The organism is Flavobacterium sp. KACC 22761 (assembly GCF_034058155.1).
Taxonomy (GTDB): Bacteria; Bacteroidota; Bacteroidia; order Flavobacteriales; family Flavobacteriaceae; genus Flavobacterium.
The window spans coordinates 4,844,406-4,959,748 of record NZ_CP139148.1; the positions used below are offsets into that span (position 1 = coordinate 4,844,406).

At 34.3% G+C, this 115,343-nt stretch carries 98 protein-coding genes, 3 tRNA genes and 1 other RNA gene (2 of these 102 cut by a window edge); 43 read left to right on the plus strand and 59 right to left on the minus strand.

All coding sequences use genetic code 11. The features are described 5' to 3' along the window. The 8 genes from SCB73_RS20355 to SCB73_RS20390 form a co-directional block, all read right to left on the minus strand. Window positions 1-308, minus strand: the 5' portion of a protein-coding gene (locus tag SCB73_RS20355) for a LysM peptidoglycan-binding domain-containing protein (protein ID WP_320568007.1). It extends 64 nt beyond the left edge of the window; the window shows 308 of its 372 coding nt (coding positions 1-308); the start codon lies at window positions 306-308; its stop codon lies off the left edge, out of view. A gap of 106 nt (window positions 309-414) precedes the next feature. Continuing rightward, the gene (locus SCB73_RS20360) at window positions 415-1,302 is read right to left on the minus strand and encodes an IS3 family transposase (RefSeq protein ID WP_320570063.1); all 888 of its coding nucleotides are present in this window, start codon (window positions 1,300-1,302) and stop codon (window positions 415-417) included. Further along, on the minus strand, window positions 1,248-1,766 hold the full coding sequence (locus SCB73_RS20365; protein ID WP_320568008.1) for a helix-turn-helix domain-containing protein: 519 nt from the start codon (window positions 1,764-1,766) through the stop codon (window positions 1,248-1,250). Before SCB73_RS20365 ends, SCB73_RS20360 begins: the two co-directional genes overlap by 55 nt. After that, complete coding sequence (locus SCB73_RS20370; protein ID WP_320568009.1) at window positions 1,727-2,227, minus strand: BON domain-containing protein; 501 nt, start codon at window positions 2,225-2,227, stop codon at window positions 1,727-1,729. The genes SCB73_RS20365 and SCB73_RS20370 overlap by 40 nt, the downstream gene beginning before the upstream one ends. 176 nt (window positions 2,228-2,403) lie before the next feature. Beyond that, window positions 2,404-2,883, minus strand: a complete 480-nt coding sequence (locus SCB73_RS20375; RefSeq protein ID WP_320568010.1) for a BON domain-containing protein — start codon at window positions 2,881-2,883, stop codon at window positions 2,404-2,406. 168 nt (window positions 2,884-3,051) lie between these two features. Beyond that, window positions 3,052-3,528, minus strand: a complete 477-nt coding sequence (locus tag SCB73_RS20380) for a cupin domain-containing protein (protein ID WP_320568011.1) — start codon at window positions 3,526-3,528, stop codon at window positions 3,052-3,054. Window positions 3,529-3,582: 54 nt separating this feature from the next. Next, complete coding sequence (locus SCB73_RS20385) at window positions 3,583-4,032, minus strand: nuclear transport factor 2 family protein (protein ID WP_320568012.1); 450 nt, start codon at window positions 4,030-4,032, stop codon at window positions 3,583-3,585. A 98-nt stretch (window positions 4,033-4,130) separates the two neighbouring features. Beyond that, window positions 4,131-5,207, minus strand: a complete 1,077-nt coding sequence (locus tag SCB73_RS20390) for a hypothetical protein (RefSeq protein WP_320568013.1) — start codon at window positions 5,205-5,207, stop codon at window positions 4,131-4,133. A gap of 260 nt (window positions 5,208-5,467) precedes the next feature. Here SCB73_RS20390 and dnaX point away from each other — a divergent pair, with 260 nt between their 5' ends. Beyond that, window positions 5,468-6,553, plus strand: coding sequence for a DNA polymerase III subunit gamma/tau (dnaX, locus tag SCB73_RS20395; RefSeq protein ID WP_026730096.1), 1,086 nt, complete (start codon window positions 5,468-5,470; stop codon window positions 6,551-6,553). Between the two features lie 278 nt (window positions 6,554-6,831). Further along, window positions 6,832-7,248 carry a DNA polymerase III subunit gamma/tau gene (locus tag SCB73_RS20400; RefSeq protein ID WP_320568014.1) on the plus strand — a complete coding sequence of 139 codons (417 nt, stop codon included), beginning with the start codon at window positions 6,832-6,834 and terminating at the stop codon, window positions 7,246-7,248. A 63-nt stretch (window positions 7,249-7,311) separates the two neighbouring features. Here SCB73_RS20400 and SCB73_RS20405 read toward each other — a convergent pair whose 3' ends face one another. The 6 genes from SCB73_RS20405 to SCB73_RS20430 all read right to left on the minus strand — a co-directional run bounded on the left by SCB73_RS20405 (window position 7,312) and on the right by SCB73_RS20430 (window position 12,847). Next, window positions 7,312-7,890, minus strand: coding sequence for an NAD(P)H-dependent oxidoreductase (locus tag SCB73_RS20405; protein ID WP_320568015.1), 579 nt, complete (start codon window positions 7,888-7,890; stop codon window positions 7,312-7,314). Window positions 7,891-8,096: 206 nt separating this feature from the next. After that, on the minus strand, window positions 8,097-8,663 hold the full coding sequence (locus tag SCB73_RS20410; protein WP_320568016.1) for a Crp/Fnr family transcriptional regulator: 567 nt from the start codon (window positions 8,661-8,663) through the stop codon (window positions 8,097-8,099). 3 nt (window positions 8,664-8,666) lie between these two features. Further along, on the minus strand, window positions 8,667-9,248 hold the full coding sequence (locus tag SCB73_RS20415) for a TMEM175 family protein (protein ID WP_320568017.1): 582 nt from the start codon (window positions 9,246-9,248) through the stop codon (window positions 8,667-8,669). A gap of 107 nt (window positions 9,249-9,355) precedes the next feature. Then, window positions 9,356-10,246, minus strand: a complete 891-nt coding sequence (locus SCB73_RS20420; RefSeq protein WP_035650761.1) for a Ppx/GppA phosphatase family protein — start codon at window positions 10,244-10,246, stop codon at window positions 9,356-9,358. Window positions 10,247-10,277: 31 nt separating this feature from the next. Then, entirely contained in the window at window positions 10,278-12,356 is a 2,079-nt protein-coding gene (ppk1, locus tag SCB73_RS20425; protein WP_320568018.1) for a polyphosphate kinase 1, read from the minus strand. Between the two features lie 5 nt (window positions 12,357-12,361). Next, window positions 12,362-12,847: a SixA phosphatase family protein gene (locus tag SCB73_RS20430; protein WP_320568019.1), complete on the minus strand. Its 486-nt coding sequence runs from the start codon at window positions 12,845-12,847 to the stop codon at window positions 12,362-12,364. Between the two features lie 818 nt (window positions 12,848-13,665). Between SCB73_RS20430 and SCB73_RS20435 the strand changes: the two genes are divergently transcribed. From SCB73_RS20435 to SCB73_RS20445, 3 genes are all read left to right on the plus strand, one after another. Continuing rightward, complete coding sequence (locus SCB73_RS20435; RefSeq protein WP_320568020.1) at window positions 13,666-23,388, plus strand: HYR-like domain-containing protein; 9,723 nt, start codon at window positions 13,666-13,668, stop codon at window positions 23,386-23,388. Window positions 23,389-23,541: 153 nt separating this feature from the next. Next, complete coding sequence (locus SCB73_RS20440) at window positions 23,542-24,459, plus strand: PorP/SprF family type IX secretion system membrane protein (protein WP_320568021.1); 918 nt, start codon at window positions 23,542-23,544, stop codon at window positions 24,457-24,459. Between the two features lie 11 nt (window positions 24,460-24,470). Beyond that, window positions 24,471-26,411 carry an OmpA family protein gene (locus SCB73_RS20445; protein WP_320568022.1) on the plus strand — a complete coding sequence of 647 codons (1,941 nt, stop codon included), beginning with the start codon at window positions 24,471-24,473 and terminating at the stop codon, window positions 26,409-26,411. A gap of 136 nt (window positions 26,412-26,547) precedes the next feature. Here the strand turns inward: SCB73_RS20445 and SCB73_RS20450 are convergent, their stop codons facing one another. The 6 genes from SCB73_RS20450 to pyrR all read right to left on the minus strand — a co-directional run bounded on the left by SCB73_RS20450 (window position 26,548) and on the right by pyrR (window position 31,255). Further along, a complete protein-coding gene (locus tag SCB73_RS20450; RefSeq protein WP_320568023.1) occupies window positions 26,548-27,051 on the minus strand; it encodes a CAP domain-containing protein in 504 nt (167 codons plus the stop codon). A gap of 177 nt (window positions 27,052-27,228) precedes the next feature. Beyond that, complete coding sequence (pdxH, locus tag SCB73_RS20455; protein ID WP_320568024.1) at window positions 27,229-27,873, minus strand: pyridoxamine 5'-phosphate oxidase; 645 nt, start codon at window positions 27,871-27,873, stop codon at window positions 27,229-27,231. A gap of 185 nt (window positions 27,874-28,058) precedes the next feature. Continuing rightward, on the minus strand, window positions 28,059-28,964 hold the full coding sequence (locus SCB73_RS20460; protein WP_320568025.1) for a ribonuclease Z: 906 nt from the start codon (window positions 28,962-28,964) through the stop codon (window positions 28,059-28,061). 94 nt (window positions 28,965-29,058) lie between these two features. Next, window positions 29,059-29,391 (minus strand): ribonuclease Z, encoded by a 333-nt coding sequence (locus tag SCB73_RS20465; RefSeq protein WP_320568026.1) that lies wholly within the window; start codon window positions 29,389-29,391, stop codon window positions 29,059-29,061. A gap of 241 nt (window positions 29,392-29,632) precedes the next feature. Next, window positions 29,633-30,562, minus strand: coding sequence for an aspartate carbamoyltransferase catalytic subunit (locus SCB73_RS20470; RefSeq protein WP_320568027.1), 930 nt, complete (start codon window positions 30,560-30,562; stop codon window positions 29,633-29,635). A 153-nt stretch (window positions 30,563-30,715) separates the two neighbouring features. Continuing rightward, window positions 30,716-31,255: a bifunctional pyr operon transcriptional regulator/uracil phosphoribosyltransferase PyrR gene (pyrR, locus tag SCB73_RS20475; RefSeq protein WP_008468864.1), complete on the minus strand. Its 540-nt coding sequence runs from the start codon at window positions 31,253-31,255 to the stop codon at window positions 30,716-30,718. A gap of 258 nt (window positions 31,256-31,513) precedes the next feature. Between pyrR and SCB73_RS20480 the strand changes: the two genes are divergently transcribed. The 3 genes from SCB73_RS20480 (at window position 31,514) to SCB73_RS20490 (ending at window position 33,405) form a co-directional block, all read left to right on the plus strand. Continuing rightward, the gene (locus SCB73_RS20480; protein ID WP_320568028.1) at window positions 31,514-32,395 is read left to right on the plus strand and encodes a hypothetical protein; all 882 of its coding nucleotides are present in this window, start codon (window positions 31,514-31,516) and stop codon (window positions 32,393-32,395) included. A 125-nt stretch (window positions 32,396-32,520) separates the two neighbouring features. After that, window positions 32,521-33,114: a dihydrofolate reductase family protein gene (locus tag SCB73_RS20485; RefSeq protein WP_320568029.1), complete on the plus strand. Its 594-nt coding sequence runs from the start codon at window positions 32,521-32,523 to the stop codon at window positions 33,112-33,114. A 117-nt stretch (window positions 33,115-33,231) separates the two neighbouring features. Beyond that, window positions 33,232-33,405: a hypothetical protein gene (locus SCB73_RS20490; protein ID WP_008468862.1), complete on the plus strand. Its 174-nt coding sequence runs from the start codon at window positions 33,232-33,234 to the stop codon at window positions 33,403-33,405. A 197-nt stretch (window positions 33,406-33,602) separates the two neighbouring features. On the opposite strand, the gene SCB73_RS20495 is transcribed toward SCB73_RS20490, so the two are convergent. The 6 genes from SCB73_RS20495 to SCB73_RS20520 all read right to left on the minus strand — a co-directional run bounded on the left by SCB73_RS20495 (window position 33,603) and on the right by SCB73_RS20520 (window position 45,648). Next, window positions 33,603-35,222 (minus strand): ABC-F family ATP-binding cassette domain-containing protein, encoded by a 1,620-nt coding sequence (locus SCB73_RS20495; RefSeq protein ID WP_320568030.1) that lies wholly within the window; start codon window positions 35,220-35,222, stop codon window positions 33,603-33,605. 363 nt (window positions 35,223-35,585) lie between these two features. Continuing rightward, window positions 35,586-36,413 carry a TlpA family protein disulfide reductase gene (locus SCB73_RS20500; protein WP_320568031.1) on the minus strand — a complete coding sequence of 276 codons (828 nt, stop codon included), beginning with the start codon at window positions 36,411-36,413 and terminating at the stop codon, window positions 35,586-35,588. A gap of 351 nt (window positions 36,414-36,764) precedes the next feature. Next, window positions 36,765-38,831 (minus strand): beta-N-acetylhexosaminidase, encoded by a 2,067-nt coding sequence (locus SCB73_RS20505; protein ID WP_320568032.1) that lies wholly within the window; start codon window positions 38,829-38,831, stop codon window positions 36,765-36,767. Window positions 38,832-38,969: 138 nt separating this feature from the next. Continuing rightward, window positions 38,970-40,907 carry a glucosamine-6-phosphate deaminase gene (gene nagB / locus SCB73_RS20510; protein WP_320568033.1) on the minus strand — a complete coding sequence of 646 codons (1,938 nt, stop codon included), beginning with the start codon at window positions 40,905-40,907 and terminating at the stop codon, window positions 38,970-38,972. A gap of 119 nt (window positions 40,908-41,026) precedes the next feature. Continuing rightward, the gene (locus SCB73_RS20515) at window positions 41,027-42,607 is read right to left on the minus strand and encodes a RagB/SusD family nutrient uptake outer membrane protein (protein ID WP_320568034.1); all 1,581 of its coding nucleotides are present in this window, start codon (window positions 42,605-42,607) and stop codon (window positions 41,027-41,029) included. Window positions 42,608-42,618: 11 nt separating this feature from the next. After that, on the minus strand, window positions 42,619-45,648 hold the full coding sequence (locus tag SCB73_RS20520; RefSeq protein ID WP_320568035.1) for a SusC/RagA family TonB-linked outer membrane protein: 3,030 nt from the start codon (window positions 45,646-45,648) through the stop codon (window positions 42,619-42,621). Between the two features lie 429 nt (window positions 45,649-46,077). Between SCB73_RS20520 and SCB73_RS20525 the strand changes: the two genes are divergently transcribed. The 3 genes from SCB73_RS20525 to SCB73_RS20535 all read left to right on the plus strand — a co-directional run bounded on the left by SCB73_RS20525 (window position 46,078) and on the right by SCB73_RS20535 (window position 49,475). Further along, window positions 46,078-47,130 (plus strand): sensor histidine kinase, encoded by a 1,053-nt coding sequence (locus SCB73_RS20525; RefSeq protein ID WP_320568036.1) that lies wholly within the window; start codon window positions 46,078-46,080, stop codon window positions 47,128-47,130. Continuing rightward, on the plus strand, window positions 47,120-47,821 hold the full coding sequence (locus SCB73_RS20530) for a LytR/AlgR family response regulator transcription factor (protein ID WP_132988046.1): 702 nt from the start codon (window positions 47,120-47,122) through the stop codon (window positions 47,819-47,821). The genes SCB73_RS20525 and SCB73_RS20530 overlap by 11 nt, the downstream gene beginning before the upstream one ends. 178 nt (window positions 47,822-47,999) lie before the next feature. Continuing rightward, entirely contained in the window at window positions 48,000-49,475 is a 1,476-nt protein-coding gene (locus SCB73_RS20535) for an MFS transporter (RefSeq protein WP_320568037.1), read from the plus strand. A gap of 109 nt (window positions 49,476-49,584) precedes the next feature. On the opposite strand, the gene SCB73_RS20540 is transcribed toward SCB73_RS20535, so the two are convergent. The 6 genes from SCB73_RS20540 to ffs form a co-directional block, all read right to left on the minus strand. After that, on the minus strand, window positions 49,585-50,082 hold the full coding sequence (locus tag SCB73_RS20540) for a hypothetical protein (RefSeq protein WP_320568038.1): 498 nt from the start codon (window positions 50,080-50,082) through the stop codon (window positions 49,585-49,587). A gap of 92 nt (window positions 50,083-50,174) precedes the next feature. Beyond that, window positions 50,175-50,831 (minus strand): fructose-6-phosphate aldolase, encoded by a 657-nt coding sequence (gene fsa / locus SCB73_RS20545; RefSeq protein ID WP_115888487.1) that lies wholly within the window; start codon window positions 50,829-50,831, stop codon window positions 50,175-50,177. A gap of 147 nt (window positions 50,832-50,978) precedes the next feature. Further along, window positions 50,979-51,179, minus strand: a complete 201-nt coding sequence (locus SCB73_RS20550; protein WP_320568039.1) for a hypothetical protein — start codon at window positions 51,177-51,179, stop codon at window positions 50,979-50,981. 5 nt (window positions 51,180-51,184) lie between these two features. Then, window positions 51,185-51,988 (minus strand): SDR family oxidoreductase, encoded by an 804-nt coding sequence (locus SCB73_RS20555; RefSeq protein ID WP_320568040.1) that lies wholly within the window; start codon window positions 51,986-51,988, stop codon window positions 51,185-51,187. Between the two features lie 23 nt (window positions 51,989-52,011). Further along, window positions 52,012-52,389, minus strand: a complete 378-nt coding sequence (locus SCB73_RS20560; protein ID WP_320568041.1) for a hypothetical protein — start codon at window positions 52,387-52,389, stop codon at window positions 52,012-52,014. 105 nt (window positions 52,390-52,494) lie between these two features. Then, an RNA gene (ffs, locus tag SCB73_RS20565) (signal recognition particle sRNA small type) lies at window positions 52,495-52,592 on the minus strand. A gap of 88 nt (window positions 52,593-52,680) precedes the next feature. Here ffs and SCB73_RS20570 point away from each other — a divergent pair. Then, entirely contained in the window at window positions 52,681-53,733 is a 1,053-nt protein-coding gene (locus SCB73_RS20570; RefSeq protein WP_320568042.1) for a glutaminyl-peptide cyclotransferase, read from the plus strand. A 91-nt stretch (window positions 53,734-53,824) separates the two neighbouring features. Next, complete coding sequence (gene hutI, locus SCB73_RS20575; RefSeq protein WP_320568043.1) at window positions 53,825-55,063, plus strand: imidazolonepropionase; 1,239 nt, start codon at window positions 53,825-53,827, stop codon at window positions 55,061-55,063. 75 nt (window positions 55,064-55,138) lie between these two features. Here the strand turns inward: hutI and SCB73_RS20580 are convergent, their stop codons facing one another. Then, the gene (locus tag SCB73_RS20580) at window positions 55,139-56,017 is read right to left on the minus strand and encodes a hypothetical protein (RefSeq protein ID WP_132988053.1); all 879 of its coding nucleotides are present in this window, start codon (window positions 56,015-56,017) and stop codon (window positions 55,139-55,141) included. Between the two features lie 97 nt (window positions 56,018-56,114). On the opposite strand from SCB73_RS20580, the gene SCB73_RS20585 reads away from it, so the two are divergent. Both SCB73_RS20585 and SCB73_RS20590 read left to right on the plus strand, forming a co-directional pair. Then, window positions 56,115-57,161, plus strand: a complete 1,047-nt coding sequence (locus SCB73_RS20585; RefSeq protein WP_320568044.1) for a formimidoylglutamase — start codon at window positions 56,115-56,117, stop codon at window positions 57,159-57,161. Between the two features lie 125 nt (window positions 57,162-57,286). Beyond that, entirely contained in the window at window positions 57,287-58,534 is a 1,248-nt protein-coding gene (locus tag SCB73_RS20590; RefSeq protein WP_320568045.1) for a DEAD/DEAH box helicase, read from the plus strand. Here the strand turns inward: SCB73_RS20590 and SCB73_RS20595 are convergent. From SCB73_RS20595 to aroC, 3 genes are all read right to left on the minus strand, one after another. Beyond that, window positions 58,531-60,717 carry a response regulator gene (locus SCB73_RS20595; RefSeq protein WP_320568046.1) on the minus strand — a complete coding sequence of 729 codons (2,187 nt, stop codon included), beginning with the start codon at window positions 60,715-60,717 and terminating at the stop codon, window positions 58,531-58,533. The genes SCB73_RS20590 and SCB73_RS20595 overlap by 4 nt on opposite strands. A gap of 134 nt (window positions 60,718-60,851) precedes the next feature. Then, window positions 60,852-62,135, minus strand: a complete 1,284-nt coding sequence (locus SCB73_RS20600; RefSeq protein ID WP_320568047.1) for a dicarboxylate/amino acid:cation symporter — start codon at window positions 62,133-62,135, stop codon at window positions 60,852-60,854. A gap of 52 nt (window positions 62,136-62,187) precedes the next feature. Continuing rightward, the gene (gene aroC / locus SCB73_RS20605) at window positions 62,188-63,246 is read right to left on the minus strand and encodes a chorismate synthase (protein WP_132988058.1); all 1,059 of its coding nucleotides are present in this window, start codon (window positions 63,244-63,246) and stop codon (window positions 62,188-62,190) included. A gap of 186 nt (window positions 63,247-63,432) precedes the next feature. Between aroC and SCB73_RS20610 the strand changes: the two genes are divergently transcribed. Next, window positions 63,433-64,257: a UDP-2,3-diacylglucosamine diphosphatase gene (locus tag SCB73_RS20610; protein ID WP_320568048.1), complete on the plus strand. Its 825-nt coding sequence runs from the start codon at window positions 63,433-63,435 to the stop codon at window positions 64,255-64,257. A gap of 160 nt (window positions 64,258-64,417) precedes the next feature. Next, window positions 64,418-64,915, plus strand: coding sequence for a hypothetical protein (locus tag SCB73_RS20615; RefSeq protein WP_132988060.1), 498 nt, complete (start codon window positions 64,418-64,420; stop codon window positions 64,913-64,915). 189 nt (window positions 64,916-65,104) lie between these two features. On the opposite strand, the gene SCB73_RS20620 is transcribed toward SCB73_RS20615, so the two are convergent. The 7 genes from SCB73_RS20620 to SCB73_RS20650 form a co-directional block, all read right to left on the minus strand. Continuing rightward, window positions 65,105-65,527, minus strand: a complete 423-nt coding sequence (locus tag SCB73_RS20620) for a protease complex subunit PrcB family protein (RefSeq protein ID WP_320568049.1) — start codon at window positions 65,525-65,527, stop codon at window positions 65,105-65,107. A gap of 25 nt (window positions 65,528-65,552) precedes the next feature. Further along, window positions 65,553-66,689 (minus strand): N-acetyl-alpha-D-glucosaminyl L-malate synthase BshA, encoded by a 1,137-nt coding sequence (gene bshA / locus SCB73_RS20625; RefSeq protein ID WP_320568050.1) that lies wholly within the window; start codon window positions 66,687-66,689, stop codon window positions 65,553-65,555. A gap of 474 nt (window positions 66,690-67,163) precedes the next feature. Beyond that, window positions 67,164-67,646: a hypothetical protein gene (locus SCB73_RS20630; protein WP_057116491.1), complete on the minus strand. Its 483-nt coding sequence runs from the start codon at window positions 67,644-67,646 to the stop codon at window positions 67,164-67,166. 104 nt (window positions 67,647-67,750) lie between these two features. Further along, window positions 67,751-68,542, minus strand: coding sequence for a (Fe-S)-binding protein (locus SCB73_RS20635; RefSeq protein WP_132988069.1), 792 nt, complete (start codon window positions 68,540-68,542; stop codon window positions 67,751-67,753). A gap of 124 nt (window positions 68,543-68,666) precedes the next feature. Beyond that, window positions 68,667-70,004, minus strand: a complete 1,338-nt coding sequence (locus SCB73_RS20640; protein WP_320568051.1) for a (Fe-S)-binding protein — start codon at window positions 70,002-70,004, stop codon at window positions 68,667-68,669. 6 nt (window positions 70,005-70,010) lie between these two features. Next, window positions 70,011-70,976 carry an MlaD family protein gene (locus SCB73_RS20645; protein WP_320568052.1) on the minus strand — a complete coding sequence of 322 codons (966 nt, stop codon included), beginning with the start codon at window positions 70,974-70,976 and terminating at the stop codon, window positions 70,011-70,013. A 51-nt stretch (window positions 70,977-71,027) separates the two neighbouring features. Further along, window positions 71,028-72,155, minus strand: a complete 1,128-nt coding sequence (locus SCB73_RS20650; RefSeq protein ID WP_320568053.1) for an N-acetylmuramoyl-L-alanine amidase family protein — start codon at window positions 72,153-72,155, stop codon at window positions 71,028-71,030. Window positions 72,156-72,236: 81 nt separating this feature from the next. Between SCB73_RS20650 and SCB73_RS20655 the strand changes: the two genes are divergently transcribed. Beyond that, complete coding sequence (locus SCB73_RS20655) at window positions 72,237-74,981, plus strand: putative LPS assembly protein LptD (RefSeq protein ID WP_320568054.1); 2,745 nt, start codon at window positions 72,237-72,239, stop codon at window positions 74,979-74,981. Window positions 74,982-75,109: 128 nt separating this feature from the next. Next, window positions 75,110-75,490 carry a RidA family protein gene (locus SCB73_RS20660; protein ID WP_320568055.1) on the plus strand — a complete coding sequence of 127 codons (381 nt, stop codon included), beginning with the start codon at window positions 75,110-75,112 and terminating at the stop codon, window positions 75,488-75,490. 242 nt (window positions 75,491-75,732) lie between these two features. On the opposite strand, the gene SCB73_RS20665 is transcribed toward SCB73_RS20660, so the two are convergent. Then, the gene (locus SCB73_RS20665) at window positions 75,733-75,972 is read right to left on the minus strand and encodes a helix-turn-helix domain-containing protein (RefSeq protein ID WP_320568056.1); all 240 of its coding nucleotides are present in this window, start codon (window positions 75,970-75,972) and stop codon (window positions 75,733-75,735) included. 333 nt (window positions 75,973-76,305) lie between these two features. Here SCB73_RS20665 and SCB73_RS20670 point away from each other — a divergent pair, with 333 nt between their 5' ends. Both SCB73_RS20670 and SCB73_RS20675 read left to right on the plus strand, forming a co-directional pair. Continuing rightward, window positions 76,306-77,922 (plus strand): hypothetical protein, encoded by a 1,617-nt coding sequence (locus tag SCB73_RS20670; RefSeq protein ID WP_320568057.1) that lies wholly within the window; start codon window positions 76,306-76,308, stop codon window positions 77,920-77,922. A 10-nt stretch (window positions 77,923-77,932) separates the two neighbouring features. Beyond that, complete coding sequence (locus SCB73_RS20675; RefSeq protein ID WP_320568058.1) at window positions 77,933-78,523, plus strand: hypothetical protein; 591 nt, start codon at window positions 77,933-77,935, stop codon at window positions 78,521-78,523. A gap of 143 nt (window positions 78,524-78,666) precedes the next feature. Here the strand turns inward: SCB73_RS20675 and tnpA are convergent, their stop codons facing one another. From tnpA to SCB73_RS20705, 6 genes are all read right to left on the minus strand, one after another. Next, on the minus strand, window positions 78,667-79,104 hold the full coding sequence (tnpA, locus tag SCB73_RS20680) for an IS200/IS605 family transposase (protein ID WP_320566631.1): 438 nt from the start codon (window positions 79,102-79,104) through the stop codon (window positions 78,667-78,669). Window positions 79,105-79,257: 153 nt separating this feature from the next. Beyond that, window positions 79,258-79,632 carry a methylglyoxal synthase gene (locus tag SCB73_RS20685; protein ID WP_320570108.1) on the minus strand — a complete coding sequence of 125 codons (375 nt, stop codon included), beginning with the start codon at window positions 79,630-79,632 and terminating at the stop codon, window positions 79,258-79,260. Window positions 79,633-79,642: 10 nt separating this feature from the next. After that, a complete protein-coding gene (locus SCB73_RS20690) occupies window positions 79,643-80,494 on the minus strand; it encodes an N-acetylglucosamine kinase (RefSeq protein WP_320568059.1) in 852 nt (283 codons plus the stop codon). A gap of 134 nt (window positions 80,495-80,628) precedes the next feature. After that, window positions 80,629-81,633, minus strand: coding sequence for a type I glyceraldehyde-3-phosphate dehydrogenase (gene gap, locus SCB73_RS20695; RefSeq protein ID WP_320568060.1), 1,005 nt, complete (start codon window positions 81,631-81,633; stop codon window positions 80,629-80,631). Window positions 81,634-81,725: 92 nt separating this feature from the next. Then, entirely contained in the window at window positions 81,726-82,712 is a 987-nt protein-coding gene (pfkA, locus tag SCB73_RS20700; RefSeq protein WP_320568061.1) for a 6-phosphofructokinase, read from the minus strand. 308 nt (window positions 82,713-83,020) lie between these two features. Next, on the minus strand, window positions 83,021-87,490 hold the full coding sequence (locus tag SCB73_RS20705) for a translocation/assembly module TamB domain-containing protein (protein WP_320570109.1): 4,470 nt from the start codon (window positions 87,488-87,490) through the stop codon (window positions 83,021-83,023). 228 nt (window positions 87,491-87,718) lie between these two features. On the opposite strand from SCB73_RS20705, the gene tsaD reads away from it, so the two are divergent. The 8 genes from tsaD to SCB73_RS20745 all read left to right on the plus strand — a co-directional run bounded on the left by tsaD (window position 87,719) and on the right by SCB73_RS20745 (window position 95,015). Further along, complete coding sequence (tsaD, locus tag SCB73_RS20710) at window positions 87,719-88,741, plus strand: tRNA (adenosine(37)-N6)-threonylcarbamoyltransferase complex transferase subunit TsaD (protein WP_320568062.1); 1,023 nt, start codon at window positions 87,719-87,721, stop codon at window positions 88,739-88,741. A 2-nt stretch (window positions 88,742-88,743) separates the two neighbouring features. Next, on the plus strand, window positions 88,744-89,448 hold the full coding sequence (locus SCB73_RS20715) for a 16S rRNA (uracil(1498)-N(3))-methyltransferase (RefSeq protein ID WP_320568063.1): 705 nt from the start codon (window positions 88,744-88,746) through the stop codon (window positions 89,446-89,448). A gap of 134 nt (window positions 89,449-89,582) precedes the next feature. Further along, on the plus strand, window positions 89,583-90,221 hold the full coding sequence (locus SCB73_RS20720) for a DUF4159 domain-containing protein (RefSeq protein ID WP_320568064.1): 639 nt from the start codon (window positions 89,583-89,585) through the stop codon (window positions 90,219-90,221). A 96-nt stretch (window positions 90,222-90,317) separates the two neighbouring features. Beyond that, window positions 90,318-90,815: a TrmH family RNA methyltransferase gene (locus tag SCB73_RS20725; protein WP_320568065.1), complete on the plus strand. Its 498-nt coding sequence runs from the start codon at window positions 90,318-90,320 to the stop codon at window positions 90,813-90,815. A gap of 286 nt (window positions 90,816-91,101) precedes the next feature. Next, window positions 91,102-92,061, plus strand: a complete 960-nt coding sequence (locus tag SCB73_RS20730; RefSeq protein ID WP_320568066.1) for a zinc metalloprotease — start codon at window positions 91,102-91,104, stop codon at window positions 92,059-92,061. Window positions 92,062-92,166: 105 nt separating this feature from the next. After that, window positions 92,167-93,258 (plus strand): AI-2E family transporter, encoded by a 1,092-nt coding sequence (locus SCB73_RS20735; protein ID WP_320568067.1) that lies wholly within the window; start codon window positions 92,167-92,169, stop codon window positions 93,256-93,258. 2 nt (window positions 93,259-93,260) lie between these two features. Beyond that, a complete protein-coding gene (locus SCB73_RS20740) occupies window positions 93,261-94,448 on the plus strand; it encodes a THUMP-like domain-containing protein (RefSeq protein ID WP_320568068.1) in 1,188 nt (395 codons plus the stop codon). A 3-nt stretch (window positions 94,449-94,451) separates the two neighbouring features. Then, a complete protein-coding gene (locus tag SCB73_RS20745) occupies window positions 94,452-95,015 on the plus strand; it encodes a hypothetical protein (protein WP_320568069.1) in 564 nt (187 codons plus the stop codon). On the opposite strand, the gene SCB73_RS20750 is transcribed toward SCB73_RS20745, so the two are convergent. Further along, on the minus strand, window positions 95,016-95,669 hold the full coding sequence (locus tag SCB73_RS20750; RefSeq protein WP_320568070.1) for a M15 family metallopeptidase: 654 nt from the start codon (window positions 95,667-95,669) through the stop codon (window positions 95,016-95,018). Between the two features lie 153 nt (window positions 95,670-95,822). On the opposite strand from SCB73_RS20750, the gene SCB73_RS20755 reads away from it, so the two are divergent. Next, a complete protein-coding gene (locus tag SCB73_RS20755; RefSeq protein WP_320568071.1) occupies window positions 95,823-96,347 on the plus strand; it encodes a hypothetical protein in 525 nt (174 codons plus the stop codon). A gap of 81 nt (window positions 96,348-96,428) precedes the next feature. Here SCB73_RS20755 and SCB73_RS20760 read toward each other — a convergent pair whose 3' ends face one another. Then, complete coding sequence (locus SCB73_RS20760) at window positions 96,429-97,532, minus strand: fatty acid desaturase family protein (RefSeq protein WP_320568072.1); 1,104 nt, start codon at window positions 97,530-97,532, stop codon at window positions 96,429-96,431. A gap of 323 nt (window positions 97,533-97,855) precedes the next feature. Here SCB73_RS20760 and SCB73_RS20765 point away from each other — a divergent pair, with 323 nt between their 5' ends. Together SCB73_RS20765 and SCB73_RS20770 are read left to right on the plus strand one after the other, a co-directional pair. Continuing rightward, window positions 97,856-99,616, plus strand: a complete 1,761-nt coding sequence (locus SCB73_RS20765) for a glycoside hydrolase family 9 protein (RefSeq protein ID WP_320568073.1) — start codon at window positions 97,856-97,858, stop codon at window positions 99,614-99,616. A 29-nt stretch (window positions 99,617-99,645) separates the two neighbouring features. Next, the gene (locus SCB73_RS20770; protein WP_320568074.1) at window positions 99,646-100,422 is read left to right on the plus strand and encodes a ThuA domain-containing protein; all 777 of its coding nucleotides are present in this window, start codon (window positions 99,646-99,648) and stop codon (window positions 100,420-100,422) included. A gap of 106 nt (window positions 100,423-100,528) precedes the next feature. Here the strand turns inward: SCB73_RS20770 and SCB73_RS20775 are convergent. From SCB73_RS20775 to SCB73_RS20785, 3 genes are all read right to left on the minus strand, one after another. Further along, window positions 100,529-100,602 (minus strand) — tRNA-Arg (locus tag SCB73_RS20775). Window positions 100,603-100,632: 30 nt separating this feature from the next. Beyond that, a tRNA-Pro gene (locus tag SCB73_RS20780) sits at window positions 100,633-100,707 on the minus strand. Between the two features lie 14 nt (window positions 100,708-100,721). After that, window positions 100,722-100,805 (minus strand) — tRNA-Ser (locus tag SCB73_RS20785). Window positions 100,806-101,045: 240 nt separating this feature from the next. On the opposite strand from SCB73_RS20785, the gene SCB73_RS20790 reads away from it, so the two are divergent. The 4 genes from SCB73_RS20790 (at window position 101,046) to SCB73_RS20805 (ending at window position 104,111) form a co-directional block, all read left to right on the plus strand. Beyond that, window positions 101,046-102,224, plus strand: a complete 1,179-nt coding sequence (locus SCB73_RS20790; RefSeq protein WP_320568075.1) for an acetyl-CoA C-acyltransferase — start codon at window positions 101,046-101,048, stop codon at window positions 102,222-102,224. Between the two features lie 64 nt (window positions 102,225-102,288). Further along, on the plus strand, window positions 102,289-103,050 hold the full coding sequence (locus tag SCB73_RS20795) for a C40 family peptidase (protein WP_320568076.1): 762 nt from the start codon (window positions 102,289-102,291) through the stop codon (window positions 103,048-103,050). Window positions 103,051-103,143: 93 nt separating this feature from the next. Beyond that, on the plus strand, window positions 103,144-103,644 hold the full coding sequence (parS, locus tag SCB73_RS20800; RefSeq protein WP_320568077.1) for a type II RES/Xre toxin-antitoxin system antitoxin: 501 nt from the start codon (window positions 103,144-103,146) through the stop codon (window positions 103,642-103,644). Beyond that, window positions 103,644-104,111 carry an RES family NAD+ phosphorylase gene (locus SCB73_RS20805; RefSeq protein WP_320568078.1) on the plus strand — a complete coding sequence of 156 codons (468 nt, stop codon included), beginning with the start codon at window positions 103,644-103,646 and terminating at the stop codon, window positions 104,109-104,111. Before parS ends, SCB73_RS20805 begins: the two co-directional genes overlap by 1 nt. Before the next feature lie 2 nt (window positions 104,112-104,113). Here SCB73_RS20805 and SCB73_RS20810 read toward each other — a convergent pair whose 3' ends face one another. After that, the gene (locus SCB73_RS20810) at window positions 104,114-104,959 is read right to left on the minus strand and encodes an AraC family transcriptional regulator (RefSeq protein ID WP_320568079.1); all 846 of its coding nucleotides are present in this window, start codon (window positions 104,957-104,959) and stop codon (window positions 104,114-104,116) included. Between the two features lie 119 nt (window positions 104,960-105,078). Between SCB73_RS20810 and SCB73_RS20815 the strand changes: the two genes are divergently transcribed. From SCB73_RS20815 to SCB73_RS20830, 4 genes are all read left to right on the plus strand, one after another. Then, complete coding sequence (locus SCB73_RS20815; RefSeq protein WP_320568080.1) at window positions 105,079-106,065, plus strand: aldo/keto reductase; 987 nt, start codon at window positions 105,079-105,081, stop codon at window positions 106,063-106,065. Between the two features lie 293 nt (window positions 106,066-106,358). Further along, window positions 106,359-106,964 carry an NAD(P)H-dependent oxidoreductase gene (locus tag SCB73_RS20820; protein ID WP_320568081.1) on the plus strand — a complete coding sequence of 202 codons (606 nt, stop codon included), beginning with the start codon at window positions 106,359-106,361 and terminating at the stop codon, window positions 106,962-106,964. Between the two features lie 2 nt (window positions 106,965-106,966). Continuing rightward, window positions 106,967-107,245 carry a putative quinol monooxygenase gene (locus tag SCB73_RS20825; RefSeq protein WP_320568082.1) on the plus strand — a complete coding sequence of 93 codons (279 nt, stop codon included), beginning with the start codon at window positions 106,967-106,969 and terminating at the stop codon, window positions 107,243-107,245. 154 nt (window positions 107,246-107,399) lie between these two features. After that, window positions 107,400-107,858, plus strand: coding sequence for a DUF3291 domain-containing protein (locus SCB73_RS20830; RefSeq protein WP_320568083.1), 459 nt, complete (start codon window positions 107,400-107,402; stop codon window positions 107,856-107,858). An 88-nt stretch (window positions 107,859-107,946) separates the two neighbouring features. On the opposite strand, the gene SCB73_RS20835 is transcribed toward SCB73_RS20830, so the two are convergent. Beyond that, window positions 107,947-108,654: a class I SAM-dependent methyltransferase gene (locus SCB73_RS20835; protein WP_320568084.1), complete on the minus strand. Its 708-nt coding sequence runs from the start codon at window positions 108,652-108,654 to the stop codon at window positions 107,947-107,949. 225 nt (window positions 108,655-108,879) lie between these two features. On the opposite strand from SCB73_RS20835, the gene SCB73_RS20840 reads away from it, so the two are divergent. Next, on the plus strand, window positions 108,880-109,767 hold the full coding sequence (locus tag SCB73_RS20840) for a LysR family transcriptional regulator (protein WP_320568085.1): 888 nt from the start codon (window positions 108,880-108,882) through the stop codon (window positions 109,765-109,767). A gap of 389 nt (window positions 109,768-110,156) precedes the next feature. Continuing rightward, a complete protein-coding gene (locus SCB73_RS20845; protein WP_320568086.1) occupies window positions 110,157-111,443 on the plus strand; it encodes a DUF2130 domain-containing protein in 1,287 nt (428 codons plus the stop codon). 56 nt (window positions 111,444-111,499) lie between these two features. Here the strand turns inward: SCB73_RS20845 and SCB73_RS20850 are convergent, their stop codons facing one another. Together SCB73_RS20850 and SCB73_RS20855 are read right to left on the minus strand one after the other, a co-directional pair. Beyond that, the gene (locus SCB73_RS20850; protein WP_320568087.1) at window positions 111,500-111,937 is read right to left on the minus strand and encodes an META domain-containing protein; all 438 of its coding nucleotides are present in this window, start codon (window positions 111,935-111,937) and stop codon (window positions 111,500-111,502) included. Between the two features lie 111 nt (window positions 111,938-112,048). Further along, window positions 112,049-112,822, minus strand: coding sequence for an META domain-containing protein (locus SCB73_RS20855; RefSeq protein WP_320568088.1), 774 nt, complete (start codon window positions 112,820-112,822; stop codon window positions 112,049-112,051). Window positions 112,823-113,089: 267 nt separating this feature from the next. Between SCB73_RS20855 and nirB the strand changes: the two genes are divergently transcribed. Next, window positions 113,090-115,343, plus strand: partial view of a nitrite reductase large subunit NirB gene (gene nirB, locus SCB73_RS20860; protein ID WP_320568089.1) — the 5' portion only. Its footprint extends 260 nt past the window's final position; only the first 2,254 of its 2,514 coding nucleotides appear in the window; the start codon lies at window positions 113,090-113,092; its stop codon lies off the right edge, out of view.

The following is a 115,343-nucleotide window of genomic DNA, read 5'->3' on the forward strand; positions in this document are numbered from 1 at the left end:
TTATTGGCTTCAAAAATAGTTTGCCAAGAAACTCCGAATTCTTTTCCAATTTTAGAAAGAGAATCTCCACTTTTTACGGTATAATCTATTGTCGTTCCTACAGCAACTTCAATATTCATTACTACATCTGCAGATCTGTAATCAGGATCTATTTCTCCGTAAGCATTCCAAAGTTTTTCTTTGTCTGACGCAGATTTTGCTTCTCCATCAATATACAAAACATTATCCTGCTCCCTTACCTGCAAATTAGCTACCCCTAACTGAGAAGCCAGATTTGTCAATTCTTTATATTTATCTTGTAAACTCATAACAACTTTATTTTATAATTAATTTGTTATTAACTTTTTTAGGTTTTAATTCTTGAACACTTTTAATCAAAGTAGACTGCACCCAAAATTTTAGACAAATTTATAATTAAGTTTGATAATGATGAGCTCGATATTTTATCGGGCTCATTTTGTTTAAATTTGATTTAATTCTTTGGTTATTATAATAGATTATATATCTATTGATTTCTTTTTTTAATTGTTCTATTGATTTGAATTTTTGGGTATAAAACATTTCGGATTTTAATATTCCAAAGAAGTTTTCAATAATTGCATTATCCAAGCAGTTTCCTTTTCTTGACATGCTTTGTTTGATTCCTTTTTGTTCTAATAGATGTTGGTAATGTTTCATTTGGTATTGCCAGCCTTGGTCAGAATGAAGTATCAAATTTGTATTGTTTGGTATTTTCCTAAAGGCTTTTTTCAGCATCATAACTACTTGATTGAACACTGGCCTCTCTGTGAGTTCATAGCTGATTATTTCCCCGTTAAACAAGTCGATTATCGGTGACAAATACAACTTGTTTCCAGCTACATTGAACTCTGTTATATCAGTTGCCCATTTTTGATTTGGGGCCTGTGCTTTAAAATTTCTCTCTAGTATATTTGGGGCTATTTTGCCATTTTCACCTCTATAAGATTTATACTTTTTTACTCTAATAATACTCTTCAGCCCCAATAGATTCATTAACCTGAGAACTGTTTTATGATTGATAATCAATCCCCTGTTTTGCAGTTCATCGGTTATCCTTCTATAGCCATAACGCCCTTTATGCTTTTGATAAATGACTTTAATCAGCTCTTTGGCTTCTTTGTATTTATCAGGTGACTTGCTTTGTTTTTGATGATAATAAAAACTGCTGCGTGCCATATTTGCTAGGTTGAGAAGTAATTCCAAACCAAATTTATGCCTTAATTCGTTTATGGCTTTGGATTTTTCCTGGCTTGAATTAAGGCTTGAAGCTTTTTTAGCAATTCATTCTCACAACGAAGTCTTTCGTTCTCTTTTAGCAGTTCTTGCTCTCTTGTCAAGGGCCTGTCTGATTTGCGGTTTTTGCCTTTATTATCACTCATCGATATGGGTCTGCCTCTTTGTTTTGCTTTTAATCCTGTCAGTCCAAAGTTAGCAAAATCTTTTTTCCATTTTAAAATCATGGAAACATTGGGAATATTGAATCTTATGCCAGCCTGCATCAGGGAAAGAGATTCCTTTTCTATGCGTTTGAGTACTTTCAGCTTAAATTCGGCTGAATAGCTTTGGTTGATTCGTGGCAATAAACCAATTTCACCATATGTCTTATAAAAACTGACCCACTTACGAATATTCCATCTTGCAGTCTGCTTCAATTTTGAAACATATCCAGCTGAATATTTTTTCTTTAAAACCAATTCTACACATTCTAATCTAAATGCATAGTCATACTTTGCTTTTCTTTCCATAAAAAATGCCCCGAATAGTGTCTAACTTTTTGGGGCATGTTCAAAGTTGGCAATTGGCTTTTTTTAATATTTCCTGTCAAAGTCACCACTCCATCAGAAACTGAGGCACTCACACCACTGTATGTTTTTACAACTTCACCAACAGCTGTATTTAAAACCGAATCAGGATTAACTTTTACTTCAGCAGCTTCTTGATCAGTTATAGGAGCAACAATTTCACAGTTATTCACTACCGACTTTACACCTTTCACACTTTTGGCAATACTGTCACAACTTTCTTTACATGCTTCATCTTTGCAAACTCCAGAGATTGTTGCTACACCTTTTACAACAGAAACCTGCATTCCGGGCATATTACCCATTTTTGCAGTAATTTCTTTTTTAATATTCTCATCATTCGGTTTACAAGCTATCACTGATAGTGCAACACACATTGCTAATAAAATAGATTTAGTTTTCATAAGTATATTTTTTTTTTATTAATATAATTTCAAAACGTAAATCAAACAAAAATATTACGTAAAATCCTACAAAAAAATCAATGTGCAAAAACCTATTTATTAATATTTTGTTTTTTATATCAGCACTGAACGTATTAATTGATTTCAACGTACTAAATTTTGCAATTCTTTTTAGCTTATTTAATGATCAATTTGTTATCTACCTTTTTTGGCTTTAATTCTTGAATGCTTTGCATTAAAGGCTGTAATTTGTTTTTTTCAATTTCTCCCGATAGTGTAACAACGCCTCCAACAACCGTTGCGCTCACGCCGTCATAAGCATCAACTACTTTGCTTACCGATTTATCCAAATCGGTATCTGAATTAATGATAACAGTCACCGCTGCTGGTTCTTCATTAGCGCTTGCAATCTCACACGTATTGATAACTGATTTTACTCCTTTAGTTGCTTTTACACTTTTTTCAATATTTTTTTTGAAAATTTCGTCATCGCAGGTTCCTGTAATCGTGGCTACGCCCTCATGAACAGCAACATGTATATTTGGAGTATCATTAAGTTTTTCTGCGATTGCTTTTTCAATATCTCCATCGCTTGGTTTGCATGATGCCAAAGCCACACAAAGACTTATCCCAAGTAAAACTGAATTAAATTTCATAATAGTCTTTTTTAATAATTAACCACCTAAAATTAAACAGATTACAAACAAAAAGATTATAAGATATAGGGAATGAATTTATATGTTTTCCAGTATTTTTTTAAACAAAATAAAAGCTTAAAAAGAACATTTACGCTGAAAACCGGCATTTGAAGTTAAACCGAAAGATTAATCCAAATAATCTGGCGGAAACATTTCCTGTCCGTATTTTATAAAAATGGAGTTTATTTTTTCTTTCTTTTCGATTTCTGAGTCAGAGTTGCTTTCCATATAAGCTGCAATTTCTTCAAACAAATCATCAAGACCAGCTGGAGTTACAGTACACAATAATTTGGCAGGCTCGTTACTTAGATTTTTAAATCCATGAACAATTCCGCCTTTCGGGATATTCACAAAAGAATTTTTCTTCGCCACATAAATCCCTAATTCCGATTTAAATGTAACCTCGCCTTCCAAGACAAAAAAAGTCTCCGCAAAATCAGCATGTGCATGCGGATTTGGCCCAGCGCCGGGCGGAACAGTCATTTCGATTACTGCATATTCGCCATTAGTTTCTTTTCCCGAAATCACAATGCGATAATTTCCACCGGCAATATTCAGTTTGTGGCCTTGCGTTTCATCTACGGTTATGATTGGATTTTTCATTTCATTTTTTATTAATTTTCTCTTTTTCCTTTTTTTATAAAAGATAAAAACTATCTATTCATGCTGTGTCACATCATTATATTGCCAAAGCACATTTATAATTTTCCATTCGCCATTTTCCTTTACAATATGCATATAATCAATCCATGCATCGGCGAGCAATTTTACTGATGCCGTTTTAGCAGAAACATCTAACAATTTGACTTCCTTCCTCGGGTTTTTCGGGAATTTATCTCCTTTTACATTATAAGTTTCAGCCAGAATAACCATGTTTTCAGCAAAGAATTCTGAGATATAATCTTTCTGCGCAGTCTTATTTCTAAAAACAGATCTTTTTACCATTCTCGGATGTAAAGCACTTTCCATCAATTTAGGATTCGGATTGTGTTGTGCTTCAATATAAGCTAAAGCAACTCGCTTAATATCTAATGTATCTTGTTTCGTTTGGGAATGGATTTTAAAAGAACAAAATATGATTGAAAAGAGTACTAAATATTTTTTCATATTAAAAGAGTTTATTATTTACAACCAAAATATGTTTCACTTATTTTAATAATTCAATGTTTAAAAAAGAGAGCTTTTAATCCGAAAAATAAAAGAAATTAATTCCCACTTTTTGGAGCTTTTGTTATTTCTTGCACTTTCTCAACAACTCGATCTAAAACAGGATTATTGGGCTCACTACCTTTTTCTATATAACCAGTTTTTTGATGAGTAAAAATACTATTTGCTGCCATAATTAAAATCTCATCTTTTTTATCAGAAACAATCGTATTATAAAAATGAAGAGCTGCTCCATATGAATTTTGGCGTTGCTTATTTATAGTTTGATTATGTTTACAAGCGTTATAATTTTTTATACAAAATTTCAAAACATAAATATTAATTGAAAGCAACAAAGCTCTTAACAAAGTATGTTTAATTAAATAAAACCATAAAACTTCTTGCCCACAAGAAGGACATATTAAATTGAAATTTTTAAAAGTACAAACACAAATTTCGTTTAAATGATCATCAAAACTATTTATGAAATAGAAAATTAGAGCTACTAATGTTCCAGTTGAAATAAAGATTGCAATAATCCAGATTATCGATTCTTTTCTATTTGATTGTGATTCTTCTCCGTAGAGTTTTTGCTGATTTATTAATTCGAGATTAACATTATCTGGTGTATATCGCTCCCTAAATTCATTCAATTGAGATTGAACACTATTTTTTATGTTATCAATTTCAATTAATTTATTTTTTAAATCCTCACTTTTAGAAGTAATTTCTTCACTCTGCTTTTCAATATCACTACGAACCGAATTTACAGTTTCTATATAATCATCTAGATTTTTACTGTTTACTTTCACATTTAAAATTCCGCTTATCTTTTCGTAAAAAGAATTAAACTTATCAGAAAAAAAAAGAAATCTTTCAATGATTCTTTGCTTATCATTAATAAACTTAACATTATCCATTTGTCTTACTTCTGAATAAAATCCCCATAGTTCTGTATAAAAACTATCTATTTCTTTCAAAGTTTCATAACTGAAAGAATTTAGATTTTCATTAATAAATTTCAAAGTGCGATTAAATTGTTCTAACATATCTTTATAACTAACTAAAGATTCGTTTCCCAAAGATTCCTCACGAAGAAATTTTCCTACATTCATTTCATCTAAAATCTCATACAAATTTTTAAGATTATTATAATACCCAAACTTGTCCATAATTCAAAACAGATTATTGCTTATATCAATTAAAAAGAAAAATAATTCTGCTAAAAATAACACATTTTTTATTACAAAAATTTTATTCTCAAAATTATAGCAAAAGAAAATCACATGAAAACTAGCTCTTGATTTCTCCAATTCAGCCATTTAAAAATCTTTCAATTTTTAAATTTTTAAATCACTAAATTATACTCTATATTTGCTATCGAATAAAAAAGAATATGGAACAATTTGTAGTATCGGCACGTAAATATCGCCCGCAGACCTTTAAGGATGTTGTGGGGCAAAAAGCCATTACCAACACATTGTTGAATGCTATTGAAACCAATCACTTGGCTTCTGCCCTTTTATTCACAGGGCCTCGTGGCGTTGGAAAAACCACTTGCGCTCGTATCTTGGCTCGAAAGATAAATCAGCCTGGATATGATGATCCTACTGAAGATTTTGCATTTAACGTTTTTGAGCTAGATGCTGCTTCAAACAACTCGGTTGATGATATTCGTAACTTGATTGATCAAGTTCGTATTCCGCCGCAAACCGGACAATACAAAGTATATATCATTGACGAGGTCCACATGTTGTCTTCGGCCGCTTTTAATGCTTTTTTGAAAACATTAGAAGAACCGCCAAAACACGCTATTTTTATTTTAGCAACAACAGAAAAACACAAAATTCTTCCAACGATTTTATCGCGTTGCCAAATTTTTGATTTCAAAAGAATTACAGTAAAAGATGCTAAAGAACACTTGGCAGATGTTGCTGAAAGCCAAGGAATCGTTTTTGAAGATGATGCACTGCACATTATTGCTCAAAAAGCCGATGGTGCGATGCGTGACGCCTTATCAATTTTTGACCGTGTAGTTTCATACTGCGGAACAAACTTGACGCGTCAAGCCGTAACTGAAAATCTAAACGTCTTAGATTACGAAACCTATATTACCGTAACTGATTTGATTCTGGAAAATAAAATCCCAGAACTATTAATTGCATATAACGACATTCTTGCAAAAGGTTTTGACGGACATCATTTTATTGCAGGTTTAGCTTCTCACTTTAGAGATTTATTGGTCAGCAAAACACCTTCTACGATTGCATTGCTTGAAGTTGGAGAACAAGCCCAACAAATGTATGGCGTTCAATCGCAAAAATGTTCGCAGGAATTTTTATTAAAAGGAATTGACATTGCAAACGACTGCGATTTAAAATACAAATTGAGTCAAAATCAGCGACTTTTAGTTGAATTATGCTTGATGCAATTGGCCTCTATCAACTTTGATGGAGAAAAAAAAAAGTTGAGCAATTCATAATTCCGCCAACTTATTATAAAAACGGAAGTTTTTCTATAGTTGAAGTCCAAAGCCCAAAGTCCACAGTCCAAAGTCCAACTGAAACTTTAAAAACGGATGAAAAAGTCAATGTCAATCAAAATGACAATGGCAATGCTGTACCTGTAAATACTCCAAATACAACTCAAGTTTCTCCTGAACCTCAAAAAGTTCAAACTCCAGAAACACCACGAGCTGACCTGAGCGGTCCTCCAAAAGTTTCTGCTTTTTCTCTTGCCAGCATCCGCAAGAAAAAGGAAATGGAACAAAGCAGCAAATCATACGTTAAGCCAACTTCTGTATTGCCTACGGAAGAGTTTAACGAAACCGATATGCGTTTGCATTGGAACAAATATGCGGAGCGTTTAGGTCAAAAAGGCTTGAAGATTATGGAATCTATTTTGTTGATTAATGATCCAGTTTTAGAAGGAACGAGAATCACTTATGAATTGCCAAACGAAGGTTCAAAGTTGGAATTTGAGAGCCAGATGAATGCCTTATTAGGACATTTAAAAGGTCATTTGCACAATCATGACATCACCATTGAAGTAATTGTGAATGAAGAGGCACAAACTAAACGAACTTACAACAATCAAGACCGATACAATCGTTTTGTGGAAATCAATCCAAATATTGAACTTTTACGCACAACATTTGGATTGGATTTAAAAGATTAATTTTTTACAACCACAAAATTAATTACTTCAGTAGCTCGCTATTGCTTGAATCGATAAAGAAAACTATCGATTAGCGAGTCCGAAATTATAAACTTTTTCAAGCCATTTTTTTCTTTTGTTATCATCAGAACCTTTAATAATTCCGATGTAGCTTACTTTTACCGGTTTTATTCCACAGAACTGCAAGGTTGATTTTTTCAACTGATTTACGCTCGGCCTTCCAAAAGACAAGCGATAGAACCAACCTGGCTGATCTAAAGTTGTGATAATATGAGCTGTTTTGCCTTTCAACAGTTTATCCCACCAAACCGAATTTTCTCTGTACTGAAAAGCCATTCCAGGCAAAAACAATCGATCTATAAATCCTTTAGTAATTGCAGGAAGTCCACCCCACCAAACAGGATGAACCCAAACCAAGTGATCGGCTCTTTTGATTTTTTCCCAAGAATCAAGTAAATCGGGTTCTAATTCTGTACGTTTTTGGTAACCAAACTGCAGATTTGGATTAAATTTCAAATCAGCAATTGTAATGGTTTCTACCTGAGCGCCAGAATCAATTGCGCCATTTTTATACGATTCTGCAATTCCGAAATTAAAACTTGCTGCGTTTGGATGTCCGTTTATTATCAGTATTTTTTTCATATCAAATGTTTTCTCAAAAATACTTTTTACAGATTTTCTTTTAATAGACAAATGTCCTGAAAATCGGTTATTTATTCTCTAGCAGATTTGGCAGATTAAGTAGATTTTGAAAATCATAGAATTATTTTGCAGATTTTTAAATCAGAATACAAACAAAATAAATCTGCTCAATCTGCCACATCTGCGAGAGAACTTTATCTTTAAAATCAAATACTCAAAACTGCTTTTCTGATTCGGCTTAAATGTCTTGGTGTAATTCCTAAATAAGAAGCTAAATATTGAAGCGGAATTAGCTGTATGTATTTTTGATGATTCTGATACAATTCTTCGTACCGCTGAGCACCAGATAATTTCTGAAAAGAAACCATTCTTTTATGTAAATTGACAAATTCTAATTCGGTTAATTTTCTGCCAGTTTCCTGCCAGTTAAAACCTGATTGATACAATTTTTCTAAAGCCTTTCTGTTCAAAATCTGCAATTCGGTTTCGGCAAGAGCCTGAATACTTTCTTCTGCTTTTTCTTGCGTAATAAAACTAGCAAAAGAAGCCATAAATTCATTTTCAAAAGCAAAACAATTGGTTATTTCGTCTCCTTTATGATTTACAAAAAACGATCTCAAAATACCTTTTTTGATGAAAACAACTTCATTGCAAACTTGATTTTCAGTCAATAAAAGTTCGCCTTTTTTAAGCGTTCGAAATGTAATCAGACTATCTAAAAGATCTAATTCATCCGAAGAAAAATCCTGAATTGACTGAAAAACGGTTTTCATAAATTAATCGTTTGTATCAAAAACACGTTCAATTCTTTTGTCTGGAATAAGCCACAACAGTGCTACTATAAAATAGGCCGCACCAGAAATCCATGTGTTATAAAAAGAAGAAATAATTCCGATAATATATAAAACCGCCGAAACTTTACCTTTTAAATCTTTACCAAGTGCTTTTCTTAAAGGAGAATCATCACCCTCGTTGCACATAATTACATACTGCAAGATCACGTAAGCAATTGCGCACAGAAGCAAAATAATTCCATAAAATGCCATTGATGCTTTTTCAAAATTATGTTCACCCATCCAGCCTGTTGAAACCGGAATCAATGAAAGCCAAAACAATAAATGCAGATTGCTCCAAAGCACTTTTCCGTTTACTTTAGACAAACCATGAAGCAAATAATGGTGATTGTTCCAATAAATCCCCACATAAATAAAACTCAAAATGTAACTTAGAAATTTAGGAATGAGCGGTTTTAAATCGGCGAATTCATGACCTTCTGGAACTTTTATCTCCAAAATCATAATGGTAATAATAATCGCCAAAACACCATCACTAAAGGCTTCAAGTCTAGTTTTATTCATTTATTATAAGTGTAAGTTTGCCACGAATTACACCAATTAACACTAATTTTATTCTTAAAAACTTTAAAAATAATTCGTGTTAATTCGTGTAATTCGTGGCAAAAAAATTAAATTTTACCGTAGTACATTGCTTTTACGATTCCGTCAGAAAGTCCAATTTTTGGCACATAAATCTGGCGTGCTCCACTCCATTTCATTGCATTTAGATAGATGCGAGTCGCGTGGATGATAACGTCGGCGCGGTCAGAGTTCAAACCTAATTCGGCAATTCTTTGTTCATAAGTCAATGAATTCAAGAAGGCATATTGCGAATTGATATAAATGTATGAAAGCGGTTTTTCCTGCTGTTTTCCAGACATTTTAAACAATTTATTGATGTTTCCTCCAGACCCAATCAACGTTACTTCATCATAATCAGCAGTATTGGTTTTAATCCATTTTTCGATTTCATCCCAAACTACGTCACAAACCATATTATTTAGCAAACGAACGGTTCCCGCTTTGAATGATCTTGAATTGATCATTTTCCCGTCTGAAAAAAGAGTAAACTCGGTGCTTCCACCACCAACATCCACGAAAAGATAAGTTTCGTCTGTTTTTAATAAATGATGCAAATCTGTAGAAGCGATAATTGCTGCTTCTTTTTTTCCGTCAATAATTTCGATTTTAATGTCGGCTTTCTTTTTAATCAAAGCCACAACTTCTTTGGCATTATACGCTTCGCGCATTGCCGAAGTAGCAAACGCCATATAACGCTCTACTTTATGTACTTTCATCAAAAGGTTGAATGCTTTCATGGCATCAACCATTCGATCTGTATTTTCTTGTGATATTTCTCCAACGGTAAAGGCATCTTGTCCCAAACGAATTGGCACACGGACAAGCGAACTTTTATTAAACTGCGGTTCTTTGCCTTCTTGTTCTACAACATTCGATATCAGAAGCCTCATGGCATTTGAACCGATATCTATTGCTGCAAATTTTCTAATATTAATCATGCTCACTTATGATTTGAAAAATTGGTTTTAATTAATTTATTTTTTGAGGAACTGCTTCGGCCACCTCAATTTTGTTTTGGTAATATTTATAGGTTTCAAATTGCGCTCTAAATGGGGCATGATGATTTCGAGGCTTGTATTTGTTATCTAATTTATAGGAATGATATCTCACTTTAACATTCCCTTTCCATGCAATATTAAAATTATCAATCAGTTCTTTTTTGATTTCTAAATCATAGATCGGGCAGGTAACTTCGACTCTTCCATCAAGATTTCTAGTCATAAAATCGGCAGACGAAATGTAAACTTCCGTTAGACCAGCATTTCCAAAAATATAAACTCTTGAATGCTCTAAATAATTATCTACAATACTTATTGCTTCAATATTTTCGCTCATTCCGGGAATACCTGGAATCAAAGAACAAATCCCTCTAACTTGAAGCTGGATTTTCACGCCTGCGTTGCTTGCTTCATATAATTTATCGATCATTTTAAAATCAGACAAACTATTCATTTTTAATTTGATATGTGTTTTTCTGCCAGCAAGCGCATGCAAAATTTCACGGTCAATTAACTTAATGAATTTTGTTCTTGTGTAGTGTGGCGATACAATTAAATGTTTGTATCTGTGCACTCGATAATTAATATCGAAAAATTCAAATATTTTCGATGTATCTTTTAAAATTCCTTGGTGACAGGTAAAAAGCGTAACATCGGTATAAATTTTTGCTGTCGATTCATTGAAATTTCCCGTTGAAATAAATCCGTAACGACGTGTTTTTCCTTCTTCAATTCTTTCAATCACACAAATTTTACTGTGAACTTTCAAGCCTTTAATTCCGAAAATAAGCTCTATTCCTTCCGTTTGCATTTGTTCTGCATACGAAATATTCGATGCTTCATCAAAACGTGCTTGAAGTTCAATTTGAACTACTACTTTCTTTCCGTTTTTAGCAGCATTGATCAATGAACTGATAATCTGTGAATTTTTGGCTAAACGATATAAAGTAATTTTTATGCTCGTTACTTTCGGGTCTAAAGCCGCTTCACGTAAAAATTTGGTCAAATATGAAAATGATTGATATGGCGCATGCACCAAATAATCTTTTTTACTGATTTTTTCTAAAATACTTCCATCCAAACTCAAACCTGGAACAGGCAAAGGCTCATTTGGTTTATACAACAAATCGTAGCGTCCTAAATTTGGAAAATCCATATAATCTCGGCGGTTGTGATACCTTCCACCGGGAATTATACTATCGGTTTCTACAATTTTCATTTTTTCCAAAAAGAATTGTAGCGTATCTTCTTCAATTAAATTATCATAAATAAAACGAACAGGTTCTCCAATTCGGCGGTCTTTTACAGAGCTCGAAATTTTTTCCAGCATACTTTTACTTAAGTCACTGTCAATATCTAACTGAGCATCACGCGTGATTTTAATCATATGCGCCGAAACACTTTTATAATCAAAAATATTGAAGATGTTCTTTAGTTTATAACGAATAACATCGTCGATCAAGATCACATATTGTTTTTCATCTTCAGAAGGAAGGACAACAAAACGATTGATGTTTTTTGGAATTTCGATTAAAGCATAACGAACTTCATCTGTTGCCAATTCTAAGCGAACAGCCAAATATCCCAAAGTATCTTTTAAAACCGGAAAAACCGCCAAGTCATTAAGAATGATGGTTACCAATTCTGGACTTAATTTTTGTGTAAAAAAGTCCTTTAGAAAACACTCCTGTTTTTTGGTAATTTGAGTTTCATTGATAATAAAGATATTTTCAGCTTCTAGTTCGGCTTCAATATTTCCTAGAATACGTAAACTTTCAGACTGTTGCTGAATTACGATTTCGGTAATATCCTTAATTAATTGATGGGCAGAAATTCCTCCTAAATATTTTTCGCCAGAAATACCCGAAAGACTTAATCTTCGAATCGCAGCATACCGAACTCTGAAAAACTCATCTAAATTGTTTGAAAAAATTCCAACAAAACGCAGTCTGTCTAAAAGTGGAACCGTGTTGTCTGCAGCTTCTTGAAGCACTCTTGCATTAAACGCTAACCAACTTTTTTCTCTATCGATATATTTCTGTTCGTACACTTTTTTTATTTTAAATCTTTGGGGAAAATGGTTTTATGTGTCTTGCCTTTATTGAGAGTATCCCAGCTTTCCGTATCAAATTGCAGGGAAACAAAACCTGAAGTTGGGACATTATCTATAAAAACATCCCCAAATTTATTAACAAAATTTGTAATAGCCTCGTTATGTCCAAAAAGAATAACGCTTTCTAAACTATTATCACACGATTTGATAACTTTTTCGAGTTGTCGTTCATCAAATGTGTATAATTCATCTTTGAAAATGATGCTTTCTAAGGGATATGAAATATTTTGAGCAAAAATAAGAGCCGTTTCTGAAGCCCGTGCCGCAGTGCTACTCCATATAATGTAAGTTTTCGGTAGGTATTTTGAAATATTTGAAGACACTTCATGTGCATCTAAAATTCCTCTTTTCATTAAAGGTCTGTCAAAATCCTTAAGAGGCGCTTCCCAACTTGATTTGGCGTGTCGTATTAAAATTAAGTTTTTCATAAAAGACAATATTTAAAAAATAAATACATAACGAGAAAACTACTTTCTAAGTTCTAATTTACAAAAGAAATTTTAATCCTCTTCCTTTTTTTATTCCTGTTAACATTCTAACAAAATTTTAACAAGAATTTACAATTCTAGAAATGTCAAAACTAGAAGAAAATAGAATTGTGATTTTTTGCATTTTATGTACTTCATCTATAAAATAAGTTTTTAGTCGATATTTTATTTTTATTCAAAATTTTAACCAAATACTTGATTATTAATTACTTAAATCTTTACAAAGAACTCATTATCGCTAATAAAGCAAAAAAAAAGGGACAGAAAAATTTTACTTTTTACAGTTAAAAAAAATATTTTTTACTCAATTTTTGATAAAAAAACAACACTTTAACGAGTTTTTTGGTTAGTTACAGATAAAAAAAACATATTAGAAAAACTCTAATATAACTTTGATTCTGTTAAAATATTAAATATATCACAAAACAGAGAAGTAATTAGCAAGAATAAAAAAATGACACTTCAAAGATTTCAAAAGCGTCAAAATTGTAAGTTATTTTTTTTGGTTAGAAATGTACGATGTGATTAAAAACCTATTTGTCCCATTTAAAAAAAATAAATAGAACCGTTTTTACATCTTCTTGAGGATTTTATTAAACATTAATCTAAAACCTATTAAAAACAGACACACTTTTTTACAAGCCGACTAATTTTTTATTGAAAAAACAAAGCCTTGACAAATTAATAATCAGTTAAAAAGCTGATTATTAATTAAAAAATCTCAAAATATGATTACTAAAGTTTAAAAATTAGAGATTATGAAAAACATTACTTTAATGAATATGAATATTAAATACGTTTATGTTGCGTTGCTTTTAATATTTATTACAAGTGGCTATTCTCAAAACACATATGATGGCAATTACTGCCCTGGCCCAGGTGCAGTAGGTGATGAATATGCGACTGGAACGGTTTATAGCACGGTATTGTTAGCTAACCCTTCTTCAACATGCAACATTGGAACGATTCACGCTAAAGTTGATACCCAAAATCAAGTTTTACGATTAGGTATGGACATTGGTAATGGTGGTTCGGCACTTTTTAGATTGTACTTAGATACCGATAATAATCCCTCAACAGGATTAACCTCAGATTCATTTGGAGGAACCATTAGTGTAGCTGGTGCTGAGTATATCTTAGAAATTAATTCTAACGGAAATGGTTTTACTTTATATACCGGAAATGGTAGTGTTAAAACTCAAACCAATGTTATTCCTGCAGGTCTTGCGGCTCAGGCAGGTAATGCCAATTGTAATTCCGGAGCTACATTTTTAGAGTTTAATGTTCCTTTTGGAAGCTTGGGAATTAATATTTGTGATCCCAATAATCCTGGCGTAATTAACGTTACAAAATTAGCTTCTGTTAGTGGTAACTCACCTAATTCAAGTCTATGCACTAATACTCCACTTACTTTTGGAATTCCACTAAAAGGAACAGTTGGGCCAAACTCAACTATATGTTCAGGAGCTAGTGCTGCTTTAACAATAACAGGTCTCAATGCTAATTCTAATGTAATCAAATGGCAATCATCTGTTGCACCATTTTCAGTGTGGGTAGATATCGCTAATACTGTAGGTTTAACAGCTTACAATACAGGTAATTTAACAGAAACCACAAAATTCAGAGCAATATTTTCTAATTCAGGTTTATGCTCAGGAAGCAATATTGCGACAAGTGAAGCAACCATAACGGTAAATACTCCAACTGCTTGTTCTATTACTGGTACTGCGGGCCCTGTATGTTTATCTTCTTCTAACGTTTATTCTGCTCCGGCCAATATGACGACCTATTCCTGGTCTTTACCTCCTGCAACTGCAAATGGGGCTACAATCACATCAGCTACAAATTCACAAAACGTTACTGTTCAAGCTGGTTCTACGTGTAATACAACGTTTAAATTATTATTAACTACTACTTTAAACGGATGTAGTTCTACTTGTGAAAAAATAGTAACTGTTAACGACACCACAGCTCCGACTTGGACAACTACAGCAGGTTCATTAAATGCTACTTTGGAATGCAGTAATACAGCAGGAGTGGCAACAGCACAAAGTCAGGCTCCGGTTGCCACAGACAATTGCGGTGGAACCGTAACCTATACAAAAGTGAGCGGAACTTTCGCCGCTGGAACTTGTGCAAACTCTGGAACTTACACCAACACTTGGACCGCTAAAGATGCCTGCAATAATACTTCAACAGTTTTTACTCAGGTGATCACTATCCAAGACACGACTGCTCCAGCTTGGACAACTACAGCAGGTTCATTAAATGCTACTTTGGAATGCAGCGATACGGCAGGATTGACAGCAGCACAAAGTCAGGCTCCTGTTGCCACAGACAATTGCGGCGGAACCGTAACCTATACAAAAGTGAGCGGAACTTTCGCAGCTGGAACTTGTGCAAACTCCGGAACTTACACCAACACTTGGACCGCTAAAGATGCCTGCAATAATACTTCAACAGTTTTCACTCAGGTGATCACTATCCAAGATACCACTGCTCCGACTTGGACAACTGCTGCAGAAGCTCTTAACGTGACATTACAATGTAGCGATACAGAAGGATTGGCAGCAGCACAAAGTCAGGCTCCGGTTGCCACAGACAATTGCGGCGGAACCGTAACCTATACAAAAGTGAGCGGAACTTTCGCCGCTGGAACTTGTGCAAACTCTGGAACCTACACCAACACTTGGACTGCTAAGGATATCTGCAACAATACTTCGACAGTTTTCACTCAGGTGATCACTATCCAAGACACGACTGCTCCGATTTGGACAACACAGGCGGGTTCTCTGAATGTGACTTTGGAATGCAGCAATACGGCAGGATTGACAGCAGCACAAAGTCAGGCTCCGGTTGCCACAGACAATTGCGGCGGAACCGTAACCTATACAAAAGTGAGCGGAACTTTCGCAGCTGGAACTTGTGCAAACTCTGGAACCTACACCAACACTTGGACTGCTAAGGATATCTGCAACAATACTTCAACAGTTTTCACTCAGGTGATCACTATCCAAGACACGACTGCTCCGACTTGGACAACTGCTGCAGAAGCTCTTAACGTGACATTACAATGTAGCGATACGGCAGGATTGACAGCAGCACAAAGTCAGGCTCCGGTTGCCACAGACAATTGCGGCGGAACCGTAACCTATACAAAAGTGAGCGGAACTTTCGCCGCTGGAACTTGTGCAAACTCTGGAACTTACACCAACACTTGGACCGCTAAAGATGCCTGCAATAATACTTCAACAGTTTTCACTCAGGTGATCACTATCCAAGACACGACTGCTCCAGCTTGGACAACACAGGCGGGTTCTTTGAATGTGACTTTGGAATGCAGCAATACGGCAGGATTGACAGCAGCACAAAGTCAGGCTCCGGTTGCCACAGACAATTGCGGCGGAACCGTAACCTATACAAAAGTGAGCGGAACTTTCGCAGCTGGAACTTGTGCAAACTCTGGAACTTATACCAATACTTGGACCGCTAAGGATATCTGCAACAATACTTCAACAGTTTTCACTCAGGTGATCACTATCCAAGACACGACTGCTCCGACTTGGACAACACAGGCGGGTTCTTTGAATGTGACTTTGGAATGCAGCAATACGGCAGGATTGACAGCAGCACAAAGTCAGGCTCCTGTTGCCACAGACAATTGCGGCGGAACCGTAACCTATACAAAAGTGAGCGGAACTTTCGCAGCTGGAACTTGTGCAAACTCTGGAACCTACACCAATACTTGGACCGCTAAGGATATCTGCAATAATACTTCGACAGTTTTCACTCAGGTGATCACTATCCAAGACACCACAGTCCCTGCTTGGACAACTACAGCAGGTTCATTAAATGCTACTTTGGAATGCAGCGATACGGCAGGATTGACAGCAGCACAAAGTCAGGCTCCGGTTGCCACAGACAATTGCGGTGGAACCGTAACCTATACAAAAGTGAGCGGAACTTTCGCCGCTGGAACTTGTGCAAACTCTGGAACTTACACCAACACTTGGACCGCTAAAGATGCCTGCAACAATACTTCAACAGTTTTCACTCAGGTAATCACTATCCAAGACACGACAGCCCCAGCTTGGACAACACAGGCGGGTTCTCTGAATGTGACTTTGGAATGCAGCAATACGGCAGGATTGGCAGCAGCACAAAGTCAGGCTCCGGTTGCCACAGACAATTGCGGCGGAACCGTAACCTATACAAAAGTGAGCGGAACTTTCGCAGCTGGAACTTGTGCAAACTCTGGAACCTACACCAACACTTGGACTGCTAAGGATATCTGCAACAATACTTCAACAGTTTTCACTCAGGTGATCACTATCCAAGACACGACAGCCCCAGCTTGGACAACACAGGCTGGTTCTCTGAATGTGACTTTGGAATGCAGCAATACGGCAGGATTGGCAGCAGCACAAAGTCAGGCTCCGGTTGCCACAGACAATTGCGGCGGAACCGTAACCTATACAAAAGTGAGCGGAACTTTCGCCGCTGGAACTTGTGCAAACTCTGGAACCTACACCAACACTTGGACCGCTAAGGATATCTGCAACAATACTTCAACAGTTTTCACTCAGGTAATCACTATCCAAGACACGACAGCCCCAGCTTGGACAACACAGGCTGGTTCTCTGAATGTGACTTTGGAATGCAGCAATACGGCAGGATTGGCAGCAGCACAAAGTCAGGCTCCGGTTGCCACAGACAATTGCGGCGGAACCGTAACCTATACAAAAGTGAGCGGAACTTTCGCAGCTGGAACTTGTGCAAACTCTGGAACCTACACCAATACTTGGACCGCTAAGGATATCTGCAACAATACTTCAACAGTTTTCACTCAGGTGATCACTATCCAAGACACCACAGCCCCAGCTTGGACAACACAGGCGGGTTCTCTGAATGTGACTTTGGAATGCAGCAATGCGGCAGGATTGGCAGCAGCACAAAGTCAGGCTCCGGTTGCCACAGACAATTGCGGCGGAACCGTAACCTATACAAAAGTGAGCGGAACTTTCGCAGCTGGAACTTGTGCAAACTCTGGAACTTATACCAATACTTGGACCGCTAAGGATATCTGCAATAATACTTCAACAGTTTTCACTCAGGTGATCACTATCCAAGACACGACTGCTCCAGCTTGGACAACTACAGCAGAAGCTCTTAACGTTACATTACAATGTAGCGATACAGAAGGATTAAATGCTGCACAAGCACAAGCTCCAGTTGCAACTGATAACTGCAATGGAAACATAACTTATGTGAAAACAAGCGGAGAATTACAAAGAGGAAGCTGTGGAAGTACTGGAACTTACACCAATACTTGGGTTGCGAAAGATCTTTGCAACAACACCTCAACTACATTCACTCAAGTAATTACAATCCAAGATAGTGCATCTCCAAAATGGATTACAGTAGCTGGAACATTGAACGTAACTTTACAATGTAGCGATACAGCAGGATTAGTCGTAGCTCAGGCTCAGGCTCCTCAAGCTACTGCAAATTGCACAATTGTAACTTATACCAAAACAAGCGGGCAATTCGTAGCTTCTGAAGGTTGTGCGAATGCTGGAACATATACTAACAGCTGGATTGCAAAAGATGATTGTGGAAACGTTACCGACAGTTTCTATCAAGTAATCACAATCGAAGATACAACTGCACCGACTTGGACAACTGCTTCACAAGCTTTGAATGTGACTTTGGAATGTAGCGATACCTCTGGACTTGCTAATGCTCAAGCACTTTTCCCAACTGCTTCTGACTTATGTGATGCCGATGTCACCAACATAACCAAAGTAAGCGGTCAGTTTGTAGCTTCTGAAGGATGTTCAAATGCTGGAACTTATACCAATACATGGACAGTAAAAGATGATTGTGGTAATACTTCTGAAACTTTCACACAAGTGATCACAATTCAGGATACTACTGCTCCAACTTGGACAACTGAAATCGGTTCTCTAAACAAAACAATTGAATGTAGTAATACAGAAGCTTTGGCATCGGCGCAAGCCTTATTCCCTGTAGCTTCAGATTTATGCGATGCGAATGTTTCAAACATTGTAAAAGTAAGTGGCCAATTTGTAGCTTCTGAAGGATGCGGAAATGCTGGAACTTATACCAATACTTGGACTGTGAAAGATGATTGTGGCAATACCTCTGAAACTTTCACGCAAGTAATTACAATTGAAGATACTACTGCTCCAACTTGGACAACTGAAATCGGTTCTCTAAACAAAACAATTGAATGCAGTAATACAGAAGCTTTGGCATCGGCGCAAGCCTTATTCCCTGTAGCTTCAGATTTATGCGACACGAATGTTTCAAACATTGTAAAAGTAAGTGGCCAATTTGTAGCTTCTGAAGGATGCGGAAATGCTGGAACTTATACCAATACTTGGACTGTGAAAGATGATTGTGGCAATACCTCTGAAACTTTCACGCAAGTAATTACAATTGAAGATACTACTGCTCCAACTTGGACAACTGAAATCGGTTCTCTAAACAAAACAATTGAATGCAGTAATACAGAAGCTTTGGCATCGGCGCAAGCCTTATTCCCTGTAGCTTCAGATTTATGCGACACGAATGTTTCAAACATTGTAAAAGTAAGCGGCCAATTTGTAGCTTCTGAAGGATGCGGAAATTCTGGAACTTATACCAATACTTGGACTGTGAAAGACGATTGTGGCAATACTTCTGAAACTTTCACGCAAGTGATCACAATTGAAGATAAAACTGCTCCAACTTGGAATACTGTTGCCGGCACTCTAAATGTAACTTTAGAATGCAGTGATACAGAAGGACTTGCAACTGCTCAAGCTCAATTCCCAACAGCTTCTGATTTATGCGATACAGATGTTTCTAACATCACAAAAGTAAGCGGCCAGTTTGTTGCTTCTGAAGGTTGTTCAAATGCCGGAACTTATACTAATACATGGACAGTGAAAGATGATTGTGGCAATACTTCTGAAACTTTCACGCAAGTGATCACAATTCAAGATACTACGAAACCAGTATTTAACGGTGAACTTCCATCTGATATAACAGTTTCATGTGATGCGGTTCCAGAACCTGCAAATGTTCAGGCTACAGACAATTGTGGTGGTGGAGATTTACCAATTGTATTATCTGAAACTAAAAGCGATATCAAAAATGAATGTGGAACTGAATACACCCTAACACGTAAATGGACAACAAGTGACTGCAGTGGAAACACAGCTTCATTTACTCAAATCATTACAGTTAGAGACACAACTCCGCCAACAGGAACTGCTCCTGCGAATGTTGCGGGCTTACAAAGCACTACTGAAATTCCAACCGGAAATCCAGCTGACATTACTGATGAAGCTGATAATTGCGGAGGAAATGTAATCGTTACTGTAAGCGATTCTAATAATGGAGCTAATGGTTGCGACGGAAATGCTTATGTATTGACTAGAACCTATACTTTGACAGATTGCGCAGGAAATAAAACAGAATTAGTTCAAACATTTACTGTTGACAACAAAGTATCTGTTTCTGGAGTTCCGACAAATGTAAGCTGTCTTGACGGAACTGACGGTTCAATTGCAGTAACTAGTAGTCCAGGTGCAACTGTTGTAATTACAAATGCTAGTAATCAAGTTGTTGGAAATACTAATTTGCCAGCTGGAACTTATACACTTACTGCAACTGCACCTGTAAATGGTGAAGGCCAAGTTTGTACAGCAGCGGCGACGGTAACTATTACACAACCAAATTACAAAGTGAAAGTTTCTGGACAGGTAATTAATGTGGACACTAACACTCCGATTGCGAATGTACCTGTAACCTTGATCCCTCAAGGCACTACACCTGGTCCAATTTTAATTCGCATTACTAATGCTAATGGAGAATATTCATTCACTGGTATGGTTGCAGGAAGTTATTTGGTTCAGGTTCAAGATGCTAATTTAAATAGTGCATATCAATTATATCCAGTAAATTCAAGCTTGTTCTTTACAACTCTTGAAGAATGTAAATTCCAAGTACATGACTTCTTGTATGGAAAATCAAAACTTCCAGTTTTAGGAGATTATGTTTGGTATGACGTTAACAGTGACGGAATTCAAAATGAATGGTATGATGCCAACAATGATGGTGTTGTTACCAAAAACATTCCTGACAGCAACGGCGCTATTGACTACAGCCAATGGGAATGGCTTGACTTAAACGGTGATGGAAGCTATACCGGTCCACAAAATGCTGGCGAATTAAATGCTGGCGGATTTGGAAATGCTAAGAGTGCCAATGTCATTGTAGATGGTCCAAATGGATATCACGATGAAGTAATCGTTGGAATTCAAGGTTTCTGGAGAAACAGACCAGAAAGCGAAAATCCTTATGGAGAGTACAAAGTTAAACTTGTTAGAGATGCGAACTTAGATGCCGTTGCGGCCACTTTAGGAGCAACTGGATTAGTGAAAGTTCTTCCATCAGCAAGTACAGCTAAAAAAGCAACATCTAAAACTGGCAAAATACAAATGCATACCGTATGTACAACTACAAGTGCAGATGGATACATTGTAAATGTAACACCAGAAGATTTAGTTCATTTAGATATTGACTTTGGAGTTAATTGCAAAGAGTTCCAAGACCTTGTTGCCAATGATGACAATGGCGGACCTTTCCCAGGAGTTAATACCACAACACCAAATGTATTAAATGTATTAACAAATGATACACTTGAAGGTCAACCAGTAACTGCTTCAGAAGTTATAATAACAACTGTAACTCCAAACGAATTCTTGCAATTGAATCCTGATGGTTCTGTAGATATTTTGCCAAATGCACCAGCAGGTACATTAACAATGGTATACCAAATTTGCGAAGCTGATCAAACTTCAAATTGTGACATAGCAACTGTGACTATTACAATTGAAGCTCCAGTTATGACGGTTACTGCAACATCAATTTGTGTGAACGATATTCCTTATCTTGACTATTCTGCAACGCCAGTTAACTTTACACCTAAAAACGGCGTAACAATTACATGGGCTGACAGCAATAATAATGTAGTCACTACAATGACCAACCTACCGCTTACCGGAAGAGTATTGTGGCCAGGAGCTGTAGTAGATCAGAACGGAAATGGCATTGACTGGCCAGGATGGGTTTTCCAAGATAACAAATGGATTCAGGCTCCAGACGGATTTGAAAATCTTCGTCCAACAGCTACCGTTACAATCTCTGTTAATCCAAGCGAAACGATCGTCGTAAGTTATCCGCCAGCTGATCCTTATTGTACTTCTAGACCAACATTTGCAATTGTTGCCAATGACGATACAGCAGGACCAATAAACGGAGTAACCGGAGGAACAAATATAATCAATGTTTATACTAATGATACTTTAAACGGCTCACCAATAAATCCAAGTGATGTTACTTTGACAACGGTAACGCCAGATCCTAAAGGAGTTCTGACATTAAACCCTGATGGATCAATTACTGTGGCGCCAAACACACCAGCGGGAACTTACACATTGACTTATCAAATTTGTGAAAACGCTGACTTTGGAAACTGTGATACAGCAATAGTAACAGTAACTGTTGGTAAAACAGCAATTGTGGCAAACGACGATAGCTTTACAAACATTGGTTGTAACCGATTTGGAATCGTTGGAAATGTATTAAGCAATGACGTATTGAATCAGGCTCCAGTGGCACTACAATTAGTAAACTTTAGTGTATTACCGCAAACCAATGATGTAAAAACTGATCCAAATATTACGGTAGATGCTTCTGGTAATCTAAATGTAACAAGCTTAACAGCGCCTGGAACTTACACATTGACGTATCAAATTTGTGAAAAATTAAATCCAGACAATTGTGATACCGGTACAATTACCATAACAGTTATTCCAAATGGTGTAACAACACTAAGCAGTTCAGCTTGTAATGATGATTCAACTTTAATCGACTTGCTTTCTCTTCTTCCAACAGATACGCCAAGAAATGGAACTTGGGTTGATACAAACAACACTAATGCATTGAGAGACGGTGTCTTAAATGCACTTGGGTTAGCCATTGGAAACTATGCATTTGAATACAGAATTACTGATCAAAACTGCCCTCGTAGTGTAGTACTTAATATGGAAGTCAATGATGACTGTAAAGTATTACCATGTGAAAACATAGTGGTACATAATGCTTTCTCTCCAAACGGAGACGGTATAAATGATGTATTTGTAATTGATGGTATTGGCGACTTGACCTGTTATCCAGGAAACACAGTCGAGATCTATAATCGTTGGGGAATATTAGTCTTTGAAACTACTGACTATAACAATACAACGAATGCGTTTGATGGAACTTCACGAGGAAGAACTACTGTTAACAAATCTGAAGGTTTGCCAACAGGAACGTACTTCTACATTGTGACTTACAAATCTTTAGACGGTAATAATGTAATTCAATATAACAAAAAAGACGGATACCTCTATCTTTCAAAATAAACCCAGACTGCTGAAAGGCTGATATAATATTTATATCAGCCTAATACAGCAGGTAGTATTAAAAATCCGGGAATTGAAAGAATAATATCGTGGATTTTTTTAGAGGATTTCATTAATAATTCAATAGTAAAATTGAAATAATAAACATCTACTATGAGAACAAAATTATTTTACTTCGTCATTCTGTTTGTAACTATTGCAAGTCACGCACAGCAAGATGCTCAATATACGCAATACATGTACAACACAATAAACATAAATCCTGCTTATGCAGGTTCTCGTGGAGCCTTAAGCATTTTTGGACTATATCGTACACAATGGGTTGGTCTTGATGGCGCACCAGAAACAAGCACTTTCTCTGTAAATACTCCTATTAACAATAGTAATCTGGGAATTGGAGGCTCACTTGTTAATGATAAAATTGGTCCTACAAATGAAAACAACATTTCTGTTGATGTTTCATATACAGTCCAAACATCTGCCAATTTCAAACTGTCGTTTGGTATTAAAGGAACTGCCAATATATTCAATTTAGATGTCAATAAACTGAATCCAGAAATTTCTGGAGATCCACAATTCCAAGATTTGAATAACAAATTTAGTCCAAATGTAGGAGCCGGAGTTTATTGGCATTCAGACAAAGCTTATATTGGTTTTTCTATTCCAAATTTTATTGAAACAAATCGTTACGACGATAATGATATTGCCATTTTCAAAGACAAAATTAATTATTATTTAATGGCAGGTTATGTATTTGATTTGGATAAATACCAATACATCAAATTCAAACCAGCTGTACTTACAAAAATGGTTGAAGGTGCACCGCTTCAAGTAGATCTTTCAGCGAACTTTATGTTCTTTGACAAATTTGTTGCGGGCGTTGGCTACAGATGGAGCGCTTCATTAAGCGCCATGGTTGGGTTCCAAATCACAGACGGTCTTTATTTAGGTTATGGTTACGATCATGAAACCACAAACCTGAATAACTATAATTCAGGATCTCATGAAATATTCCTGCGTTATGAATTCTTTACTAAAAATGGTAAAATCACAACTCCTCGTTTCTTCTAAAAATAAGTACTATGAAAAATTATATTTTCCTTTGCCTAACATTTGTAAGCGTTTTTTCATTGGACAGTTATTCACAGCAGTCAAAAGTAAACTCTGGTGATAAAAAATACAATAATTACGCTTATGTTGACGCAATAAAAACGTATGAAAAAGTAGCAGATAAAGGATATAAATCTGAAGAAATGTTCAAGAAGCTTGGAAATTCTTATTATTTCAATTCAGATTTTGAAGGCGCTGCTAAATGGTATGGTGAGTTGTTTGCAATGAATTCGAACATAGAACCTGAATACTACTACAGATATGCTCAATCGCTAAAATCGATAGGTGATACAAAAAAAGCAAATAAAATTCTAGACGAATTTGATGCCAAAAACAAAAACGACAATAGAGCAAAACTGTATAAAGAAGATGTAAATTATCTGGACCAAATCAAAGCCAACTCAGGCCGATATAATATTGAAAATGCTGGAATAAACAGCAAATATTCAGATTACGGATCATTTGTTTACAACAACAAATTATACTTCGCATCTGCAAGAGATACTGGAAATTTTTCGCAAAGAAAACACAAATGGACAGGCGAATACTTTACCAATATTTATGATGCCGATGTCGATCCTTCGACCTATACTGCTTCTAAAGTAAACAAATTCAAAAATGCTTTAAACAGTAAATTCAACGAAGCAACTCCCGTTTTTTCAAAAGATGGGAAAACTGCATACTTCACTAGAAACAATTTTGTAGATGGTAAAAAAGGAAAAGATGCTAATAAAATTACTTTAGTAAAATTATACAAAGCCAATCTCGACAGTAAAGGGCAATGGACCAATATAACGCCATTATCTTTTACAAGTGACAATTACAGTACGGCACATCCCGCACTTAGTCCAGACGGAAAAACACTATATTTTGCCTCTGATATGCCAGGCACAATTGGACAATCAGATATTTATAAAGTGAGCATCAATGAAGATGGAAGCTTTGGCAATCCAGAAAATTTAGGAAAACCAATAAATACAGAAGGAAAAGAAACTTTTCCGTTTGTAACAGATGACAATGAAATTTACTTTGCCTCAGACGGTCATCCAGGATTGGGAGGTCTAGATGTTTTTGTGGGAGATATTGACAGCGATGGCAGTATCAGCAATATTCAAAATCTCGGCGCCGATGTGAATTCCCCAAAAGATGATTTTGCCTATTTTATAGATTCTAAAAGTAGACTTGGTTATTTCAGTTCCAATAAAGATGGCGGGCTAGGTTCAGATGATATCTATAAATTCTTAGAAACCCGAAGGCTAAAATGCATTCAGGAATTAAGCGGTCTTATAACCGATATTGCAACAAATGAAATTTTGCCTGGAGCTAAAGTTACTTTATACGAAAATCAAGTGGTCAAAAACACGACAACGGCCGATGCGACAGGATTATATAAATTTCCAGTTGATTGCAAAAAAACCTATAATGTTCGTGCTGAAAACCAAGATTATGAAACTAGAGAAGTTAGCGTAACAATTGATAAAGTAAGCGGAAAAACCGACTTGCCAATTGCTTTAACTAAACGCATGTGTCGTGTTACTGTTGGTGATGATTTAGGAAAATGTTTTGGTATCAAAATGATTTACTTCGACTTGGACAAATCAAACATCAGACCTGAAGCTGCATTAGATTTAGAAAAAATATTGGCTGTATTAAACGATTATCCGGCAATGAAACTTGATATTCGCTCACATACAGACAGCCGTGCATCACATCAATACAATGAAGGTTTGTCTGACCGAAGAGCAAAATCTACTATTCAATGGTTGATCAAAAACGGTATCAAAGCCGATCGCTTAACCGGAAAAGGATATGGAGAAACACAGCTTGTAAACAAATGTTCTGATGGTGTTCCTTGTACTGAAGAAGAACATCAACTGAACAGACGAAGCGAATTTATTATTACGGCACTTTAGTTACTAGTTAAGATTATCATAATTTGGAAAAAAGAAGCTGTCTATTTCAGACAGCTTTTTTTATGCAAAAAAAAAAATCGTCACAGATATAAAACCTGCAACGATCACTAAAAACCAACCAGTCTTAAGTTTATCCTTAAATCCTAACAAAAATGTTAGTATAATATTTTTTACCAGTTTTAGCATCAATAGTAACTGCTAGACCAAAATGAGTAAAATTACCTTCAATATTTTCTTTATGTCCTGGACTTTCTAACCACGCTTTTAACGCAGCTTCTGAAGTCTTGTAGTTATAAGCTACATTTTCTCCAACTTTTTTTGCACCCAGCACTTTTTCAAGGTTTTCAGAACGTGCTACAAAATCATTATGATCAACAACATTTTTTTCAATCATATATTTGTTGTGTTCTTCGCATTTAGCCGAAATATGATTGATTGGTTCTAAAGCATTTAGACCAATACCAACTCGGTAATCGTTAATCAATTTCATGGTTTCTAATTCTGAATCATTGTACGCGTAGTTCGTAATCAGAATTTCAGTTGAAGTACTGTTTTCAGTTCCCTCTGCAGTATCAGCAGAACATGCGTTCACTGCAATTAGTATTGCAATGAACGTCATGATGCGCATTATCTTCTTCATAATCATACAGTAGTTTAATGCCTAAAGGTAAATGTTGGGGCAAATCCTTTAAATTTTTATAATTTAAATAAATTGTTTCACTTTTCTTACGTCAAACGTATTCAAATTGTCGGTAAACTACAAAATTAATCGATGAAATGCATCTATTTTTTTATTTATAAAATAATTTTCTTACAACTAAGATGATAATCGCTCAATCTTCCATGAAAAATCAGATTGGCTTGTATATCGAATTCGGTCATGAAGTCGGTTAGGTCTTCCTTGCCAAAATTCTACCTGTAAAGGAGTTACTAAATATCCACCCCAATTTTCAGGTCTCGGAATTTCTTTTCCTTCAAATTGCGCCTCAAGATTTTTCAAGTTTTCTTCCAAGAAAGCTCTCGATGGAATAACCTCACTTTGATTGGAAACTATTGCACCAAGCTTGCTTCCATTTGGACGAGAATCAAAATAACCGTCTGAAATATTTTCAGAAGTTTTTTGCGCAATTCCCTTTATAATAACTTGGCGTTCCATTTCCTGCCAAAAGAAAGACAAACAAACATTTGGATTATTTTCAATCGCTTTCCCTTTTTCCGAATTATAATTGGTGTAAAATATAAATCCTTCTTCAGAGAATTTCTTCAACAAAACCACGCGCGATTTCGGGAAACCATCCAATCCAATTGTCGAAACCGTCATAGCGTTCACTTCTCCGCTGCCGCCAAAATCTTCCACTTCATGAAACCATCGGTTAAATAAGTTAATTGGATCTTCTGGAATATTCGTTTCCAGTAATTCGCTCTTTTCGTAGGATCTTCTATAATTACTTAAATCGTTCATGATTTATTATTTTAGATTGTTGATTTTAGATTTTTTGTTTCAGGTTTCAAGTTTCAGGTTTGTCAGGCTGAGCGTAGTCGAAGCCCTCTCTATTACAAAAGCCCTTCGACTTCGCTCAGGGTGACATCATATAGTCACGCTTCAAAACTTAGAACCTTAGCACCTTAGTATCTTAGCATCTTAGATTAAAACTCAAAACTCAGGCCGTCATCTGCTAAAAGTACATTGGGAAAAACTTCTTCGGCTTCTTGCTTAAAACGTTCTAAACCATCATATCGCGTCGAATAATGACCTAAAATCAATTGTTTTGCATTTGCTTTTAAGGCAATTCGTGCCGCTTCTTTTGCTGTTGAATGTAATGTTTTTTGTGCCAATGAAGCTTCCGATTCTAAAAAAGTCGATTCGTGATACAAAACATCGACATTTTCAATAATTGGCAGTACAGCTTCATGATAAACAGTATCAGAGCAAAAGGCGTAACTTTTTGGCGGAGCCGGATCAAAAGTCAATTTTTCGTTTTCAATTACGGTACCATCATCCAATTTGATATCACCTCCATTTTTTATCTTTTGGTAATAAGCAACGTGAATATCATATTTCTGAACAGCTTCAATATTAAGTTTTCTTTCATCTGGCTTCTCCTGAAAAAGATAACCATTTGTATAAACTCGATGTTTCAGCGGAATTGTCTTTACTATAACTTTCTTGTCTTCAAAAACAACTTCGCTCTCTTTTGATTCTAATTCGTGGAAAAACAAATCATAAGTTGTCCATGATTCGGTCAATTTTAATTGAAGAAGAATTAATTCTTTAATCCCTTTTGGACCATAAATATGCAAATCTGTAGTTCTTCCTAAAAGCGAAAAAGTTGAAATTGTTCCGATCAAACCATAAAGATGATCGCCGTGAAGATGCGAAATAAAAATGTGATTGATCTTTGAGAATTTAATCTTATTTTTTCGAAGCTGAACCTGAGTTCCTTCTCCGCAGTCAATCAAAAACAATCGATTTTTGATTTCTAAAACCTGCGCAGTTGGATTAGTAATCGTTCTAGGAGTTGCGGCATAACAGCCAAGTATCGTTAGTTTCAATTTGTTTATTTGTTTAATCGGTAAATCGTTTAATCGGCTAAAATCAAATCAAAACGATTAAACAGTTAAACGAATAAACAATTAAACCTTATTTTTAAAATCCTAAGTCTCTTTCTATTTCCTCCATTTCGATAATATCGTGTGCTTCCAAAAGAGAAGGAACCACAACCAATTTATCTGAAATAGCATTAAAATCAAGATCTGTAGCTACAATTACAAATGACTTTTTAGCTTTTTTCTGTTGTTTTGAAAGCGGTAAAAAAAGCGTCAAATCATTTTCAGTCAAAGCCGAATCAGATGAAAGATCGATTATAATATTATGTTTTTCAAAAGTCTTGATTTGTTGCGTCACTTTTTCCAAGAAAGAATTTACATCTCCTTGCGTATCCTTAATGGTAACGGTATGTCCTTTTTGATCTACTTTCATTTTATAATTTGTGGGGCTTATATAAAAATTGATTTTTCTGCGTGCTAAGATACGAAGTTTTTTTATAGAGTTTTCAGTCGCAGTCGCAGTTTTCAGTTTTTAAACAAGTGTCACACTGAGCGAAGTCGAAGTGCTTTTTAAAAATGAAACGTGCTTTGCAAACGTGGCTTCGACTTCGCTCAGCCTGACAAATGTCAAAGTTGTTAAATGCTGAAAACTGCGACTGTGACTGACAACTAAATTATTGCTGAATCTTAGAAGCCAATAAATAAATAACCGCCATTCTAATCGCAACACCATTCTCCACCTGATTTAAAATCACCGAATGATCTGAATCGGCTACTTCAGAAGTAATCTCTACTCCTCTATTGATTGGTCCTGGGTGCATGATTACGATTTCTTTGCTAAGAGAATCCAAAAGCTGTTTGTCAACTCCGTATTGTTGCGCGTATTCGCGTGTCGATGGAAAGAAATTCACATCCATACGTTCGTTTTGAACGCGAAGCATATTGGCTACATCACACCATTCTAAAGCTTTTCTTAAATTCGGCTCAACCGTAACACCAAGTGATTCGATATATCTCGGAATCAATGTTTTTGGTCCGCAAACTTTTACTTCAGCGCCTTGCATCTGCAAAGCATATATGTTAGATAAGGCAACTCTCGAATGCAGAATATCGCCTACAATAACTACTTTTTTTCCAGCAACATCGCCCAATTTTTCTCTGATAGAATAACTGTCCAATAAAGCCTGAGTTGGATGTTCGTGCGCTCCGTCTCCGGCGTTTACAATACTGGCTTTAACATTTTTAGATAAAAAATAAGCCGCTCCGGGATTAGAGTGGCGCATTACAACCATATCTACTTTCATCGAAAGGATATTGTTTACAGTATCAATCAAGGTCTCTCCTTTTTTAACCGAAGATTGAGCTGCAGAAAAACTGATCACATCAGCAGATAAACGTTTCTGCGCTAATTCAAAAGAAAGTTTGGTTCTTGTACTGTTTTCAAAGAAAATATTGGCAATGGTAATATCTCGTAATGAAGGAACTTTTTTAATTGGTCTATTAATGACTTCTTTAAAATGATCTGCCGTTTCAAAAATCAGGTTAATATCATTCTCGTTGATATATTTGATTCCTAATAAATGATCTACGCTTAATTCTTTCATGTTTAATGTTTAACTGTTTATTTGTTTAATCGTTTAATCGTTTGTTTTGCGATTAAACAGTTAACCGATTTAACGGTTCAACTTCTTTAATTTCATTAATCGTTCAATCATTGGCTTTTCCGATTAAACAATTAACCGGTTAACCGATTAAACTTAATTCGTCACTAGGTGAACAACATCTTCACCATCATTTTCTTTCCAGCTTACAATTACTTTTTCACCATTTATAGCATCTACCTGACGACCACGGTAATCGGGCTGAATTGGCAAATGACGGCTGAAACGTCTGTCAATTAAAACCAATAATTCAATTTCTGAAGGTCGTCCAAAAGATTGAATGGCAGTTAAGGCCGAACGAATGCTTCTTCCTGTAAACAAAACGTCATCGATAAAAATGACTTTTTTGTCTTCGACTATAAAATTGATTTGGGTTTTATTGGCTTCAAGCGGTTTATCAGTACGACGGAAATCATCTCTAAAAAAAGTGATATCCAGATATCCTAAAGAAATTTCAGGAACCTTGTATTCGTTTTCTAATATTTGTTTTAAACGTTCAGCTAAAAAAACGCCTCTTGGCTGAATTCCAACTAAAATTGTTTCAGAGAAATCAAGATGTTTTTCGATTAACTGACAAGCCAAACGATGCAGTATGATAGTAACTTCTTTCGAATTAAGTAATACTTTTTGACTCATAAGTGATTGTAATGTTTGGTTGCGCAAATATACGGAATCTGATTTTATTTGTTGGGGTGTTAATGATTGAAATATTTTAAAGTAAAATTAAAAGATATTTTGTTTGTTTGTAATTAGTAAAAAAACAACTTCTTTATAAATAAATTTACTCACAAATCATATTTTAGCTAATATTCAAGATTCAATTTTATTACAAATAACATCATAACAAAAACAACATTAAATAGACAATATCAACCAAAATTTAAACTAAAAAAAATGAATTTAACTGAACTAGAAGACAGAATTAAAAACAATTATTATAAATTGATATACAAATCCTCATATGTATCAAGTGCTAGTGACAAATCATATGTTGGAACAAATTTAATTGAACTAAGACAAGCATTAAAAGAATTTGAGGGTGTAGAAATAATTGATAATGAACTAAATTTAATAAAATCTACCTCATTGTTTTCTAGCTACAATGATGAAGAAATGTTCACTTCAAAAGAAAATATGATTATTGATAAAAACGTCGAGGCAATACGAATTGGATTAGAGTTTTTATTGAGATATAAAATTCAAATTACAAAACCAGATCATGGACTTTATATAAAACTACCAGAAGTTATAAATTTCGAAGATCTTTCCAAAGTCGCAAACGATTTAAAAAAATCTATTGAGATCCCAATCAATGATCAACAAGATGGAGGTTATGTACAAATTCAATCCGCAGAATCAGGTTCTATCTGGCTTCTCATATCAGTTGGAACTATTTCTGCTGTCAACTTAATTGGAGGAATCTGCTGGGCGGCTGCTGTCCTTAGAAAGAAAAAAGCTGAAGCAAAAATTTTTGAAGAACATGCTCGTACTTTAGAATTGAAAAATGATGGATTAGCACAAATAATTGAAGCTCAAAAGCAACAATACAAAAACATACTACAAGCTGAAGCTGAAGAAATTGCAAATAAAAATTTCAACAATAACTCTCCTGAAGTTATTGAAAGATTAAAACTATCTCTTACAACAACTGCAGATCTAATCGATCGGGGAACTAAAATTTTACCTTCGTCAGATAAAGAATTAAGTCAATCTTTTCCTAATTATTCAAATTTAGACCTAATTGAATCTGCTATAAAAAAAATTGCAAATAATTAACTTTCCAAAGCAACTGTTAATATTCAAGTTAAATCCTCCAAATCCTAAAACATTTCCATAAAAATTTTACAACCCAGTTCTATGATTTTCAAGTAACTTTAAATCAAATTTAAAAACTCAAAATTATGAGAAAGTTAATCGTCATAACCATGATTACCATCGATGGCGTAATGCAGGCACCAGGTGGCCCTGAAGAAGACACTTCTGGTGGTTTTGAATATGGAGGTTGGGTAGCGCCGTTTGGAGATGAAGAATATGGCAATGTTATGCAGGAGCAAATGAAACCCGCCGATATTCTTTTAGGCAGAAAAACATTTGATATTTTCGAAGAATATTGGCCGAAACATGCTGAAGGCTGGCCGGGAATTAATGAAGTTACTAAATACGTTTTGTCTTCCACAAGAAAACATTCTGATTGGGAAAACTCGGAATTCCATTCATCTGTAGACGATATCAAAAAACTCAAAAATACAGAAGGAGGAGATATTAAAGTTTGGGGAAGCGCAACACTCGTTCAGCTTTTGCTTGAACATGATTTAGTTGATGACCTTTCTCTTCTCATTTATCCAATTATTCTTGGCAATGGAAAAAAACTATTTAAAGATAATGCAACTCCTTCGGGATTTACTTTAACAGAAAGCACAGTTACACCAAAAGGGGTAATTGCTGTTAATTACAAAAAAGCGGGAGAAGTTAAAACAGGAACAATAGGAGAATAAAAGTGAATTTAATAATTAAGCTGAAATCCAAATCCTAAAACATTTCCAAAAAATTCTATAACACATTTTGCCTATTCCTGAAGTAATTTTAAGTATCAATTTAAAACATCAGAAGTCATGCAAAATAAAATACTAAGATTGTTAATGGTATTTGTAATACTGTTTTCATTTACAAGCTGCGAAGTTATTGGAGACATTTTTAAAGCCGGAATGGGATTCGGGATCTTTATCGTAATCTTTATCATTGCGATTATTATCTGGATTTTCGCAAAAATGTTCGGAAGCAAATAGTAGTAAAATAAACAAATAAAAAATCCCAAATTCCAATTTTTATAGCGGGATTGTTTTTTTGCCACAAATTACACAAATTAGCACAAATTTAATTCGTGGAAATTCGTGTAATTAGTGGCTATATTTTTAAATACAAAAAATCCCAAACTCCAAGTTTTATTTGGAATTTGGGATTTTAATATATTGGAATTTAAAGATTAAAGATTGTACATCTTCTTTCTTTGTTCTTGAATTTTCTCATCATCAAGATATTCATCAAATGTCATGTAACGGTCGATTACTCCGTTTGGTGTCAATTCTACGATTCTGTTACCAACAGTTTGCGCGAACTCGTGGTCATGTGTTGTAAAAATTACAGAACCTTTAAAGTTTTTCAATGAGTTGTTGAAAGCTGTAATAGACTCCAAATCTAAGTGGTTTGTTGGCTCATCAAGCATTAAAACGTTTGCACGTTCCATCATCATTCTAGACAACATACAACGAACTTTTTCTCCTCCTGATAACACTCTAGATGTTTTTAAAGCTTCTTCTCCTGAGAAAATCATTTTCCCTAAGAAACCTCTAATAAATACCTCATCACGCTCTTCTTCTGTTTTAGCGTACTGACGTAACCAGTCAACTAAAGTTAAGTCATTTTCGAAATATTTGTGGTTTTCAGCTGGCAAATACGCTTGGTTGGTTGTAATTCCCCAGTCGAAAGTTCCAGAATCTGCTTTTTGTTCACCGTTTAAGATTTCGTAGAAAGCAGTCGTTGCACGTGAATCTTTAGAGAAAAGAACGATTTTATCGCCTTTTGCCATATTCAGGTTAATGTCTTTGAATAAAACTTCTCCATCTACAGAAGCTGCTAAACCTTCTACATTCAAGATCTGATCTCCAGCTTCACGATCCTGATCGAAGATAATCGCAGGGTAACGACGGCTAGATGGTTTGATTTCGGCAATATTTAATTTCGAAATCATTTTTTTACGAGAAGTAGCTTGTTTCGATTTCGCCACGTTTGCACTAAAACGACGAATAAATTCTTCCAACTCTTGTTTCTTCTCTTCTGCTTTTTTGTTTTGCTGTGCACGTTGTTTTGCCGCTAATTGGCTAGACTCGTACCAGAACGTATAGTTTCCTGAGTAGTGGTTGATTTTTCCGAAATCAATATCAGAAATATGTGTACAAACCGCATCTAAAAAGTGACGGTCGTGAGATACAACGATTACAGTATTTTCGTAGTTTGCTAAGAAGTTCTCTAACCAAGCGATTGTCTCGAAATCCAAATCGTTGGTAGGCTCATCCATAATCAGCAAGTCAGGATTTCCAAAAAGTGCCTGTGCCAAAAGGACACGTACTTTCATTTTTCCCTCCATATCAGCCATTAAAGTATAATGATCTGCTTCTGTGATTCCTAAGTTAGACAACATGGCTGCAGCATCAGAATCGGCGTTCCATCCGTTCATTTCTTCAAACTGAACTTGTAACTCCCCTATTCTGTCTGCATTAGCATCATTATAATCTAAATAAAGTTCATCCATTTCTTTTTTAACAGCATACAGAACTTTATTTCCCATTAAAACGGTTTCCAAAACAGTGTGTTCGTCGAACATGTTGTGGTTCTGGTTTAAAACCGACATACGTTTTCCCGGTTCTAAATGAATGTGCCCAGAAGTTGGGTCCATATCGCCTGAAATAATTTTTAGAAATGTAGATTTTCCAGCACCATTGGCTCCAATAACGCCGTAAATATTTCCGTGAGTGAATGTGGTATTTACTTCGTCAAACAAAATTCGTTTGCCAAATTGAACTGATAAATTATTGACTGTTAACATGAATGTCTTTTTAATTAATTTGGTGCAAAAGTAGTGAAAAAGGTTCTAAGTTGCAAAGATGCTAAGGTGCTAAGGTTTTTATGCTGATGATGAGTTCTCGCAGAGGCGCAAAGCCGCGGAGTTTTGTTTTACCAATCTAATTACTACGCAATCTTGTCATTTCGAGGAACGAGACCCGAGCGATAGCGAATTGGCGAAGCAAATCTTCGCGAGAAACTCCGCTTCTATAATCGCCAATCTTTGTCGAGCTACTTGTGGAGATTTCTCCTTCGTCGAAATGACAAACTATATCTTTAATTATCATTAAAAAAACTTTGCGACTTCGCTCCCGATAGCTATCGGGATTGCGAGATTAATTAAAACTTATAACTTACTTTCTTTAGCAAGCGCCACTTCCAAACTTTCAAAATTAGGAAGCACTTTTGCAATCATTCCTTCTTTGTTAATGATAAAATGTGTTGGAAAAGAATTCAATTGCAGAGATTCATTCATGTAGACTTTCATGTCTGGAATTACAGAATAAGATAATGGTTTTCTGGCTAAGAATGTTTTTAATTGTTCTGCTGAATCTTCGGCTAAACTCATAAAAACAATATCTTTTCTGTCTTTGTATTCTTCAACTAATTTGTTGACTTGCGGAAATTCTCTGATGCATGGCGTACAGTGAATGTACCAGCATTTTATTACAATGATTTTTCCTTTCATGGATTCGTTAGTTACCAGATTTCCGTTTAAATCTTTAAATGAAAATTTTGGGAAAGCTGTTCCTTCCATTTTATAGTTTTTATAAGCATCAAAACCTATTTGATTGATTGTTGCTTTTATGCTTGTATCTGTTTTTGGCTGAATTTTGAAAAGTTTATATACATACTCATTACCTTCAGATTTTAATCGAATTGGGATGAAATTTCTGTTTGCTAATTGATCTAAAAAAGCTTCTTTTGAAATTTCTTTTGATTCAGCATCAAGAGCCGTAAAATCTCTTGAAAGCATTATTTTTTTGCTTTGATAAGCTGACCAGTCAGTAAAGTTTTTTTGAATTTGAATGGGATCTATTTCTGAATTTCCAAATTTATTCTGAGCTGAACTTATTGCAAAAACAAAAAACAGGGCAAGTAAACTGATGAATTTCTTCATGGATTCTAAAACAATTATATTTAATTTCAAAAGTAGTAAAAATAATGTCTCCATTTCTTGCTACATGAACAATAGCAGACTCGCGGAGTGAACAGCGCTTAAAACTAAAATTCTTGCTTTTAAACCATAAAAAAAACCTGGCAATAGAGATTTGCCAGGTTTTATAATGCTCGCATTTAAGTGAAAACCAAATAACAAATCACTCAAATTTGATCATTATTTGAAATAAAATTTTAGATTAAAAAATAAATAACCAAACTCAATTTTAACCGTCCCAATATTTTATTTCTATATTTTATTGACTGAATCAGCACATTAATTTGTCATAATTATCTCTGCCAGAAAACCGCTGGCAGAGATAAATAAATAAGCACTAAACAAACACTACTAATTCAAACCAAATTTTCATATTAATTTCTTCAATCCAGCGTAAACCGCCAACTCAACATCGGCAAAATCTTTTGTATTACAATCCTCAATTAATTTTTTCAAATCTTCTGCTTTTAAAGCCGATTTATTGTCAAGAGCTAATAAAACTTGCTCTGACGCGTCGCTCAATCTTTTTGCCAAAGGAAGAATTGGTTGAACTAATGGCGCATTTGCACTTAGTTCATTTAACCCTTTGTTTAAAGCAATCCACTTGGTCAAAAATGCGGTCACTTTTGCTTTGTTTTCTGGGGTTTTATTTGCTGCATATTGTGTTGCCACTTCATTAAAACTAATTGCATCTTTAGCGTCGGCGGTACATGCATCTGCAAAAAGTGTCAATGGAGAATACATTTGATATTCTGTCCCGCCCTTGTTTCTTGTATATCCTTTTAAAGGCTCGCAAACATTTGAGAATTCATTCAAAATACTGACATCTTGATTGTTTGCAATATTTCTTAAGATTACTCCTTTATTACGAATGTGCGTCAATCCAATTTCCTCCAATCTGAACGAAACGACATCAAGACGTTTGCGCATATTTGATACATCGGTAATATCTTCTGCAGACCAAAGTCTTTCTGCAATTGCGGCAGTTCTTGGCCAAACTCTTGAGTCAATTGTTTCAGGAGTTACAAGTTCTGTCCACATGGTCGCTTCACCTCCTAAGATTTTTGCTTTTTCTTCCGTTGTTAAATTAGCTCCTTTTGGCATTGGATCATTCAAATAATGACTTTCAACAGGATACATCAAGTCGATATAATATCCGTTTGACAATACTGTTTTATATCCTTTTTTAACTGCATCAATTAAAGATTGTCCAGCAGCCATTCCTTCGTTTGCACCTCTCCAAGAATGCACAATTGCATCTTTTGAAAGATCTTTTGTCATAATTTCTTCCCAACCCATTAATTGTTTTCCATGTTTTTTAAGCATTGGAGCCAATTGCATGGTAAAATACGTCTGCAATTCGTGGTTTGTTTTTAAATTATGTTTCTTTTTAAACTCTTGAATTTTTGGGTTTGCATCCCAGTCTTTTCCTTCATTCTCATCTCCCCCAATATGAAAATAAGCGCCTGGGAATAATGGGCAAACCTCATCAAAAATTTCACTTAACAATTGATATGTTTTTGGATTTGAAGGATCTAATGTTGGCGAAAAAATACCCGCATTTCTTTCAATTCCATAGGTAGAAATTGCTGTACCTTGAATATTTTTTTCGGAAGTTCCACCGGTCACCGTAATTACTTTGCTTCCAATTTCTGGATAAGCAGTAAGTATTGACGAACCATGACCCGGAACATCTATTTCTGGAACAATTAAAATACCGCGCTCATCAGCATATTTTACGATATTTCTAATTTCCTCTTGTGTATAATACAATCCATCTGATGCTTTTTCGATCAGTTTTGGATGTTTTTTCATTTCAATTCTCCATCCTTGATCATCGACCAAATGCCAGTGGAAAACATTCATTTTCATTGCTGCAAGTCCATCAATATTTCTTTTGATGACATCAATTGGCTGAAAATGTCTTGAAGCATCAATCATTAATCCTCTCCAAGTAAAACGAGGAAAATCAGAAATCTGTGAATTCGGAAAATAAAATGATGTATTGTTATTCTGCAACATTTGCAATAAGGTTTCAAGCCCGTGTAAAGCTCCTAAATCACTTGTTGCGTTTATTGTGATCTTGTTTTGTTTGATATCTAAATGATAGCTTTCGTCTTCATACAAACCAATTTTTCCGCTTTTAGCACAATTGATCTGTAGCTCTGCTGACGGAACCTCATTTAATTTTGTAATAAAACCTTGAGAGAAAAACATACCAGTCCGTCCATCTAAACGACGCAAAAAACGAGTAACTCCTCCAAAAATTCTTGGATTCGGGTTTCCAGTAATATTCACTTTAAAGTTTTTATTTAAAGCAAAATTGCCATCATTTAAAACAACACTTTGAGGCCAAGGCATTAAATTAAGTTGCTCTTTTTGAATTTGAGCACTAGACGTTAAGCCCGCAAATAGTAAGACTAATAAATATTTCATTTTGTTTTTTTTGAAAAATGTTATCGCTAGGATAACCATAAATTGATAAAAAAAAACAAAACTCAGAGTGATTTCTATTGAACCTCACAAATCGCTATAAAATCATTCTGAATTCTGTAATTGATTTGGTTTTCGAATCTAATAATCAAAGCGTTTAAAAGCCTCGATTGCTTCATATTCTGCCAAACCTAGTTCATCATATAGGATTGCTGTATTTTTATTTCGGTCTTCTGCTCTAACCCAGAATTCGCGAGAATCATTTCCTTGAAACATAACTCGGTCTTTTTGAGACTGGTGGTATAAAATCGCATGACGTTTTAACAATACTTCAGAAGGACTCAACGGAACTGCCATGTCAATTTCATGAATATCCCATTCGTGCCAAGCTCCTCTGTAAAGCCACAACCAACAATCATCCATATATTTTTCAGACTTTAATGCGGCCATTGCTGCAAAAATTGCATTCAAGCAAACCTCATGTGTTCCATGCGGATCAGCAAGATCTCCAGCTGCAAATACTTGGTGCGGTTTTATTTTGGCAATAATATTTTTTACAATATCAATATCTACTTGACCAAGCGGATTTTTTTTAACCTGCCCAGTTTCATAAAAAGGAAGATCTAAGAAATGCGTATTTTCATCTTTTAAACCAATATATCTCGTTGCTCCATAAGATTCTCTTCTTCTAATAAGTCCTTTTAATTTTCGAACTTCAAGAGAGTCTATTTGGTTTTCCGATTTATTGTTTAGAAAATCAATTACTGCTTTGAAATTGATATCTGATTTGCCTTCTCCAACAAAATCACTAGCAACTTCAGCAAATTTTAACGCTTCATCATCTGTAACAGCTATATTTCCAGAAGTTTGATAAACAACATGAACATCGTGACCTTGTTTTATCAATTTTGAAAAAGTTCCGCCCATTGAAATCACATCATCATCTGGATGCGGACTGAAAAGAATAACTCTTTTTTTGGCTGGATTTGCTCTTTCCGGACGATGTGAATCATCTGTATTTGGTTTTCCTCCAGGCCATCCTGTAATGGTGTGCTGCAATACATTGAACATATTGATATTCAAATCGTAAGCAGAACCTTCTTGTGCCAAAAGATCAGACATTCCGTTGTTATTGTAATCACGGTCTGTCAATTTCAATATCGACTGTTTTGTTTTTTGGCACAACCAAACAATCGCTTTACTTTTTAACTCTTGTGTCCAAATACATTCACCAACAAGCCAAGGCGTTTTAAAACGAGTCAATTCTGATGCTGCTGACTGATCTAAGACAAAGGTCGCGTTTGGATGATTCTGCAAAAATGTAGCAGGAACTTCTGAACTAATATCACCTTGAACAGTTCTTTTAATAATATCAGCCTTGTTTTGTCCCCACGCCATCAATACAATACGTTTTGATCTCATAATAGTTGAAACTCCCATCGTTATTGCACGTTTTGGAACGTTGTCTATACCATTAAAATCTGACGATGCATCGACTCTTGTAATATGGTCCAAAGTAATAATTCTTGTCCCAGAATTAACGTGTGAACCTGGTTCGTTAAAACCAACGTGGCCAGTTCGTCCAATTCCCAATAATTGAAAATCAAGACCTCCTGCCTGTTTAATATTCATTTCATAATCAATACAGTATTGATTCAATTCATCAATTGCAACTGTACCATCGGGAATATTAACATTTTCAGGTTTAATATCAATATGATTAAAAAGATGCTGATGCATGAAATAATGGTAGCTCTGATTGTTTTCTTTTGACATTGGATAATACTCATCCAAGTTAAAAGTGATCACATTGTTAAAGCTTAATCCTTCTTCTCTGTGCATTCTCACTAGTTCCTCATATACTTTTATAGGAGAAGAACCTGTTGCCAGACCAAGTACACAAGATTTATTTTTTTCTTGCTTAGATCTGATTAACTGAGCGATTTCCTGCGCTACAATTACTGATGCTTCGGCAGAGCTTTTGAAGATTTCGTTGTGAATTTTCTCAAATCTAGTTTCTTCAAATTTACCGGCGCTTTTATAACTGATATCAGGTTTTATTTCTAAAGCACTTTTCATTTTTTTTCTTTTTTTGGTATGTACAATTTTGGCTTTTTAAAGTGGTATAAGTAACTCTCATTACTTATACCACTTTTCATTACTAACCAAACTTAAATTCTTTTAACCTTAAAATTTTCTTAGAAATTAGGACCTGTAGTATCCCACCAAACTCTTGTTCCTCCATTATCTGGTCCTCCTAATTTTGCAACTCCTGAAGCAACACCGCCAGCGTTAGCTGCTTTCTCAGATGTAACATAATTAATTCTTCGAACACCAAATTGAGTAGTAATTGTTCCTCCACTGTAATTTTTAAGTACTGGGAAAAGTTTAGGATAACCTGTTCTTCTGTAATCAGACCAAGCTTCTTGTCCTTCTGGGAAACCAGCAATCCATTTTTGAGTAATGATTTTTTGTAGCTTAACTTCATTTGTTGCTGCAGCATCCCAAGCAACTGTAACATTATTTACAGCAGCTGAATTATTTTCTGGGAAATTAGGATCTACGTAAGCAATAGCAGTTTTTGTATTATCTGCAGTATAAGCCGCTGCTCCTGAAGCTCCTCTTTGATCAAATGAAGCTTTGATTCCTGCTTCATATAAAGCTTGAGCCGTTCCATTCATATTCCAACCTCTCAATGCTCCTTCTGCTCTTAAGAAATAAGCTTCAGCTGTAGTCATTAAAACAATTTCTTTAGATCTAACAACAGCACCTATTCCAGAAAAATCTTGGTGATCTCCTTTACCATTGATTGCAATACCTGTACGAACACCTTTGTATTGACCAGGAAATTGAGTTGAAGTATCAAAGTAAGTTGCAGTTCTAGGATCTTGGTAACCACCTAAAATAGATTCCATATCAGCTGACATACGAATATCTAACCAAGAACCACTAATTGTAGCAATTGGATTTGTGTAAACTGGAGATACAATTTTAAATAAATCTGCATTTGTTGTAAATACTCCGAATTTTTGAGCTACTGCTTTTTCAGCTTGAGTTTTAGCCAAAGCTGGATTAACTTTAACAATACGCATTGCAAGTCTTAAACGCAAAGTGTTTGCAAATTTCACCCAAGCTTTATAATCTCCACCATAAGCAGATAAATCTGTTGATGTAAAAGTTGAAGCCTCACCAGCATCTACTCTTTTTGTTAATTCAGTAACAGCAAAATCTAATTCGCTAAACATTTGATTGTACACCTCTTCTTGAGAATCGTAAGGAATTGTAGTTTCAGGCGAACCAAATTTAGAATAGATAATTGGTCCCCAAGTATCCGTAACTCTGTGCATTCCTTCAACTTTCAAAATCAATGAAAGTGCATAAAATTGATCGTATTTACCTTTTGATTTATTAGCGATATCATATGCATTAAACATTACATATTTATAAGCATAATCCCAGTTGAAAACATTCCAACCATCCACTAATGAATAAGTAGTATTGTTAATACCTCCGGCAAATCCTGTTGGGGTTGCCATATATCCAGACCAGATATCACAACTTAATCCTTGCTGTAATTGATAAACCCATTCTGGAGTCAATACTTGTATATTGTTGAACATTGGAGCGAAGCCTCCTTTAATGTTATTAAAATCTTGCTCTAACTCCTTTGGTGTAAAACCATTAGGATTAGTATTTATCTCTTCAAAATCACCTGTACAACCCACTGCGGTAAGTAATGAGATACAGATAGCTGCTTTTGCTATTTTATTTAGTTTCATTTTTTTTAAATTTAGAAAGTTACATTTAAATTAAGACCGATACTTCTCGTAGATGGCAAGCCATAAATATCAACTCCTTGAAGACCTTGACCAGTACTTAATGCAATATTTGGATCAAAAGGAGCATCTTTGTAGATAAAGAATAAGTTTCTAGCAATTAATGAAATACTTGCAGTATTGATAAAAGGTAATGTTTTAGGGTTAAAGTTATATCCGATAGAAACCTCTCTAACACTTACGTTTGTTGCTGAATAAACATATTCACCTGTAATACCTGCTCTACCACCAACTTGTGTATAGTAAGATTTAGCATCCATTGATGTAACTGCTGTTCCATCAGGTTTAACTGCATTAATTTTAACTCCACCTGCATTTCTAGCATCTCCAGAAGCTTTAGAAACTCCAAATGAATCATTTTGAGCTTCTGTCAAACTCATTACATCTCCACCAAAACGTCCGTCGATTAACACATTTGCGAAGAAAGGACCATATTTGAATGAGTTAGAGAAACCTAACATGAAATCAGGGTTTGAATTTCCTACTTCTTCAAAATCAGTTTTTTGGAAAGTTCCATCATCATTTAATAAAATTCTTCCTTGTGCATCTTTCTTGAAGTTAATACCTTCAATAACTCCATAAGGTCTTCCTTCGATTAAAGCATATCTATAGCTGTTTACTCCAGCCTCAGTCAAGTTAACTCTGTTTCCAATGTTATCAGGAAGCTCTTTAACTACGTTTTTATTGTGAGAATAGTTAATAGATGTATCCCAAGAAAATTTATCTCCTCTGATGATTCCAGCATTCAAAACAAGCTCTAAACCTTTATTTTGTATACTTCCTGCATTAAATCCGTAAAAGTCAACTCCTTCTTGATTTCCAACTGGCGCAACAACTTGTAAGTATTGGTTTTTTGTTTCTGAGTTATAATATGAAACCTCAAAACCTAATCTGTTATTAAACATTCTCCATTCAGTACCAAACTCAAATTCTGATTTTAACTCAGGTTTCAAAGTCGTTCCATTTTTTGGTCCTGCGCTAGGTTTTGGATCTGTAAAACCTGGTCTGTAGTAATATGTAGGAGTTGAAATGAAAGGATAAATATCATTACCAACTTGTGCATAAGTACCACGAACTTTACCAAAATTAATCCACTCTGGCATTGTAGCCATTTCACTGATAAGTGCAGTTACACCCACAGATGGATAAAAATAGCTTGATGTTCCTGTATTTGCTAATGTAGATGACCAGTCGTTTCTTCCTGCAAGATCTAAGAATAACATATCTTTATATCCAAAAGTTGTAGCAGCAAAAACTGATTGTACTTCTCTTCTAGAATCGATTGTTTGGTAATTATTAGCATTGTTAACAAAATTAGCTAATGTGAACCAGTTAGCATAAGTTAATCCTGAACTAATTCCTGAATCTAAAATTGTTTTCTGGTTTGTCAATGTATTTGTAACACTTGTACCAATGTTTGCATTGAAACTGAAATCAGAACCGATTTTTGTATTAATTGTAGCGATTAAGTCAGCATAACGTTGTGTACTTAATGAATTCTCACTGATGTATCTACCATTAATATTTGACAGCGTACCTTGTGTTGTAGCAAATATTTTTTTATCGTATAAACTTGTAATTCTGTTATAGCTATAACGAGATGCTATTGTCAACCAGTTATTTGCTTTGTATGATAAAGATAATGCTCCATTGAAATAATCATTTTTGTCTTCAGATTTATTTCTGTTGATTGCCCAATATGGATTTTGCATAATATCTCTATTTGTCATCCAATTTTGCGCCATTAAATTTCTTGTTGGATCAAAAACTTCGTAGTTTTCTTTATATTCATTAAAGTCATTTCCTCTTGGCATTAAATAAACACCAGTAAGCGGGTTGAAGTAAAAACCATTTACAGGTTTGTTAGCAATAGTTTGCGAAGTATAATTTGCATTTGCTGCAAAAGTTAATTTGTCGTTTAAGAATTTAGCAGTTTGGCGAATACCAAAGTTGTTTTTCTTTAAACTGTTTCCAGGAATAACACCTGTTGCAGATGTATTTGCATAAGAAAACCCTGTTGAAGAACGCTCAGATCCAATAGAATAACCAACTGAAGTAATTTGAGTTGTTCCTGTACTAAAGAAATCTTTTACATAGTCGCTTGATTTTTGTTTAGCTCCCCATGATTCATCAGCACCTGCTGCAGCAATATAATCACTTTGAAATTTAGGCAAATAAGCTGCAGTTTCGAAAGTAGTTACAGATGAAGCTGAAATGTTAGCTTTACCTTCTTTAGCTTTTTTAGAAGAAAGCAAAATAACACCATTTGCACCTTGAGAACCATACAATACAGATGCAGCAGCACCTTTAAGAACCGTCATTCCTTCGTAATCATCTGGATTTACAAGAGATACAACATCTCCTCCATCACGGTTACCTCCAGATAAACTACCAAAAGTATCGTTTGGCTGACCTGAACCTGAATTTAACATTGGGATACCATCAATAACGTATAAAGGCTGGCTGTTTGAAACAGATGAGTTACCACGAATAAGAACTTTTGTAGAACCTCCAGTACCTCCTGAACTTTTTGTTACAGCAACACCGGCAATTTTACCAGCAATTGTATTGATAACGTTAGCATCTTTTACACGTACTAACTCATCTCCTTTAAGTTCCTGAGCCGCATAAGTCAATGATTTTCTAGTTTTCTTAATACCTAAAGAAGTTACCACAACTTCACTTAAAGCATTTGAAGCTCCACTAACCATTTTTACGTTAATAGTAGTAGCATCACCAACTACTATACTTTGTGTTTCAAGACCTACATAGCTAAAAACTAATGTTTGTCCTTTTTGTGCTTCGATTGTGTACAATCCATCAAAATCGGTAGTAGCTCCCTTTTGACTTCCTTGTATTAAAACAGAAGCCCCTGGCAACGGCATTCCGTCAGAACCTGTAATCACACCTTTAACATTTTTTACCTGAGCAAGCGAAACTTGCGCCGTAAAAACAATCATAAAGATTAAGAAAATTTTTTTCATGTTTATTTATTTTGTTAGTTATGACGTAAAATTATTCTTAAGGTATTGTTAAAAAAAATAAATTATACAAACAACATCCTTTTTTAAACGAACGACATAAAACAATCAATAATGCGTTTTCCGAAAACGTTTTCATATAAATTAAAATCATCATTTTCATTAAAACGTAACGTATTTAACAACAAAAAAACCATTTAACTAAGAAACTTAAATAATCACAAGTAACTTATAATCCGAGTATTAACAAAAAAAAATTACCAAGCAAAGCCTGCACTATTTACAATTTATGCTTTACGAAATCGTTCTTTAGAATAAAATATGCACCATTTTACTTTTTTGTGCTTTTTTTTATCAAAAGAATTGCGTTTTACCCAGTAATTGTTTAAAGTTGCACAATATTTAAATAAATATTAAACAATAGAAAATAAATTGAAAGAAATTCAAAAATTAAAGTTCAATATCAAGATTCAAAATCACATCTGGTTTTGGAGCATTTATTTTACTTTAAATTTTTTAAGATGGGGAGCGTACTTTAATGATTACCCTTATGCTTTCAAATCAAATTCGATTGAGTTTGCATTAGTTATTCCATTAGTATATTTCAATCTGTTTGTTTTGGTACCCCGATTTGTATTAAAACAAAAATACATCCTATATACGCTTTTGCTTCTGCTCAGTTTATTTGTAATGTATTTGTGCAAAACTGCCCTTACCTATTATATAATATCCGAAAATATATGGCCCGAAGCCAATCGAGAATATCATCCGTTTGAACTCAACCACATTGTAGCAGTTTGTATTGGAGAATTATACGTTCTGGCAATGGCATCATCTGTATATCTGACTTTAACCTGGCTCCGTGAACGTGAACGAAACAGATCCTTAAGAGAAAATCAATTCAAGATCAAATTAAAATACCTTGAAAATCAAATACAACCGCATTTTTTCTTCAATACCTTGAATAATCTATATGCATTATCTCTAGAATCTTCAGATAAGGTTCCAGATGTTATACTAAAATTATCCAATTTGATGGAATATGTTTTATATGATGTAAAAGGAACCAAGTTTGTTCCATTAATTAAAGAAATTGATTACATCCAGAATTACATCGAAATCGAAAAACTCCGATTTGAAAATGTTGAAGTCACTATAAATCTAGAATCTAATATTGAAGATGTTGTGGTACCTCCGCTAATTTTCATATCATTGGTAGAAAACGCTTTTAAACATGGCGGTCTAAACAATCCAAACCTTAAAATCAAAATCAATTGTAAAGTTATCGACAATAAATTGTTAGATTTTGAAATCCTAAATAATTTTGTAATTTCACAAAATCTTAATCTAAAAGGAGGAATTGGATTAATCAATACAAAAAAGAGATTGAAGTTAATTTACAAGAATAATTTTAGCTTAAAACAGGCCACAAAACTGAATTACTATATAATCCGTTTGCAAATACCTATTCGTAATGAAGATTAAATGCGTTTTGATCGACGATGAACCATTAGCTATCAAAGTTCTGCAAAATTACTTTACTAATTTTCCAGATTTTGAAGTTGTTGCTACATTCAATAATTCATTGGAGGCACTTGATTTTTTAAACAGCACGCCTGTTGATGCTGTTTTTTTAGATATCAATATGCCAATGATGACTGGATTTGAATTGATAAGCCTTATCGAGAACAAAACCAAAGTTATTATCACAACCGCTTTTAGGGAATTTGCCGCTGAGAGTTACGATCTCGATGTTTTGGACTATTTGGTAAAACCAATTCCGTTGCCAAGATTTATAAAATGTATTAATAAAATCACGACCGAATATAATCTTAAAAACAATATTAAAGTTGAAGCCACTAAGGGCGATTCACATATTTTTATCAAAGTCGATAAAAAGATGATGAAAATTAATATTGAAGAAATCCTTTTTGTCGAAGGAATGAAAGAATATATCAAAGTAGTTACTCCAGACAAGACCTACATCACACACAAATCCTTAACTTCTTTATCTGAAGAACTGCCAGCTGATCGCTTTTTACGCATCCATAAATCTTACGTAATAGCGCTAAACAAGGTAAAATCGATCGAAGGAAACCGTATTCAAATACAATCTTACACCATTCCTATCGGCAGAAACTACAGTAAGGATGTAAAAAACAAAATCCTGGAATAAATTTCATTGCATTTTTCCATTTTCTAACTAAGTTAAAACTAACACATTGTTGAAAAAATGATGTTGTTTGTTTAAATTTAACATTATTTGTGCCTTTTTATTTTTTTTTGCTATTCGTAACAAATATATTTACGGTCTTCAAAAAACACTATAATAAAAAATTAACCTTATTACAATTATGAGTTCAGAAAATGTACAGACCAAGTGGGGGCAATTTATCTCATTGATAATCGTCTTCTTCTTTTGGGGTTTTGTTGGTTCTGCCAATGACATCCTGATACCAGTTTTCAAAAAAGTATTTACTTTATCACAAGTACAGTCGCAATTAGTAGCCTGGGCTTTCTACGCCGCTTACTTTGTTGGATCAATTATCTTCTTTTTAGTGTCATTAAAAAGAGATGTTTTACAGCAATTCGGATACAAAAAAACCTTAGCTGCAGGATTAATCCTTTCTGCTGTTGGTTCATTCTTATTCGTTCCTGCTGCAACAATGCAAAGCTTCCCTTTCTTCTTAACAGCACTGTTTACGGTAGGTTTAGGATTTTCTATTCAACAAATTGTTGCAAATCCGCTTGCTATTAAAATGGGAAGCCCAGAAACTGGAGCGCACCGTTTAACTTTAGCTGGAGGTATCAACTCTTTCGGGACAACAATTGGAGCAATTTTATTAGGAATTGCACTTTTCGGAATGGGTGACAACAAAAAAACAAACCTTTCTTTAGAAGACATCAAATTGCCTTTTATCATTTTAGGCCTTGCTTTCATCGTAGTGGCAGTTTTCATGTATTTTTCTAAAATTGAAGATCCTGCAAAAATTGACGAGGAAGAAGCAATAATCGAACACAAACACGCTAAATTCAACATTCTTGATTATCCACAATTATATCTTGGAATGCTTGGAATTTTCATTTATGTAGGTACCGAGGTAACTATCATTAGTAATTTGCCAGCTTTATTGCACACAAAAGAATTTGGAAATATTTTAGAAGATGCTATTGCGCCATTTATCGCCTTATACTGGGGAAGTTTAATGATCGGGCGCTGGAATGGTGGTGTAAACGTTTTCAACACCTCTAACCTAGTAAATACAGCCTTAAAATTCATTGTTCCTGCTTTGGCATTTGGAGTAATCATTGGAGCTAACATTTTTGCAGCTCACGATGTTTCCACTTTCTATATTTACCCAATCTGGATCTTATTGTTTATTGCAGTAAGTTTTGTAGGAGGAAAAAATGCAGGAAAAACTTTGATGCTTTTTGGATTATCAGGAATCACAATGATGATTGCTGGATTAGTTTGGCCAGATCCATCAATTGCTAAATTCTTCTTTATTTCTGGAGGTTTATTCCTTTCTATCATGTGGCCATCGATCTTCGATTTAGCAATTGCAGGTTTAGGAAAAAACACCGGAAAAGCTTCATCTTTCTTGATTATGATGATTCTTGGAGGAGGAGTTATTCCATTAATCCAAGGTAGTATTTGTGATTTAGATATTACAAACCCAGGCGGAATTTTCGGAATTTCATATACACACTTCTCGTACGTAGTGCCACTTCTAGGCTTTGCATATCTAGCATTTTATGGTTTCTATTGCCCTAAAATCTTGAAAAAACAAGGTATCAACCACGTTGAAGGTGGCGGTGGAGGACACTAAGATTTAAAAAATACCAATAAAAAAAATCCAAATTCCAATTAAACCGGAATTTGGATTTTTTTTATTCAAAAGAAAACTTAAAACCTCAGCATCTCAGCCCTTAAGAATCTTATTTCGCATTAATAACATTATTCAAATTCTTCTTAAAAATAGCTCTATTTTGCTCTGAAATAGTGTAAACTACATCTTTATCGGCATGAACAATAACCTTTTGGATATTGGCCTCTAAAAGCTTTTTAGGATCTTTTATTTTTAAGGTGCAAGCTCCATCAAAAAAACCATCATCTTCAATAATTTTTCGCGCCTCAATAACGGTTCCGTCACTCAGCACAGCAGAAATTGTCATGGCATTATTAGGCGTTGAAGAATAAAATCCATCCATAACCAACATTAATCTGTAGGAGTTTTTCATTTCAGGCCCCTTAAATTCGTGGCGTGTAATATTGTAACGCAGGCCTTTTGCCATAACCGGAAATTTTACCGTGCAATCAAGCTCGTAAGTAGCTACGTCGCCAGCCTCATTAACACTCGTTAAAACTTTAGCTACTTGAGCATTTATTGACAAACTAGCAGCAAAAAACGAAACCAGAACCAGAATAATTTTCATAAGCTTTTATTTAAATTTGTTTACATAAAAATAAAAAAAAATCGTCTTTTTCAACAGAAAAAGACGATTTTATATTTATAAAAAGCTGATTATTACTTATTTCCCTTTTCAAAGTCAGCAACAAACTGTGCCAATCCTATATCAGTCAAAGGATGCTTCAATAATCCAGCAATTGCAGATAATGGTCCAGTCATAACATCAGCACCAATTTTTGCACAATTTACGATATGCATAGTGTGGCGCACAGAAGCAGCCAAAATTTGAGTTTCGTAACCGTAGTTGTCGTAGATTTCTCTAATTTCTTGAATCAAATTCAAACCATCAGTAGAAACATCATCTAAACGTCCAATAAAAGGAGAAACATAAGTTGCTCCCGCTTTAGCTGCCAATAAAGCTTGACCCGCAGAGAATACAAGAGTTACGTTTGTTTTGATTCCTTTATCAGAAAAATATTTTGCAGCCATAACACCTTCTTTGGTCATAGGCAATTTTACAACGATTTGATCGTGCAATTCAGCTAATTCTTCACCTTCTTTGATCATTCCATCATAATCAAGTGCATTTACCTCTGCACTTACATCACCTTCAACAAGATTACAGATATCAACATAATGCTTCAAAATGTTGTTTTTTCCGGTAATTCCTTCTTTTGCCATCAATGATGGATTAGTGGTTACACCATCTAAAACACCTAAAGCCTGCGCTTCTTTAATTTGAGCTAAGTTAGCTGTATCAATAAAAAATTTCATAATCTATATATTTATAATTGTGTGTTGAAAAATTCCGTGCAAAATTACGAAATCAATGCCAATAACAGTTTTAAAATTTAAAGCAATTTGTAAATTATATCAAAATTCACAAAATAATCACAAAAAGCGATAATTTTCAATTTTGAATTATCTTGAAGAACTATTTTTATTCAATTCTTTCAGTTCATCTCTAATTTCTTCAAGAACCCTCAAAGTGTCTTCTTTATAAGCTTCAGCATTATTTATCTTGTCGCTTACAGAACCAAGTAATTTACGAATGACGAACCAAATAAGCGTTAAAATTGAAACTCCAACAATAGCGGGTAAAAACTCATTAATTCTTTCCATAACATTTACAGTTTATAATGATTCATTAGCATTTTTTCATATACTTTATCCGGAAGTACACGTTTCAAAACAATCGAAAACTTTTGCATAAAAACCCCCACTTTATAATGCACATTTGGCTTTTTAGTCTGAATGATTTTATAAATAGCTTCGGCCATTTCATTTGGATTGCTTCCTGCATCAACATGCTCGTTCATTGTTGCTAAAGTATCACCATACACTTTTTCGTAAGCAGAACCTTTTATTACTGGCGCATGAAAACGCCCTGCGGCAATGTTGGTAGCAAAATCGCCTGGAGCAACATTTGTAATTTCAACTCCAAATTGCTTTACTTCCATCCTCAATCCTTCGGTAATCAATTCCAAAGCTCCTTTTGAAGCCGAATAAACACTTCTGTAAGGCAATCCCATATAAGCGGCAATAGAAGTAATATTTATAATCAGTCCTGATTTTTGTTCGCGCATTTGTGGTAAAACAGCTTTCATAACCTCGATTGGGCCAAAAAAGTTCGTTTCAAAATTATTTTTGATTTCTTCCATCGGAATTTCTTCCAAAGGTCCTGTAATTCCAACTCCAGCATTATTGATCACAATATCCAATCTTCCAGAAATTTCCAAAATTTTAGCCACAGCACTTTTTATTGAATCCGAATTTCTAACATCTAAAGCTACAAGCGGAAAAATAGAATTCAGCACTTTTTCTGGATTCCGGCTTGTTCCATAAACGACAAAACCTTTTTTATGCAAAAATTCACCAATTGATTTTCCAATCCCTGACGATCCTCCGGTAATCAAAACAACTTTATTCATTTTTTTTTAGTTATAGGTTTAATTTAATGGTCTAACCAATATTCAAATTTAAGTTTGGATTCTAATTCTTTTATCATTGTCGAATCTGTAATTTCTTTTGAAAAATCAACAATAATCTTATTAGGATCAATAGTAGAATATTCTACTAAATAATATTTATTCAATGTAAATTCACTGTTTTCTGGGCAACTTCCGCAACTATTTCTATAAGATTTACCATCAACATAATACTTCACAAATGCCTCAGTGGATTTTGGAAATTGCTTACAAAATGTATATTTACAAATTGTCTGCCCCTTATTAATTGCAATCTCTTTTCTATAATTTGAACCTGTAAAAAAAAGATATCCTAAACCTACAACCAGAACAATTAAAAATAATTTTGAAAGTTTTACACTCATATTAGTTTTTCAAATGCCCAAAAATAAAAAAATCTCCCCGAAGGAAGATTAGATTTATATGAATTCTAAAAAAGAATTTTTATAACGAAAAAAAAAAAAAAAAAAAAATGGCAAGCGACCTACATCGCACCGCTCAACCACGTACCCTTGCTATGTTCCCATCCTGGGGGAGTCTGCAGGAGCTGGTCGTGTAGGACTTGCCGGTGCAAATATACAATCTTTTTATATTTTTGCAAGAGCTTTGTTGCTATAAAAATATCGTTGTATATTGGCTTATTCAAATTTTAAACTATGAAAAAATATAACTTCCTAGCTGTCATTTTATTAGGAATCACATTTGTTGGATGTGGCGAAAAAAATAAAGGTGAAAATTCTTTATTTAATATTGATGATTCCGCTTTTCCGGCCCATTTTACCCAAAAAGAAGCGGTTTCGATTGGAGTTTTGAACCCAAAATCGAAAGAAATCGACAGTATTGCCTACTTTATTAATGACAAAAGAGTGGGAAGTACAAAAGGCGCAGAAAAATTCAAATTTGAGTTAAAAGATCAAAAACTGGGCTATCAATACTTGAAAGCAACTGTTTATTTTGAAGGAGATTCTTCGGATGCCACTAAAAGAATTGAACTAGTTTCGGATATTCAGCCAAAATTATTAAAATACAAAGTCGTAAATACGTATCCGCACGACAAAAAATCTTTTACAGAAGGTTTAGAGTTTTACAAAGACACTTTATATGAAAGTACAGGACAAAACGGAACTTCATATTTAAGAAAATATGACTATAAAACAGGAAAAGTCTTCAAACAGATCGATCTTGATTCGAAGTATTTCGGAGAAGGAATCACTTTCATTAATGGAAAATTATTCCAGTTGACATGGCAGGAAAAAACAGGCTTTATTTATAATGCCAACACTTTAAAACTTGAAAAAACTTTTGCTTACGACAAAGATATTGAAGGTTGGGGAATGACAAATGATGGAAAATACATTTATCAAACAGATAAAACAGAAAAAATTTGGAAAATGGATCCAGCTACACAAAAAATGATTGATTACATCAATGTTTATTCTGGTGAATCTAAAATAAAAGCAATCAATGAATTGGAATGGATTGACGGAAAAATCTATACAAACGTTTGGCTAAAAGATGCAATTGCAGTTGTAAATCCAACTTCTGGAGCCGTTGAAGGAATTTTAGATATGTCTGGCTTACGTAAGTTCATGAGCGACATTACTAAAGATGATGTTTTAAACGGAATTGCTTATAATCCTAAAACTAAAACCATTTTTGTAACTGGTAAAAACTGGAGCAAAATGTTTGAAATCACTGTTTCAGAATAAATCAAAATAAAACTCAAAACACAAATTTCACAGATTTCACGGATTACTTCGTGATAATTTGTGAAATTTGTGTTTTATAACAATATCAATAATGACAACATTAATCACAAACATACAAGAATTGCTTCAAGTACGCGAAATTTCAATTCCTAAAGTTTCAGGAGCTGAAATGGCAATGCTTCCCACAATAAAAAATGCTTTTTTAATTATAAAAGATAATTTGATTGAAGATTTTGGTTCAATGGAAAATCTTCCAACAATAAATGTCGATAAAATTATAGACGCAACAGGAAAAGTGGTTCTGCCAACTTGGTGCGATAGCCACACTCATATTGTTTATGCGGGAAACCGCGAACAGGAATTTGTAGATCGCATTAACGGACTTACATATGAAGAAATTGCTAATCGTGGCGGTGGGATTTTAAATTCGGCCAAAAAACTGAATGAAACTTCTGAAGAAGAAATCTATGAGCAATCAAAAGTTCGTTTAGAAGAAGTAATGTATTTAGGAACCGGCGCTGTCGAAATAAAATCAGGCTACGGATTAACGATTGAGGGCGAATTAAAAATGCTTCGTGTAATTAAAAAATTGGCCGAAAATTATCCAATTGCCATTAAAGCTACATTTTTGGGCGCTCATGCTTTTCCAACGCATTATAAAGAAAACAAAGCTGGCTATATCGATGAAATCATTACTAAAATGCTTCCTGAAATTGCCAAAGACAAATTAGCCGAATATATAGATGTATTTTGTGAAAGCGGTTATTTTTCGGTTGAAGAAACAGAAAAAATCATGCAAGCAGGAATTGATTTTGGCTTAAAGCCAAAAATTCATGTCAATCAATTCAATTCAATTGGAGGTATTCAATCTGGAGTTAAATTTAACGCACTTTCAGTAGATCATCTCGAAGTAATGAATCCAGAAGATATTGAGGCTTTAAAAGGGTCAGAAACAATGTCTGTCGCTTTGCCTTCATGTTCTTACTTCCTAAGCATTCCGTACACGCCAGCACGCGAAATGATCAAAGCTGGACTTCCATTGGCATTAGCCACAGATTTTAATCCTGGCTCTACTCCATCTGGAAATATGAATTTTGTCGTGGCAACAGCGTGCATCAAAATGAAAATGACACCAGAAGAAGCGATAAACGCAGCAACAATCAACGGTGCTTATGCAATGGGACTTTCAGAAACTCACGGAAGCATCACAAAAGGAAAAAAAGCAAATTTAATTCTGACAAAACCAATTTCTTCTTACTATCAAATTCCATACGCTTTCGGAAGCAATTTAATAGAAAGTGTTTTCTTAGAAGGAAAAATTTTAGAATAAAATTCCATAAAAAAAGGTCTGTGAAAACTCACAGACCTTTAATATCAAAGTGGTATTATTATCCCTGACGACAAATTATCTCAAACTGAAACTAGTTTTAGAAACTAATTCGTCATTATCAAAAACATTGATAAAATAAGTTCCTTTAGCAAAATCTTTACCTGGAAGATCCTCAGTTACATTTACAGTCTTATTTTCATATTTAACTGTCGTTTTGAAGCTGTACGTTAAAGAGTTATCGCCAAAACTTTCTGTTTTCTTTTCTCCTAAAACATTGTTTTTAGCATCAATAACCTGAACATAATATGTTTTGTCTCCAGATTTTGCAATTGAATTTTCAGCAATTGTAAAACTTACTTTCAACACATCAGCACGGCTTGCTTTATCTGTTTCAATTTGTTTTCCAGAGCTTTTCAATTTGTAAGCTGCAGTTTTTGTGTTCAAAATAGATAATTTAGAACCTTTTTCAACCGTTTTAGCAAGCTCTTCGTTTTGCCCAACTAATACTTCGTTGTATTTTTTAGATTCTCCCAAAACTACAATAGTACTATCTCTTTGAGTAGTTAAAACACCATTTTGTTTTTTCAGCTCGTCATTTTCAGCAACTAAAGTTTTCATTTTTGCTTGCATTGCCTGAACTTGAGATTTGTATTTAGAAACATCTCCTTTTGATTTATTCAAATCATCCATAAGAGCTACTACTTTATCTCTTTCCTGAATCAATTCATCAGACATTGAAGTATTTTCAGCAATTGCAGCATCATAAGTTGCTTTTAATTCTTGTAAATCCTTCATAACAGATTCTTTTTCTGTCATTGTAGTGGTAAGCTCAGTTTTAACCACTTCTGTATCAGAAGATAATTTAAAAATATACACTAAACTACCAATCAGTAGGACTGCTAAAACTGCGATTACCGCCTTTAGACTTGAGTTGTTGTTCTTTGGGTTTTCCATATTTAATAATTTTCTTTATTAACAAATTTAAGAATTAATATATCTTAATAACGTATGTTGACACAATTATATTATTTTTGGACAATATTTTTTTTATATGGAGAAATTAATTCCTTTTACTGTTAATGATTTAGCTAAAGTCACAAATCACCGAAGCGGCGAAATTAAATTCGGCGAGAAAATGATTGTCATTCCTAAAGAGGCTGACAAAGTAAAATTCTTGACTGAAAGTGAGGCTAAATATGTACTTTTAGGAATTCCTGAAGATATTGGCGTGCGCGCAAATTACGGTCGTCCAGGTACTGCATCGGCATGGGAAAATGCTATAAAAAGCATTGCCAATATTCAGCATAATCGTTTTTCAAAAGGAAGCCAGATCATTGTTTTAGGACAAATTAATGTTGCACAAGAAATGCGCGATGTCGAAAATCTTGACTTTAATGACATTGACGATCGCTCAAAACTAAGCCAGCTTGTTGAAAAAATTGACAAAGAGGTTTCACATATTATTTTTACCATTATAAAAGCAGGCAAAACTCCAATTATCATTGGCGGAGGCCACAATAATGCTTACGGAAATATCAAAGGTTCGGCTCTTGCCAAAGGAAAACCAATCAATGCGATAAACTTTGACGCTCATTCTGATTTTAGGATTCTAGAAGGACGCCATAGCGGAAACGGATTTTCATATGCCTATGAAGAAGGTTTTCTGAAAAAATATTTCATTTTTGGATTGCACGAAAATTACACTTCAAAAAGCGTTTTAGATATCATCAAAAAACTTGAAGATCGTGTACGCTATAATACGTATGATAGCGTAAATATCCGAAAAGAAAAAGATTTTAATAGGGAAATGATCATGGCATTAGAATTTATAAAAAATGATTCTTTTGGAATTGAAATCGATCTGGATGCGATTCCAAATATTGCCAGCAGTGCCATGACCATCAGTGGTTTCTCTGTAGAAGAACTGCGCCAGTTTGTTTCTTTCTTCGGACAACATAAAAATGCTACTTATTTGCATATTTGTGAAGGAGCGCCAGATTTAGCCGATTCTCCAAACAACAATTTGATTGGAAAATTGATTGGTTATTTAATTACCGATTTCATAAAAGCAAACAACGAAAAAGAAAAATCCAACTGAACTTCAACTGGCTTAAAACCACACATTTCCCAAATAATACAAGAATCAAATAAACATTTGATCGAATAAAGCTATCTTTGCACAGAATTTTTAGTTATTTAAACTAAATTCTTAACACTTAAGATATGTTATTCGAAGATTTATCACTTTCAAAAAGTATACAAAAAGCCGTATTTGAAGAAGGCTACCTAAATCCCACTCCAATTCAGGAACAATCTATTCCGATCATTTTATCAGGAAGAGATTTGATTGGTTGTGCGCAAACAGGTACAGGAAAAACAGCTGCATTTGCAATCCCAATCATACATCAGTTACACCGAATTGTAGGCTCATCAAAAAAAGCCAAACAAATTCGCGCACTTGTCGTTACGCCAACACGTGAACTTGCAGTGCAAATTGGAGAAAGTTTTGACACTTATGGCAAATACACCAATTTAACACAATTAACAATCTTTGGAGGCGTTTCGCAAAATCCACAAGTTGAAACCTTAAAAAAAGGAGTCGATATTTTGGTTGCAACTCCAGGAAGATTGCTTGATTTGCACAAACAAGGCTTTCTTGATTTTGACCATTTGCATACTTTGGTTTTAGACGAAGCCGATCAAATGCTGGATATGGGATTCATAAACGATGTAAAAAAGATTGTAAAGCTTACGCCAAAAAACCGTCAGACTTTATTATTCTCTGCAACAATGCCGATTGCTATTCGTGAATTGGCAGAAATGTTTTTGAAAGATCCAGAAAAAGTCGAAGTTTCGCCTGTTTCATCGACCGCAGAAAACGTAGAACAACGCATTTATTTTGTTGACAAAACCGAAAAAAGAAATTTGCTTTATCATTTGATCAAAGAAGAAAATTTATCCAATGTTTTGGTTTTTTCAAGAACAAAACATGGCGCTGATAATGTTGTAAAAGCGCTTCGCAAAAAAGATATTCCGGCAGAAGCCATTCACGGAGACAAATCGCAAAATGCAAGACAACGCGTCTTGGATGCTTTTAAAAACAAAGAAGTTGGCGTTCTAGTTGCTACCGATATTGCAGCACGAGGAATTGACATTGAGCAATTGCCGTATGTAATCAATTTTGATTTGCCTAATATTCCTGAAACTTACGTACACCGAATTGGTCGTACCGGACGCGCAGGAAATGGCGGAATTGCGATTTCTTTTTGCGGAAAAGATGAACATCCGTATTGGAAAGACATTCAAAAACTGATAAAAGTTGATGTAAAAGTAATTACTGAACATCCGTATCAATGGCATTCTGGAAGCCCTGAAGCAGGAGAAAAACCAAAAAATTCTAACAGAAGCGGAGGCGCTCACAAATCAAGAAAATCAAATACTTCTAAGAAAAATAAAAAACGCTGGTACTAACCAGCGTTTTTTGCTTCTTCAATCAAGTAACTAATAATCTTAAAGAGCTTAACAGGCTCAAAAGGCTTGATTATAATATCATTTATTCCAGATGAAATTGCCTCATCGGTTATTTCGTCTTTGTCAAAAGCCGTTAAAGCAACAATTGGTGTTTTTATATCTTGTAACCGAATTCTTTTACTGGTTTCAAAGCCGTTCATCAATGGCATATTGATATCCATCAAAATAAGATCGAAAGTTTCTTTTTCCAGAATCTCTAATGCCCCAAAACCATCATCTGCCACTATACAGATATAATTGTTTTTCTCAATAATTTTCTTCGTTACCAGCTGATTTATTCGATTATCTTCGACAATCAAAATTTTATGAACTTCATTTGAAGTCAAATCAACTTCAATCTCGTCAATTATCTTTTTCGTTTTCTCAGGATCATGCTCAAACGGAATCACAAATGAAAATGAAGTTCCTTGCCCTACCTCGCTTTCCAATGTAATTGTGCTTCCAAACAATCCCAGTAAACGCTTTACTATGCTCAAACCTAAACCGGTTCCTTGATAATCTTCATCTTTACGGCCTACTTGAACAAATTTTTCAAAAATTTTACTTTGATCTACAGTTGCAATCCCAACACCATTGTCTTTGATTAAAAAGTCTAGAAAATGATTTTTTCCCTCCGTTTTCAAAAGATCAACCTTTACTTCAACTTCTCCATTTTTTGTAAACTTCAAAGCATTGCTGACCAAGTTCATCAAAATTTGCGCAAGCCTTAACTTGTCGCCTATCAAATATTCAGGAATGTCAGGATCTATGTAAATATTTATTTTATTATTGTTTTTCTGAGACAAAAAAGAAAGCGAATTTTTGATCATCATAATTTCATCAGAAATATTAAATGTCAAATTTTCAAGTACGACTTTATTTTCTTCAATCTTGTTAATCTGCAAAATATCATTTACAAGAGAAAGCAAATATCTGGCAGAGAATTTCAGTGAACTTAAATGCTGGCTTCGTGACAACTCTTTATGCTCTTCTAAAAGCATATTCGTAATGCCTACCACACCATACAGCGGCGTACGCAATTCATGGCTTATAGTCGAAATAAACTGTGTTTTGAGCAGAGAGGCTTCCTCTGCAATTTCTTTAGCTTTAACAAGCTCTAAATTGTGTTTCTTTTTAAATCTGATGTTTTTGATCAATGTAATAATCAAAATGAGCAAGATCAACGAAATCAGCACAAACAAAATCACAATAATACGGGATTTTTTAAGGCTTTGATATTGCGAAATTTTCTCGTTTTCAATCTTGTCAATCTGTCGTTTATATTCATCAAGTTCGAGATTGAAACCGGCCGTAGATGCTTTTTTTAATTTTTCTTGATTGTATAATTCCTCCGTTATTTGATTATAAAGCGTCAGATTTTCATAAGCTTCCTTATATTTTTTGATTTTGAGTAAAAACTTGGAATATTCTAAATGTGCATACGACAAATCTGACTTTTCATCGCCGTTTTTTCCTGCTGCAATTGCGCTCAAAAAATAGGCATTTGCAGTATCATTTTCATTTTTGAAAGACGAATACATTCCGTTGAGCATATTCACAACAATTTCCGTCGATTCATCACCGTATTTCTCGATATTATTACCAACAAATTTTAAATAAGGATATCCTTCTTTAAATTTCCCAATATCAAAATAAGCCCAAGCAATATTGACATTGGTAAAATACACTTGGTCAATATCATTGATTTTCAAGCTGTAAGCTATTGATTTTTTATAATATGAAATTCCTTTATCAAATTGCTTTTTTTCAAAACAATAAATGTTCCCTAAATTATTGTGCAGACTATATTTTATTGAATCATTGTTTGTTTTATTAGCGTAAAATAAACTTTTATTGTAGAAAAAAATAGCTTTGTCAAACTCAGACAATTCGCTGTAATTGCCAGCAATTATTTTATACGATTTTGCTATTAAGGTGTTGTTTTTTATAGTTGTTGCATAATTTAGCGCAACTCGAGAAGTAATTAATGATTTTTCAAAATTTGAATCTTTAAAATCATCCCATGCTTGTTTGACAAGCTTATTTATTCTAGCCTCAGAAATAGCTTCAGACTGCGTGAATGCCGAACTGCAAACACAATTCAGAAAAAAGATTAAAAGAAAAAAAATCCGCATGCGGGGCATAAATGGCTAGTTTTCCCAAATATACACTTAAAAATAAAAAAAAGCTGTATTTAAAATAAAAATACAGCTTTCTTTAATTTTTGTTTATGCTTTAATCTGATAAAAATCAGTTAAATAAATCTGAATTCTGGTTTTTATTCCTCTAAACCAGCGTTTATTTCTTTATTGCCTTCCCATTGTCCAACAACAGAAGTTGCTAATGCATTGCCCAGTACGTTAGTCGCACTTCTGAACATATCACAGAAATGATCAATAGGCAAAATTAATGCAATTCCCTCAACAGGAATATCAAACATACCACATGTCGCTGCAACAACTACCAAACTTGCTCTTGGCACACCCGCAATTCCTTTACTAGTAAGCATCAAAACCAAAAGCATCACCATTTGCGTTGGAATATCTAAATGAACTCCGTAAAACTGAGCAATAAAGATACTGGCAAAAGTCATGTACATCATACTTCCATCCAAATTAAATGAATATCCAAGCGGCAACATGAACGAAACAATTTTATCCTTTACACCAAAATCCTCTAACTCTTCAGTCAATTTAGGAAAAACTGCTTCACTACTAGTGGTTCCAAAAGCAATCGCCAAAGGCCCAACAATACGTCTTAGCAATTCGGTCATTCTTCCTTTTAAGAAAATATAACCCACTCCAATCAAGACAACCCATAAAGTACTAATTCCAACTAAAAATGATCCAAAGAATTTAAAATAGGTAATTACTAATTCTTCAGCATCTCTAATGGCAAAAACTCCCGCAATGGCACCAAAAACTCCAATTGGAGCAAAGTTCATTACATAATTTACCATTTTCAAAACGATATGCGAAGCTTTGTCTAATGCATTAATCACAGGTTTTACAGGACTTCCGATAGACGCCGCAGCTAGTCCGAAAAAGATTGAAAATATTACAATCTGCAGGATTTCATTTGTTGCCATTGCTTCAAAAAGGCTTTTTGGCACAATATGCTCAACAAAATTCTCAACAGAAAGTGTTTTAGTTTTTCCTGTTACTTCTGCCGCCGCTGTCATATCAACGTGACCTAATTTCAAACCAACTCCTGGTTCAAGAATATTTACATAAAACAAACCGATCAGCAATGATATGAATGATGCTGTAAAAAACCATCCAAGGGCCTTTCCTCCAACTCTTCCAACCGTTTTGATATCACCAAGTTTAGCAATTCCCACTACTAAAGTAGTAAATACCAAAGGCGAAATAATCATTTGAACTAATCGAATAAAAATAGTTGCCAGCATTTTGATTTTGCTGCTGAAAGATTGTGCGCCTTCAGGAGAAAGTGTTCCATGTAATATAATCCCCAAAGTAGCCCCTAAGACCATTGCGACAATAATCTGAGCTGTTAATCCTGAAAGAAATGATTTTTTTTTAGTTTCTGTAACTTGTTGCATTAATTATTTGTTTTAAATTAAAATATTAAGACCCTCACTGTCTTAACTTTTATCAATATGTTTTGTTGATTAAATAAAAATCAGCCAAAACAATTGCGGCCATTGCCTCAACAATTGGCACCGCACGAGGTACAACACAAGGATCATGGCGTCCTTTGCCAGTCATTGGTGTAATATTTCCTTTATTATCTAATGAATCTTGAGTTTGCATAATTGTAGCAACTGGCTTGAAAGCCACTCTGAAATAGATATCCATTCCGTTGCTGATTCCTCCCTGAATTCCTCCAGAAAGATTTGTTTTTGTAGTTCCGTCAGGATTATACAAATCGTTGTGCTCGCTTCCTTTCATTTCTGATCCAGAAAAACCGCTTCCGTATTCAAAACCTTTTACGGCATTTATTGAAAGCATTGCTTTTCCTAATTCGGCGTGCAATTTATCAAAAACAGGCTCTCCTAATCCAACAGGAACATTTTGAATTACACATGAAACAACACCTCCAACCGTATCGCCTTGTTTGCGGATGTCACGAATATATTCTTCCATAATCGCAGCCGATTTCTCATCTGGACAACGAACTGGATTGCTTTCAATTTTCGAAAAATCTAAATCTTGATATGGTGTATCTAAATGAATTGGACCTACAGAAGAAACGTAAGCATTAATTTTAATTTCAGGAAGCATCTGTTTTGCGATTGCTCCAGCAACTACACGGCTTGCCGTTTCGCGCGCAGAACTTCTTCCTCCACCTCTGTAATCGCGAAAACCATATTTTTGGTCGTATACATAATCAGCGTGGCTTGGTCTATAATTATCTTTGATATGAGAGTAATCGTCAGATTTTTGATTGGTATTCGGAATAATAAAACCAATTGGAGTTCCTGTTGTTTTTCCTTCAAAAATTCCAGATAAAAACTGAACTGCATCTGGTTCTTTTCTTTGGGTTACAATTGCTGATTGTCCAGGTTTTCTTCGTGCCATTTCAACTTCAATTGCTTCAAAATCCAATTGAATCCCTGATGGACATCCATCAATAATACCGCCTAAAGCTTCACCGTGTGACTCGCCAAATGTTGTAACTCTATATAATGTGCCGTAGCTATTTCCTGCCATGTTTTTAGTTTTAGCAAATGTAAGTTTTATGAATTAAATTAAAAAATATAAAATTGTGATTATTAATTTAAGGTTAACGAGTTCAAAAATCATAATTTATTAAAATTGAAGCTTATTTGATAACCATTTGATAAAATAAATCCAGCGTTTGTTTCTTTTATTTGTTAAACTTCAAATCAAGAAAAATTGAAAAAGAGAAATGTTGAACTGGTTGTTATTTCAGACGTTCATTTGGGAACCTACGGAAGCCACGCCAAGGAACTAAACAACTATTTATCAAGCATAAAACCCAAAACACTTGTTTTAAACGGAGACATAATTGATGCTTGGCAATTCCGAAAATCCTATTTTCCAAAATCCCATTTAAGAGTGATTCAGCGTATCATCGGAATGGCTTCTAAAGGGACAAAAGTGTATTACATTACCGGAAATCACGATGAAATTCTTCGAAAATTCAGCGACATGAATATGGGAAATTTTTCATTAGTCGATAAATTAGTTCTCGAATTAGACGACAAAAAAGCTTGGATTTTTCACGGAGATGTTTTTGATGCTTCTGTTCAGCATTCAAAATGGATTGCAAAATTAGGAGGATTAGGTTATGATTATTTGATTCTTTCCAATCGTTTTGTCAACTGGTGTTTATCAAAATTAGGACGCGAGCCGTATTCCTTTTCTAAAAAAATCAAAGCCAGCGTTAAAAAAGCGGTAAAATTTATTTCAGATTTTGAAACTACGGCAACAGATTTGGCAATTGAAAAAAAATACGATTACGTCATCTGCGGGCATATTCACGAACCAAAAATCATTACCAAAGAAAACCGTCACGGATCAACTTTATATTTAAATTCTGGTGACTGGGTCGAAAACTTGACAGCCTTGGAATACCATAAAAAGCGTTGGAAATTATATTCTTATGCCGAAAGCAATTTTACTGAAGAAGAAAATCTATTCGAAATGGAAGATAATTTAACTTCACAATTATTGATTTCTATTATGAAAAAAAAATAATCTTCAACCTTGTAATTTTCAACCAAATAACCCGTACAACACCTTCAAACAAAGGTTTATTTCAAAAAAATGTAAATTATATAACAATTTTCAAAAATTTTATACGTTCTCTATTGAGTTGTAATAATACATTTGAAAAAAAATTAATTGAATCATTTTTATGAAAAAAATCATTTTATCAGCCATTATGCTATTAGGTTTAGCATTTACGGCTCATTCACAAGACATTGCAAAAAACGCGCTAGGTTTGCGTTTAGGCGACAATAACGGTTTTGGAGGAGAAGTATCTTATCAAAGAGGATTGAATCAAAAAAACAGACTAGAATTTGATTTAGGCTGGAGAAACAGCAGTGACGTTGATGCTATCAAAGGTGTAGCGCTTTATCAATGGGTTTGGAACATAGACGGCGGTTTTAACTGGTACGCTGGTGTTGGTGGTGGACTTGCCGCTTGGGATCACGATTATTACAACGGAAACACAAAATATAATGACAGCGGAACGTATGTTTTTGCTGCAGGAGATATCGGAATTGAATACGGATTCAAAGAAGTGCCAATTTTACTTTCATTAGATGCAAGACCTGAAATTGGTTCTGGTTATTATGACGATGACAATTTCGGATTTGATGTTGGTTTAGGAATCAAATTCAAATTCTAAATAAAAATAAAAAATAATTGTAAAAGAAAACCTGTCGTTTTAGTTGCGACAGGTTTTTTTTTATGCTTTAAATTGAAAAAAGGCTTCGACTTCTCTCAGCCTGACAACGAGAAAAAACTCAGACTTCAAATGTCAGGCTGAGCGGAGTCGAATTGTCAGGCTGAGCGGAGTCGAAGCCCCACGTAAATTTTATTTAACAATAATTTCTTTTTTAGAATGCACTCTTACAACCGTATAAGGATATGTAACAGATTGCGTTACCATTGCATCTGGAGCAGGATTATTTTCCTTTACTGTAATTATAATATTCTTATCCGTTTCTTCGACTTTTTCAACACCAATAGTATAACCTCCAGTGTTTTTTTCTCCCATATTTAAAATGATATAGTTCGAATTCGCAATGTCAGCCTGCTTCATTTTATCAGCCAAAAACGGATCATTTTGAAGCATTTTGATTTCATTTGGTTCCGTCAAAATTTCAAAAAATTTGATGTTTCCGCCTCCATCCGATTGTTCAGTCAAAACTTCATATAAAGCCGTTGAACCTGAAGTTTTTTTTGCACCACAGGAAATCAAAACAAAAACTGCTAAAACTGAAATTACCTTTTTCATCCATTAATTTATTTAGATTGCTTTTTTACTCTTTATAATCGTCAATTGCTTTTTGATACAATGCTTCGTATTTTGGAAGTATATTTTTAATATCAAATTTCTTGGCAACTTCCAACGCATTCTTTTTAAACTCTTTCAGCGTTTCATCATCTTTCAAGATCTTAATTGCATTCTCTGCCATTTGCTCAACATCTCCAACATTGCTCAAATACCCCGAAACTCCATCAAAATTAACCTCAGGCAAACCTCCCGAATTACTAGAAATAACCGGAACACCAAGAGCCATTGCCTCTAAAGCCGCCAAACCAAAACTTTCAGTTTCCGATGGAAGCAAAAACAAATCGGTCATGCATAAAATCTTATCGATTTCATTACTATTTCCAAAGAAAATTACTTTGTCGTAAATTCCCAATTCCATGCATAAAACTTCAGCCTTTTCTTTTTCAGGACCATCACCCACCATCATCAATTTAGCAGGCATTTCTTTCTGAATATTGTAGAAAATCTTTATGATATCAGGAATACGCTTTACCTTTCTGAAGTTACTGATATGTGTTATAATACGCTCATTTTCCTTCGCCATTACATAACGATGACAAGGCGCATCTGGATCTTTTACGACTTTATCTAATTCAATAAAGTTCGGAATTACCCTGATTTTATTCTTGATTTTGAACAATTTCAAAGTATCATCTTTCAAACTCTGCGAAACCGAAGTCACATAATCTGATTTATTGATGCTGAAAGTCACCGCAGGCTTATAAAACGGATGATTTCCAACAAGAGTAATATCAGTTCCGTGAAGCGTTGTAATCATTGGCAAATTAATCCCTTCATTTTTCAGCATTTGTTTTGCCATATAACCCGCATAAGCGTGCGGAATAGCATAATGCACGTGCAAAACTTCAATCTTGTACAATTTCACCATATCGACTAATTTGCTCGACAAAGCCAATTCATAAGGCTGATAATGAAAAAGTGGATATTCCGGAACATTAACTTCGTGATAATGAACATTCGGATTCAAAAGTGCCAATCGAACCGGCTGGCTATAAGTTATAAAATGTATTTCGTGTCCGCGTCTGGCTAATTCAAGACCTAACTCAGTGGCTACTACCCCACTACCGCCAAACGTTGGATAACAAACTATTGCTATTTTCATGTATTAGATTTAATTCTACGAAAATACTCAAAAATCACGTTTAATCGACCGTTTCATTTGTTAGATTTTTGTAAATATCAGAGACACCACATTATTAGACCTTTACGATTCGGGCAATAAAATATCGCGTAATTTCTTTCAGGAGCAGAAAAATTTGTTTTCAAAAGAAACACCTGTCCCGCTGTCCGCTATATTCCCAATTAACAAAAACTACGGCTGAAAAAGCCTTGTTTTTCTAAATCGGGAGATGCCGCTTCCATCGGGGCTAGATTAGAAGGTTCTGTTTTCAAAAGCGCTACTAAACAACAACTTTGTCAAAGTTTAAAACTTTGACAAAGTTCTCTATTCACAAATTTTCGTAACGAAACCCAACAGGTTTTTAAAACCTGCCGGGTTTAATTCAGAACACGTTAAAACCAAAAAAGGCACAAAATCAAAATTTCATGCCTTTTCAAATATATCATAAACTCATTCTTAGAAAAATCTGCTGTGCCAACTATCAGCTGCAGGAACTTCCCAAGATTCATTAAATTCCTCGATATTATTCACAAGATTATTAAAAACAATCGTATTCTCAGAAACCGATTTGTCTTTAACCATCTTTTTAAAATCAATTAACGGTTTGTGCGCGATATGTTCTCCAAGTTTAAAAGTAACGTTCATTTTGTCAAGCAAGTCAACATTGTACTTTTTTTCTAAGCTTTGAATAAATTCAACTGAACTATCAATAGAACAGCCTGTTGCTGCCTGCACATCTTGATTTACAGCCAATATAATGAAACGATTGTATTTCAGCAAAAACGAAGCTTCAAGACTTGTTCCATGCGCCGCCCACTGCTCTACAAAAGCTTTTAAATCGGTTTCAATTTCAGAAAACTCTTCCTCAGAAAATTTTCTGTTCGATTGGTAAATCCAAACTCTAGACTCACCAGGTAAATTTTCAAAAGGTATATACATTTTTTAATTTTAGATTTTAGATTGTTGATTTTAGATTTGAAAAAAAATTAGGTTTCAAGTTTCAGTATAAAAAACTTAGCAACTTAAAACACCTTAGCATCTTTTTACAAATCTTGCGCATTCGCGATTAATTCTGCAACATCCATTACTTTTACCTCACCTTCCTTATGCGCATGTTTAATTCCGTCTGTCAACATTGTGTTGCAGAAAGGACATCCAGCAGCAATAATATCCGGTTTAGTCTCTAAAGCATCTTCCGTACGCAAAACATTCACTTCTTTATTTCCTGGTTCAGCATCTTTAAACATTTGTGCTCCACCAGCTCCACAGCATAATCCATTCGCTTTAGAACGCTTCATTTCAACTAATTCAACATCTAATTTCTGAATCAAGTCTCTTGGAGCTTCATAAACTTTATTTGCTCTTCCTAAATAACAAGGATCATGAAAAGTAATTTTCTTTCCTTTAAACTGACCACCTTCAACAGTCAATCTGCCCTCATCAATCAATGACTTTAAAAATTCTGTATGATGGATAACTTCATAGTTCCCACCTAATTCAGGATATTCATTTTTCAAAGTATTAAAACAATGCGGACAAGCCGTTACAATCTTTTTTGCTTCGTATGCATTTAATACCTCGATATTCATCATAGCTTGCATTTGGAACAAAAATTCATTTCCGGCACGTTTTGCAGGATCTCCAGTACAACTCTCTTCAGTACCTAAAACTGCAAATGAAACATTCGTACGATTTAAAATACGCACAAATGCTTTGGTAATTTTTTTTGCTCTATCATCAAAACTTCCCGCGCAACCTACCCAAAATAAAACTTCTGGTTGTGTTCCTTGGGCTAGCATTTCAGCCATTGTTGGCACTACTAAACTTTCTGACATCTTCTTTTGTTGTTAAATCGGTTATTTGGTTAATCTCTCTCTATGATAACCTTACTAAAAAACCTTTATTTTTTTATAAAAATCGATTAAACGGTTAAACAATTAACCGCTTAAACAATAAATCTTAATTCTCGTTTTTCCAATTCAAACGGTCTTGTTGGCTGTATTGCCAAGGCGCACCATTGTTTTCAATATTAGTCATCATTGCATTTAGCGACATTGGAGCTGCACTTTGTTCCATAACCAAATAACGACGCATATCCATAATAATAGAAAGCGGACTAATATTTACAGGACATTCTTCAACGCAGGCATTACATGATGTACAAGCCCATAATTCTTCTGGAGTGATATAATCGTTTAAAAGTGATTTGTTATCTGGAACAAAAACACCTTTATTAGCATCAATATTTTTTCCAACTTCTGTCAAACGATCTCTTGTATCCATCATAATTTTACGCGGAGACAATTTTTTTCCAGTTTGGTTTGCCGGACAAGATGACGTACATCTTCCGCATTCTGTACACGTATAAGCATTCAAAAGTTGCACCCAGTTCAAATCCTGAACATCGCTTGCTCCAAATTTAGCCGGAGCAGCATTTTCATCAACTGGAGCCGCTGCAAACGGATCAGCATTTGGATCCATCATCAACTTCACTTCTTTTGTAACCGAAGCTAAATTATCAAACTGACCTTCCGGTTTCAAGTTTGCGAAATACGTATTTGGGAAAGCCAAAAGAATATGCAAATGTTTTGAGAAGTATAAATAGTTCATAAAAACTAAAATACCAACAATATGCAACCACCAAAACACTTCAAACAACAATCCAACCAATTCATTTGAAGTACCATTAAAAATTGGCGCCAGAAATTGACTGATTGGGTAACTTCCTGCTTTATGAAAATGAGAATACCCGCCTGGAACATTCTGCAAATGCAAATCTGATGCATTCATCAATAAAAACAGTATCATTAAAACGGTTTCGAAGTACAAAATGTAATTTGCATCGCTCTTTGGAAACCCAGTTAAATCTTTGCTTACAAAACGTTTTAAACGAATCACATTTCTTCTGATCCAAAAAGTTACAACTGCAATGATTACCAATATTGCCAAAATTTCAAATGAAGCAATCAAAACATCATAAACCACTCCTAAATAAGGAGCAAAAATTCTATGCGTACCAAAAAGCCCATCGATAATAATTTCAAGCAATTCGATATTAATAATTACGAAACCAACATATACAAAAATATGAAGTATTCCGGCAACAGGGCGTCTCACCATTTTTGACTGCCCAAGAGCAATCAATGCCATGTTTTTCCAACGAGCTTTAGGATTATCTTTTCTATCTACGTCAACTCCTAAATTAATGTTTCGGATGATTTTTTTTACGCTCGCTGTAAAAAAACCAAACCCTACTACAAGAAGTATGGCGAATAAAATATTATCTAAATAACTCATTTATTATTATTTTTTAGTAGTTGAATTAGCATCTTCAGTTGGTGCTACGTATGGTTTGTTTTTCTTTCCAAAAAGCGAAACATTCACGTAACGAGTTGGGTATAAACGAACGTCTTGCAACAATAATTCAAGCTCTTTTGAAGTTTTCGCTAAATTATTATACAAAGCATCATCATTTAATATTTTTCCTGCTGTACCTTTTCCAGAATTCAAATTCGTCATCAAAGCATCAACTTTAGCCAAAGTCTGATTCAAATTGCGTACTGTTTTTCCTAAATCAGCTTTGTTTAAAGAATCTGAAATTTTGCTGAAATTGCCTGACATTTTATTCAAATTTGTCACCACTCCGTTAATCTGACCTTTATTGGTATCTAAAATAGAGTTAATACTTCCCGAAGCTTTGTGAAACTGCTCCATCGTCTGACTTAATTCAGCAATTGTTTTCTTTAAATTTTCTTGTGTGTTTTTATCTAAAGTATTGTTTAATCCTGTAACCAGATTATCAATATTCACAAGCATTTTCTCTAATTTCGCCTGAATAGGTTCAAGTTTTCCTCCTAAAGATTCAGTCAAACCTAATTCAACAGTTCCTGCTAATGTTTGGCCTTCTTCCGCTGGATCTTTGTCAGCAAGATTTGGTACAATTTTAATTTGTTTTCCACCAATCAAACTTGGAGAATACAAAGCTGCTGTACTTGTTTTTGAAATTGGAAAATCTGTTTTAAGTTGCAATTCAACTAATAATTTTCCTGTTGTTTCATTGATTGTAATTTTATTTACTTTACCAATTGCAAGTCCGTTAATGGTAACTGGTGCTGACGGTGCCAAATCCTCAACATTATCATATTCAACAAATAATGTTTTATAATTCGTAAAAAGGTCTCTTCCTTTTAAAAAACTGTAGCCCCAAATAAATAATAAAATTGACGCGATGACTAAAATAGCCGTTTTAATTTCTTTTGTTAGTTTCAAAATTCTAAGTGTTTGTTACAAAATTAATATAAATATTCGAACTTGTGACTATTATTTAGTAGCGTCTTGAATACTGATTTTTTCTCCATCTTTAGTTGCAGTCAAAAATGCTGCGCCATAACCTTTACTCTTAGCCTCTTGCAAATATTTCTTTGCTGCTTCGTAATCTGATGTTTCTTGATAGAAATATTTGTAAATATTGTTTTCATAAAGCATCGTAACATTTTTCAGGCCTTTAAAATTTTTAGGTTCTAAGGGAGTCTTTTTTATACTTGCAATCAACTGTACTTTGTAAAAAGTTCCTTTAACTGCGCTTTTAGCTGCCGCTGAAGGTTCTGCTGGCTTCGTTTTTTTTGGCGTCGAAGTATCTTTTGCTGGCCTAACCTCTGACATTTCAGGAATTCCAGAACCAAAATACTCGCTCTTATAACTTAAGATTGCCTCGGCGATTGCTTTTGCAATATCATTTTGTCCTTCCTCGGAGTTCAAAATATTTCCTTCTGTAGGATTAGACACAAAACCTGTTTCAACCAAAACTCTAGGCATATATGCTTTATGCAGTACCATAAATGGCGCTTGTTTTACACCACCATGTCTTAATTTCTTTCCAAGTCGGTCAAAATTATCTTCTATTTTTGTAGCCAATGAAATACTGTTATCCAAATATTCTTCTTGCATTAATGTCATTCCGATCATTGATTCTGGCGAATTTGGGTCGTAGCCTTCATATTTACGCTTATAATCTTTCTCTAATGTAATTACTGAGTTCTCTTTTTTTGCCGCTTCAAGATTTGATGCTACTTTACTTAAACCCATTACATACGTTTCTGTTCCGTCAGCTGCTGTATTTTTGTTTGCATTACAGTGAATTGAGACAAAAATATTCGAATTGGCTCTGTTTGCAATATTGGCTCTTTCGACCAAATCAATAAAAACATCTGTTTTACGCGTATAGATTACATTAACATTTGGACTTGCTTCTAATATTTTCCCAACTTTAAGCACGATTGCCAAAGCAATATTTTTTTCAATTCGGCCACTATAAACAGCGCCAAAGTCATGATCACCATGTCCGGCATCAAGTGTTACTTTAAAAACATTTGCCTGACTGTAAGCACAAAACGAAATTATAGTTAGAAAAAAACTAAATAATAGCCTAGTTTTGTTAAATATATTCATAAATATAAAAGTTAATTTTAATAATATGCAACTGTTATAATTTTCGCAATTGATTATTTTTGCCAAAAATTATATGTAGTTTTGACATGTCAAAAAACAAGCCATACTTTTACAAAAATAGCATTTAAACCTTTGCACACAAACTTATTTAATATCGTTTTATTATCATTTCTCCTAACTTTAGGATGTGGTAAAGTATATTCGCAAGATATAAAACCGAAAAAAAAATCATTACCAACTGTAAAACAAACAGATAAAGCTTCAACTGCTAAAAGTGATACAGCAAAACAAACTGATAAATCTACAGCTGTTAAAATTGATACTGTAAAAATCGACAGCATCAAACCAACAAAGACATTTCTTGATGGTAAAGTAAAATACAAATCAAAAGACTACGCGATAATAGACAAAAAAAAGAAACAGCTTACCTTATATAATGAAGCGGAACTCTATTATAAGGATGTAGAATTAAAATCTGGAATCATTGTTTTGGATTATGGCAAAGACGAAGTTTATGCCGGAAGAATAAAAGATTCTGCCGGAGTGCTTGTTCAATACCCAAATTTCAAGCAGGGCTCAAATGAAGTGCAGCCAGATTCAATACGATTCAATTTCAAAACCAAAAAAGCTTTAATTTATAATTCTAGAACAGAACAAGGTGAATTCAAAATAAAAGCCGCAATCACCAAAAAAGAAAACGATTCGGTTTACTTTTTAAGAGGCGCACGCTTTACCACCTCAACAGATGTTGACAATCCAGAGTATTATTTTCAAACCAACAAAGTAAAATTTGTTCCGGGAAAAAAGGTAGTTACGGGTTTGACAAACATGGTAATTGCTGACGTTCCTACTCCGCTGGCATTGCCATTCGCTTATTTTCCGATGAGTCAAGAAAAAAGTGTTTCGGGAATTATTATACCGAGTTACAATGATTCGAACACAAGAGGATTCTCTTTGCAAAATATGGGATACTATTTTGCCTTGAGCGACAATTACGACTTAACGGCTTTAGCCGATTATTATACCAACGGAAGTTACGCGCTTCGTTTTGAATCGGCTTATGCTGAAAGATACAAATACCGAGGCAACCTAAACGTACGTTTTGAAAATTTGATCAGCAGCGAAAGAGGTTATCCTGATTATTCAAAACAAAAAATCTACAACATTCAGTGGTCACATTCTAAAGACACGAAGTCGAACCCAAATTCAACGTTTTCTGCTTCGGTAAATATGGGTAGTAGTAAATATTTCAAGCAATCGATCAATCAAGCAAATATTGGTTCAAATTTGAACAATACTTTAAGCTCATCTATATCCTACAACAAAACTTTCAATACAATTCCGCAAGCCCGAATTGCGTTAACAGCGACACACTCGCAAAACACACAAACAGAGGTCATCAACATGACTTTGCCGTCGCTTCAGGCAAGTATTGATCGTATTTATCCTTTTGTTGGAAAAGATGGAGTAAAAAAAGGTTTTATAAAAAACATCAACTTGCAATACAACTTAAGCGGTAAAAACAGTTTTGTCACTACCGATTCGCTTTTCTTTAAGCCGCAAATGTTTAAAGATGCTCAAATTGGAATGCAACATACAATTCCATTAAGCACAAACTTTAAGTTATTCAAATATTTTAGTGCCGGAATGGCGACCAATTACCAAGAAACTTGGGTAACCAAAACCATTCATAAAGATTATGACGACACACAAAGTAAAGTTGTCACTCAAACTGTAAATGGTTTTGACGCTTTTAGAACCTATAATTTCAGCTCGAATTTAGGAACTACAATTTACGGTACTTTTAATTTTGGTGAAGATAAAAGAATCCAATCTATTCGCCACGTCATGCGCCCATCGATTACGTACGCATATACACCTAGTTTTGAAAAATACTACGATACCTACGCAGTAGATGCTTCTGGACGAATTACATCATCATACACGCGTTTTGAAGGCGGTGTTTATGGCGCTCCAGGAAAAGAGAATTCAAACATTGTAGGTTTTGCCTTGAGCAATACTTTTGAAGCGAAAGTAAGAGATAAAGACAGCACCAAAACTGAGCCTAAAAAAATCATGCTGCTGAATAACTTAAACTTTAGCACAAGCTACAATTTTAATGCAGACGGAAAACAAACGCTAGCATGGCAACCCGTACTTGTTTCTGGAGGAACACAATTTTTTGACAATAAAATGAATGTCAACTTTGGAGCTACATTAGATCCTTACGCGATTGACAATTCTGGAACAAGAATAGACAAATACAACATCGACAATGGAGGAAGTTTGTTTAGAATGACGAGCGCAAATGTTACACTGAATTATTCGTTCTCCAACAAGGGTGGCGAGAAAGAAAAAACCAACTCTCAAAGCCAGCGAAACGGAGGTCGAAATGATGATTTATTCGGAACCAATACTGACTTGACCGACAGCCGAAACAGCCAATTTGCCAATGAAAAAGATGACGACAAAGATGTTATCACCGAGTTTTTCAATTCAAAAATCCCTTGGGATATGACAATGGCCTATTCGCTTACGTATTCAAACGTAAACCGCGAAAATAAAATCTCAGGAAATTCCATTATGATTTCTGCCAACATGGATATTACGCCAAAATGGAAAGGCGGAGTTTCTACAGGATACGATTTTGTTCAAAAAGGAATTACCTTTACGCAATTCCGTTTTGAAAGAGATTTATTAAGCTGGAGAATGGCATTCAACTGGCAACCACTAGGAACAAATTCTAACTGGAACTTCTTCATCGGAATTAAATCTGGTATGTTGAGCGACATCAAATGGAACAAACGAAGCGTTTCAAATCGATAGTTTTTTTTTAAGTCATAAAGTCGAAAGTCATAAAGTCCAAGGTTCGCCTTCTCGATTATGCACTAAGTTTATGACCTATAGCTTGTAGCAAAAAATCAAACTTATACTTTTAATAAAATACTTTCATTATGAAAAAAATCATCTTTACAGAAAAAGCTCCAGCTCCAATCGGTCCGTATAACCAAGCCGTTTTATCAGGAAACACCCTTTATGCTTCTGGACAAATTGCAATCAATCCAGCTTCAGGAGAACTTGTAACTGACAATATCAACGACGAAACAAAACAAGTGATGGAGAACATTGCAGCAATCTTAGAAGCTGCAGGTATGACATTTGAAAATGTTGTGAAATCAACTATCTTCATTATGGACATGAATAACTTTGGCGCCATAAATACGGTTTACGGATCTTATTTTAACGAAAAAACCGCTCCAGCACGTGAAACGGTTCAAGTGGCATGTTTGCCAAAAAATGTAAATGTTGAGATTTCTATAATTGCAATTAAATAAATACCCATAATCAGAGATATTTAATTTCGTTAATTCGCCTAAAAAGAGACAAAATATATTTATTGTTTTTCAAATTCAAAATAAAAGATTTTAAGACTCTTTTTATGCTCAACTTTCTGATAAAAAGGCTTCATTAACGTGAAGTCTTTTTTATTTGTATGCGATTGCTTTTCAACTCTTCTATAACCTGTTTTGATTCTTTTATTTATTCTTCATATTATGTTATCAACATCTGATATGATTTAATAATACTGTTTTTGATCTAGATTTTCATTTAAATCATCTTTTTGCAATAGTTCATTCGGATTAATTTCAAAAAGCTGACAGATTTTTGAAATGTGACTGGCCCACGAATGAGTTTCACCACTTTCCATTCTAGCATACGCTGATTGCGACAAATTCAAAAAATCTGCCACTTCCTCTTGTGACATGTTTTTACTTTTTCTTAATTTTTTGAGTTTATCCCCCACAAATACATTCATAAGCAAATAGTTTTTACCAACAAAACAATAGAGGACACTTTTGCAAATATATACTCATCAAAAACATTTATTTTTTAATAAAAACGTTTCAAAAAATAAATTTCAAATTACCCGATAATCGAATAATACATTTCCTACAATGTATTTAATTTAGAGTTTTTAAACCATAAACAACTAAATTATAGTCAATTCGCCCTGACTTATTTGTCGCATAACTTCATATTAACAGCCCCTTTTTGATATGTGAGGCTGAACAGATTTTTTTTGACATTTAATAAAACTTAAATAGCTATGAATAAATAATCATTAAACAATCCTAAAACACCAAAAACCATGTTAAAAAAACTTACAGCCTTTGCATTATTATCCATTCTTTTTTGTTCTTGTCATGAAGAACCTAGTGGACAGAATTCCTCTACTTCTTTAAAAAATGATAAAAGTGGAACTGTTATTAATGGTAGATTTTACTTCTCCTCTAGAGCCGATTTAAAAAAAAACATTGAAGACCTTAAAAAAGAAAGTATCGTTAATTTAGAAGCTAAATTTGAAAAAATTTATGCAGACGGCTTTATCTCAAATTCGCCAATAGTAAACATAGAAAACCAAAAATTGATTCTACAGCTTTCTAAAAGAAAAGATAAGAAAACGATGAAATCCAGTTCTTTTGTGGTAGAAGCCCCAGAAGATCCTGAAACTCCTGAGGGACCTGCAGTACCAGTTGACGAAATAAAAGAAACTCTAATCGCCGACCCCTATTTTGCAGCTATTGTCAATGAAAACAATGAAATTATGGTTGGAGATTCAATCTATAAAATAGTAGAGGATTTAGGAGTACTTGCCGTAAAAAAGAGTGACACACTACTATTGTACAACTATCTTGAAAATATGCCACCTGTACAAAACATACTTAGCCCATGTGATATTCGCATTCAACAAGGTGGTTACACCAGAATAGCTCCAGGCATATCAAGATACATTGTTCCTGCAGATATGGATTGTGGCAACGCAGGACAATCAAACACTCCTAAAACGCCAATAGTAGCTATACAGCAATTATCACAAGATCAAATTTTACAAAATCAAATAGATAATTTGCCCATATGCGATGGCAATAGAGACACAAGTTGGTTTCAGTCACTTTTTGGAACAAACAAATCTTGTATCAATTATTTTGACAGCAAACACAGAATTAAAACTGAATTTTGGAATCAAAGTTGGGGTATTTACAGTTCAATCGGTGTACAAACCAGAGTTCAGGTAAAAACACTTGGAATCTGGTGGGCATCTGATGCCGATGAATTATACTTAGGAATTAATAAAGTTTATTTAAAATTTAATTACCCTGATCCAAAAATCAACACAAACAATCCATTTTCTTCAGATCCATTACCCCCTGTATACATGTACAATTACGAATATAAACTTTTAGCAGATGACGGAAACTTTAGACTTGTTAATATATCTCCCGGAACAAACTTACCCTTTTTTGGCTTTGGCAGTGATAAGCCTTTAAATATTTATATTCGCCAACTACCAAAACCAAATTATCAAATAAATAGCGAATCAAATATTAAAGAATTATACAAACTTGGAATTAAATTTTTAAAAGGTACCTTTAACAGTGGTGCAAAAGATGAATTTATAGTAACGTATCAGAAAAATGCTAATGAAATTGAAGTAGTCTATTTTGGAGAAAAATACAAGAAAACCAATAACAATCAAATAGAAAGAAAATTCGACAGTCAATTTTTGGAGTTTTTAGTCGGAGTTAGTTATGGTGATTATACTGCTCCTACATTAGAGAATCCAACAGGCGCTCCAAAGGCTAACTATTCCTTTAAAGTAGAAAAAGGAGGTACTTTTAGAAATTATACATATTACGAATTAGATATTTATGCGCTAGGTCGTAGAGGAGGTACTTGGAGTGGCTCCAGAATGATTAAAAACTAACTTAATAAAAATGAGAAAAAAAATAGTATTACTATGTGTCTTCATTTGTTCATTTGGAAATGCTCAAGTTAAAAAATGGTATTCTAATGCAGATATAGAGCTAATTATCCATAGAAAAGCAACATATAGCTATAATTACATAGATGCAGATGGCCAAAAACATTATATTGGGGATGAAGAACTAAATATCAAAAGTCCTGCATTTGGGCTGACCTACTCTTTCAATTATATGCTCTTAAAAAAACTCAGCATAGGAATTTTAGGAGGATATAAAAATTACAATGAACCAGATTTTTCTATGCTAGAATTAGGAGGCATTGCAAAATTCTTCTTTGTAGACACCAATAATGTATATATATACGGCTCTCTCGGTGGCGAATTTAGTCTTGACAAAAACCAATTTAAAAGTGGTACCAATGCACGTATTGGCCTCGGCGTACCCATTATCAAAAGAGATGAATTTATTATTTCACTCAACTTGTTTGCTGAACAGCAATTTTTAAGGCTCGATGATGCACAACCTATATTTAATTATTACCAAGAAAAGCCATCTGATATCATTTACAAATCTTATGGTTTGAGTGCGGGAATTAAATTTTAATTCTTCCTAATTCTTGAAATTTAGTAACGTAAAAGAGGAAAATTACGATTTGGAAAATGTCCTCTTTTACTATTAACTAAACCACTCTGCACTGAAAGTGCAGAGGTTTGTTTGACGAGGGACTGAAAGTCCCTTTTTCTATTTCATTCAAGAATGAAATTTGAATCATCATCATTATCTTTCCTTCTATGATGCTCCAGATATTCATTTACCATTTCATCAGTTATATTTCCTGTACTCCAAACTCCATAACCACTTGCCCAAAAATGTTGTCCCCAGTAACGTGCGTGAAGTTCTGGAAACTCCATTTGCAATTTCCTTGAAGTACGACCTTTGAAACTTTTTAAAATTGAACTTACATTTTGCTTTGGCGCATACTCAATATGCATGTGAACGTGATCTGCGCTCACAACTCCTTTCAAAATTTCTATCCCTTCCGCTTCGCATATTTGTATCAAAAGTTCACGACAGCGCTTTTGGATATCACCTTTCAAAACCTTAAACCTATATTTCGTAACCCAAACAACATGACATGTTAATCTGCTTACTGTGTGCGAACCTTTTCTTAATTCTGTAGCCATAAATTAAAGATAAAGATTTTTTCGCATTACTAAAGTACTGCAATAAATTGCAGGGTTTTTAACCCAAATCTGAGACCAATAAATAAAAAACCGCTCCATGTTGTGAAACGGTTTAAGTGGCATGTTTGCCAAAAAATGTAAATGTTGAGATTTCTATAATTGCTGTGCAATAGCATTTAATAATAATTGTGCCGTTGCTTCATTTGTTGCCAGCGGCACATTATGCACATCGCATACACGAATCAGCATATTGATATCAGCTTCATGTGGATGACTCGACAAAGGATCTTTGAAAAAGAAAACCATATTAGTTATTCCTTCTGCAACTCTTCCAGCAATTTGCGCGTCACCACCAAGAGGTCCAGAAAGCATTCTTTGGGTTTTGAATCCCGCAGCTTCAGCTTTTCCTCCAGTAGTTCCAGTACCAATCAGCCTTATTTTTTCATTGTGCAAAACTGCTTCATTTTTGATTAAAAAATCAATCAAATCTGCTTTTTTGCCATCGTGAGCAATAATTGCAATTTCCATAAATCCAGAACTATTGATTAGCGACATGATAAGCAATTAAACCATCGATTGGTCTTCTTAAAACATTTCCTAATTTAAGCTCATATTTATTGAAAGTCTCTTGCAATTCATCTTTCAAATAAAACGCAATAGAACCTACGAAATGCACAGGAACTTCTTTACAGTTGTCAAACTGTTTGATGTAGTTTTTAACGAAAGACTTCATTCCTTTGAAAATGATTTTTCTGCAGAATTCAGTGTCTTTATGCTTAATTAAAAATTTTGCATAAGTTGCTAAATACGCATTTGGATTTGGCTCTTTATACAATTTGTTTTTAATAAAATCAGGATCAACGTCATACTCTTTTTCAAGTTCAACAGCCAATTCTTTAGGCATTTTATTAAAATAATATTTTCTGATCAATTCTTTTCCGAAAACATTTCCACTGCAATCATCCATTACGATATATCCTAACGATTGTACTTTTTGATGCAATACTTTTCCATCAAAATAACTGCAGTTAGAACCTGTTCCAAGAATCGAAACAATAGCTTCTTCTCCTTTTGGAGTAGTTGCATAAACAGCTGCATAAGTATCTTCTTGAACGTCAACAATTGCGTTAGAAAAATATTCTTGAAAGACTTGTTTCAAATATTCTTTCATTCTGTCTGTTCCACATCCTGCTCCGTAAAAGAACAAATGTGAAGCATTCTTTTTATTTTGCAAAATATCAAAACGGTCATTTAATCTTTCGATGATTTCAGGACCATCAAGAATTTCAGGGTTCAACCCTAAAGTTTGTGTCGTGAATAATACTTTTCCATTATCATCTATCGCAATCCAGTCTGCTTTAGTAGATCCACTGTCAACTATTAATTTCATTTTATTTTTTTGTTTTTTGAGTTAGTTTTTCTTCATTTAAATAAAAAGTGTATTTTTTACATTAATTAAAGACGTAACAAAATAAGAAAATCCCGTTACTTTTAGATAACGGGATTTTGCAAAAATATATATTATTATTTTAAACCTGCAATATGTACAGATAAATCGATTAATTTGCTTGAGTATCCGTACTCATTATCGTACCAAGATACTAATTTGAAGAAAGTTGAATTCAAGCCAATTCCTGCAGTAGCATCAACGATAGATGTTCTTTTGTCAGAGATGAAATCTTGAGAAACAACAGCATCTTCAGTATATCCTAAAATACCTTTCAATTCGTTTTCAGAAGCTTTTTTCAAAACTGCCATAATTTCTTCGTATGAAGTTTCTTTAGCCAATTTCACAGTTAAATCTACTGTAGAAACGTCAGCAGTAGGAACACGGAAAGCCATACCAGTTAATTTTCCATTTAAAGATGGAATAACTTTTCCAACCGCTTTAGCAGCACCTGTTGAAGAAGGAATGATATTAATTGCAGCAGCACGTCCACCTCTCCAGTCTTTTCTAGAAGGTCCGTCAGCTGTCATTTGAGTTGAAGTTGTTGCGTGAACAGTAGTCATTAAACCTTCAACGATTCCGAAATTATCATTGATAACTTTAGCTAATGGAGCTAAACAGTTTGTAGTACAAGAAGCGTTAGAAACAACTAAATCAGAAGCTTTTGCAGTTTCGTGGTTTACTCCCATTACAAACATTGGAGCATCAGCAGATGGAGCAGAAATGATAACTTTTTTAGCTCCTCCTTTTAAGTGCTCGCTTGCAGTTTCAACAGTTGTGAAAATACCAGTACATTCAGCAACTACATCAACATCAACTTCGTTCCATTTTAAGTCAGCTGGATTTCTCTCAGCAGTGATACGGATGTTTCTTCCGTTTACATATAATTTTCCTTCTTTAACTTCAACAGTTCCGTTAAAACGACCGTGAACTGAATCATATTTTAATAAGTAAGCTAAGTGATCTACGTCTAATAAATCATTGATTGCTACAACCTCTACATTATCTCTATTGAAAGACTCTCTAAAAACGATTCTTCCAATACGTCCAAATCCGTTTATTCCTAATTTTACTTTTGACATTTTACTAAATTTTTTGCTTTTGTTTTTATTACACTAATTTAAAAGTCTAATTTCCTCACAATAAACTTTCTTTCCTTTTAAACTTTTATTTATTAGGTCGACATAATGTCTGACACTCTTAATAATTCTCTATCAATTTCTGATTTTCCTTTAATTGCTTGTTCAAGCGGCGTTAAAACCACTTTATCCTCTTTAAGGCCAACCATATAGTTTGATTTTCCCTCTAATAAAGATTCTACAGCTTTTACTCCTAAACGGCTCGCCAAAACACGGTCAAAACAAGATGGAGAACCACCACGCTGCATGTGTCCTAAAACAGAAACTCTTACGTCATACTCAGGCAAGTTAGCTTCAACGTAATCTTTTAATTCGAATACATTTTTACCAATTTTATCGCCCTCTGCAATAACCACTATACTTGATGATTTCCCTGAAGCTTTACTTTTTTGAAGAGAGTCTAACAATCTATCTAGACCTAAATCTTCTTCAGGAATAAGGATTTCTTCGGCACCTGCTCCAATACCAGCATTAAGAGCAATATGCCCAGCATCTCTACCCATAACCTCTACAAAAAACAGACGGTTGTGCGAGCTTGCTGTATCTCTGATTTTATCTATAGAATCTACAACAGTGTTTAAAGCTGTATCATAGCCCAAAGTATGGCTTGTTCCATAAATATCATTATCAATCGTACCTGGAATTCCAATTACTGGAAAATTGTACTCTGAATTAAAAATCAAACCTCCAGTAAAACTTCCATCTCCTCCAATAACCACTAAAGCATCAACTCCAGCTTTCACAAGGTTTTCGTGAGCTTTTTTTCTACCTTCTGGTGTTCTAAAGTCAACAGAACGAGCCGATTTTAAGATCGTTCCTCCTTTATTTACAATATTATTTACGCTTCGAGGGCCCATTTCTTTAAAATCGCCTTCGATCATTCCTTGATACCCTCTATAAATTCCTATGCATTCTATATTATGATAAGCGCATGTTCGAACAACTGATCGTATTGCAGCATTCATTCCTGGCGAGTCTCCTCCTGAGGTAAGAACACCAACTTTTTTTATTGTTTTTGGCATTATTTAAGTATTAAGTTGTAAAATTAGCAAACATTCGGCACTTTTCAGGCTATGTTTATCATAAATTAATAAAATATGTTAAATTCAAACGTTTTCGTTAATAAGTTTTTTGGTAGCAAAAAATTCATTTAAAATAATAAAAGGCACTTATTTTAATTAAATCCTTAAAATTAACAATACATTAATGAAGTGTTACAAAATTGCGAAAGTGCGCTTTGATTGTAAAAACATTTAAACTGCTAAATTTAAGCATAAAAAAAACCATTACGCGAATAATGGTTTATAATTTGATTTTATTTAACAAAGTGTTAGAAATCATCGTTATCAGGAATCAGCCCTTGATTGTTGTTCACAGGTGGCGGTTTCTTTTCTTCTTCCTTTTTCTCTGGTTTCTTTTTATTCTTATCGGTATCTTTTTTAGTCGTAAAATTGATGTAATCCGGATTTAGGTAAGAATCCTGTAAATCATCAGATGAACCTTTTTTAATGGCACGCTCCAATTTATGGTTCTTAAATAATTTATTGACCAATTCACTGAAGGTATCAAAATCAACCTCATACGAAATCCCGACACCTTGCGTATAACCAATTCCTTGTCCTATATAATTAATGTCATTTTCTTTATTGAACAATCTAAGGTTCATCGAGCCATCTTCATTAACGCGATAAAGAATTTCAATATCTCCAACTATAGCCGATTCGTTCACCCCTCCTACCGGAACTCCGACTTTTCCGTTGATTGATATCTTTTCATTAATCTGAGATGAAATATTGGCTACAAACTGCCCGTCAGCTTCTTGGCCAATTCGCTTGTCTGCAGAAATAAAATTCAAATCGATATTCACCTTATCATTATCCGATTTGATAATGCCTCCCAGTAAACTTGCTGCAGTCTCTGCAAAAGTTCCTGATAAATCACTTTGATTAAATCCGTCAGGACTCATAAACGAACCCGTTGAAAGCAAATACAAAGCTTGTGTTTGACGCACATCTTTGTCATCTAATTTATATTGTATTTCCGATTTTAAAACACTGCTCACCGATGGAAACTGAATATCGAAATTAGGATCAGGACTCGTCAAATCTCCCCTTAAACCAATAACAACTTCAACAGGAACTTTTTTATTGAAAGATGAATTCTCCAACAATACTGCAGGATTTGCCGATGTTCTATAAACAGCTTCCAGATTAAGCTGCGCTTTCATTGGGTTTCCTTCCCAAATAATAGAGCCACCTTTTTTAACCGCGAATTTTTTATCAATTAAACCTCCGTATTTAAAGTTATAAGTTCCTTCATATGCCTGGAAATCTCCCCACATATTAAACTTGCCCAGCGTATTGATTTTAAACAATAAAGATCCGTATCCTTTTCCTTTCATTCCATGACCCGAGTTTCTGTCCAAAATTACTTCAACTTCGGCATCTGGCGTAATATCAAAATCAAATTCTAATTCCAGACCATTATAATTTCTTGTTTTTTCGACAATACCATTGGCCAAATTGTATTTTTCTTTTGGCGTCACAAAATGTATCCAGCTGCTTTCGCCAACACTTTGCGCATTGTTTATCGGGATTTTAACCTCGGTTCCTTTTTCAGATTTCGCATCAACTTTGATAAATAATCCTTCGGTTGGACCTTTAATACTCGCTGTTCCGTTTATAAATGCGGTTCCAAAGTATGCCGCATCTTCACTGTCTTTGGTATCAAGTGCCAACAATCGTTTTGAAGTCACGGTAAGATCTAATTTCCAATTTCCGAAATTATGATGCTCAATCGTTCCGTTCAGCAATCCTTTTGTTTTGTATTTCGTGTCTGTTAATTGATTATTTCTAAACAAGAATTTCTCATCTGTCAAATCAATTACTGTTCGGTCACTTAACTCATAATCTGTATTTAGGTACGGAATTGTCATCCCTGCTTTTTCAACATAAAGCCTTCCATTGATTTCTGGCTTTTTCAAATTCCCAACAACGGCGGCATTTCCAGAAACAGATCCGCGAACATTCGAAATTACTTCTCCGCCCACAGGACCTAAAGTAGCCAAATTAAATCCTTCCATTTTCAAATTAACATCTAAAAATGTCTCTTTGTTTTCAATAGCAAAAGTTCCGTTAGCCTTAAATGATTCGGTAAAGCCATTTTGAATTGATGAGTTTACCGTAAACTTTCTAAAATTTTCATCTCCCGAAATATCAAAATTCAATGTCCCCAACTCGGTTTTATTCATATTAAGATGATCAATCTTAATCGAGGCCGTCGGTTGGTACACATTTTTATTCTGCTTGTAATTTACCTTTCCATTCAAATTTCCATTAAAAACAAACTTGGAATTATAAGGCGTAATTTTATTGATATCGACATCTTCAAAATTGAGGACAAGATCTTTGTAATCGGTGCCTTTGATAAGTCCATTCAAATCAATTTTTTGACTTTCGTGCGACAAAACAATATTGTCAAAATTGAAGTTTTTAAAATGCTGATCAATAATAATCTGATTGTCTTTTTCTGATTTTTCGTTTAAATACCATATATAGTCTTTAAACTTCATTTCAGATTTCTTGATCCCAACAATGTTGTTTTTGTTTTTGTCGATAGTATGAAACAAATCCAGATTGAAATAGTCTTCTCCTTTTTCACCACCTTTAAATTCAGAACGTACATACAACGTATCTTTTGCCGTAACGTTGATCAAGTTGAAATCACGTATTTTATAATATGGTGTTTTTATACTATCTAACTCCACATAAGCATTATAAAGCGCATTTTTATTATCAATATTGATTCGGATGTTGTCAAAAGTGTTTTTGTCCAACTTGATTTTTTGCGATTTGAATCGGAATTTGAATTCCTGCAAATCGGCATCAATTTTACCACGCATAACAGTTGACGAATCGATGTTAATTTCTGGATAAAGCATTTCGACAACTTTATCGTATACATGAAAATTAAAACGCAAAAATTGCCCTTTTCTAACTTTATAAGGTTTGTAATTGGTGTACAAACTTCCTACTGAATTCATCACCAATTTGTCTAGCTGATCAAAACGGAATTTACCAACAATTTGCCCGTTTACAACATCTGAAGAATTGACTGCAATTGTACGAAGCCTGTCGGAATCAAAGCTAGAATTAATGGTCACATCGTCAAAAGCGTAGGTGTTTTTAGGGTTTTTATAGACCGCATCTTTAATGAAAATATTACCCTGAAGATTCTCAATCGAATTTCCAGAAACTTGAACAACGGCATCGCCAGTAAAAGTAGAAATAGAATCAGACACAAATTTTAATTTGCGCAAATCGGCGTTTTCTACATTTATATGAAAATCATATCTGTTTTCGCGTTTGCTCAAATCTACTAAACCGTCAAAAGTCAAACTTAAATTCGGGTCGTTTACAGAAACTTCACCCTTATAATAAGGAAGCTTGAAATTACCATTTACGGTTATATTATTATAGGTGTAATTATTGTAATCCAGTTTTGCAATATCACCTTTTATAATCGTATTCAAATATTTCTCTGTAAAACCTACTCCATCAACATCTAGATCTAAAGTTGTTCTGCCAATATCTTTTCGATCCAGCAAGGCTCCAACATTAAAATTATCCAAAATAATATTCCCCGAATAAGATGCTTTATCAATAAAGTCCATATTATTTAGATGCAAATCGGCCTCTCCATTTCCTAAATCGGTTACGATTTTGAATTTGGCTTCCAAATCAGTTGTAGAGACTTTAGTTTTACCAACAATATTAAATTTCCCGATTCTTTGAAGTTCTTTCGGAAGTCTTTTTCCAAGTACATTCGGCAACAAAACCACAAGATTATCATAGCTCGAAGTCAGTTTGTCAAATTTTCCTTCCATTGAAAACTTCTGCATTTTGTCTCCCAAAAGATTTTTAAAATTGATGTTCCCGACAATTCTAGAACCATTAGTATCACTCAATCTTAATTTATGCAGATTCAAATTATTTAACGGTCCGTTTAATTTGGTTCGAATTCGAAAACGCTGATTTCTCCCTAATCCATCATAGAAATAGCGAATATCATTTGAAGCAATCGAAGCCGAATCAATAGCAACATCAAACTTTACTTTATCAGTAAAATGAAGAAAATCCTCTACCTTATATCTTAAAATTGCCTGCCCATAAAGCGTTGATCTTTTTGTTTTTATTGCAAGATTTTCAACTTTGATTTGTTTTTTGGTATAACTGAATTTTCCAGCAAAATTAGAAACATACAAACCTCGATGATCTTGAAATGAAAATCTGTGGATATTGGTATTTACATCAGGGCCGTACAATTTAAATTCACTTATGTACGCGTTTAATTTTGTGAATTCAAGGAATTTGGGAGTTTTTTTATTTTCGTCAATAACCGAGAAAAATCCTTTAGAAATGTATGCATTTTTGGCCGTGAGTAAAAAATGCTTTTTTGATTTTGAAGGTTTTCCAGTTTCAAACAGTTTGACAAACTTATTTATATTATTTTCGTCTTCGTTTTTATAGGTTTTCAAATTAAAAATCAAACCCGTCAATCGAAGATCTCCAAAAATCAAATCGCCATCCATCAATCTTTTAAAACTCAAAATATCAGTCGTAATAATATCAGAAGCGATCATTACTTTTTTATGATGATCTAAAATCAAGACATCTTTAAGTTTTACGCCTCCAAAAATATTTATCGCAACTCTTCCTACCGTAATATTGGCATTAAAATCCTCTCTTAGAGAGTCGGTCGCATATCTGGCAATTTTTGTTTGTACGGCAGGCAAAGACAGTATGATAGCGAGCGCTAACAAAAGTAAAATCAACCCAATTAAGGTTCTGGATACTATTTTCTTTACTCTTTTGATAGCTGCTTTAATTTTAGTTTTCTTTTAATTTGTTTTGCACAGACAAAGTACGGCAGTTTTTGATAAAAATTCTTTAAATTTGGCTTCTCCTTTTACGATCAAAGAAATCAAAAATTTGATTTGTCAAATATAATTCAAAATTTGTGCCTTTATATGCAAAATTCAGAGGTTTTTATTCTTGCCATTGAAAGTTCCTGCGATGATACTGCGGCTGCAGTTCTACATAACGACAAAGTACTTTCAAATGTTGTGGCCAATCAGTTAATTCACAATCAATATGGCGGTGTCGTTCCAGAATTGGCTTCAAGAGCGCATCAGCAGAACATTGTTCCGGTAATTGATGCAGCACTTCGCAAAGCAAATATACAAAAAGAACAGCTAAGCGCCATAGCTTTCACACAAGGTCCAGGCTTGATGGGGTCACTGTTAGTTGGTGGTTCTTTCAGCAAATCATTGTCATTAGCTTTACATATTCCCCTTATTGCAGTCAATCACATGCATGCTCATATTTTAGCGCACTTTATTGATGAAGAAGGCTATGACAAACCTGAATTTCCTTTTCTTGCCTTGACAATCAGCGGTGGACATACTCAAATTGTAAAAGTTAACAGCTTTTTTGATATGGAAATCATTGGCGAAACCACAGACGATGCCGTTGGAGAAGCTTTTGACAAAAGCGCCAAAATCCTTGGACTTCCTTACCCTGGAGGCCCTCTGATCGACAAATATGCAAAAGAAGGAAATCCAAAAGCTTTTCAATTTACAAAACCAAAAGTTCCAGGATTAGACTTTAGCTTTTCTGGATTGAAAACTGCCGTTTTGTATTTCATTCAGAAAAACAAACAGGAAAACCCAAATTTCATTGAAGAAAACCTAAATGATATTTGTGCTTCAATCCAACATACCATCATTGAAATTTTGATGGATAAACTAAAATTAGCTGTAAAAGAAACCGGAATTACGCAGATTGCGATTGGCGGAGGAGTTTCAGCAAATTCAGGAATCAGAACGACCTTAAAAGAAGCTGAAGGCAAATATGGCTGGAAAACATTTATTCCGAAATTTGAATACACGACAGACAATGCTGCAATGATTGGAATTGTAGGTTATCAAAAATATTTATCAAATCGTTTTGAAGACGCTTCTGTTGTTTCAAAAGCGCGAATTCAATTTTAATTATGCAGTTATTTTTCAATCCCGATATCGACGAAACAACCGAAAGTTTTTCTTTTGACAAAGAAGAAAGTCGTCATATCATAAAAGTTTTACGCAAAAAAGATTCAGATATTCTGCATGTTACAAATGGAAACGGATTATTATTTGAAACCGAAATTACTTTGGCATCAGACAATAAATGTATTGTAGATGTACTTTCGATTCAAAAATCTCCTGAACCAAAATTTCGCTTGCACTTGGCTGTTGCACCAACCAAAATGAACGACCGTTTTGAATGGTTTTTAGAAAAGGCAACCGAAATTGGCATTCAAGAAATTACGCCTATTTTTTGCGATCGATCTGAAAGAAAAGCAATAAATCCAGAACGTTTTGAGAAAATCATTCTTTCGGCAATGAAACAATCAAACGAAACATTTCTGCCAAAATTAAATCCGGCAATTTCGTTTAAAGAATTTATCAAACAAAAAAATACGGGCTTACAATTCATTGCACATTGCGAGGAAACGGATAAAAAATCATTGAAAGAAAGTTTGAAACCAAATGAAAATGTAACGTTATTAATTGGCCCAGAAGGTGATTTTTCTGAAAAAGAAATTGCATTGGCAATCGAAAATAATTTCAAACCTGTTACGTTAGGAAATACACGATTAAGAACAGAAACAGCAGCGGTTGTGGCTTGCCATAGTGTTGTGTTTTTTAATGAATAAATAAATTTGCTATTTAAATAAATCAACCCAATATTGTCATTTCGACGAAGGAGAAATCTCCACAAGAAACTCCGCAACGAAAAACCAATCTTTGTAGAGATTTCTCCTTCGTCGGAATGACAAAACATATAATTATGAAAAAAACATTCTTGTTGTTTTTATTGATTTCAATCTCTTCTTTTTCACAAGAAATCGCTTTGTTAAAATACAGTGGCGGCGGTGACTGGTATGCAAATCCAACTTCATTGCCAAACTTGATTCGTTTTTGCAATTCAAATATTAATACGCGCATCAAAGCAAAACCATCAACAGTAGAACCTAGCAATCCTGACCTTCTTTCCTATCCGTTTGTTCATATGACTGGACACGGAAATGTGGTTTTCAGCGATTCGGACATTACTAATTTGAGAAATTACTTGACCTCTGGCGGTTTCCTTCATATTGATGACAATTATGGAATGGATCAATATATTCGAAAAGAAATCAAGAAAATATTCCCAAATAATGATTTGATCGAAATTCCGGCCAATCATCCTATTTTTCAAAAACCATTTCCATTTCCAAACGGATTGCCAAAAATTCACGAACATGATGGTACACGTGCACAAGCTTTTGGCATTTTTGTCGAAAACAAGCTGGTTCTTTTATATACCTACGAATGTGATTTAGGCGACGGATGGGAAGACGCCGAAGTGCATAACGATCCTGCAAATGTTCGCGACAAAGCTTTAAAAATGGGCGCAAACATCATCAATTATATCTTTACCAATTAGTGAATAGTAATTAGTGATTGGTAACTAGCAATTTATAAAATAAAAACAATACCGCGATTTTTCACTTCTCACTTTTCACATTTCACACAAAAAAAAATGCAACTCACTCACGAAGAAAACCAGTTTGAAAGAAAGACGTTTCCAATTACCTTAGTCTGCGATCATATTTATTTCCAGCAGAATATTGGTTCGCTTTTTAGAATTAGTGAAGCTTTTGGAGTCGAAAACATTATTTTTTTAGGAAAAGACATTCCGCTTACACCTCGCAAAATCAATAAAACTTCAAGAAATACACATTTGCATGTGCCACACAAAGTAATTGAAGAAACTTCAAATTTGACTACTTATCTACTAGAAAACAATTTTGAAATTATTGCACTGGAAATAGCCAGCAATAGCAAACCGCTTAAAGAACTAGTTATTCCTGAAAATCAAAAAATTGCGCTTTTAATTGGAAGCGAAATAAATGGAATCTCTGAGGAACTTTTGAAAATTTCGCATCAAATTGTGCATATAAATATGTTTGGAAAAAACTCCAGCATGAATGTTGTGCAAGCTGCAAGTATTGCACTTTATGAAATAACTTCACTATAAAAAATTCTTTTTTGAAACATCCTATCCTGTTTTTTGTCGATTTGATATATTCATTTTTCTCGACAAACAACAGATAATCAAGACAAAATACACTTTTAAAACAAAAAAAGAAAGAAAAAACTTATTAATATTTTTTACTTAATTTTTGTAGGAATCAGTATTTGTAAGGGGTTGTAAAATTTCTCACAAAATAATCTTTGTAATATTTTTCCATAATATTATTTTGTTATAAAATTGCGTTATAAATAACCAAATTTATTTTTTTATAACAAAAACCCAAACTATTATGAAAAAAATTTTTATTACCGCAGTTGTAGCCTTAATGCTGTTTTCTTGTCAAAATGACCAAACTGAAGGAGCTGGAGCAGAAGCTAAAGTGGCAACACTTCGTTCTTGTGCTTCGCAAGACGTATTGGAAGCACAATTAAAAGCAGATCCCATGCAGGCAATCAGAATGAATGAGATTGAAGCTTTCACAAACGAACAACTTCTTAAAGGATTTTCTGGCCGTTTAGTAAATGGCAAAATCGAAATTCCGGTTGTTGTGAACGTTTTATACAAAACAACTGCACAAAACATTTCAGATGCACAAATTCAATCACAAATTGATGTGTTAAACAAAGATTTTAATGCTTTAAACTCAGATTACAATAGCGTTCCTGCTTTGTTTGCTGGAGTAAAAGCAAATATTGGAATTTCATTTGTACTGGATCAGGTTATCCGAAAATCGACCACCAAAACTTCTTGGGGTACAAATGATGCTATGAAAAAAACTGCTCAAGGTGGTATTGCACCAACATCTCCTAGTACAAAACTTAACTTATGGTCTTGCGCTATTGGAGGCGGAATATTAGGTTATGCTCAATTTCCTGGCGGATCATCTGCAACGGATGGAGTTGTAATCGATTCTCGCTATTTTGGATTATCAGGTTCTGCAAATGCACCTTTCAATTTAGGAAGAACTGCAACTCACGAAGTAGGACACTGGATGAATTTACGCCACATTTGGGGAGATGCAACTTGCGGAAGCGATTTAGTATCTGACACTCCAACACACAACACTGCAAATTATGGTGTACCTGCATATCCTCATTATAGCACTTGCTCTGGAACTCCAGTTGAAATGACTATGAACTACATGGATTATGTTGATGACAATGCAATGTATATGTTCTCTACAGGACAAAAAAGCAGAATGTTAGCCATTTTTGCTTCTGGAGGACCAAGAGCTGCCTTTGCCCAATAATCTAAACAAAACATACAATTAAAGCGAGATATTTACATCTCGCTTTTTTTATGCCTCCTGAATTTTTAAAGCTTTTTTCCTATATTTATAGTCTAAAACATAACTATGATCACTTCAAAAATCATTTCAAACGGAATTTTAAGAGCCTTGGCAACTATTCTGGCAGTTGCTGCAGTTTTGTACTTTTTATATGAAATTCAAACCGTGATTGTTTACCTCTGCATTTCATTAATTCTTTGTTTGATAGCAAATCCATTAGTGCAGTTTTTAAGAAGCAAATTAAAATTCAGTAATTCATTGGCCGCAACCACGACAATTATACTTTTTATATTATTAATGGTTGGCTTCATCCTTTTATTTGTGCCGTTGATAATTTCTCAAGCCAATAATTTATCCTTATTAGACACAAATCATTTGCAAGCGCAATTCATTGAAACAGAAAAAAGTTTAGAAAATTATTTCAATATTGAACATGTTGATATAAACAAAATGCTGAATGCTTCAAAAATAACATCGGTGTTAGATTTTAATTATTTTACAAGCTTTATAAATTCAATTATGAATTTTATGGCCGATATGGGAATGGGATTAGTTTCGGTTTTTTTTATTACTTTTTTCTTCATTAAAGATCAGGAAGCTTTTAAAATTCAAGCCCGAAAAATTCTTCCAGATACAAACGAAGACAAAATCTTAAATTCAATTGCAAAAATAAACCATTTGCTGACACGCTATTTTATTGGTTTGCTTTTGCAATTGACGGTTGTCTTTTTTTTATACCTCATCGTATTGATCATTTTCGGAAATAAAAATGCTTTTGTAATTGCGTTTTTATGTGCCATTTTAAACGTAATTCCATACATTGGGCCAATTATTGGAACCATTTTAGCAGCACTTTTAACTATGATTAGTTTGATTGGAAACGATTTTCAATCTGAAATTTTGCCAACAACAATTTACGTTGTAATTGGCTTCTTATTGGTTCAAGCCATTGATAATAACATCAGCCAACCTATAATATCGTCAAAAAGCGTAAATTCGCATCCGCTGGAAATATTTCTGATTACTTTGATCAGCGGTATTACATTTGGAATTGTCGGAATGATTATCGCAATTCCGGTTTATACTATGCTAAAAGTGATTTTAAAAGAGTTTTTTCCAGACAACAAAATCGTCTCTGTATTAACCGAAAGAATTTAGCTTTGAACAATCCTATTTTGCATCCAGACATTCAAGAATTTATAATTCAAAATACTGGTGCAGATATAACAAAATTAGCGCTTCAAAAAAATCCTTTTCCAGAAATGGATTGGATCACAATTTTAAATCAAATTGACGCCAGAACTAAAGCAAAAGAAAAACTTCCAACTTGGTTTTCGACTTCAAACATAATTTATCCCAGCAAAATTTCGATTGAACAGACTTCTTCGGAAAAGACAGCGGCTTATAAAGCTTTGTTAATTTCGGGAAAAACCTTAATTGATCTTACGGGAGGTTTTGGCGTTGATGATTATTATTTTTCACAAAAATTCAAAGTGGTTGCACATTGTGAAATCAATACAGATTTATCTGAAATCGCAAAACATAATTTGCAACAATTTGGAGTCAAAAATTGCTTTTGCTACGCAGATGATTCTATAAACATTTTAAACGAAGCAACATCAGGTTTTAAATGGGATTGGATTTATATTGATCCTTCTCGAAGAAATGATGCCAAAGGAAAGGTTTTCATGCTGAAAGATTGTTTGCCGAATGTTCCAGAATCTTTGGACTTTTATTTCGAAAAAAGCGATTCTATTTTAATAAAAACGGCTCCGCTTTTAGACATTTCAGCAGGTTTATCCGAATTGAAATTCGTAAAAAACATTCACATCATTGCACTTGAAAATGAAGTGAAGGAATTGCTTTTTGAAATTCACAATAATTATTTGGGAGAGATTACAATTAAAACGGCTAACATCCTAAAAGAAAAAACAGAAACTTTTGAATTTGTATTAGGCAATGAAACCGAATTACTTTCTTATGAATTGCCTCAAAAATATGTTTATGAACCCAATTCGGCGATTATGAAATCGGGCGGTTTTGATGAAGTGAGTACTTTCTTCAAAATAAACAAACTTCATAAACATTCTCACTTATATACTTCAGAAGAATTAATAGATTTTCCCGGCAGAACTTTTAAAATAGAAAAAGTGATTCCGTACAGCAAAAATGAGATGAAAACAGAACTTGCTAATCAGCAGGCAAACGTCACAACTCGTAATTTTCCCGATACAGTAGAAAACATCCGAAAAAAATGGAAAATAAAAAATGGGGGCAATTTGTATTGTTTTTTTACAACTGATGTAAAAGATAACAAAATAGTTTTAATTTGCACCAAAATAATCTAAACAATGAAACAACTAATTACACTAACTCTTTTTTTATTAACTTTTACTGCATTTGCCCAAAAACCATGTGAATACAGTACCAATGTAAGTGATTCGATAGGTACTTATAAAGTAACAAACGAATACCTGATCAGTGAAAAAAACTTTGGAGGAAATTCAAGTTACATTTTCTTTTCATTGGCACAAACCGATGGACTTCCAACGCTTAATTTACAGCTTATCCAAAAAAGCAAAGACTTCATAAAAGCCAATTGTTTTGACAAAAATTCACGTGTTTTTTTACAGCTTCAAAACGGAAAAGTGGTAACATTGATGCACATTAATCAAGAAAATTGCGGTACGCTAATTCGCGAAGGCGGATTTGACAATCGTGTAAATACGGGGATTTTTATGTTTGTGAAAGACAATTATGAAGAGCTTAAAAAATCGCCTGTTACCATGATGCGAATCAAATATTTGACTGATACCGAAGATTACATCGTAAAAAGCGAAATAACATCTGAAATGAATAAAAAAGTTTACAATCCTGATACTTATTTTATTCAAAACATTCGATGCGTTGAATAATTATTCGCATTTCCAGTTTTGATCAGATACTTTGTCATTCAAACCTGTTTTTAGATTATAATGCCACCATTCTGAATCAAATGAATTGAAACCATTTTTGATCATTATTTTTTTCAAAAACTTTCGGTTTGCCTTCACTTCTTTTGAAAGTGCGGTATAATTATGGCTGGCCTCGATTCCAAAAAAATCAAAAGGAGTTCCCATATCAACTTCTTTTCCATTGACATCAACTATTGAAATATCAACGGCTCCTCCTCTATTGTGGATGGAGCCTTTTTTTGGATCGGCCACATACTGCGGGTTTGAGACAATGGCCCACATTCTTTTTTGAATCGACAAAGGCCTGTAACAATCATAAAGTTTGATTTTGAAACCTTTCTTTTTAAAATCATTATTTGCCGCAATTAATGCTTTGACAGTTTTCATTCTCAAAACACATTCGGCACAATCATAAACTTTTGCTTTCAGAAAATTATCAGCTGTCGCGTATTTCATATCGTAAACAAAATCTTTGCTGAAATCTTTTAAATTGACAAAAGAAGTATCGGGAATTTCTTGTTTTACTGCGCTTTCATAGGATTCATTTTGTGCATTTGAAGAAATGTTCCAAAAGAGAAAAACAGCAAAAAACAAGAATTTTACAAATTGCGACATAAAGGATGGGATTTAAAAAAATGAAATTAAACAATATTTTAAAACTTTCAAATGAGAAATCGCTTTCTTTTTTAAATAAAAAATCGAGGTTTTTTATTAAATTAGCTAAACAAGAGTTTACAAATCAATTAGTTAATTCAAAAGAGATATACTATGAACAAAAGAAAAGCGCATTTTTTTATAGTTGCATTGAGTTGTTTTGCAATTGTATCCTGTAAAAAAGAAAACATTAAAAGTGTTCCAACTACTGATTCCACTTCGATAAGAACCGAAGCCTTAAAAACAGACAGCACGGTTTTGAATCCAACTGATTCGCTATATGCTCTGGTAGATAAAAGCGTAATTGGAACGCAGTTTTTAACCAAAAGCGCACTTGCACCAAGATTAAAAGCCTTAATGGGAGCAGATTATGATGAAATGGTTAAAAATTGGAATACCGAAACTCCTTTTGAAAAACAAGAAAATATAGTACATGCTTGGGGTTGCAAACAGCATGACTGCAATTCGTACTCTTATGATCTTTTTATTGATGTGAAGAACAATAAAATCAATGTTTACAAATTTGCGAAATCGAAAATGACGATTTTTAAAGAAGATAATTTTGAAATTGAAATCAAAGATGCTTTTTTAAAGGACTTAAATACCAAGAAAAGCAATACGGATATTAAAGAAGAATAATTTAGTTTTCAGTCGCAGTTTCAAGTTTAACAACTGTTTTTATTGAAAACTGAAAACTGCGACTGAAAACAATTTATAAAGTTAAATCTCCCCTGTCAACAGTATATTTTCCTGAATTCCTTTGTCTCTCAACATTCTAAAATGAGAGCGTATCGCATGATAAAATGGATACGAAGTATAAGGGAGATCATATTCTTTTGCATAACGCATAATTATCGGCGTAATATAAGGATAATACGTATGTCCCACCCCAGGAAACAAATGATGCGCTACGTGGTGTGTAAAGCCTCCATATAAAAAATTAGCCAACTTGCTGTTTGTACTGAAATCTTTGGTCACAATCATTTGATGCATTGCCCAAGTTGCAGAAAGATTTCCGTCTTCATCAGTTTGCGGAAAATGAGCATCTTCATCAACGTGCGTCGATACAAGCGCAACAACTCCTAAAGCGCTTCCGCATAAGTGCATGGCCAACCAACCGTATAAAACGATATACCAAGGTTGGTTTAAAAGAAGCATCGGAATAAAAAGCATGTAAATCAAATTGATGATTTTTGCTGCAAACAATCTATAGATTTCGTGTGTCGGAATTTTTTCGACAACTTTTTTTACATAATTATTTTTTGTCCCAAAAAAGTCTTTAAAATCACGAATATACAGCCAATTCAAACTATAAAGTGGATAAATAAACCACATATAAATATGCTGGTATTTGTGATAATTAAACAGCGGACTGTTTGGAAAAATCCTGATGATGTCACTTTGTTTAATGTCAACATCCCAATCTGGCACATTTGGATAAGCATGATGAAGATTGATGTGACGACGCGTCCAAAGCCAGTGATTGCTTCCAAAAAGCTCCAAAACGTACATAAAATACTCATTGTATTTTTGCTTCTTAAAAAGTGCTCCGTGAGCGGCATCATGAAATGCATTTATAAAAAGTACGATCATGGTAAAACCGCACAAAATATAGAAGAGGAATAACAACGGAGTACTGTTTCCGAACAGCAAAATACAGGCATAAAATAAAAAAAAGAGAAATACAAGTCCAAGAGACTTAATAATGTTTAGCAGATACAATGATGAATTTTGCAAAACAGTTTCGTTTACTTCAGTACGCAACTTTTTAAAAAAATCATCATGGCCCGCTTTAACGTAAACTGGGCGTTTTAATTTTTCCATAGGATTAAATTTTGCTGAAATTGTCATACCAAATTTAATAAAAAAAAGTTAAAATACGCCAAAACAAAGCTTTACAATTTGAAAAAAGTAAGAAAACTCAATTCCTTAAAAAAGTACACTAAAAGTCCGAATTGTTCGCAAAAAGCACAACAAAAACACATCAGTTTTTTACTTCTTGCATTTAAATCATCAATAGAAATAAGCTAAAACTCTATGTTCTTTAATTTTTACAGAATTTTAAAACGAGCTTCAAATCTTCAGTTTTTTGTATTTTGCTTAAAAGTTATTTGAAAACCAATTCCATTTTGCTAAAAAAAACAACCATGCTAAAACTAAAATACGCTTTAATCGTTTTGTTTCTTTCTTTTTCAGTTTACAGCAAAACTTTTATCCATGTAAATCAAGTTGGCTTTGATCCAAAAAGTCCAAAAATTGCCATTATCGAATATTATAACAATCTTTTGAATACTACTTTTGATGTTATAGATGCCGAATCTGGAAAAACAGTTTTTACTGCAAAAATTGGAAAAGCAGAAAGTGTTGACGATTGGAAACTTGACAAATTTTACTATAAAGCCGATTTTTCATCTTTTCAAAAACCAGGCAATTATAAAATCACTTTCAAAATTGCCGACCAAATCTATACTTCGGCTCGTTTTGGAATTGAAGAAAACATATTAGCTAAAAAGACAATTTCTGCAATTGTACATTATTACAACAAACAAAGAGCCAACACACCCGAAGAACTCGAAGCCGATAAACACATGTTATTGTTTGGAAGCAAGAAAAAAGTAGATGTTCACGGCGGCTGGTGCGACGCATCTGGTGATGTGAGCAAATATTTTTCGCATTTGGCCTACGCCAATTTTGTATCGCCACAACAAACGCCATTGGTAACTTGGTCGCTGATTAATACCTCTGAAAGCATTCCGAAAAAACTAGAACAATGGAAAATCAAAGATTCACTGGATAGCGAAGCCATTTGGGGAGCCGATTATATGATGCGATGTCTTTCTGATGAAGATTATTTTTATATGATTGTTTTTAGTTATTTTGATAAAAATCCTTCGGCCCGAAGAATTGTTGGATTAAAGGCTAATAGTGTAACTACAGATGAATATCAATCGGCATTTCGAGAAGGCGCTGGAATGGCAATTGCTTCGCTCGCGAGAATTTCACAATGGAAGAAAAATGGAGATTTTACGTCACAGCAATACTTAGATGGAGCAAAAAGAGCCTACAAGCATCTTTTAGCAAACAACACAAAATATGATGATGACGGAAAAGAAAACATCATCGATGATTATTGTGCTTTGATGGCCGCAACTGAATTATGGATCGCCACAAATGAAAATTTCTATCGAGATGAAGCCAGAAAATGGGCTCACAATCTTGAAAACCGAATGACAGACAATGGCTGGTTTAGAAGCAATGATGGAAATCGACCTTTTTGGCATGCCGCAGATGCTGGTTTGCCAGTTGTAGCGTTAACACGTTATCTGAAAAAAGAAAACGACAAAAAAGAAAAAACTGCGGCAACAACTGTGATCGAAAAAGCATTAGCTTACAATTTATCGGTCACAAACAATACCAGCAATCCTTTTGGCTACGCAAGACAGAGCTTTTTATTTAACGGACAAGTTAAAGACGGATTTTTTATTCCGCATGATAATGAAACTGGCTGGTGGTGGCAAGGCGAAAATGCGCGATTGGCCTCGCTTGCAACTGCTGCAATAGAAGGCGCAAAAGCTACATCGCTTCAAAAAAATGATACAACAAAAAAATCACTTGATCTTTTCGTGTCACAGCAATTATCTTGGATTTTGGGATGCAATCCCTATTCTGTTTGCTTTTTGTATCAATTTGGAGAAACAAACGTTCCATACATGCATTCTAATTATGGCCACGGATCTGAAAAAGGCGGTATTTCGAATGGAATTACCGGAAAAGAAGGCAATGCCGACGGATCAGGAATTGAATTTAATATGGATGTAGAAGGAAATGACGAATGGCGCTGGACAGAACAATGGATTCCGCATTCAGCATGGTTTTTACAAGCTATAACAGCTATGGTTGAAAATTAAAAAGCACAGAATCTCAACATCAAAAAATAATGAAAAATTCAATTGTAATTATCTCTTTATTCCTGACAAATTTTTTATTTCAGACAAATTGCAGCGCTCAAAAATCAAAAAAGGCAAAATTCAAAGCTTTAGTTTTATATGAAAATGGCGGGCATCATTTGGCTTTTACCAAAGCGGCCAAACCTTGGCTGAACAAACTAGCAATTGACAGCAGTTTTACAATTGATTATATTGAAAACACAAAAACGATAAATGAGAAACTTTTAAAACAATATCAAGTCTTTATACAATTGGATTACCCGCCTTACACTTGGGGCGAAGAATCGATGCAGGCGTTTCAAAAATACATGAATAGTGGCAAAGGCGGCTGGGTTGGCTTGCATCATGCTACTTTGCTTGGAGAATTTGACGGTTATCCAATGTGGAAATGGTTTTCTGATTTTATGGGCGGCATAAAATTTGTCAATTACATTCCGGATTTTGCGAATGGAAAAGTAACTATTGAAGATAAATCACATCCTGTCACCAAAGGGATTCCAGCTGATTTTCTTATCAAAAAAGAAGAATGGTACATTTATGACAAAAGCCCAAGGCAGAATGTTCATGTATTGGCTTCAGTTGACGAATCGACTTATGATCCCGATTCAAAAATAAAAATGGGCGATCATCCTGTTGTTTGGACCAATGATCATTTTGCATCGCGAAATATCTACATTTTTATGGGACATTCTCCAGAATTATTCGAAAATGAAGCTTACACCACTCTTCTTAGGAATGCTATTTTTTGGGCAGCAAAGAGAAACTGAAATTTTAAAAATAAGCAACCTTTATTCTCAAATATAACCTCGACTGGATTCAAACCAATGACCCAGAGGAAAAACAAAAAAGCCCTTCAAAATGAAGGGCTTTTCGTGAACGCAGAAGGATTCGAACCTTCGACCGCCTGCTTAGAAGGCAGGTGCTCTATCCAGCTGAGCTATGCGTCCATTTCTTTTTAAACTTATGGCAAAGTTTTGTCGGGGTGGCAGGATTCGAACCTGCGGCCTCCTGCTCCCAAAGCAGGCGCGATAACCGGGCTACGCTACACCCCGAAGGCAAAATTAAGCGGAGAGACAGGGACTCGAACCCTGGCGACGGTTACCCGTCGACAGATTAGCAATCTGCTCCATTACCGCTCTGGCACCTCTCCTAGCTCAAGGAATTGCTTCCCGTTTTGCGGTTGCAAATGTAGAACAACATTCCATATCTCACAAGCTTTTTTTTGCTTTTTTTTATTTTTTTTCAATCTTTTTTTTAAAACACTTCACAATCAAACAAATAGAATTAACAAAAAATTGACCTAAAATTTAAATTCAGCCCTATTCAATACAAAATTTGAAATTATTCAAATAAAGAGTAAATTTGCTTTATTAACTATTATACACAGAAAATGAACAAAAGAGTTGTTATCGTTTCTGCCGTTAGAACACCTATCGGAAGTTTCATGGGAGGGTTATCTACCGTACCTGCACCAAAATTAGGCGCTGCCGCTATAAAAGGCGCCCTTCAAAAAATTAACCTAGACCCAAAATTAGTTGATGAAGTTTTTATGGGTAATGTAATTCAGGCAGGCGTTGGGCAAGCTCCAGCGCGTCAAGCAGCACTTTTTGCTGGATTGTCTGAAGAAGTTGCCGCTACAACAGTAAACAAAGTTTGTGCTTCTGGAATGAAAGCTGTCATGTTTGCCGCGCAAGCAATTGCATGCGGAGACGCTGAAATTGTAGTAGCAGGCGGAATGGAAAGTATGAGTTTGATTCCACATTATGTGCAAATGCGCGCTGGAAACAAATTTGGCCCAGCAACTATGCTTGACGGAATGCAAAAAGATGGTTTGACAGATGCTTATGACAACAACGCAATGGGAGTTTGCGCTGATTTATGTGCATCTGAATACAAAATAAGCCGTGAAGAGCAAGACGCTTTCGCAATTCAATCTTATGAAAAAAGTGCCAAAGCTTGGGATGCTGGAAAATTCGACAATGAAGTTGTTCCTGTTGAAGTACCACAAAGACGCGGTGAACCAATCATTTTTTCAAAAGATGAAGAATACACTAATGTCAAATTAGACAAAATTCCTTCTTTAAGTCCAGTTTTCACAAAAGACGGAACTGTAACAGCCGCAAACGCTTCAACAATCAACGACGGAGCTGCCGCTTTGGTTTTGATGTCTGAAGAAAAAGCAAATGCATTAGGCTTAAAACCTCTTGCCTACATAAAAGGCTACGCAGATGCAGCACAAGAACCAAAATGGTTTACAACAAGTCCAGCAAAAGCATTACCAAAAGCTTTGGATAAAGCAGGAATTTCAATTTCAGATGTTGATTTCTTCGAATTCAACGAAGCTTTTTCTGTAGTTGGATTAGCTAATGCAAAAATATTAAACCTTGATAACGACAAAGTAAACGTAAACGGTGGCGCAGTTTCTTTAGGACATCCTCTTGGAGCTTCTGGAGCGCGTATTATTGTAACTTTACTAAATGTTTTAGAACAAAACAATGCAAAAACCGGAGCTGCAGCAATTTGCAACGGCGGTGGTGGTGCATCAGCAATTGTTATCGAAAGAGCGTAAAACAATATCATAAAAAATCAGGAGTTTTATTGCTCCTGATTTTTCAACTTATAAATTTCCTTAAATGTTTGGAATTTGCAATCTAGCCATAGTACCCGTTCGAGCCGAAGCTAGCGACAGAAGTGAAATCGTCACACAACTTTTATTTGGCGAACATATCGAAATTTTAGAGCGCTATAATCAGTGGGCTAAAATACGAATTCAGTATGATGATTATGTTGGCTGGGTCGATTCTAAACAATACCAGGTAATTTCAAAAGAGCAATTTGATCAGTTGAGCAAAGAAGCAATCATCTTAAATGCCGACTTGATTGATTATATCACAGCTCCAAATAATTTATTACTTCCTATTCCGCTTGGAGCTTCATTATCTTTTTTAAACAATAGCGAAATCAACACTTCAAATTTTGATTTTGAAGGTACAAAAACGAGCGGTATCAAACCTAAAAGCGCAATAATAAATACTGCTTTCATGTATTTGAATGCACCTTATTTATGGGGAGGAAAAACACCTTTTGGCATTGATTGTTCTGGCTTTACACAAATGGTTTACAAACTAAATGGTTACAAAATTCATCGTGATGCTTCACAACAAGCTCTTGAAGGGGAACCGTTGAGTTTTATTGAAGAAAGCGAAGTGGGAGATTTAGCTTTTTTTGATAATGATGAAGGAAACATCATTCATGTTGGAATCATTATGGAAAACAACTACATTATTCATGCAAGTGGAAAAGTTCGTATTGACCGTTTAGATCACACTGGAATTTACAATCCTGAAATAAACAAGCACACGCACAAACTTCGTGTGATCAAGAAGATTATTTAGTATTTCTTCTAAAATCAAAAAAAACACATTTCCAGCAAGCTTTCTAATAAAAACAGCAAAATTGTTGTATATTTACAGCAAATTAGTTGCGACATGAAAAAACTTGCACAAAAAACAAAGCCATTCGACACAAAAAGAAGCATTGAGAATGCTTCTGGAAAAGTGATATCCATTAGAAAATCGACTTTGTATTCTGGTGGAAAAGAATACAGCTGGAGTACTAAAATGGAACGTGTGAGAGTGATCCGATCTGGCATTCCATACGATTCGATCGAAGAAATTAGCAGAAGACTAAACAATCCTGTAAAATCAGTTTTAGCCATTGTAGGTATTCCGCAGACAACTTACAACAAGAAAAAAAGCGAACATCTTTTGCTCGATAGTAGAGACAGCGAATTGGTCATTCTAATCAATGAACTAATCGATTATGGATTAGAGGTTTTTAATGATGAAGAAGAAAAATTTCAGAGATGGCTAAAAAAACCAAACCTGTCTATTGGTGGAAATATTCCTGAAAATATGCTGGATACCATTACTGGAATTAACGAAGTAAAATTTAGCCTAAACAGATTAGAATTCGGAAATTTAGCGTAATGATCGTATTTAGAATTGAAAAAGAAAAATATTTAAATACCACATTAACAGGAATTGGCGCTTCAATGACTGAAGGTTACAGATGGAATAGCCTTAACACTAAAATCGTTTATACTGCCGACAGCCGAGCACTTGCAACACTTGAAGTATCAGTACATTTAGATTTAAGCGAAGACTTGCCCATGGATCGTTTTTATGTAGAAATTGAAATTCCAGACGAAATCACCATACAGGAAGTACATGTAAATGATTTGCCTTCGGAATGGAATTCTAAACCTCCAATATTAATTACACAGACAATCGGCGACGATTTTGTGTACTACAATGATGCCGCGGTTTTAAAAGTTCCGAGCGCTATCATACCCGATGAGTTTAATTATTTAATCAATCCGAATCACGAAGATGCTTCAAAAATCAAAATCGTAAGCACTAAAAAAATGGCTTTTGATTCAAGAATAAAACAATAAACTTACGCATTAATCCGAATCCTCTTTCTAAACTCAGAAGGACTATTTCCCTTTTGTTTCTTAAAGAATTTATTAAAGTGGCTTTCATCGGTAAAACCAAATTCATACGCAATTTCATTGATTCGTTTATCACTGAATTGCAAACGATGCTCAATCAGTTTTGTTTTGTAATTGCTGATATATTGTTGCATGGTTTCACTAGCATGTTTCTTAAAATAACGTCCTAAATACGTATTCGAAATTCCGAAATAATCACTTATTGATTCCGCTTTGATTTTTTCTGGATAATAAATATTGTTCTGAATATATTGCAAGATATCCATTGCTTTTGCCTCAGTATTTATTGTTATTTGTTCAGGAAGATATTTTGCAATATTTCGCGCCACAATAATAATCAGCGTATTGACCAATTGCTGAATCAATTCCTGATTGTAAACATCTTTGTCCTGATGCTCTCGGCAAATTGCTTCAATCATCACTTTTACCAAACATTTATCAGGATCATTTTTTAAAATACAGCCCGGCTGATGATTCGCATTCTGCAGAATATATTCTAATCGCTGAATATTTTCATTCTGCAAACTCGAATTTTTCAAATAAATATCATTAAATCTTAAAAAGAAAAACTTTGTTTTAGTCTCAATAGTAAAATTATGACAATCCTCAGGAGTCAATAAAAACAAATGCCCTGGATCATATTCAAAAACATTCTTATTAATGCATTGCCTTCCTGTTCCTTCCAAAATGTAAACCAATTCGAAAAAATTATGACGATCTCCAACATCTGGATATTCATCTAAAGTTTCAAAGGAAACAGTAAAAGGCTCGTATAAATTTTCTTTTTTCATGACTCCTAAATTATTTGAAGTTGCAAATTTACATAAAAAAGACAAATATATACAATTTTACACTCTTAAAAATGGTATAATTTTGCCAAGTAAAATTTAAGATTTAGAAATACAACATTATGGAATATAGAAAATTAGGCAATTCAGAACTTCAATTATCAGCAATAACTTATGGTGCTTTTGCTATTGGAGGAAACATGTGGGGCGGAAATGAAAAATCAGATTCAATCGCTTCAGTTCATGCATCAATCAATCACGGTGTCACTACGATCGACACTGCACCTTTTTATGGATTTGGTTTAAGTGAAGAAATGATTGGAGAGGCCATTAAAAGCCAGGACCGCTCTAAAGTTCAATTGCTAACTAAATTTGGTTTGGTTTGGGACGGAAGCAATAACGGAAAAGGTGATTTCTTTTTTGACGCAGACGATAATGGCAAAAAAGTTCCGATTTCCAAATACTCCTCAAAAGCAAACGTAATCAAAGAAGTTGAAGAAAGTTTAAAACGCCTTCAAACCGATTATATCGATTTATTGCAAATTCACTGGCCAGACTCCACTACTCCAATTTCCGAAACAATGGAAGCCGCAGAAACCTTAATTCAACAAGGAAAAATCAGAGCTTTTGGGGTTAGCAATTATAATATTGCACAAATTCAGGAAGCACAAAAAACAGTTCAAATCGCTTCAAATCAGGTGGCATACAGCATGCTGAACCGCAAAATTGAAGAAGAACTAATTCCTTTCACAGTTGCAGAAAACATCGGAATCATCGCTTACAGTCCAATGGAAAGAGGTTTGTTGACTGGAAAATATTTCACAGACAGCAAACTAAAAGAAAACGATCATAGAAATGGTTATTTCAATCAATTCGATCTTCAAAAAGTAAAAACTTTAGTGGAAGAATTAACTTCTTTAGCACACGCAAAAGAGGCAAGTTTATCACAATTGGTCTTACGTTGGACCTCTTTGCAAAAAGGAATTGCAATTGTTTTAGCAGGAGCAAGAAACGCAGAACAAGCTATTTCAAATGCCAAAACAATGGATTTTGATTTATCATCTTCAGAATTAGAATTCATCAATCAAGCAATTGCTAAAATAAAATAATTCTCTTTTTAAACACATAGAAACATAGTTCTCAATTATCGTCAAAAACGTCACTTGCATCAATAAACATAGCGCCATGTGTTAGAAACCAGTTTCTTTCCATTACCTTTTTGAGAAAGAAAAAACCTATGTTTCTATGTGTTTCAAAAAAATCTCAAAATTTAAATAATTAGAATTTGGGTGTGTCCAAGGGCCGGGCTATCCGTTGCAATCTTTTATGCCGAACCCCGGCATAAAAGGATTTCCACTCCTATCCCTCACACATCCGTTTTCAAAAGGAAAAATAATTTAAAATGAAAAAAATATTTATAATTAACGGCGGACAAAAATTTGCACATTCAGGAGGAAAATTCAATAAAACCGTTCAAGATTGGACAGTTGATTTTCTTTCTAAAAGCAACGATTACGAAATAAAAACAACTCACATCGAAGATCAAATCGACTTACAAGAAGAAGTAGAAAAATTCGTTTGGGCAGATTTAATTATCTATCACACGCCAGTTTGGTGGTTTCAAATTCCAAATCTTTTCAAAAAATATATCGACGACGTTTTCACACAAGGACACAACAATGGAATCTACAAAAGCGACGGAAGAAGCCGTGTAAATCCAGACATCAACTACGGAACTGGCGGACTTCTGCACGGACGCAAATACATGCTTACCACAAGTTGGAACGCACCTGCAACTGCTTTTACACTTCCGGGGGAATTCTTTGAAGAAACATCTGTAGATGATGGTCCAATGTTTGGTTTTCATAAAATGAACAAATTTACAGGAATGGAAAAAGTAAACGGATTTCATTTTCACGATGTTGAAAAAGGTGCAACACCAGAAAATATTATTATCTTTAAAGAACAGTATACCAAACATTTAGAAGAAACCTTTAAAACTTTATAATCATGATCTCAATCACCGCAATTATTAAAAGTAAAAAAGAAAATCTTATAGAAGTTCAAAACCTGCTGACACATCTAGTAACCGAAACTAGAAAAGAAGCTGCATGTATTCGTTACGACTTACACACTTGCGAGAATGTTTTTATTCTTTGGGAAGAATGGAAAGATCAACCAGGATTAGACTTGCATAACAATCAATCTTATTTGCAAGACTTCATCAAAAAAACCGAAAATCTGGTTTCAAGTCCGATTCAAGTTTACAAAACCGCACAGATTTTATAAGTTTAGTTTGCCACGAATTACACAAATTTTCACGAATTGTTTTTTAATTGAGAATATAAAAATTAGTGTAATTCGTGTAATTCGTGGCGAAAAAAAATCCTACACAATATTCAGAAAAAAGCTAAATTGCCTAAAATTCAGAAACGTATATTTTATGAGCAATTATCACCTTGCCGAAATTAATATTGCCAAAATGAAAGGCGTCGACATCAACGACCCTATCATGAAAGAATTTGTAGACAATTTAGATCTTGTAAATACCTTAGCTGAAGAAAGCGAAGGTTTTGTTTGGCGCTTAAAAGATGAAACTGATAATGCTATAAATCTCAATCCTTACAATGACGAACAAATTATTATCAATGTTTCTGTTTGGGAAAATATAGAAACATTGGAACATTATATGTACAAGACTTTTCACAGTGACTTTTTAAGACGCCGTAAAGAATGGTTTCAAAAATTCGGAAAAGCCCATACGGCGGTGTGGTGGATTCCAAAAGGACAAATCCCAACTATGAAAGAAGCAGTTGAAAAACTAGATTATCTTCAAAAAAACGGGCCATCAGAATTAGTTTTCGATCTTCGAAACAAATATCCAATACCCGTTAACACATAGTTTTTTTCCGCCACGAATTTCATGAATTACACTAATTTTTCTTTTCTAAACTAAAAAATTAATTCGTGAAATTCGTGAAGAAAAAACTTTATTTAATGCCTCCGAAAGCCCCGAAACACATATTTTTATGTAAAATTTCGACTTTTGAAAAACCTACTTCTTTCATCAAATCCAATTGGTAATTCATCGATCTGGGAGAATCCTCTTTTTCGATATAATCCAAAACTTTCTGACGATATTCCGTCCCTCCTATTCCTTCCAAATATTCTCCATAACGTTGCCAAGTATATTCGTTCAATAATTCCGTGTCTTGCGTGATCAAATCAGAAATCATCAAACAACCGCCTGATTTCAACAATTTGAATAATTTTGTGAAAGTCGTTTCCCAATCTTGATCGTCACGTAAATGATGCAAAACTGCTCCAGCCAAGATAATATCAAAACTGTTTTCTTCTAAATCTATTTCTCGTATATCGCCCTGTTTGATTTCAACTTTTCCATTTGTTTCTGCCGAAACTCTTTCAAAAGCACGATCCAACATTGGCAAACTCAAATCGACTAACGTACAATTCAAATTTGGCACTTTAGATAACATTTTTAAAGTATAATTTCCAGCTCCACAGCCCACATCCAATACATTTGTAGCATTTGGAACAATACGTTTTGAAGCTTCAGTTATTAATTCCAAAGAAATAGTCGCGTCGATTGTGGCCACTTGTCCAGTTTCTAAGTTTGAAAATCGTTCGACATCATTGTCGAACCGTTCTTTGATTTCTTGAATAGTTGATTTTTTCATGTCTTTAGTTTTTTTTTAACTCTCGCAGATTCAGCAGATTTAGGGGATCTTTTTTGCTATTATATGATCGGAATATTTGTGATTAAGAATGATTTTAATAAAATTAATTAATAATCTGCCCAATCTGCTAAATCTGCGAGAGAATTATTTTTTTATCAAAACTATTTCTTTTATAAATACTTTAAAAATACTATTTTTATCAACAAACAATACTTTAAAGGTATCATGGAATTACGTCACTTAAAATATTTTCTAGTGGTAGCCGAAGAACTGAACTTTACCAAAGCTTCAGAAAAACTTTTTATTTCACAGCCTCCACTAAGTCGACAAATAGCAGAATTGGAAGAAGAACTTCAGGCAAAGCTTTTCATCAGAAACAATAAAAAAGTCGAATTGACCGAAGCTGGAAAATATCTCGAAAAAGAAGCAAAAGACCTCTTTCAGAATCTGGAACGCATTTCTGTTAAAACAAAAAAGATCGCAGAGAATGTTTCGGGCGAATTTAGGATTGCTTATATCAGTTCGATTTATTCTGCCGTTATTTCAGATTTAATCAAACATCTGAAAGCGCAATTTCCGTACGTAAATTTCAAACTTTTCGAGATTTCAACAACCAAACAAATAGAGACTTTAGAACAAGGAAAAATCGAAATGGGAATTATTCGATCCCCAATTCATTCTCCTAAAATAGAATCACATTTATGGTTTAAAGACGGATTTTCATTGGTTTACAATAAAAAATCTATTTTGATAAAATCGGAAAACGAGATTTTAAAATTGAAAGATGAAACGTTTGTATTTTTCAATAAAGATTACGCACCCCATTATCATGAAGTTTTACTCGAGCTTTGCGCATTTTATGGCTTTACACCGAAAATCATTCACGAAGCAAACAACATCAATTCAATAGTACAATTAGTCAAAAACGGATTAGGAATTTCGATTGTTCCCACAAACGTTACCAAAAACAATCAAGATTCTGAGCTTGGTTTTATTGAATTGAAAAAAGTAAATCTTTATACAAATGTTTCGATTATAACCTCTAAAGAGAATGATTCTGAAATCATAAAATCTGCCGTTGATTTTTTATTGAATATAAGTAGTTCACGCTAAGTTTTGTGGTGAAATTAATCTCGCAAAGTCGCAGAGTCGCAAAGTTTTTATTTATAAGTTGCGTCCAGCTTTAGCTGGATGGGCAAATAATTAAGTTTAAAAGGCTTTAGCCAAACAACTACGGATTTAGGCTAAAACCTTTTCTAAATCAACTTTTATACCTCCAGCTAAAGCTGGAGGCAATTCAAAAAAATCCTTTTAATCTTTTAATCTGTGGCTAAAAAACTTTGCGACTCTGCGACTTTGCGAGATTAAATTATAAAAAAACTTTGCGTCTTCGTAGCTATAACAAAAATTCGTTACAATTTAGTACAGAAATCCACATCATAAAAAGATAACTTTTAAATATCTTAGCAAATTCAAATTCTACAATAAAATTTCAATATAAAATGGCTGAGCAATCTTCAATTCAGTGTCCAAACTGCGGAACTCCTATCGATGTAAATGATGTTTTAAAACATCAGCTGGAAGATAGCATCCGTAAAGAATTCCAGCAAAAAGCAAATATTCAAAACCGTGAATTAGAGCTTAAAAATGAGCAATTCGAAAAAGCCAAAGCCGAATTTGAAGCGAAGAAAAAACAAGAAAATGAACTTTTTGCTGAACGTTTAGAACGCGAGAAAAAAACAGCCGAAAAAGAAATTTCTGAAAAACTAAAAGCCAAACTTGAAGAAGAAAATAAAGATCGTTTGCTTTTAATGGAAAAAGAACTCTCTGAAAAATCGGAAAAAATCAGAGAATTAAATAAAATGGAAGGGGAAATCGCAAAATTACAGCGCGAAAAACTGGAAATGAAAGAAGCCATTCAGGCCGAAGCCGAAAAACAATTGAACGCTCAATTGGCTTTGGAACGTGAAAAAATTAGAAAACAGGAAGACGATAAAAACGAGCTGAAATTCAAAGAACTCCAGAAACAGCTTGAAGAACAAAAAAAGCTGACGGAAGAAATGAAACGCAAGCAAGAACAAGGTTCGATGCAATTGCAAGGCGAAGTAATGGAATTAGCAATCGAAGAATGGCTTGCAAACAACTTTCCGCTTGACAGCATCGACGAAATTAAAAAAGGTGCCAATGGCGCTGATTGTCTTCAAGTTGTAAATACAAGAGAACATCAAAACTGCGGCTCTATTTATTACGAAAGCAAAAGAACAAAAGCATTTCAGCCTTCATGGATTGAGAAATTCAAAAATGATATTAGAACCAAAAGAGCCAATATTGGAGTTCTGGTTACCGAAGTTATGCCTTCCGGAATGGACAGAATGGGCATGCGCGACGGAATCTGGATTTGTACTTATGAAGAGTTTAAAGGCTTAAGTGCCGTTTTGCGTCAATCTTTAATTCAGATTAATCAGGCGGTTCAAGCACAGGAAAACAAAGGCGATAAAATGTCGATGTTATATGATTTCTTAACCAGCAACGAATTCCGTTTACAAATTGAAGGAATTGTCGAAGGTTTTACGCAAATGCAAAGCGATTTAGATTCTGAAAAAAGAGCAATGCAAAGAATCTGGAAACAACGAGAAAAACAAATCGAAAAAGTAGTTCATAACACTTTAGGAATGTACGGTTCAATTCGCGGTATTGCTGGAAATGCGGTTCAAAGTGTGAAAGCTTTGGAATTGGATTTTATTGAAGGGGAATCAGGAGATGAAAATCCAGAAGAATTGTTTGAATAGGTATTTTAATCAAAATGATAAAGGCTTTGTAATAAAATCAAAGCCTTTTGCGTTAACTACCCTTTTGTAAAAACTAATATTGCATCAAATCGATCAGATAAAACAAGTTTATTATCTATAATTGAATAATTTGACGTTGTTTTTAGCAATTTCAAGAACTCGTCTTCTTTCCTTGAAACGGGGCATTTATTAGTTTCAACATTAATATTCAAAAATTGAATTTCATCTTTCCTATAATAAAACACGTTCCCATTAATTTCATTACAACCTGTATTTCCTTTAAATGTTTGTAAAGTATTTCCAATTGTAATTTTCGGAATTTTATTTTGAAATTCACTTCTTTGTACCGTCTTCCCATTTAATTCATTTAAAACCCAAGTTTGGAGCAATTTTTTATCTATTACTAACGAAGTTGCATGCAAATTTGTATTTTTTGCGGTTTTACAACCACACACTATAAATGCAACAATTAATAATACAAAACTTTTTTTCATTTTAAACATATATACAAAATCAAGCTTGTAAAAATAGGTTCAAAATGAAATTGGTAAAATCCCTGAAAGTCTTTTTTAAAATACTTTAAGACATTTTTAAATTTAAAAATTCTAATCCACCTTCTTAAAAACAGCCAATTTACCTGAAGGATTCAACAAAATCAATTGATTATTTCCAATAGAATAAGTAGTTGTGCTCTGCAAAGCTTTCGTAAATTCTCCCTCTTTATTTCCTTGAGGACAGGCCATAAGAGTCGAAAGAACTTTAGAAAAACGCAATAAATCCTTTTCATAAAAAATAGAACCGCTTATTGCATTACAGCCACCATAACCTGAAAACCTATTCTCAGCCGAATTAATTTCGATTCGCGGCATTTCTTTCTGGAAATCAGTTGCAAAAACTTTGTAACCGTTTAGCTCTTCCAAGACCCAAATATCATGAAGTCGATAATCGGTTAAATATTTTCCACATCCACTCAACTTTTTCGTTTCTAATTCCGAATTATTTTTGATTTCAACTTTTACACTATAAGGCGAAATCGCACCAGACATCGAATCTTGGCAATCCAACTGTTGAATTGTAATGGTTGCTGAAGCAGATTCATTGCTAACATTATACATCTTTACATTAGCATCCATTGCTTTAATGGCTTCCACAGGAGGAAAAGTTATTTTTTCTTTTCCAGGAATTAATGATGTAAAAACAATTTCCTCATTCCCTATTTTGATTCCCCAAAACGGTTCGTTTCCTGTTCCTTTAAAATAATATGTTAAATCCTCCTCTGTTGAGCTTACTGAAGATGTTGTGCCAGATTCTTTGCTTGCAGTCGTTTTACAGCCTATCATTAAAACTGATAACAACAATATTGAAAGTATTTTTCTCATAAGATTTTAGTTTAAAAATATTCTTCTTAGTAAAACAAATGTAAAATTCTTATGAATTTACGACATTTTTTTGAAACGCTTATTTAGAATCCTTTCAAATTTTAAAAAACCAAATCACTTTAAAATCATTCAGAACCCGCGCTGCGTAAAAGATTACTAAAAAATACGTAGTAACAAAAACTTTTATCTACTTAAAAAATAAACATATTACGTATTTTATAAGTATAAATACTTATATTTGCGTAGTAATACTTAATTAAAGAAATCATGATTAGAGTAATAGTAGTTGGAAACGGCATGGTTGGTTATAAATTTTGCGAAAAATTCGTTGCAAAATCAGGACAAGAAAAGTATCAAATCACTGTATTTGGAGAAGAACCAAGACGTGCCTACGATCGCGTTCATTTAAGTGAGTACTTTGGAGGAAAAACAGCAGATGACTTATCATTGTCAACAACTGAATGGTACGCTGAAAACAAAATTATTCTAAACACATCAGAGTTAATTACAGATATAAATCGTGATGTAAAAACAATTCACACACACTTAGGCAAAACACATACGTACGACTACTTAGTTTTAGCTACAGGTTCTTCAGCTTTTGTTCCCCCAATTGAAGGTGTCGAAAAAGAAGGTGTTTTTGTATATCGAACCATTGAAGATTTAGACGCAATTATGGCCTACGCCAAAAAAATAAAGCAAAAAGGAGCTACAGAAGCCGCTGTTTTAGGTGGAGGTCTATTAGGATTGGAAGCTGCAAAAGCAGTTCGAGATTTAGGATTGAATCCGCATGTGGTGGAATTTGCGCCACGTTTGATGCCGAGACAATTGGATCAAGGCGCGAGTGATATGCTTCAGTCAAAAATTGAAGAATTAAACATTGGAATTCATCTTAACAAAGCAACACAATATATTGACGGAAAAGAAAGTATAACAGGAATGATGTTTGCAAACGACGAATTGTTAAAAGTAGACATGTTGGTTATATCTGCCGGAATTAAACCTCGCGACGAACTGGCAAGAGTTTCTGGTCTTGAAGTTGGTGTACGAGGCGGAATTGTGGTAAACAATCAAATGCAAACATCAGATCCTTCTATTTTTGCGATTGGTGAAGCGGCGCTTTACAACCATAACATTTACGGACTTGTTGCGCCAGGCTACGAAATGGCTGATGTAGCCGCTGAACAAATCTTAAATGGTGAAAAAACCATGAGAGAAACCATCGATATGTCAACACAATTGAAATTAATTGGTGTTGAAGTTGCGAGTTTTGGTGATCCTTTTATTGAAAACAATGACGTTACCGCTATTATTTATGAGAATAAATTAAGTGGAGTTTATAAAAGAATCAACGTTACAAAAGATTCTAAAAAATTGTTAGGGGGAATTTTAGTTGGAGATTCCAGCGATTACAATTCACTTTTCCAGATTTACATCAACGAAATGACATTGCCTAAAAATCCAGAAGATTTGATCTTAGGTTCTCGCGACGGCTTAGAAGGCTCATCTTTAGGAAGCGTAATGGATTTGCCAGATACAGCCGTAATCTGTTCTTGTGAAAATGTTACCAAAGGCGCTATATGCCGCAAAATTTTAGATGAAAGCTGTTCTTCACTTTCAGATGTTGTCAAAGCAACCAAAGCAACTTCAGGCTGTGGAGGATGCAAACCAATGGTTTCTGATTTGGTAAAAGCAACTCAAAAATCTTTAGGAAAAGAAGTAAAAGAAGTCATCTGCGAGCATTTCAGCTACACGCGTCAGGAATTATTTGATTTGGTGAAAATCAACAAATACGAGAATTTCTACGACGTTTTAGATCATCATGGAAAAGGCGACGGATGCGAAATCTGTAAACCTGTAGTAGCTTCAATTTTCTCCAGTATTTACAATGATACAGCAAACAAACACGTCACAACGCAAGATACAAACGACAGATTTTTAGCAAACATTCAAAGAAACGGAACGTATTCTGTAGTTCCAAGAGTTGCCGGAGGAGAAATTACTGCCGAAAAATTAATCGTAATTGGCGAAGTGGCGAAACAATTCGATTTGTACACTAAAATCACTGGAGCACAAAGAGTTGATTTATTCGGAGCACATTTGAGCGATTTGCCAAAAATCTGGAAAATATTAATCGATAATGGTTTTGAAAGCGGTCATGCCTATGGAAAATCACTTCGTGCCGTAAAAAGCTGTGTCGGAAACGCTTGGTGCCGTTACGGAATGGACGACAGTGCTGGATTTGCGATAGAATTGGAAAATAGATATAAAGGAATTCGTTCTCCTCATAAACTAAAAGGTGGAGTTTCTGCCTGCATTCGCGAATGCGCCGAAGCCCGCGGAAAAGATTTCGGATTAATCGCTGTCGAAGGCGGATGGAATTTATACATCGCAGGAAATGGCGGTGCAAATCCAAAACACGCAGTTTTATTGGCTGAGAAAATCGACAAAGAAACAGTTATCAAATACATGGACAGATTTTTAATGTATTATATCCGCACCGCTGGCCCGCTTATTAGAA

What these genes read in the sequence shown, in the direction of transcription:
- SCB73_RS20760 (WP_320568072.1), bottom strand. Translation starts at nt 97,532, where the DNA reads ATGGAAAAATTAAAACGCCCAGTTTACGTTAAAGCGGGCCATGATGAT.
- SCB73_RS20490 (WP_008468862.1), top strand. Translation starts at nt 33,232, where the DNA reads ATGCAAAATAAAATACTAAGATTGTTAATGGTATTTGTAATACTGTTT.
- SCB73_RS20540 (WP_320568038.1), bottom strand. Translation starts at nt 50,082, where the DNA reads ATGAAAATTATTCTGGTTCTGGTTTCGTTTTTTGCTGCTAGTTTGTCA.
- SCB73_RS20485 (WP_320568029.1), top strand. Translation starts at nt 32,521, where the DNA reads ATGAGAAAGTTAATCGTCATAACCATGATTACCATCGATGGCGTAATG.
- SCB73_RS20750 (WP_320568070.1), bottom strand. Translation starts at nt 95,669, where the DNA reads ATGTCGCAATTTGTAAAATTCTTGTTTTTTGCTGTTTTTCTCTTTTGG.
- SCB73_RS20560 (WP_320568041.1), bottom strand. Translation starts at nt 52,389, where the DNA reads ATGAGTGTAAAACTTTCAAAATTATTTTTAATTGTTCTGGTTGTAGGT.
- SCB73_RS20440 (WP_320568021.1), top strand. Translation starts at nt 23,542, where the DNA reads ATGAGAACAAAATTATTTTACTTCGTCATTCTGTTTGTAACTATTGCA.
- SCB73_RS20795 (WP_320568076.1), top strand. Translation starts at nt 102,289, where the DNA reads ATGTTTGGAATTTGCAATCTAGCCATAGTACCCGTTCGAGCCGAAGCT.
- SCB73_RS20595 (WP_320568046.1), bottom strand. Translation starts at nt 60,717, where the DNA reads ATGCCCCGCATGCGGATTTTTTTTCTTTTAATCTTTTTTCTGAATTGT.
- SCB73_RS20470 (WP_320568027.1), bottom strand. Translation starts at nt 30,562, where the DNA reads ATGAAAGAATTAAGCGTAGATCATTTATTAGGAATCAAATATATCAAC.
- SCB73_RS20840 (WP_320568085.1), top strand. Translation starts at nt 108,880, where the DNA reads ATGGAATTACGTCACTTAAAATATTTTCTAGTGGTAGCCGAAGAACTG.
- SCB73_RS20635 (WP_132988069.1), bottom strand. Translation starts at nt 68,542, where the DNA reads ATGTCAGAAAGTTTAGTAGTGCCAACAATGGCTGAAATGCTAGCCCAA.
- SCB73_RS20495 (WP_320568030.1), bottom strand. Translation starts at nt 35,222, where the DNA reads ATGTTAACAGTCAATAATTTATCAGTTCAATTTGGCAAACGAATTTTG.
- SCB73_RS20790 (WP_320568075.1), top strand. Translation starts at nt 101,046, where the DNA reads ATGAACAAAAGAGTTGTTATCGTTTCTGCCGTTAGAACACCTATCGGA.
- SCB73_RS20530 (WP_132988046.1), top strand. Translation starts at nt 47,120, where the DNA reads ATGAAGATTAAATGCGTTTTGATCGACGATGAACCATTAGCTATCAAA.
- SCB73_RS20465 (WP_320568026.1), bottom strand. Translation starts at nt 29,391, where the DNA reads ATGAAAGTAGATCAAAAAGGACATACCGTTACCATTAAGGATACGCAA.
- parS (WP_320568077.1), top strand. Translation starts at nt 103,144, where the DNA reads ATGAAAAAACTTGCACAAAAAACAAAGCCATTCGACACAAAAAGAAGC.
- SCB73_RS20505 (WP_320568032.1), bottom strand. Translation starts at nt 38,831, where the DNA reads ATGAAATATTTATTAGTCTTACTATTTGCGGGCTTAACGTCTAGTGCT.
- SCB73_RS20640 (WP_320568051.1), bottom strand. Translation starts at nt 70,004, where the DNA reads ATGAGTTATTTAGATAATATTTTATTCGCCATACTTCTTGTAGTAGGG.
- SCB73_RS20615 (WP_132988060.1), top strand. Translation starts at nt 64,418, where the DNA reads ATGAAAAAAATCATTTTATCAGCCATTATGCTATTAGGTTTAGCATTT.
- SCB73_RS20450 (WP_320568023.1), bottom strand. Translation starts at nt 27,051, where the DNA reads ATGAAGAAGATAATGCGCATCATGACGTTCATTGCAATACTAATTGCA.
- SCB73_RS20480 (WP_320568028.1), top strand. Translation starts at nt 31,514, where the DNA reads ATGAATTTAACTGAACTAGAAGACAGAATTAAAAACAATTATTATAAA.
- SCB73_RS20675 (WP_320568058.1), top strand. Translation starts at nt 77,933, where the DNA reads ATGAGAAAAAAAATAGTATTACTATGTGTCTTCATTTGTTCATTTGGA.
- SCB73_RS20535 (WP_320568037.1), top strand. Translation starts at nt 48,000, where the DNA reads ATGAGTTCAGAAAATGTACAGACCAAGTGGGGGCAATTTATCTCATTG.
- bshA (WP_320568050.1), bottom strand. Translation starts at nt 66,689, where the DNA reads ATGAAAATAGCAATAGTTTGTTATCCAACGTTTGGCGGTAGTGGGGTA.
- SCB73_RS20570 (WP_320568042.1), top strand. Translation starts at nt 52,681, where the DNA reads ATGAAAAAATATAACTTCCTAGCTGTCATTTTATTAGGAATCACATTT.
- SCB73_RS20590 (WP_320568045.1), top strand. Translation starts at nt 57,287, where the DNA reads ATGTTATTCGAAGATTTATCACTTTCAAAAAGTATACAAAAAGCCGTA.
- SCB73_RS20810 (WP_320568079.1), bottom strand. Translation starts at nt 104,959, where the DNA reads ATGAAAAAAGAAAATTTATACGAGCCTTTTACTGTTTCCTTTGAAACT.
- SCB73_RS20555 (WP_320568040.1), bottom strand. Translation starts at nt 51,988, where the DNA reads ATGAATAAAGTTGTTTTGATTACCGGAGGATCGTCAGGGATTGGAAAA.
- SCB73_RS20650 (WP_320568053.1), bottom strand. Translation starts at nt 72,155, where the DNA reads ATGAATATATTTAACAAAACTAGGCTATTATTTAGTTTTTTTCTAACT.
- SCB73_RS20580 (WP_132988053.1), bottom strand. Translation starts at nt 56,017, where the DNA reads ATGGAAAACCCAAAGAACAACAACTCAAGTCTAAAGGCGGTAATCGCA.
- SCB73_RS20830 (WP_320568083.1), top strand. Translation starts at nt 107,400, where the DNA reads ATGAGCAATTATCACCTTGCCGAAATTAATATTGCCAAAATGAAAGGC.
- SCB73_RS20815 (WP_320568080.1), top strand. Translation starts at nt 105,079, where the DNA reads ATGGAATATAGAAAATTAGGCAATTCAGAACTTCAATTATCAGCAATA.
- SCB73_RS20735 (WP_320568067.1), top strand. Translation starts at nt 92,167, where the DNA reads ATGATCACTTCAAAAATCATTTCAAACGGAATTTTAAGAGCCTTGGCA.
- SCB73_RS20685 (WP_320570108.1), bottom strand. Translation starts at nt 79,632, where the DNA reads ATGGAAATTGCAATTATTGCTCACGATGGCAAAAAAGCAGATTTGATT.
- SCB73_RS20410 (WP_320568016.1), bottom strand. Translation starts at nt 8,663, where the DNA reads ATGAAAACCGTTTTTCAGTCAATTCAGGATTTTTCTTCGGATGAATTA.
- fsa (WP_115888487.1), bottom strand. Translation starts at nt 50,831, where the DNA reads ATGAAATTTTTTATTGATACAGCTAACTTAGCTCAAATTAAAGAAGCG.
- SCB73_RS20430 (WP_320568019.1), bottom strand. Translation starts at nt 12,847, where the DNA reads ATGAAAAACTTAATTTTAATACGACACGCCAAATCAAGTTGGGAAGCG.
- SCB73_RS20630 (WP_057116491.1), bottom strand. Translation starts at nt 67,646, where the DNA reads ATGTATATACCTTTTGAAAATTTACCTGGTGAGTCTAGAGTTTGGATT.
- SCB73_RS20730 (WP_320568066.1), top strand. Translation starts at nt 91,102, where the DNA reads ATGAAAAAAATTTTTATTACCGCAGTTGTAGCCTTAATGCTGTTTTCT.
- tnpA (WP_320566631.1), bottom strand. Translation starts at nt 79,104, where the DNA reads ATGGCTACAGAATTAAGAAAAGGTTCGCACACAGTAAGCAGATTAACA.
- hutI (WP_320568043.1), top strand. Translation starts at nt 53,825, where the DNA reads ATGACAACATTAATCACAAACATACAAGAATTGCTTCAAGTACGCGAA.
- SCB73_RS20400 (WP_320568014.1), top strand. Translation starts at nt 6,832, where the DNA reads ATGGAACAAAGCAGCAAATCATACGTTAAGCCAACTTCTGTATTGCCT.
- tsaD (WP_320568062.1), top strand. Translation starts at nt 87,719, where the DNA reads ATGCAAAATTCAGAGGTTTTTATTCTTGCCATTGAAAGTTCCTGCGAT.
- SCB73_RS20690 (WP_320568059.1), bottom strand. Translation starts at nt 80,494, where the DNA reads ATGAAATTAATAGTTGACAGTGGATCTACTAAAGCAGACTGGATTGCG.
- SCB73_RS20370 (WP_320568009.1), bottom strand. Translation starts at nt 2,227, where the DNA reads ATGAAAACTAAATCTATTTTATTAGCAATGTGTGTTGCACTATCAGTG.
- SCB73_RS20835 (WP_320568084.1), bottom strand. Translation starts at nt 108,654, where the DNA reads ATGAAAAAATCAACTATTCAAGAAATCAAAGAACGGTTCGACAATGAT.
- pyrR (WP_008468864.1), bottom strand. Translation starts at nt 31,255, where the DNA reads ATGAGTCAAAAAGTATTACTTAATTCGAAAGAAGTTACTATCATACTG.
- SCB73_RS20855 (WP_320568088.1), bottom strand. Translation starts at nt 112,822, where the DNA reads ATGAGAAAAATACTTTCAATATTGTTGTTATCAGTTTTAATGATAGGC.
- SCB73_RS20365 (WP_320568008.1), bottom strand. Translation starts at nt 1,766, where the DNA reads ATGGAAAGAAAAGCAAAGTATGACTATGCATTTAGATTAGAATGTGTA.
- SCB73_RS20745 (WP_320568069.1), top strand. Translation starts at nt 94,452, where the DNA reads ATGAAACAACTAATTACACTAACTCTTTTTTTATTAACTTTTACTGCA.
- SCB73_RS20805 (WP_320568078.1), top strand. Translation starts at nt 103,644, where the DNA reads ATGATCGTATTTAGAATTGAAAAAGAAAAATATTTAAATACCACATTA.
- SCB73_RS20420 (WP_035650761.1), bottom strand. Translation starts at nt 10,246, where the DNA reads ATGATTAATATTAGAAAATTTGCAGCAATAGATATCGGTTCAAATGCC.
- SCB73_RS20380 (WP_320568011.1), bottom strand. Translation starts at nt 3,528, where the DNA reads ATGAAAAATCCAATCATAACCGTAGATGAAACGCAAGGCCACAAACTG.
- SCB73_RS20415 (WP_320568017.1), bottom strand. Translation starts at nt 9,248, where the DNA reads ATGAATAAAACTAGACTTGAAGCCTTTAGTGATGGTGTTTTGGCGATT.
- SCB73_RS20435 (WP_320568020.1), top strand. Translation starts at nt 13,666, where the DNA reads ATGAAAAACATTACTTTAATGAATATGAATATTAAATACGTTTATGTT.
- SCB73_RS20620 (WP_320568049.1), bottom strand. Translation starts at nt 65,527, where the DNA reads ATGAAAAAGGTAATTTCAGTTTTAGCAGTTTTTGTTTTGATTTCCTGT.
- SCB73_RS20500 (WP_320568031.1), bottom strand. Translation starts at nt 36,413, where the DNA reads ATGGAGACATTATTTTTACTACTTTTGAAATTAAATATAATTGTTTTA.
- SCB73_RS20845 (WP_320568086.1), top strand. Translation starts at nt 110,157, where the DNA reads ATGGCTGAGCAATCTTCAATTCAGTGTCCAAACTGCGGAACTCCTATC.
- SCB73_RS20850 (WP_320568087.1), bottom strand. Translation starts at nt 111,937, where the DNA reads ATGAAAAAAAGTTTTGTATTATTAATTGTTGCATTTATAGTGTGTGGT.
- SCB73_RS20375 (WP_320568010.1), bottom strand. Translation starts at nt 2,883, where the DNA reads ATGAAATTTAATTCAGTTTTACTTGGGATAAGTCTTTGTGTGGCTTTG.
- gap (WP_320568060.1), bottom strand. Translation starts at nt 81,633, where the DNA reads ATGTCAAAAGTAAAATTAGGAATAAACGGATTTGGACGTATTGGAAGA.
- dnaX (WP_026730096.1), top strand. Translation starts at nt 5,468, where the DNA reads ATGGAACAATTTGTAGTATCGGCACGTAAATATCGCCCGCAGACCTTT.
- SCB73_RS20550 (WP_320568039.1), bottom strand. Translation starts at nt 51,179, where the DNA reads ATGGAAAGAATTAATGAGTTTTTACCCGCTATTGTTGGAGTTTCAATT.
- SCB73_RS20770 (WP_320568074.1), top strand. Translation starts at nt 99,646, where the DNA reads ATGAAAAATTCAATTGTAATTATCTCTTTATTCCTGACAAATTTTTTA.
- SCB73_RS20385 (WP_320568012.1), bottom strand. Translation starts at nt 4,032, where the DNA reads ATGAAAAAATATTTAGTACTCTTTTCAATCATATTTTGTTCTTTTAAA.
- SCB73_RS20445 (WP_320568022.1), top strand. Translation starts at nt 24,471, where the DNA reads ATGAAAAATTATATTTTCCTTTGCCTAACATTTGTAAGCGTTTTTTCA.
- SCB73_RS20515 (WP_320568034.1), bottom strand. Translation starts at nt 42,607, where the DNA reads ATGAAACTAAATAAAATAGCAAAAGCAGCTATCTGTATCTCATTACTT.
- SCB73_RS20405 (WP_320568015.1), bottom strand. Translation starts at nt 7,890, where the DNA reads ATGAAAAAAATACTGATAATAAACGGACATCCAAACGCAGCAAGTTTT.
- SCB73_RS20715 (WP_320568063.1), top strand. Translation starts at nt 88,744, where the DNA reads ATGCAGTTATTTTTCAATCCCGATATCGACGAAACAACCGAAAGTTTT.
- SCB73_RS20660 (WP_320568055.1), top strand. Translation starts at nt 75,110, where the DNA reads ATGAAAAAAATCATCTTTACAGAAAAAGCTCCAGCTCCAATCGGTCCG.
- aroC (WP_132988058.1), bottom strand. Translation starts at nt 63,246, where the DNA reads ATGGCAGGAAATAGCTACGGCACATTATATAGAGTTACAACATTTGGC.
- SCB73_RS20755 (WP_320568071.1), top strand. Translation starts at nt 95,823, where the DNA reads ATGAACAAAAGAAAAGCGCATTTTTTTATAGTTGCATTGAGTTGTTTT.
- SCB73_RS20725 (WP_320568065.1), top strand. Translation starts at nt 90,318, where the DNA reads ATGCAACTCACTCACGAAGAAAACCAGTTTGAAAGAAAGACGTTTCCA.
- SCB73_RS20825 (WP_320568082.1), top strand. Translation starts at nt 106,967, where the DNA reads ATGATCTCAATCACCGCAATTATTAAAAGTAAAAAAGAAAATCTTATA.
- SCB73_RS20765 (WP_320568073.1), top strand. Translation starts at nt 97,856, where the DNA reads ATGCTAAAACTAAAATACGCTTTAATCGTTTTGTTTCTTTCTTTTTCA.
- pdxH (WP_320568024.1), bottom strand. Translation starts at nt 27,873, where the DNA reads ATGAACGATTTAAGTAATTATAGAAGATCCTACGAAAAGAGCGAATTA.
- nagB (WP_320568033.1), bottom strand. Translation starts at nt 40,907, where the DNA reads ATGAAAAGTGCTTTAGAAATAAAACCTGATATCAGTTATAAAAGCGCC.
- SCB73_RS20665 (WP_320568056.1), bottom strand. Translation starts at nt 75,972, where the DNA reads ATGAATGTATTTGTGGGGGATAAACTCAAAAAATTAAGAAAAAGTAAA.
- SCB73_RS20600 (WP_320568047.1), bottom strand. Translation starts at nt 62,135, where the DNA reads ATGCAACAAGTTACAGAAACTAAAAAAAAATCATTTCTTTCAGGATTA.
- SCB73_RS20820 (WP_320568081.1), top strand. Translation starts at nt 106,359, where the DNA reads ATGAAAAAAATATTTATAATTAACGGCGGACAAAAATTTGCACATTCA.
- SCB73_RS20585 (WP_320568044.1), top strand. Translation starts at nt 56,115, where the DNA reads ATGGAGAAATTAATTCCTTTTACTGTTAATGATTTAGCTAAAGTCACA.
- SCB73_RS20520 (WP_320568035.1), bottom strand. Translation starts at nt 45,648, where the DNA reads ATGAAAAAAATTTTCTTAATCTTTATGATTGTTTTTACGGCGCAAGTT.
- SCB73_RS20720 (WP_320568064.1), top strand. Translation starts at nt 89,583, where the DNA reads ATGAAAAAAACATTCTTGTTGTTTTTATTGATTTCAATCTCTTCTTTT.
- SCB73_RS20670 (WP_320568057.1), top strand. Translation starts at nt 76,306, where the DNA reads ATGTTAAAAAAACTTACAGCCTTTGCATTATTATCCATTCTTTTTTGT.
- pfkA (WP_320568061.1), bottom strand. Translation starts at nt 82,712, where the DNA reads ATGCCAAAAACAATAAAAAAAGTTGGTGTTCTTACCTCAGGAGGAGAC.